Origin of the sequence: Variovorax multivorans (assembly GCF_051216835.1) — a bacterium.
Taxonomy (GTDB): Bacteria; Pseudomonadota; Gammaproteobacteria; order Burkholderiales; family Burkholderiaceae_C; genus Variovorax.
In genome coordinates this window covers 57672-172090 of the sequence record NZ_JBPJZL010000004.1, presented here as the reverse complement: position 1 = coordinate 172090, position 114419 = coordinate 57672, and the positions used below count along the sequence as shown (strand labels likewise).

The following is a 114419-nucleotide window of genomic DNA, read 5'->3' as shown; positions in this document are numbered from 1 at the left end:
GTTGAAGCGCAGGTGACGGGGCACGTCGCCATGCACCAGCGCGCCGGTCGTCACCATCTCGGTGTAGAGCAGCGCGTGGCGCGACAGCAGGCGATGGAGGTACCGGCAATGGCGGTCCGTCCAATCCATCATCGGGGCGACCGAGATAGTTTTCTCTTTTAAATTCAATGGCTTAGCGTTGTCACTCATACACTTGGAACCCCGCCAACCGTTCGAAGACCAAGGATCCGACCTCGCTCGCCGGTCCTGTCAGCATCTGCACGGGCATCGGCTACATCAAGCCGGTAGTTTCTCATGCGGCAAGGATTCAGGGGATTCGCGCGCAATGTCTCCGACGCGCAAGCTCCGGTCGTGCCTGGCCACTACCGGCCGGTGGACCGGCCGCTGACAAACATCGAGCAGCTGGCCGAGCACCATGATGTCGCGCACCTCGTGCTGCTGCAACCCAGCGTCTACGACTACGACAACACGGTGATGCTCGAAGCCCTGCGTCAGGGCAACGGCCGGCATCGGGGCGTGGCAGTGCTGGAGTCCGGCACGACCGACGCGCAATGGCATCGATGCATTCCCGCGGCGTGCGAGGCGTGCGAGGCGTGCGAGGCGTGCGATTCAACCTTGTATCGCCGGTTGGCAATGACCGGGACATCGACGCGCACTTTCATGCACTCGCCCCCGCGCATCCAGCCGGTGGGATGGCATGTGCAGTGGTACGCGCGGCCGGAGCATTGGTCCCGGATCGCAGACCTGGGGCTCCGACTGGCCGCACACGAGCTTCGCGCCTGACGCCTTGCCGGTCTATTCGAGCGTCTGGGAGCCGGTCGCTCGCGTCATCGACGCTGCCCAGCAGGTGCAGATCATGCGTATTTCTCCCGAGGCGCTGTACGGCTGAAGACGGCCCAGGGCATCCGTCGCAGTGCGTCGTCCAGGCAAATACTGCCCTCCCCGACCGACAGCGACTCTCCAGTCAGCAGGTTCTCGAGCACCGCTGAGCGGACGCCTTCGGGAAGGCGCACCGTCGTGCCCTTCCATCTCGTCGCCTCAGGAAGCGCCGGAATCGCACCGTCATCCGCGCCGCGGCGCGAGAGATCGACGAACAACCGCCCCGCCACAACCACGAGCACCTGGTCCTCATGCCTGCGCGCAAAGGCCACGACATGCTTCGACAGCGGCCCTTCGACCGCCAGCGGCTCGTAGCTTCCTTCGCTGAACAGCAAAGGCTGCTCCCGCCGCAGCGACAGCAGGCGCCAGATGAACCAGAGCTTGGCGCGGCCGTCATGCGGCGCCTCGACCATCGAGCGCACCCGCGCTGCCAGGCCATCCCCTTCCTGGCCAACCATTGCCCGCAGCGCGGCCAGCCGCCGCTGGCGCAGGGCGTAGTCCACCGGGCGCCGGTTATCCGGATCGACCAGGCTCAGTTCGATGAGCTCGCTGCCCTGGTAGAGATCGGGCACACCGGGCGAGCTGTATTTCAGCAGCGTGAGCGTGAGGCTGTTCCATGCGCCGAACCATGACAGCGTGTCTGCCAGCCGTTGGATGTCCGCAAGGCATGCACTCTTTTCCGGATCGGCCAGCAGCTCGCGCACGAAACGCTCGAGCGCGGCCTCGTAGCCCGCATCGGGCTGGGACCATCTCGTGCGCAGCTTGGCCTCGCGGGCAGCCTTCTGCATGTATTGCCAGATGCGGTCGCTGTAGCCGGGTACCGTGCCGGCATCGAGCCCGCCAAGAGGCAGGGTGCCGAGCAGCGTCTGGTACAGCAGGTATTCGTCGGCACGCGACGGCGCCTCGCCGCCGGCCAGTTTCTTCCGCGTGCCGCGGCACAGGCCATGCCAGCGCGTCAGGGCCAGCACCCACTCGTTGGGTATTTCGGACAGCACGTCGATCCGGTTGCGCACGTCTTCCGACCGCTTGTTGTCGTGCGTCGAAGTCGCCAGCATGGTGTGGGGCCAGCGCAGAGCGCGGTCGGCGCTCGCAGCATGGAATGCGTCGATCTCGATGCCGAACAGGTCCGGTTCGCCCCCCACCTCGTTGAGCGAGCTGAGCGGAAAGTAGCGGTAGAAAGCCGTGTCCTCCACGCCCTTCGCCGCCACCGGTGCACTGAACTGCTGGAAGCGCAGTGCGAAGCGGCGCACCCGTTCGCCCAACGTCGGCGCAGCGGAAGCGACGGCCTCTCCCCGCAACGCGCACCGCACGAAATCGAAGATCGAGCGGTCGGCGTCCCCGCTCTGCCGGGCGGCTTCGTCGACGGCCTCGTCGATGAAGCGCGCGTCCTGCTCCGACGGCCGTTCGACGATGTAGGTCCGGTAGACCGGCATGCACGCACCGACATCCGCCAGCGCGCGGCGCAGCGCATTGAGCGTGTAGTCGCGCGTGCTGCGGTGGGCCCTTGCGATGCGCAGCAGCTCGGTCGAGAGCACGTTCAGCTCCGACGCGAGCGCATTGCGCATCACCTCGCGCCGGCCGGCGCGCGACACCGAGGCGAAGTCTTCCATCTCGCCGGTGAAGCGTTGCCACGCGTGCACCACGCTCGCCTCGGCCGCGGTATCGACCAGCACGCCGTTTGCCACGTTCGCGAAGCGATAGCCGGTGGTGCCGTGCACATGCCAGCTCTCGGGCACCTCTTCGTGTGCACCGGCGATCTTCTCGGCCACCACGTACAGAGGCCGCGCGGGCCGCCCCTGCGCGTCATGTGTGGGCAGCATCAGCCCGGCGCGTCGCGCATAGCCTTCCTGCAGCTTGAGGAAGTACTCGGCCGGGTCGTAGAGCCCGTCGGGGTGGTCGATGCGCAGGCCGTCCACCACGCCGGATGCGGCGAGGTCCAGCGCGAACGACTGCGTGGCCTCGAACACCTCCTCGCGCTCCATGCGCACGGCCGCGAGATCGTTGATGTCGAAGAAGCGCCGGTAGTTGATTTCGTCCGCCGCCACCCGCCAATGCGCGAGCCGGTACGCCTGCAGCTCGATCAGCTTGTGCAGTGCGTCGCGCGCTTCCGGCAATGTGAGGTTCAGTTCCGCCACCGACGCAACGAGCGCCTGCACCACCGAAGGATGGCGCTGGGCAAGCCGCGCCAGCCGGGCCTTGAGCAATTCCTTGTCGCGCACGCGTTCTGCCTGCTCCTGCGCAGAGGCCGTGCCGCGCCCCGGCAGATGACCGAAAGCGGTCGACAAACTCGCCAGTCGCCCCGATGCCGCTGCGTCGCCCAGCCGCGCCAGCGCCCGTTCGAGCACCACGGGATAGCTTTCGGGCGCCAGCGGAAACCGGTGGTCGTAGTAGCCGATGGCAAAGCTGCCGCTCACGTCCTCGAAGCGCAGGATCAGCTCGCCGTTTTCCAGCGCCTCGCCGTAGTGCACGCCCAGCACGGGCAGCAGCACCTTGCCGGTCAGCTCGACGTTGAGCGGCTGCCAGTCGATGTCGAAGTGCTGCGCGAACAGCGACGCGGGTCCGTTCTCCAGCACGTCCATCCACCACGCGTTGTCGGCGCCGAACACGCCCATGTGGTTGGGCACCATGTCCAGCAGCTGCCCGAGGCCGTTGACCTTCAGCGCCGCGACGAAGCGCGCAAAGCCTTCTTCGCCACCGAGCTCGGGGTTGATCTCCGCATGCGCCACCACGTCGTAGCCGTGCATGCTGCCTGCGCGGGCGCGCTGGATCGGCGAGCAGTACACATGGCTCACGCCGAGCTTCGCAAGATACGGCAGCACGCGGATCGCGTCGTCGAAGCCGAAATCCTTGTGGAACTGCAGCCGGTAGGTGGCGCGAGGCACGCGAGTCGTCAGACCCGGTGACTCACTTCGCCCGGCCGATTCGAACTGGCGCGGCCGTGCTGCGCGCAGCGCCTCGCCCAGCCCGCGCATGCGCTCTCCGCCGGCCAGCGCCGCCACCGACCCGGGCAGCTTGCGCCGCCAGTTCGGATGCTCGTCCACCGTGCCGGGCATGTTGGCCTGCGCCACCACGCCCGCCACGTCCTCGAGCTGAACCATCATCAACGCCGACGGCGCAGCCGCCAGAAAAGCGTGCACCGCTTCCACGATGCGCGCGGACGGCATCGCGAGCCCGGCCGCCTGCGCCACTTCCTCGCGCGACACCAGGCCCGCCTGCTGCAAGGCCTGCATCAACTCGATGCGCTCCTGCGCCCGGTCCATCAGCTGCTTGTCGAAGATCGCCGGATCGGGAAACAGGCCCAGCGCGAGCCGCTCGCGCAAATCGTCGGCCGTCCACCAGCCCGCGAAGGTCGCGAGGTCGTGCGTGCTGATCGCGACCAGGGCAGCCGGCGGATAGGCCTCGGGCTGCGTGAAACGGCCGTCGCGCTGCTTCTCGAAATACAGCAGGCGGTAAGACAGCACGTCGGCCTGCGCCAGCGCATCGCGCACCGCATCTTCGACCGTGCCAAGGTCCTCGCCCACGACCATGCAGCGGTGGCGGTGGCTCTCGATCGCCACGATGGCGAGCATCTCGTCGAGCGGGTAGTAGACGTACGCGCCCTCGCGTGCGCCGCGGCCCTGCGGAATCCAGAACAGGCGCATCAGGCCCATCACGTGGTCGATGCGCAGCGCGCCCGCGCCGCGCATGCTCGCGCGCAGCGTCTCGATGAAGAAGCGATAGCCATCGGTGCGCAAGCGGTCAGGGCGCAGCGGCGGCAGGCCCCAGCCTTGCCCGGCGGGGTTGAACTCGTCCGGCGGCGCGCCGACGCTGGCGCCCTCCGCAAACACCTGCTGCGCGCCCCAGGTGTCGGAGCCGGCGCGGTCGACCGACACCGCCAGGTCCACGTACAGGCCCACACCCATGCCGAGCGCATCGCAGCGCGCGGCCGCCCGTGCCAGTTGCCGGGTGGCCAGCCACTGGAGGTACTGGTGAAACTGCACGCGCTGCGCATGCGCCACGGCGAATGCGGTCACCTCGGCGGAATCCGGGTCCCTGTAGGCGCTGGGCCATGCATGCCAATCCCAAGCGCCGCCTTCGGCTGCAAGAAAGTGCGCGTGCAGTGCTTCGAAAAGAGCGTGCTGCCGCAACGCCTCGCCGCGCTCCGCGACGAAGGCCAGAAACTCCCTGCCCGTCTCGTCGGGCGCGCCTTCCTGAGGCAGGTGCCGCGCGCAGAAATGGCCGAAGAGCAATTCGAGCACTTCGAACTTCGCCGCGGCCACTCCCGCGTAATCCACCAGCTGCGTCGCGCGCAGCGCAGCGAGCCGCGCCTGGAAGTCAGGCGAATGCACCCGCTCGCGGGCCGGGTCGCAGTCTGCAAAACCATCCACTGCTTCCACGTCGATGTAGAGCACGTTGAGTTGCTGGCGCGACGACGGGCTGTACGGGCTCGCATTCGATGGCGTGCTCGCGAACAGCGCGTGCAGCGGGTTGAGGCCGATGATGTCCGCGCCCTGCGCTGCCATGCGCATGGCGAGTTCTTCCAGATCGCTGAAGTCGCCGATGCCCCAGTTCCTCGGCGAGCGCAGGCTGTAGAGCTGCACCGCCGCGCCCCACACGCGACCGCCATCGCGAATCGCGAGCGGCCGGTAGCAGCGGCCGGGCGTTGCAAGAACCTGCGTCTCGCCGCGCAGGCCTTCGATGCGCAACCGGTGATAGCCCGCTTCGAGCGCCAACGGCATCTGCAGAACGCGCTCGCACAGGCAAATGCCATCGATGTCGATGCGGCCGGTCTCGAGCAACGCCTCGGCGTCGGCCTCGCCTTGCAGCTCGCGCCCCTGCTCGTCGCCAAGCTGCCAGCGCAGCCGCCGCATGGACGCCGGCAGCCGCAACGACACCGACCACGCAGCGCTGCCGGCCTGCACGACCCGCACCGGCGGCAGCGCCTGCGCCCAACGCGCGCGATGTGCGGCCTCCAATGCACGGTCTGCGTCAGCTGCGCCGTCGAGCCGCACGCCGAACTCGCCCAGCAGCGCGATCAGGCTTTCGGCGGAAGCCTCGCGCCGCGCGCCGAAGGCATCGAAATAACCGGTGGCAATGCCGAAGTGCGCGCACAGCCGCCCGAGATCGCCCGTCACAGGGCCGTGGCCTGCTTCATCCGCCATGCAGCGCTTCCAGCGTCACGCGCACCGCGCCGCGCGCCAGGTGCAACGCGCCTTCGTTATCGGCCGTCGCCCCGTCGCTGTAGACCACCTCGCCGGGTGGCGCCGTAGCGCCCTCCACAGGCTGCGCGCCGAAATGAGCGAGCAGATGCAATCGCGCCGACGCCATGTCCCACTGCACCTGGAGCATGTCGTTCTCGCACCGGTAGACGCCCGCGCCCGCCATGCCGGCGAGCCGCGGCACGATCAGGCGGTGACGCAGGTCCAGCAGCTGCTGCACCTCGCTGAGCCTTGAAAAATGCGCGCGTGTCCCGCGCTCGCGCCAGCGCAGCTTCGAGGCCAGGAAGGTTTCCTCGGCATTCGGGTCCGGAATGCGCGCGCGCGCGGCTTCGTCCGCGAACATCGCGAATCCGCCGAACTCCGCACGCCGCCCTTCGGACACTGCCGCCGCAAGCTCCGGCCCGAAGTCGCAGAAATACTGGAAAGGCGTAGAGGCCGCGAACTCGTCGCCCATGAACAGCATCGGCACGTGCGGCGACAGCAGCAGGCAGACCAGCGCCGCGCGCACCAGCACCGGATCGCCGAGCGCGTGAATGCGCTCGCCGAAGGCGCGGTTGCCGACCTGGTCGTGCGTCTGCAGGAAAGACACGAACGCCTGCGGCGGCAACCGCGTGCTCGGCTCGCCGCGCCGTTCGCCATGCCTGAAAGCCGACGGCTGCCCCTGGTAGATGAAGCCTTCGGCCAGCGCGCAGGCGAAGCGGCACACCGGGTCGTCGGCATAGTCGGCGTAGTAACCATCGCGCTCGCCGGTGGCCAGCACGTGCACCGCGTGGTGCAGGTCGTCGTTCCACTGCGCCGTGCCGGCCACTGGCATGCCGCGGCCGTCGCGCATCAGCATCGAGGCCTGGTTGGCATCGTTCTCCAGCACCAGGTGAACATGGCGCTCGCGGGCCGGCCCGGCATCGAGCGCCTCGCGGATCTCGTTCACGATGTGCGGCCGCGTCTCGTCGTGAATGGCATGAATCGCATCCATGCGCAGGCCGTCGAAGCGGAACTCCTCCACCCAGTAGAGCGCGTTGTGAATGAAGAAGTCGCGCACCGTGCGCGAGCCCGGCCCGTCGAAGTTGATCGCGGCGCCCCACGGCGTCTGGTGTCCGGGGTTGAAGAACTCGGGGCAGTACGCATGCAGGTAGTTGCCTTCCGGCCCGAAGTGGTTGTAGACCACGTCGAGCAGCACCATCAGCCCCAGCGAGTGCGCCGTGTCGACCAGCGCCTTGAGTTCGTCGGGTGCGCCGTACGAGGCATCGGGCGCGAACGGCAGCACGCCGTCGTAGCCCCAGTTGCGCTGCCCCGGAAAATCCGCGACCGGCATGAGCTCGATGACGGTGATGCCGAGTTCTGCAAGTTCGCCCAGCCGTTCGCGCGCGGCGCTGAAGCTCCCCTCTTCGGTGAAGGTGCCGACATGCAGCTCGTAGACCACCGCTTCTTCCCACGGGCGACCGCGCCAAGCGCCATCGGTCCACTCGAAGCGCTGCGGGTCGATGACCACGCTCGGGCCGTGCACGTCCTCTGGGTTGAAGCGCGACGCCGGGTCAGGCACGCGCGTGCCGTCGGGCAGGCGGTAGCGGTAGCTGTCGCCATGCCCCACCCCGGGCACGGCCAGACGATGCCAGCCCTTGCCATCGCGCGTCATCGGCTGCGACGAGGTTTCGCCAGCCACCGCGTGGTGTTCGAGCATGACGATTTCCGCCGACGGGGCCCAGAGCGCGAAGTCCGCGCCATCGGCATGCACCGTGGCGCCGAACGGCATGCGATGTGTATGAGCGCTCATGGCCGCACATCCGGCCGGCTCAGCACAACGAGCGAGCGGCATTGAAGTGGATAGCTGGGCTGCGCCCATGCCGGGGCGAGCGCTGCTGCGTCCTCGGTGGCGAGCGGCGGCGTGCTGCTGGCCGTGTCGACCAGCAAGCGCCACGCACCATGCGGCATCGGGGGCAGCGTGAAGGCAATCTCGTCGTGGTGGGCGTTGAGCAGCACCAGGAAGTCGTCGTCGTGCTGCACCTCGCCGCGCGGCCCGTGGTCGGCAATGCCGCCGCCGGGGATGTACATCGCGATGCAGCGCGCATTGGCGTCGTTCCAGTCTTCCGGCCGCATCTCCTGGCCGTCGGGCTTGAGCCAGTGAACGTCGGTCACGGTCTCGCCTTCGGCCGGCTTGCCCGCGAAGAAGGTGCGGCGCCGGAACGAAGGGTGCGCGCGGCGCAGCGCCACCATGCGTTCGACGAAAGTCGCGAGCGCCAGGCGCTCGGGCGTGGAGGTCCAGTCGATCCAGCCAAGCTCGTTGTCCTGGCAGTAGACGTTGTTGTTGCCCTGCTGCGTGTGGCCGCGCTCGTCGCCCGCCAGCAGCATCGGAACGCCCTGCGACAGCAGCAGCGTGGCCAGCAGGTTGCGCTTCTGGCGCTCGCGCAGGGCCACTACTTCGGGGTCGTCGGTGGGGCCCTCGACGCCGCAGTTCCACGACACGTTGTGGCTGTTGCCGTCGCGGTTGTCCTCGCCGTTGGCTTCGTTGTGCTTGTCGTTGTAGGAGACCAGGTCGTGCAACGTGAAGCCGTCGTGTGCGGTGATGAAGTTGATGCTGGCGCTGGGCCGCTTGCCCGACCAGCCGTACAGGTCCTCGGAACCGGTGACGCGCTTGGCCACCTCGCCGATGAGCCCGCCGTCACCTTTCCAGAAGCCGCGCAGGCCGTCGCGGTACTGGTCGTTCCACTCGGCCCAGCCGAGCGGGAAGTTGCCGACCTGGTAGCCGCCGTGGCCCAGGTCCCAGGGCTCGGCGATGAGCTTCACGCGGTTGAGCGTGGGGTCCTGGCGGATCGCGTCGAAGAAGCCACCGAGGTTCTCGACCTTGCCGGCCTCGCGCGCCAGCGCCGACGCCAGGTCGAAGCGGAAGCCGTCGACGTGCATCTCCTCGGCCCAGTAGCGCAGCGAGTCCATCACCAGCTGCAGCGCGTGCGGATGCTCCAGGTTCACGGTGTTGCCGCAGCCGGTGAAGTCGTCGTAGTAGCGGCGGTTCTCGGCGTTGGCGATGTAGTACGAGGCGTTGTCCACGCCGCGCATCGACAGCGTGGGCCCGAGCTGGTTGCCTTCGCAGGTGTGGTTGTAGACCACGTCGAGGATCACCTCGATGCCCGCCGAGTGCAGCGTCTTCACCATGGTCTTGAACTCCTTCACCTTGCCCGAGGCGCTGTAGCGCATCTCGGGGGCGAAGTAGGCCAGCGTGTTGTAGCCCCAGTAGTTCTGCAGGCCCTTCTCGGCCAGGTGCCGGTCGTTGAGGAAGCTGTGCACGGGCAGCAGCTCGACCGTGGTCACGCCCAGGCGCTTGAGGTAGTCGACCACCGGCGCGCAGCCGAGTGCGGCATAGGTGCCGCGCAGCCCGGGCGGCACGTCGGGGTGCGTCATGGTGAAGCCGCGCACGTGCATCTCGTAGATCACCATGTCCTGCCACGGCACTGAGGGGCGCCGGTCATCGCCCCAGGTGAAGGCGGTTTCGAGCACGCGGCCCTTCGGCATCAGCGGTGCGCTGTCGCGGCGGTCGAAGGAGAGGTCTTCGCGCTTGCTGCCCACGGTGTAGCCGTAGAGCGCATCGCCCCAGCGCAGGTCGCCCACCAGGTCCTTGGCGTACGGGTCGACCAGCAGCTTGTGGGCATTGAAGCGATGCCCCTCCTCGGGCTTGTAGGGCCCGTGCACGCGGTAGCCGTAGGCCTGCCCTGGGCGCGCCTCGGGCAGGTAGCAGTGCCATACGCCGTCAGTGCGTTCGCGCATCAGGATGCGCTGCAGCTCCTGGCGGCCACGCTCGTCGAACAGGCACAGCTCGACCTTGTCCGAGTGCTGCGAGAACAAGGCGAAGTTCACGCCCTCTCCGTCCCAGGTCGCACCACGGGGATAGGGCCGGCCGGGCCACACAGCGTTGATCGTCGGATTGGTTTTTCGTGTCATTCGGGTGCGTTCAGCGGGGTTCAGCGGGGTGGACGGTCGTTGTCGAAACGCGTGGGATTGCTGCTGCCGACAGTGGTCACGCTCGGCGGCGCCTTGGTGTCCTTGATCTGCCGCGGCCACCAGCGTTCGATCTGGGCCTTTGCCCAATCCTTGCCGGCCAGCCCGAATGCCAGGGCCAACGCAAAAACCACGCCCGCCAGAATCACGAGGAAGCTCTCGCGCACGATGTCGCCACCCACCTTGATCTGGTCGAGCGCGATGAGAATCACGAAGGCCATCACCGCGTACTGCGCAACCTTGCCGAAGAGCACCGCGTCCTGCATCTTCACGCCGCGGAAATAGCTGCCCACCGCTTCGCCCACGAAGCGCGCGAAGTAGGAGCCGAAGGCCAGCACCAGCAACGCCACGAACACGTTCGGCACGAACCAGACGATGCGGCCCAGCAGATCGGCGATGTAGCTCAGCCCCATGCCGTTGAAGGCAATGAGCAGCGAAGCCAGGATCACCAGCCAGTACGTCAGGATGCCGAACAGGCTGCTGGTGTCCCCCGCCAGTCCGCCCTGGCGCAGGAAGTTGTCGAGCCCCGCGCGTTCGGTGAGCACGTTGAAGTTGATGGCGCGCAGCGCCTTCGTCACCGCGAAGCGGGCAGCCTTGGCGACCAGCCAGCCGACGAATACCACCACCAGCCCGATCAGCAGGCGCGGAATGAAGGCGCCGACCTGGTAGAGGATGGCGCGCAGCGGCTCCAGGTGAATGCCGAAATTTTCCATGGTGTGTCTTCCGGTGAAGGGGTGGCGTCAGTGGCTTCAGGCGCGGGACGACTGGATCAGCGCGAGCACGCCGTGCAGCGGAACCTGCGCCCACTCGATGCGGTTGCCGAGCTCGTAGCGCAGCTCGTAGAGGGCCTTGTCGAGCTCGAACAGCGCGAGCAGTTCGGCATCGAGCGGTGCGCCGTCGGGCGGCGCCAGCGTGGCGCCGTAGCCGGCCAGGAAGGCATCGCGCGTCGCCTGCTCCCAGGCGATGGCCGGCGCGGCCAGCCGCTCGGCTTCGTCGGTGCTCTGTGCCACGCGGCGCAGCGCCGACCAGCGGGCGTAGTTGAACGAACGCAGCATGCTCGCCACGTCGCGCAGGGGCGAACTCTTGGTGCGGCGCTCCTCGAAGCTGCGGGCGGGCTCGCCCTCGAAGTCGATGATGACGAAGTCGTTGTCCTTCACCAGCACCTGGCCCAGGTGGTAGTCGCCGTGGTAGCGGCTCTTGATACCGCCGCCTTCCACCGGGTGGCGCGCCTGGATGCCGGCGTGCAGCGCATCGGCCGCTTCCAGCAGGTTGCGCGCATCGGCCTGCGCGGTGGACGGCAGCAGGTCGAGCCGTTCGCGCAGCAGCGCGAGCGTGGTCGTGGCGTCGTTCGCCGCGTGCGTCTTGAAGCTGGCGAAGTCGGCTGCGGCCAGCGGCTCGGGGTCGAAGGCGGCCGAGCCGGTGCGCATGGCGAGCGCGCGGTGCAGCTCGGCAGTGCGCCGCCCCAGCGTGGCCATGAGCGCGAGGAAACCGCCGTGCACCGCGGCCACGTCGGGCATGTCACCGTCGGTGGTGGCCACATCGCGCAGGAAGCGTTCGAGGTAGCCGAGCGTGTAGTCCCAGCCGTCGCCCTGGTTGGCCATGTAGCTCTGCACCATCGCGAGCGTCATCGTGCGCCCGTCGTTGGTCATGTACTCGAGCGCACCGAGCACCGGCACGCAGTGCGGGTAGCGCGCCACCTCGGTCAGGAAGCGGCCCATCTCCAGCTCGGGGTTGATGCCTTCGCGCACGTGGCGGTAGCCCTTGAGGAACAGGGTCTCGTCCAGCGTGACCACGGTGTTGCTGCTCACGCCGCTCGGGCGGCCGACGGGCAGCGCGTCTATGTCGATGTCGGCGGCGATCTCCGCGAAGGCGGCCGTCGGTCTGAAGACCAGCTTGCCGTTCAGCGTCGGCAACTCGGTGCCGCTTGCGATGGCGTGCACCAGCGCGCGACAGAAGGCCTCGTCGTAGAAGGCATCGCCCATCAGGCCCACCTGCGCCTGCTGCCGCACCTTGGCGAGCGCGGCCTGCGCCACGCCGGCCATGCGCTCCTCGTCTCGCTCTTCCCAGGCCAGCGCAAGCGGCATGAAGTAGGTGGCGCCCCCGGCCGGGCCTTCGAGGTCGAGCAGCGACAGCATCCAGCTCAGGCCATTCACGTCCCACACGGCGTGGTCGAACAGCCGTGCGCGTTGGATGGCTGTGCCCTTGGAGGCGTACCAGCGCTGGATCTCGATGTGGCGCGGCAGCGTCTCCAGCTCGAACTGGCTGCGCATGCGCTCTGACATGCCGATGCGCCACGGCATCACGCGGTCGCGGAAGAAGCTGGTCCAGCCGTCGAAGAGCACCAGCGTGGGCCACTCCTGCAGCGCCACGCCCTGCTCGTGCCAGCTCGGCGCGTCAGCCTCTGCCGTGAGCTTGAACCAGTAGAAGCCGTACGAGGCCAGCGTGAGCAGGTACGGCAGCTCGCCGATGGGCGGAAACGGCGCGCGGCCCAGCATCTCGATCGGCACGAAGCCCTTGAACTCCGACAGGTCGAGCTCCACCGGCTGCGCGGCGCGCGAGAGGTTGAACACCGCGAGGATCACGTCGCCGTCGTACTCGCTCAGGTAGGCCAGGATCTTTCGGTTGCCCGGCTTCAGGAAGCGGCGCCTGCCGCGCCCGAATGCGTGGCTGGTCTTGCGCACGGCGAGCATGCGCTTGGTCCAGTTCAGCAGCGAGCTGCTGTCGCGCGCCTGCGTCTCGACGTTGAGCGCCTCGTAGCCGAACATCGGGTCCATGATCGGCTGCAGGTACAGGCGCTGCGGGTCGGCGCGCGAAAAGCCGGCGTTGCGGTCGGGGCTCCACTGCATGGGCGTGCGCACGCCGTTGCGGTCGCCCACGAACACGTTGTCTCCCATGCCGATCTCGTCGCCGTAGTAGATGATGGGCGAGCCCGGCATCGACAGCAGCATGCCGTTCATGAGCTTCACGCGGTCGAGGTCGTTTTCCATCAGCGGGGCCAGGCGCCGGCGAATGCCCAGGTTGATGCGCGCGCGCATGTCGGCCGCGTACATGGTGTACATGTAGTCGCGCTCCTTGCTGGTGACCATCTCGAGCGTGAGCTCGTCGTGGTTGCGCAGGAAGATGGCCCACTGGCAGCCCTCGGGGATGTCGGGCGTCTGCGCCATGATCTCGACGATTGGGTGCCGGTCTTCCTGCGCTATGGCCATGTACATGCGCGGCATCAACGGGAAGTGATACGCCATGTGGCACTCGTCGCCATCGCCGAAATACTCGCGCACGTCCTCCGGCCACATGTTGGCTTCGGCCAGCAGGAAGCGGTTCTTGTATTCCGCGTCGATGGCCGCGCGCAGCTGCTTGATCACCGCGTGGGTCTCGGGCAGGTTTTCGTTGCTGGTGCCGTCGCGCTCAACCAGGTAGGGAATGGCGTCGAGCCGGAAACCGTCCACGCCCATGTCGAGCCAGAAGCGCATGGTCTTCAGGATCGCCTCCATCAGCTTCGGGTTGTCGAAATTCAGGTCGGGCTGGTGGCTGAAGAAGCGGTGCCAGAAGTACTGCTTGGCCACCGGGTCCCAGGTCCAGTTCGAGGTCTCGGTGTCGGTGAAGATGATCCGCGTGCCCTGGTAGAGCTGGTCGGTGTCGCTCCACACATAGAAGTCGCGCTCGGGCGAACCAGGCGGCGCAAGCCGCGCGGCCTTGAACCACGGATGCTCGTTCGACGTGTGGTTGATGACCAGTTCGGTAATCACGCGCAGGCCCCGCTTGTGCGCCTCGGCCAGCATCTCGCGGAAGTCGTCGAGCGTGCCGTACTGCGGGTGCACGTCTTCGTAGCCGGAAATGTCGTATCCGTCGTCGCGCAGCGGCGAGGGATAAAACGGCATCAGCCAGATGGTGTTGACGCCCAGCTCCTTCACGTAGTCGAGCTTGGCGGTGACGCCCTTGAAGTCGCCCATGCCGTCGTTGTTGGAATCGAAGAAGGCCTTGACGTTGAGCTGGTAGATCACCGCGTCGCGGTACCACAGCGGATCGTCGCTGGTGTCGATCTCGACAGTCTCTAGTGCGATGTGGGAGACGGGTGCATTCATGGGCAGGCGACCTCACAGGAAGTAATCGAAGTCGCGCTCGTCGCCGTGGCGGCGACGGACCACGAAGATGTGCGCGGGCACGCTGTGGGGATCGAGCCGCACGTAGTGCCAGTCGCCCTGCCAGGTGAAGCGCTGGCCGCTGAGCAGGTCGTGCATCTGGAAGCTGCGACCGGCCGGCACGCCCACGCTGCCAGGTTCCAGTCCGAGCCAGCCCGACTGCATGTTGTGCGGATCGAGGTTGACCACGGTGACGATGACGTTGTCGCCATCTGGCGATTCCTTGGCATAGGCCAGCAACTGGTCGTTGTCGATGTGCAGGAAGCGCAGGCCCCTGTCCCAATGCAGCGCCGGGTTCTCGCGGCGGATGCGATTCACCCGCGCGATGAAGGGCGCGAGACTGGCGGGGTCGTCATGGTTCCAGTGGCGCAACTGGTACTTCTCGGAGTCGAGGTATTCCTCGCTGCCGGGTCCGCGCGGCAGGTGCTCGAGCAGTTCGTAGGCCGGCCCGTACATGCCGTAGTTGGCCGCGAGCGTGGCGGCCAGCACCAGCCGCGACATGAACACGGCGGGCTCACCGGCCTGCAGCTGCTCGTGAAGGATGTCGGGCGTGTTGGGCCACGCGTTGGGGCGGAAGTAGTCGATGCCGGGGCCGCTCGAGAGCTCGGTGAAGTACTCCTGCAACTCCTCCTTCGTGTTGCGCCAGGTGAAGTAGGTGTACGACTGCGAGAAGCCCAGCTTCGCGAGCCGGTGCATCACCTTCGGCCGCGTGAAGGCTTCGGCCAGGAAGATCACGTCGGGGTGCACGCGCTTCACCTCGCCGATGGCCCACTCCCAGAACGGGAAGGCCTTGGTGTGCGGGTTGTCCACGCGGAAGATGCGCACGCCCTCGCCGATCCAGTGGTCGAACACGCTCTTGAGTTCGGCCCACAGGCCTCGCCAGTCTTCGCACTCGAAGTTGAAGGGATAGATGTCCTGGTATTTCTTGGGCGGGTTCTCGGCGTACTGCACGCTGCCATCGGGGCGCCAGCGGAACCAGTCGGGGTGCGCCTTCACATAGGGGTGGTCGGGCGCGCACTGGAAGGCGATGTCCAGCGCGATCTCCAGGCCGTGCTCCGCGGCGCGTGCGAGCAGGTGCCTGAAGTCTTCTTCGGTGCCAAGCTCCGGAAGGATCGACTTGTGCCCGCCTTCGGCCGCACCGATGGCCCACGGGCTTCCCACGTCGCCGGGGCCGGCTTCGAGCGCGTTGTTGGGGCCCTTGCGCTGCTCGCGGCCGACGGGGTGGATCGGCGGAAAGTACAGCACGTCGAAGCCCATCGCGGCGATGGCCGGCAAGCGCGCCTCCACGTCCCTGAAGGTGCCGTGCACGCCGGGCGCGGGGCCGGTCGAGCGCGGGAACAACTCGTACCAGGTGCTGAAGCGCGCGCGCTCGCGGTCGGCCACCAGCGGCAGCTCGACCGGGTGGCGCACCTGATGCCGGCGGTCTGGATGGCGACGCGCCAGCTCGGCGTACTCGTCGTCGAGCGCGAGCGCCTTCAGCGAGACGACGTCGTACGCGGGGCTGGCCGCCACGGCATCGAGCTCGGTGGCCCAGCGGTTCAACGCGGTGCGATCGGCGCCCTCGGCGCGCGCAGCGGCGGCAGCGATTTCCAGCGCGCCGACCTGCGCGGCAATGCGCACGTCATCGGGGTCGACGCGCCGCGTCATCTCGCTGCGCCACGACTCGAACGGGTCCACCCAGGCGACGGCGGTGTAGACGTAGCGCCCGATCGACGGCGGTGAAAACGCAGCCTCCCACACGTCGTTGCCGAGCGGCTTCATCGGCACTTCGCGGAATGCGGCCTGAGCCTGAGCCTGAGCCTGGGCCTGGGCCTGGGCTTGATCTTGCGCGCGCCAGCACAGCTGCACGCGCAGCACGTCGTGCCCATCGGTGAAGCAATGGGCGCGAACCCGCACCCGCTCGCCGGCCACGCACTTCACCGGGAAGCGGCCGTTGTCCACGCACGGCAACACGGCATCGATGACCGCGCGGACCGCGCCGTCATCGACGCCGATGTCGGTCCCGCCCGCTGCGGGGGCGGGCTTGGTCGAGAAAATGTTCTTCATCAGGGACGGTGCTCCAGGATCAGCGTGGACAGCGGCGGCAAGGTGATGCACACCGATTGCCTGCGGCCGTGGGAACGCACGGGCGCCGCTTCGACGCCCCCGAAATTGCCCCAGCCCGCTCCGCCGAACTCCGTCGCGTCGGTGTTGATCAGCTCGCGCCAGTGGCCGCCCAGCGGCACGCCGAGCAGGTAGTTGGTGCGCGGCACAGGGGTCATGTTGCTCACCGCCAGCAAGGGCGGGCTGCCGTCACTCGCCTTGCGCAGGAAGGCGAACACGCTGGTGTCGGCATCGTCGGCCGCGACCCACTCGAACCCCGAGGACGAAAAGTCGACCTGGTGGAGCGCGGGCGCGCCGCGGTAGACGCGATTGAGCTGGGCCACGAGGCGCTGCAGGCCGCGGTGCCCTTCCTGTTTGCAGACCCACCATTCGAGCTCGCCGTCGTGCGTCCACTCGCGCCGCTGGCCGAACTCGCCACCCATGAAGAGCAGCTTCTTGCCCGGATGCGCCCACATGAAGCCGTAGAGCGCGCGCAGGTTGGCGAACTGCTGCCAGGCGTCGCCGGGCATCTTGTTGAGCAGCGAGCCCTTGCCGTGCACCACCTCGTCGTGCGAGAGCGGCAGCACGAAGTTCTCGTGGAAGGCGTACACCAGCGAGAAGGTCAGCTTGTGATGGTGGTACTTGCGGTGGACCGGCTCCTGCTTCATGTAGGCCAGTACGTCGTGCATCCAGCCCATGTTCCATTTCTCGCCGAAGCCCAGGCCGTCCATGTCGGTGGGCCGTGACACGCGCGGCCACGCGGTCGATTCCTCGGCCACCGTGATGGTGTCGGGGTGCTCGCGGTACACGGCACGGTTCAGCGTCTGGAGGAAGTCGATGGCCTCCAGGTTCTCGCGGCCGCCGTGGCGGTTCGGAATCCACTCGCCGTGCTCTCGCGCGTAGTCGAGGTACAGCATCGAGGCAACGGCGTCCACGCGCAGCCCGTCGAGGTGGTACAGGTTCAGCCAGAACAGCCCCGACGACACCAGAAAGCTGCGCACCTCAGGCCGGCCGTAGTTGAAGATGCTGGAGTTCCACTCCGGGTGAAAGCCCTGGCGCGGATCGGCATGTTCGTAGAGGTGCGTGCCGTCGAAGTACCCGAGCCCGTGCTCGTCGGTCGGAAAGTGCGAAGGCACCCAGTCGAGCAGCACGCCGATGCCCTGCTGATGCAGGTGATCGACGAGGTACATGAAGTCCTGCGGCGACCCGAAACGCGCGGTGGGCGCGAAGTAGCCGGTGGTCTGGTAGCCCCACGAACCGTAGAAGGGATGATCGGTCACGGGCATGAGCTCCACGTGCGTGAAGCCCATCTCGTTCACGTAGGCGGCAAGCTGGTGCGCCATCTCGCGATAGTCGAGAAACAGGCCATCGCGGCGCCGCCATGAGCCCAGGTGCACCTCGTAGACCGACATGGGGGCGTCCAGCGCATTGCGCGGCCCGCGCGTCGCCATCCACTCGGCGTCACCCCATTCGTAAGAAAGTTCGCAGATGCGCGACGCGGTGGCGGGCGGCGGCTCCGCGCTGAAGGCGACAGGGTCGGCCTTGTCGACCGTGTAGCCGCCATGGCGGGAACGGATGCGGTACTTGTAGGCCTGGCCGATCGCGGCATGGGGAACCTGCCCTTGCCATATGCCCGTGCCGTCGGGGCTCGGTGCCAGCGGGTCGGCGTCGCCGGACCAGTAATTCCAGTCGCCGACCACCGAGACGGACTCCGCATTCGGCGCCCACACCGCGAACCGGGCGCCGCCCTCTTCCAGCGGGTGGCAACCCAGCAGGTCGTACAGGCGGGAGTGGGTTCCCTCGCGGAAAAGATAAGCGTCTCGCTCGCTCTGGAGTGAATGGTTCGACTGCACCGGCGCTCCTGTTGAAGGCCTGCGGAACTGTTGTTCGAAGACCGACTTCGGTTCTCGCATGGCCTGTGCCAATTTGCAGGCGTGCGGCACGCCGCGGTTACGGTCTGCGCCGCCTCGCCGTGTCGGAGAGTTGCCCGAGTCGCCCGCCGGTGCGCACGCCGGCGGGTGATAAAAAGACAGCCCCAGGCCACGATGTGTGTTCATGACCGACCTTGATGCCCCCGCGCTCGCATTGCTCGACACCTGCTCGCAGGCCTCGCTCGCGCTTCTGGAACGCAACCTGACGCCGCACGGCATCCTGGCAGCGCTTAGGACCGAGGCCGCCGAGGCGCGGCGCTACACGCGCATCTTCGGACGCGACGCCGCGATATGTGTGATCGCGATGTGCGGCAGCGGCGTGCCCGCGCTGGAACAAGGTGCAGTGGCGAGCCTCGACGCGCTCGCGGCACAACAGGCGGCCAACGGACAGATTCCCAAATACGTCGACCCGGAGGGCCGCGATGCCGACTTCTGGTACCTGGGCTGTATCGACGCCACCCTGTGGTGGCTGATTGCCGTGGACCACGTGCGCCGCCATGGACAGGTCGGCCCGTCGCACTGGGCCCGCGAGGTGAGCCGCGCGGTCGACTGGCTGCTGGCGCAGGAGCACCAGCATTTCCGGCTGCTGCAGCAGAACGAGGCCAGCGACTGGGCCGACATCATGCCGCGCTCGGGCTACGTGCTGTACAGCAATGCGCTCTGGTATGAGGTCAAGCGCCGCTATGCACTCGATCATGCCGAGGCAACGCAGCACCACTTCAACCACCTGTTCAATCCGTTCCAGCGCGACCTGCCCGAATACCACCGGGCCCGGCTGCTGCAGCACTATGCGCGCCGCGGCCGGCGCGACCCCGGCCTGTACCTCAGCTTCGTCAACCTGGCCGTGGTCGGCGACGAGGGGGACGTGTTCGGCAACGTGCTGGCCATACAGAGCGGGCTGGCCGACTCGGCCATGGCACACCGCATCGTCGACACCATCACGCAGGCGCATGCCGCAGAGCCCTACCCCGTGCGCGTGGTGCTGCATCCGCTGTCGCGCCAGCACCCGCTGTGGCGGGCGTACATGGGGCGCCATCAGCAGAACATCGTGCACCAGTACCACAACGGCGGCATCTGGCCCTTCGTCGGTGGCTTCTGGGTGATGGCGCTCGCCAGGCTGGGCTTGCATGAACAGGCCTGGTCCGAACTCGTGCGGCTGGCGCAGGTCAACGCGCTCGACGACTGGCGCTTCACCGAGTGGTTCCACGGCCGGACGCTTGCGCCCATGGGCATGGCCGGGCAGAGCTGGAATGCAGCGACCTTTCTGCTCGCCCGGCGCGCCTTGCTGGGCGGCGGCGCGGCTTATTGACGCCGCATGCGTGTCGGCCTGGGCCGACATTGCCGGCGCAGGCAGACGCAGCGCAATGGACCGCAATAGCCAGCGGACTGTGCCCTCGTCGCCGAAGGCGGTGGTAACGCTGAGACACCATGCCGCGCGGCCCCTATAAGGAAATGCGTCACCCCTAGAACAAGTCCGTCTTTGCGCCAGCACCGGGACGCTCCTACCGTCATGCCTCCGACATCGACACCGAAGAGGAAGTCACGTGAGCCCGTCCAGCCCGTCCCGCCCATCCCGAATTTCCAGGCGCATACGCCGCATCAAGCCCTCCCCCAGCAGCGCCGCCGCGGACCGGTTCGCCGAGCTGCGCAGGGCCGGCAAGGACATCATCAACCTCGCCATCGGTGAACCCGATTTCGACACGCCCGCGCACATCCGCGAAGCTGGCTGCGCGGCCATCGAGCGCGGCGAGACGCGCTACACGCCCGTCGCCGGCACCCTGGCGCTGCGCGAAGCCATCGCAGCCAAGCTCCTGCGCGAGAACGGCCTGAGCTACAGCCCGCGCGAGATCATCGTCACGGTCGGCGCCAAGCATGCGCTGTTCAACGCGCTGTCGGTAACGGTCGAAGAAGGGCACGAGGTGATCGTGCCGGCGCCGTACTGGGTGTCGTACCCCGACATGGTGCTGGCCTGCGACGGCACGCCGGTCACCGTGACCTGCAGGGAAGAAGACGATTTCCGTCTCACTCCAGAGGCGCTTGAAGCAGCCATCACGCCGAACACGCGCTGGCTGGTTTTCAACTCGCCCACCAATCCCACCGGCACGACCTACACCGCCGAGCAACTGCGCGCGCTCGCCGACGTGCTGATGCGCCACCCCCAGGTCATGGTGCTGACCGACGACATCTACGAGCACATCCGTTTCACCGATGCGGCGCCGCCCCATCTGCTGGCCATCGAGCCCGGCCTGCGCGACCGCACGCTGGTGGTGAACGGCGTGTCCAAGACCTACGCGATGACGGGCTGGCGCATCGGCTATGCGGCCGGCCCCGCGGACATCATCGCGGCGCTGGACATGCTGCAGTCGCAGTCGACCAGCGGTGCATCGTCGGTAAGCCAGGCCGCGGCCGTGGCGGCCCTGAACAGCGACGCGGCCTTTCTTCCCGACTGGGTTGCCACCTACAGGCAGCGCCGCGACACCGCGACCCGCCTGCTCAACGACATTCCGGGCATTCGCGCCCGCGCACCGGGCGGCGCGTTCTACCTCTACCCCCACTGCGGCGGCCTGATCGGCAAGCAAACGCCCGAGGGCAAGACGCTGGAGACCGACAACGACGTCGTGATCTACCTGCTCGAAGCGGGCGGCGTCATGGTGCTGGCGGGCACGGCGTATGGGGTATCTCCCTACTTCCGCATGTCGACGGCCACGAGCGTCGAGCAGATCGAGGAAGGCTGCCGGCGCATCGCCTCGGCAGTGGCGAAGCTCGCCTGACCTCCGGGCTGCGGACCTTGCCTATCAAGAATCCTTATAGGCGAAGGTCCATAACGTATTGGCCGCCGCAGCGCCCTCTTCCTACTATTCCTTCAACCCTTCCATGACCCGGAGAAAAGCAATGAGCTACCCCACGAACTCGAGATTGCGCGGCGCGGCCCTGGTGGCCATTGCCGCGATTGCCGGCTTCTGCACATTGGCGCCCGCCAGTGCGCAGACCGACACCTTCAAGATCGGTGTCATCGCGCCCATGAGCGGCCCCAATGCCCGCTACGGCGCCTTCGCGAACAAGGGCGCGGCGCTCGCCGCCAAGGAAATCAACGCCGCCGGCGGCGTGCTCGGCAAGCAGATCGAGCTCGTGAGCGGGGACAGCCAGTGCGTGCCGGCGGAAGGCGTTGCCGCCATGCAGCGCATGATCAGCCTGGAGAAAACACCAGTGATCATCGGCGACGTCTGCAGCTCGGTCACGCTGGCGATGCAGCCGCTGGCCGAAGAGTCGAAGGTGCTGCTCGTGAACGCGGCCTCGTCGAACCCCGACATCACCTACAAGGCCGGCGTGGGCGGCTTCAAGTGGACCTTCCGCAACTACCCGACCGACGAGGTGCGGGCCGCGACGGTGCTGGAGTACGCCTCGAAGACCAAGGGCTTCAAGAAGTTCGCGGTGCTCTCTGTCGACAGCGACTACGGCCGCGGCGCCATCAAGTTCACCAAGCGCTACCTGCCGAAGTACGAGGGCGCCGAGATCCTGAGCGAGGACTACTACAAGGACTCGGAGACCGACTTCCGCTCGGTGCTGAGCAAGATCCGCCGCTCGGGCGCGCAGGCCATCATCCTCTACGGGCAGGCCGACACCACGCCGATCATCGCCCGCCAGATGCTCGAACTCGGGCTGGCCGGCAAGGTCGCGCTGGTCGGCAACGGCGAGTTCAACACCAAGGAAACCATCGCCGCCGCGCCGAAGGTCATGAACGGCGCGGTCGAGGCCGCCGCGTGGCTACCCGAGGTGCCGGCGCCGCGCAGCCTCAAGTTCGTGGAGGACTACAAGAAGGCCAACGGCGGCGAGATGCCGAACAACCATGCCTACACGCACTACGACACGCTGAACCTCGTCGTGGCCGCGATCAAGAGCGCCAACAGCCTGAAGGCCGAGGACATCCGCAACGCCATGGCGAAGATCAAGTACGACAGCCCCATGGGCGTCGTGACCTTCGACGACCACAACCAGGCAGTCATGCCCATGGTGCTGCTCGAGATCACCGACGGCAAGCCGGCCATCAAGGGAATGATCGCGACCAAGGTCGACTACGCGGCCGGCGCGAAGTGAAGAAGAAGCGCCTTCTGCGGCCTGAGATAACACCGTGAGCTCATTCCTTCTCGAACAGATCGTCAACGGCATCATCACCGGGTCGGTCTACGCCCTGGTGGCCGCCGGCATGACGATGATCTTCGGCGTGCTGCGGGCCATCAACTTCGCCCACGGCGAGTACTACATGCTGGGCACCTTCGCGGCCTGGTGGGTCATGTCGAAGCTGATGGCCGACTACAGCCTGGCCATCGTCGGCGGCGTGGCCATCGTCAGCGTTGTCGCCGTGCTGATCGGGCGCAGCGTGATGCAGCGGCTCATCGGCCAGCCCTTTCAGGCCGGCGTGCTGGCCACGCTGGGGCTTTCGCTCATCCTGCAGAACGTGGTCATCCTGGCCTTCGGTGGTGGCTACAAGGTGTTCTCGGGCGGCTGGCTCGAACCCATCGAGCTCGGCGACTTCGGCATGTCGCAGCAGCGCGTGATCCTGGTCGTCGTCACCATCGCGGTGTTCGCCGGGCTCGAATGGATGGTGCGCAGCACGCGCCTGGGCCGCTCGATTCGCGCCGTGTCGCAGAACATCGAGTGCTGCCAGGTCAACGGCATCGACGTCGAGCAGGTGGTGCGCCGCACCTTCCTGATCGGCGTGGCCATCGCTGCGCTCTCCGGCATCCTGACGGGGCCGATCAACGTGAGCATCTACGGCGGCATGGGCGAGTCGATCACGCTGAAGACCTTCGCCGTCATCGTGATGGGCGGCATGGGCAACGTGCGCGGCACGCTCATCGCCGGCTGCCTGCTGGGCGTCATCGAGAGCCTCGTCGCCGGCTTCATCGGCCTGCAGTACCGCGACTCCGTCGGCTTCATCGTGCTTCTGCTCATGCTCATGTTCCGGCCGCACGGCCTGTTCAGCAGCAAGGCCCGCTTCTGAGAGCGTCAACGTCATGAAACAGGCAATCTTGTCAAACACCACGCTGGACACGCCGCGTCTGCCGGCCGCCCGGGTCGCCGCGGTCAACTGGAGCGCATGCGCCGTCGGCGTGGTCGCGCTGCTTTGCGCGCCGCTCTTCCTCGGCGACTACTACCTGCACGCGATGGTCCTCGCGATGATCTTCCTGCTGCCGGCACTCGGCCTGAACCTCATCCTGGGCTACACGGGCATGCTGTCGCTCGCGCAGGGCGTGTTCTTCGGGCTCGGTGCGTATGCGTCGGCCCTCATGTCGATCCACTTCGGCACGCCGTTCCTGGTGAACTTCCTGGTCGCTGGCCTGGTGGCCGGGCTGGTCGCGTTGCCGCTGGGCATTCCGGCGCTGCGGCTGCGCGACACCTCCTTCGTGATGTGCACGCTCGGCATGGTGGTCATCGCGCAGATGGTGTCGAAGAACTGGATCGACCTGACGCGCGGCGACATGGGGCTGTCGGGCGTGGCCCGGCCGCGCCTGGGCTTTGGCGACTGGGTCTACACCGTCATCAAGGCGCCCGAGTACTTCTACCTGGTGCTCGCCGTTGCCGCACTGGCGGTTGCTGCGTTCGTCGCACTGATCCGCTCGCCCGCCGGCCGCTGCATGGTGGCCATTCGCGACAACGAGACGCTGGCCGAATCGCTGGGCGTGCCGACCTGGACCTACAAGCTGCTGGTCTTCATGCTGAGCGCCGTCTTCGCGGGGCTCGGCGGCAGCCTCTACGCACATTTCTCGACGGTCGTGAGCCCGCTGGTCTTCCAGGCCTACTACTCCAACACCATCCTGATCATCGTGCTGGGCGGTGGTGTGGGCAAGGTGCCGGGCGCCATCATCGGAAGCTTCGTCTTCGTGGCGTTGTCCGAGGCGTTGCGCATCACGCCGGAGCTGCGCATGGTGATCTACGGCTTCGTGCTGCTGGGGCTGGTTTTCCTGTTCCCACAGGGGCTGGCGCCGCTGTTCCAGCGTGCGGCAGAACGCATTGCCGGTATCGGAAAGGGGCCACGCGATGTCCGCTGAACCCGCAATGCTGCGCATCGAAGGCCTGCGCAAGAACTACGGTGCCGTCGCGGCGCTCCAGGGCGTGGACATCGAAGTCCGCCGCGGCGAGGTGATGGGGCTCATCGGCCCCAACGGCTCGGGCAAGTCGACGCTGTTCGACTGCTGCACCGGCCTGCAGCGCAGCGACTCGGGCCGCGTGCTGCTCAAGGGCGTGGACATCACCGGCTGGCCGATGAACCGCATTGCCCGCGAGGGCCGCTTTCTGCGCAGCTTCCAGAAGACGGTGGTCTTCCCCACGCTGGACTCCGAAGAAAACCTCGTGCTGGCCGGGCAGATGTCGCGCTTTCCGAACGTGCTGTCTACCTTCTGGGTCGGGCCATCGGCCAAGAGGCGCATCAAGGCCCTGCGCGAACGCGCGAAGGAACTGATCGAGGTGACGGGGCTGGCACGCGTGGCGCACCTGCCTGCCGGCAACATGTCGGGCGGGCAGCAGAAGCTGCTGCAGTTCGCGTCGATGCTGATGCCCGAGCCCGAGCTGATCCTGCTGGACGAACCGCTGGCGGGCATCAACCCGGTGCTCATCGAGAAGGTCATCCAGTGCATCGAGCACGCAAACCAGAAGCTGGGCGTGACCTTCGTGGTGATCGAGCACAACACCGACGTGCTGATGAACCTCAGCCACCGCGTGGTCGTGCTGCACCAGGGCGCCAAGCTGGCCGACGCCACGCCGGAAGAAGTCGTTCGCAACCCGGAGGTCATCGAGGCCTACCTCGGCGGCTGACACGGAGAACAGCATCATGGAACTCGAAATCGACAACCTCCGCGCTGGCTACGGCCATCTGGACATCCTGCACGGCGTGGACCTGAAGATCCGGCACGGCGAATTCGTCACGCTGCTGGGGCCCAACGGGGCCGGCAAGTCGACGCTGCTGAAGTCGCTCTTCGGCATGACCACCCACAAGGGCGGCGCGATCCGCTGGAAGGGCAAGGACATTGCGGGCCTGCGCCCGCAGGCGATGCTCGGCCACGGCATTGCCTACGTGCCGCAGGGCCGCTGCAACTTCCAGCTGATGTCCATCGACGAGAACCTCGAGATGGCGGCCTACACCATCAAGGGCGGCGACCTGAAAGGCGAGCGCGAGTACGTCTACGACCTCTTCCCCATTCTGCGCAAGCGCCGCAACGAGCTCGCCGGCAACATGTCCGGCGGCGAGCAGCAGCTGCTCGAAATGGCGATGGCCGTGCTGCGCCGGCCCGAGATCCTGCTGGTGGACGAGCCCTCGGTGGGCCTCTCGCCGCAGGCGATCACGCTGGTCTTCAACGAACTCAGGCGCCTGCACAAGGGCGGCCGCACGATCCTGCTGGTCGAGCAGAACACCCGCAAGGCCATGGAGGCCGCAGAGCGCGCCGTGGTGCTGCGCCTGGGCAAGGTCATCTGGGACAGCCCGGTCGAGGCGCTGAGCACCGCCGACCTGGGCGAACTGTTCATGACGGGCAGGCGCGCATCCGACGCGGCCACTGCCTGAGCACCACACATCTCAACCGAACACTCAAGGAGCTGAAAGGCATGAAACTGGCATTTGACACGGGTGGCACGTTCACCGACTTCGCGATGACGGAGGACGACGGCACCATCCTGCTGCACAAGGTTTTGAGCACGCCCGATGCGCCCGCGCGCGCCGTGCTCCAGGGCGTGGACGAGCTGCTGGCCAAGGTGCGCGCCCGCGATGGCGGCAAGGCCAAAAGCAACGGCCAGCTGCAGATTCTTGGCGCGACCACGGTCGTGACCAACGCGGTGCTGGAGCGCCGTGGCGTGCACACCGCCTTCATCACCACCGACGGCTTCCAGGACATGCTGCGCATTCGCACGGAGGGGCGCTATGACCTGTACGACCTGCGCATCCAGTACCCCGATCCGCTGGTGTCGCGCGAGCTGTGCTTCGGCGTGGAAGAGCGCATTGCCGCGGACGGCACGGTGATCAAGGCGCTCGACGAAGACGGCGTGCGCACCATCGCCCGCGTGCTGCTTGACAAGAAGGTGGAGTCGGTGGCCGTGTGCCTGCTGCACGCCTACAAGTACGCGCAGCACGAGCGGCGCGTGGCGGAGATCCTGGCCGAGGTCGCGCCGGGCATCTCGGTCTCGCTGTCTTCGACGGTGTGCCCCGAGGTGCGCGAATACGACCGCGCCTCGACCACCGTCGTCAACGCCTACACGCGGCCGATGATGGTCGGGCACGTGAACCACCTCGAGCGCGAGCTGTCGCAGCGTGGCGTCGAAGGGCAGTTGCTCTGGATGACTTCGAGCGGCGGCGTGGTGCCGAGCTCTTCAGCCTCGCGCACGCCGGTGCGGTTGATCGAATCGGGGCCGGCCGCTGGCGCCGTGGCGGCGGCGGACTATGCGCGCCAGGCCGGCGAGTCGAGCGTGCTGTCGTTCGACATGGGCGGCACGACCGCCAAACTGTGCCTGATTCCGAACGGCCAGCCGATGGTGGCCAACGACCTCGAAGTGGCCCGCCACGAGCGCTTCCGCAAGGGCAGCGGCTTTCCTCTCAAGATCCAGTCGATCCACATGATCGAGATCGGCGCGGGCGGCGGCAGCATCGCGGCGCGCAACAAGCTCGGCCTGCTGGGCGTGGGGCCTCGCAGCGCGGCTGCGGCGCCGGGGCCGGCCTGCTACGGGCGCGGCGGCACGGAGCCGACGGTGACCGATGCCGACCTGCTGCTGGGCTACCTGAACGAAAACTCCTTCCTGGGCGGCGACTTCGCGCTCGACAAGCCCGCCGCCGAATCGGCGATGGCACGGCTCGCGAAGGAGCTCGGCATTTCGCTCGAGCGCTGCGCCTGGGGCATCCACGACATGGTCAATGAGAGCATGGCCGAGGCCGCCTCGATGCAGGCCACCGACAGCGGCGTCGACCCGCGCGCCCTGCCGCTGATCGCCTTCGGTGGGGCCGGCCCGGTGCATGCCTACGGCGTGGCCCGCAAGCTGGGCATCCGCAAAGTGATCTGCCCGCTGGGCGCCGGTGTTACCTCAGCCATCGGGCTGCTGGGCGCGCCGGTGGCGGCGGACCTGTCGGCAAGCCTGCCGATGCGCATCTCGGCATGGAATCCGAGCGCGGTGAACGTGGTGAAGGCCACCCTCGCCGACCAGGGGCGCGAAGTGGTGCTGGCGAGCAAGGTGCCGGTGGACCACATCAGCTACTCGTACACCGTGGACATGCGCCACGTGGGCCAGGGCTACGAAATCTCCGTGCCGCTGCCAGAGCTGGACCCGGCGGACCCGAAGTTCGTCGAGGAACTGCTGGCCCGCTTCCATGCCAACTACGTGGCCCTGTACGGCCGCGCCGTCAGCGGCACCGACGCGGAGGTCATCACCTGGCGCGTGCGTGCCAGCGGGCCGAAGGCGCCGGTGTCGCTCGCAAGCCTGCGCGGCGAGTCGAATGTGGCGCGCGATGCACGCAAGGGCACGCGGCCGGTCTTCTTCCCGGAGCTCGGCAAGTACGTCGACACGCCGGTCTACGACCACTATGCGCTGGTGCCCGGCGTTCCGGTCGAGGGGCCGGCGATCATCGAGCAGCGCGAGTCGACCGTGGTGATGGGGCCCAATGCCAGCGCCTCGCTCGATGCCCAACACAACCTGATCATGCTTTTGTCCTGAGGTCTTCTTGCCATGTCCATGCTCAAACCCGACTTCAACGACCCGATCACCCTGCAGGTGATGTGGGACCGCCTGGTCTTCATCGCCGACCAGGCCGACAGCGCGCTTGGCCGCACGGCTTTCTCGCCGATCGTGCGCGAGAACCACGACTACGTGAACGTGCTGCTCGACGCCAAGGGGCGCGCGCTCGCGCAGTGCACTTGGTCGATTCCGGTGTTCATCACCACGCTGCCGATGGCGGCGCAGAACTACTTCCTCAAGGCCTTTCCACCCGAGTCGCTGGAGCCCGGCGACGTGCTGGCCACCAACGACCCGGTGATCGGCACGGGCCACCTGCCGGACATGGTCATGCTCACGCCGATCTTCCGCAAGGGAAAGATCGTGGGCTACGCGGGCAGCATCGCCCACCTGCCGGACATCGGCGGTCGGCCGCAGTCGCCCGACTCGACCGACATGTTCGAGGAAGGCATCCGCATTCCGATGCTCAAGCTGTTCAAGGCCGGAAAGCCGAACACCGACGTGTTCTCCGTCATCGAGGCCAGCGTGCGCCTGCCGCACGAGGTGCGCGGCGACATCCAGAGCATGGTGGCCGCCAACGAGGTGATGAGCCGCGAGCTCACGCGCTTCATGGACGAATACGGCCTCGAAGACTGCGACGGCCTCGGCGAGGCAATCTTCAGCCGCTCGGAGCGCCACATGCGCAAGGCCATCGCGGCCTGGCCGAACGGCAGCTACAAGGCCGACATGACGATCGACGGCTTCGAATCCGACGTGAAGCTGTGCGTGAGCGTGGAGGTGCGCGACGACTCGATCCACGTCGACTACACGGGCACCTCGCCCGAGGTGGCGCGCGGCATCAACGTGGTGCCGCACTACCGCGTGGCGCACAGCGTGTATGCGCTGAAATGCCTGCTCGACCCGGAGACGCCGAACAACGAAGGCTGCATGGTCGCGCTGACCGACTCGGCGCCGGCCGGCTCCATCCTCAACCCGCGGCCGCATGCGGCGGGCGCTGCGCGCAACCTCGTGGGCCATTGCATTCCGAGCCTGATCTTCAAGGCGCTGCAGCACGTGGTGCCCGATGGTGCGATGGGCGACAGCGGCGGCGCGCCGATCTGGGGCATCAACTGCCAAGGACAACGCTCCGACGGCACGGCCTACGGCAGTGCGCAGAACTTTCATGGTGGACAAGGCGGACGCTCATCGATGGACGGCCTGGACACGCTGAGCTTTCCGTCCAACTGCCGCGTGACGCCGATCGAGATGTACGAGCTTGCAGTGCCCGTGCTCACCGAATGCAAGGAGCTCATTCCGGACTCGGGCGGCCCCGGCAAGTTTCGCGGCGGGCTGGGCCAGCGCGGCGTGATCCGCAACCTGTCGGACCGCGAGATGAACATCTACCTGAGCACCGAGCATGTGAAGTACCCCTGCCTCGGCGTGCTGGGCGGTCAGGCCGGACGCAATGGCGCGGTGCTGCACGACGGCAAGGCCGTGTTCCCGAAGGGCCGGCTGGTGCTGGCGCCGGGCGAGCGCCTGACGATCGAGCTGCCGGGTGGCGGCGGCTGGGGCGATGCGCAGCAGCGCTCGCGCGATCTGGTCGAGGACGACTTGCGCCAGGGCCTCGTCAGCATGGCCGGCGCGCAGGTCGACTATGGGTACGAGGCCGAGGCGAGCGCCGAAACGCAGAAGGCGGTGGCGTGATGTCCGGCGCACTGAAGGGACAGGTCGCGCTCGTCACCGGTGGCGGTTCGGGTATCGGCCGCTCCACCGCGCTGATGCTCGCCGCCGAGGGCGCGCGCGTCGTCGTGATGGGCCGCAGGCTTGACCCGCTGCAGGCGGTGGTCGAAGAGATTCGAAGCGCCGGTGGCGAAGCCTGGGCCCGACAGGCCGACCTGCAGGAGCGCGAGCAACTGCTGGAGCTGGTGCAGTGGGCCGGGAAGGAAGTCGGCCCCATCGGCATCCTCGTCAACAACGCGGGCCTTACCAGCCGCGTGCGCAACATCCGCTGGATCGAGCCGGACGACTGGGAGTCGGCGGTGTCGGTCAACCTGACGGCGGTCTACGTGCTGATCCAGGCCGTGCTGCCCGGCATGCTCGCGGCCGGTGCCGGCACCATCGTCACCGTGTCATCACTGGCTGCCGTGCGCCCGAACCTGCTGGGCGGCGCGCCCTACGGCGCGGCGAAGGCGGCGGTGACGAACCTGATGGGCTTCGTGCACGGCACCTTCCGCAACAACAACATCCGCTCCACGACCATCCTGCCTGGTGAGGTCGACACGCCCATCATGGACACGCGCGTGCGCCCGCCGAGTGCCGAAGAGCGCGCCGCCATGGTCGCGCCCGATGACGTGGCGCGCGCCATATTGCTGGCCTGCACGCTGCCGCAGGGCACCACCATCGAGCAGCTGGTGATCAGCCCGACCCGCGCGCGCGACCAGGGCCCCGACATCGAAATCAGCCGCTGGCTCGGCGCCCCCGACGGAACACCCGGCAAACCCTGAACGAGACGAAGCATGAGCGACACCCTTCATCAACGCCTGGCACGCGGCGACTCCGTGCTGATGGTCAACCCCAACCATGTGTCCCCCACGCTGTGCGAGAAGCTCGTGCGCTCGGGCGCGGACTCGGTCTTCATCGACTGCGAGCACGGCCTGGCCAGCTTCGAGGACATCCACCACATGGCCAAGGCCGCGCGCTATGCCGGCGGCTTCGGCATCGTGCGCCCGCAGAACCAGGAGCGCTCCACCATCACGCGCTGCCTCAATGCGGGTGCGGACGGCGTGATGGTGCCGCTGATCCACACCGCGGACATCGCCCGCCAGGTGGTGCACACCTTCCGCTATGCCTGCCCCGACGACCATGCGACGAAGCTGCTGGTCGGCATGGTGGAGTCGGTCGAGGCGGTGCGCAACCTCGACGAGATCCTGGCAGTCGAAGGCATCGACGTGTTCTTCGTCGGGCCTGGCGACCTGTCGCAGTCGATGGGCTACTCGCCCGCTGTGGCACCGGGCAAGCGCCGCCCGCAACCTGCGCTCGACCTGGTCGACCAGACGCTGCAGCGCATTCGCGCGGCAGGAAAAATCGCGGGCACGCTGGTCGTGAAGCAGGACGTCGAGCACCTGGTGTCGATGGGTGCGCAGCTGCTGTACTACCACGCGGACCCCTTCGTGACGGAAGGCGTCGCGGCAATGCGCAACCTCTCGCAGCCGATGGCGGCCGCCGCGCACTGAGCTTCGAGAAATCAGGGCTGCGGTAACGCGGCTTCCGGTGCGCGGATGCCCGCGAGCCGCCCGGCCGCGAACAGGTTGTCGATCTGCTCGCGCAAGATCTCCAGTACGGCACGCGCCTGGTCGGACATCGGCAGGTGGTCCGGCACGCACAGCGACACGGTGGCCTGCAGCGCAGGCTCGACGATCCTGCGGATCACCGGCGGATTCGCGGCTGGCGGAAAGTCCGCCAGCGCCGATGGCAGGATGGTCGCGCCCACGCCCGCCTGGATCGCCTGGCGCAGCGTTTCGGCGGATTCGATCTCGGCGCGGATGTTCGGCACCACGCCAATGCGGGCGAAGGCCTCGTCGACCATCCGCCGCAGGAAGTGCATGCGGCTCGGCAGCAGCAGGTCGATGCCGGCCAATGCGCGCAGGGCAATCGTCTGGTCGTCGTTCTGCTCCAGCTCCATGCCCGGCGGGGCGATCAGGAACAGGTCTTCGGTCAAAAGCGGCTGCAGCGTAAGGCCCTTCATGGGGCTGCCCGCGTAGATGATGGCCATGTCCAGGCGCCCGGTCATCACCATCTCGCTGAGCACCAGGCCGAAGTTGTCGTTGATGAACAGGTTGACGCCCGGGTATGCGCTGCGCACTGCCTGCAGCAGCGGCATCGACAGCGCCGAAGCCGTGCTGTAGGTGGCCAGCCCGACCGAGACAGGGCCCGAGATGAAGCTCTCGTCCGTGCGGTTCATCAGTTCGCGCTCCACCTGCTCCAGGTGGCTCAGCATGATCTGTGCATGGCGGTAGAGCTCGTTGCCTGCAGCGGTGGGTGTCACCCCTGCGTTGGAGCGGTTCAGCAGCTTGTGCTTGAAGTGCTCTTCGAGCGAAGCAATGTGCTGGCTCAATGCCGGTTGCGCAACGCTCAACTGCGCGGCGGCCGCGGATAGGCTGCGCGCATCAACCGCAGTCACGAAGCTCTTGAGGGTCTTGAAATTTACCGTCATGGGAAGTCGGGTGCGAACTGATCGTAACCCCGGTTGACGCTGCCAACGCGTGGCTCGATGCTTGCTTGCAAACAGAACAGCAAGACGACGGAGACCCGGTGAACCTCAGGCGGTTGAAATATTTCGTGAAGATCGTTGACGTGGGCAGCCTCACGCAAGCCTCGGAGGTGCTGCACGTTGCGCAGCCGGCGCTGAGCCAGCAGCTGGCCACGCTCGAAGGCGAGTTCAACCAGCGCCTGTTGCTGCGAACGCAGAAGGGCGTGGTGCCCACCGAAGCCGGCATGGTGCTGTACCGCCACGCGCAATTGATACTGCGCCAGTTCGAGCAGGCGCGCGCCGATGTCGTCAATGCTGGGCGCAGTCTGGCGGGGCAGGTGTCGGTCGGCCTCGCGCCGGGCACCGCTGCATCGGGCCTGGCCCTGCCGCTGCTGCAGACGGTGCAGGAGCGGCATCCGCAGCTCATGCTGCACATCAACGAGAACTTCGGCACCACGCTGTGCGACGTGGTGCGCAACGGCCTCATGGACATGGCCGTGCTCTATGGCGGCGAGCATGCGGTGCGGGGCTTGTCGTTCGACCCGTTGCTCACCGAAGACCTCTGCGTCGTGGCCTCCCACGGCATGCTGCGCATGGACGGCGACGAGCTCGCGCTGGCCGAACTGCGGAACGTGGACCTGCTCCTGCCCAGCATCGACAACCAGCTGCGCCGCAGCGTGAACCGGGCCTTTGCTTCGGCGAAGATCATTCCGCGCGTGGTGGCGGAGATGGAGTCTTCGAGCACGCTGTCCGCCGCGGTTGCCTCGGGCGTGGGCGCGACGATCCTGCCCGTGTCGCTTGCACGCTCCGTCGCGGCCACGGCAGCGGTCGACGTCGGGCGGCTGGTGTCGCCGCACATCGAGATTCCGCTGGCGCTATGCGCTTCCGATCACCTGCCGCTGTCTGAGCCTGCGCAGGTCGTCAAGGGCATTCTGATGGAGCTGGTCAATCGCCTCGAGTTGGGTGGCGGCATGCACACTGTGCATTGACGGTCTGCGAGCTTCTCAAACGGCCTTTTGCGCGCGTTGCCGCACGGCCATGTAGTTGCCCGGCGTCACGCCGAAGCAGCGGCTGAACCAGCGCGAGAAATGAGCCTGGTCCGTAAAGCCGCATTGCGCCGCCACGTCGGCCGCCGCGCGCCCCTCGCGCAGCAGCGCCTTGGCCCTGCCGATGCGCGCGAGCCGCGCATAGTGCGCCGGCGTCACGCCGACGGCCACGCGGAACAGGCGATGAAAGTGCTCGCGCGACATGCCCAGCCGCTGGGCCAGCGCACCCGGATCGATGCGGCACGCATCCTCGGTCGCCAGCGCGTCGCAGACGGCCTCCACGCGCGCGTCGCCCGCATGGCGTTCGACCGCCACCAGTTCGCCGCTGGTCTGCGCTCCAAGAACCCGCTCCAGGAGCCGGCCGACCTGCGCACCGTCTTCCGCCAGCGCCGCAACGGCCAGTGCATCGACCATGGCCGCGTCTTGCCAGACGCTCCGGCGCAGCGCACCCCGCTGGCTCTGCGGCCATCCGAAGCGCGCGCCAACCCAGACGTGCGGCACATACAGCATCACCATGCGAAAGCCCTGCGCGCTCACGCCGGCGGTGTGAAGCATGAAGGGCGCCATCAGCACCAGGTCGCCCGCCTGCGCCACCTGTCGCTCGCCGGCACAGGTGAATTCGCAGCGGCCTTCGAGGATGGCGCCCACGCTCCACTCGGCATGCCAGTGCAGCTCGAAGCGCGCCTTGGGGTCGGCCGCGAACATTGCCTCGACCTGCGCGCCGTCTTCCATCGGCAGGCCGATCACATGCGAGGCGGGTGAGCTTGTGCGCGGGTTCATCCCTCCAAGGGTAGCGCTCCCCGCACCGTGATGCCCATCCAGCCGGCGCTGGCGGTCGTGGCGTTCACAGGGCCGAGCAGCGCCAGCTCTTCGACCGGGTGATCGTGGAACCGCAGCGTCGCACTGCCACCGAACCAGCCCGACTCGACGCGGTCGATGATGTCGGCGCGCAGATAGCGCGGCACCGCCACGCTGCCCGGCTGCGTCAGGTCGGGCCAGCCGATGGCGCCGATGGTCGGTGCCGCCAGAAAACCCAGGCGCCCGGCCTTCTCGCCCGACAGCGTGACCGAGGCATCGACGAGCCGTCGCTCCTTCACGCTGAGGCTCGCCCCCAATTGGCTGCCGGCCGACAACGGCGCGGCCGCCGGATGGATCAGCGGCATGCTCCGCGTGAGCCAGGTCTGGCCGATCTTCTTGGGCCAGCCCTGGAGCCAGCCGCGCAGCAGCGAAATATCCTGGTCCACGTAGATCAGCGGGCAATAAAAGCGCGCATCGCCACCGCCCGGCCTTGCCGCGATTTCGAGCACGACGATGGTCTCGCGGTACTGCGCGTACACGGGGTCGAGCAGCTCGCGGCCATCGTCACCACAGGCCTGCCAGTCGGCGAAGTGAACGCAGCCCTTGCCGGTGGCCGTGCCGAGCTCGGCCGGCACCAGCGCCGCACCAAGCGCGGCATCGAATTCGAAGGCTACGTTGACGAGCCAGCCGGCGTAGTGCCAGGGCGGTGCCTGCACAAGCGCGCTGCGGCCGGAGGATGTGAAAGGAGGCGTAAAAGATTGCGGCATCGGGTATGGACAAGTTCAAGACCGCCGCACGATATGGCCGCACACGCCGCCGCGTCTTGTACGCCAGTGATCCCGCTACGACAGATGACGGCGTTGTCCGACTCGCCCCACCCCGTCGGCAGACACAATGGCCGCCTCGGCCGAGACAAGCCGAACGAACACAACGAGAAGCTCCTGGCTCCGCACGATGACCCCGATGACCCGTATCTACCTGATAGAAGACAACCCCCTGATCGCCACCACGCTGACCGACGGGCTGCAAGAATTTTCCGAATGCAATGTGATCGGCACCGCCACCACCTCCGGCGCCGCCATCGACTGGCTCAAGAAAAACCCCGAAGGCTGGGACGCGGCCGTCATCGACATCTTCTTGGCCGAAGGCAACGGGCTCACCGTGGCGCAGTACCTGCAGGAGCACAAGTCACCGGCACAACGCACGGTGGTCCTCATGAACTACGCGACCTCCGAGGTGCGCGAAGGCGCGCTGTCCGCGGGCGTGGATGCGGTGTTCGACAAATCGCTGCAGCTCGAAGCCTTCTACGACTTCTGCAAGACGCTGAACATCTCGCCGCGCCGCTGAGGCGGCGGTCGCAAGCGCAGCGGTCCATCGCGGCACAATCGCCCGCGTGCCGACCTTCAAACACAGCCTGACTGCCGGCCTCGCGCTGGCGTTCGCCCTTGGTGCCACGGCCGAGCCGGTGCTACTCGTCACGTCGCCCGCCGCCTTGCAGGCCGCGGAAAGGTCTGGTGCAAGTTTTGCGCACTGGACCGGCGAGGCGCCGGGTAGCGACAGCATCGCCACCAACCAGGCCCTGATGCGCTCGCCCGCCTGGCGCTCCATCGCCGAGCCGCTGGGCGCCAGCCTCGCGGGCATCCAGCGGCGCGACAGGCAGGCCGGCGTCGGCATCTCGAAATATCCGCACCGGCTGTTCGACGCGCGCTGGCTTGCAAGCCCCGATGCCTTCTTCGAACTGGTGGGCGTCGCCAACCGCATGGACCGCCGGCCCTTCCAGAGCGGCGCATGCGGCGAGACACGGCTCGTGTACCGCCTGGCCTATCGCACGGCCGCGATGCAGTCGCGCCTGCCGATGACGGTCAACGTCGAGCTGCGCGGCGATGCGCCCGATGCCGATGGCAGTTGCGCGAGCACCGCGAAGCGCTGGCAACCGCCGCAAGCGTCGATGACCGACGAGGCGACAGGCCGCTGGCTGGTGTCGGCCGATGGTCCGCTGGCGCCACAGCGCCTTGCACTCGCGCGCATCGCGCAGGTCACGACCAACCTGCAGAGCGTGCGCTGGCCCTCGGCGGTGCGGCCCGATCTGGGCGGCCATGCCGAATACATGCTGCGCGCCTTCCGCTGGAATGCGGGCGCGAAGCGCTTCGACGTTGCGCCGCTGGAGAACACACCCGACATCGCAAAGCTCAAGGCCAACGCCCCGCTGCGCAAGGAGCTGCAGCAATGGCTGCAACAGCCCGCCAACCTGCGCGCGCTGGACGAGGCCACCTTGCAGATTCCCGAGAAGTTCCTCGCGACCGAAGCCGTCTCGGTCGCGCCGCGCGGGCTAGAACGGCTGGCGAACCGGCCCTTCGAGCAGCTCTTCGCGCCAGGCGAATGGCAGGCCGTTCAGGGCAGCCGAACGCTGCAATCACCGCAGGCGGTGCTGCGCCGCCTCGACGACCTGAGCTGCGCGGGCTGCCACCAGAGCCGCGCGGTCGCGGGCTTTCACCTGCTGGGCGTGGACCGGCGCGGCGCATCGCGCACATTCACCACCGGCAACGCGCTCGCGGTGCCGCACTCACCCCATGTGCAAGACGAACTGACACGCCGCGGTGCCTATGTGCGGGCCGCGCTGTCGACGCCACGGCCCGATCCGTTCCGCCCCCTGGCCGAGCCCGATGACGCGAACACCGTGGCCGAGAAGCCGACAGTCGGCGCGCGCTGCGAGCCCACCCGCATCACCGCATCCGCCAACCCATGGCTGGACCGCGCCGAGAAGCTGCCGCGCATCTCCTGCGAAGGCATGCTCTCCGTGTGCGAGAAAACCTCGGTCGGCTTCCCGGGTGGCATGTGCTCGGGCTCTTGCGATCCGAACGACAAGAACGGCACCTGCGGCGGCATCGCGATCCTCAGCGACTTCAACAGCTGCCTCGCCGCAAAGAAGCCCTTCGGCGAATGCCTGGCGAAGCACACACGGCCCGGCAATCTGCGCAGCTGCTCGGCGCAGCAACCCTGCCGCGACGACTACATTTGCGCGCAGGCCGAGGGCCAGCCCGAAGGGCGTGGCGCGTGCATACCGCCCTATTTCCTGTTCCAGATGCGGGTGGACGGGCACTCCTGACGGGCCGTCATTCGTTCGCGGTCGGGCGCATCAGCCAGGCCGAGACGGCAGCCACCACACCAAGCACCGCAACATAGATGCCCACCGGCACGATGCTCGAATACTTCGCGACCAGCGTGGCCGCGATGATCGGCGCCAGCCCGCCGCCAATGGCTGCCGCGAACTGAATGCCGATCGAGATGCCCGAATAGCGCAGCTCGGCCGGAAATTGCGCCGCATACAGGTTCGACTGCGGCGCGAACATCAACGGGTAGTTGATCGACAGTGCCACCACCATGGCCACCGTGTAGGCCGTGAGCGACCCGCTGCCGATGGCCTGGAACAGCGGCACCGCCATGATCGCCAGCAGCAGCCCGCCGAATACATAGAGCCGCCGCGCGCCCACCTTGTCGGCAAGCCAGCCGCTGGCCGGAATGGTGAAGACCATCACAGTCGAGCCAGCGATCAGCGCGTGCAGTGCATCGGCGCGAGAAAACCCGAGGCGGCTGGTCGCATACGAGATCGAGAACACCAGGATCGTGTAGATCAGCGTCACCTCGGCCAGCTTGCCGCCGATGGTCAGCAGCAAGGGCTTCAGGTGCGCCACCACGACCTCGCGCGCCGGCAGTGCCGCCGTCTTCTGGTGTACCTTGACCTGCATGAACTCGGGCGACTCCTGCACCTTCATGCGGATGAACACGCCCAGCACGATCAGCACCGCGCTCGCAAGAAACGGCAGTCGCCAGCCCCAGCTCAGGAAGCTGGCCTCGGGCAGTTGCGTGACCAGCGCGAAGGCGCCCGACGACAGCAGCACGCCAATGGGTGCGCCCATCTGCGGCATGCTGCCGACCAGCGATTTCCATTTGGGCGGCGCATGCTCCACCGCCATCAGCATCGCGCCGCCGAGCTCGCCGCCGAACGACAGGCCCTGCCCGATGCGCAGCAGCACCAGCAGCACCGCGGCCCACAGGCCGATCGATTCGTAGGTCGGCAAAAGGCCGATCAGCACGGTGCAGATGCCCATCAGCAGCAGGCTCAGCGTGAGCATCGACTTGCGGCCCAGCCGGTCGCCGTAGTGCCCGAAGATGATGCCGCCCAGCGGCCGGGCGAGCATGCCGCTGGCGAAGGTGCCAAAGGCTGCCAGCGTACCGACGGTGGGGTCGAAGTTGGGAAAGAAGAGTTTGTTGAACACCAGCGCCGCGGCCGTGCCGTAGGCAAGGAAGTCGAAGGCCTCGATGGCCGTGCCGACCATGGTGGCGGCGCCGATCTTCCACACGCTCTGGTGCTTTCGCTCCGCGGTAGCCGCTTGTGCCTGCAATGGCGAGGCAATGCTGTTCATGGCTGCTCCTGCGTGACCTGCCGCGCGAACATCGCGAAACTGGCGTTGACGATGCTGCGCTGCAGAAGGAAGTCATGCGACTCCTTCGCCAGCACCGGGTCCACCAGCTTGAGCCGCCCGTAGGCCGACTGCGCAATCAGCTGGTTGCGCGCCGCGCGCTCGATGAGCACCGACATGTAGAGCGACTCCTCGATGGTCGCCGTGGCGGCCAGGAAACCGTGGTTGGCCAGCAGCACGCAGCGCTTCTTGCCCAGGGCTGCGGAGATGATTTCGCCCTCGACGTCGGCAATCGGCAGGCCCGGCCACTCGGCCAGGAAGGCGCAGTCATCGAAGAAAGGCGTGGCGTCCATGTGGGCGATCTGCAGCGGCTCGCCCGTCATCGACAGCGCCGAGACGTACGGCGGGTGCGTGTGGATCACGCAGTTCACGTCGGGCCTGCGCCTGTACACCCACAGATGGAAACGCACCGCGGGGTTGGGCACGCCGCGGCCTTCGAGCACGCGCAGCGAATCGTCGATGCGCATGACCGACTGCGGGCGGATCTCGGCGAAGGCATGCGCGAGCGGCGTCGTCAGGAAGGTGCCGTCGGGCTGCCGCACGGTGACCTGCCCGGCCAGGGTTTCGGAATGCCCTTCCTTGGCGAGGATGCGGCAGCTGAGCGCGAGCTTCTCAGCCTCGCTCCAGTTGCCGTAGCTGAGGCCGTCGAGAGACGGCGCGGGGGTGTCGTGGGTTGCTCGGCTCGTATCGTTCACGCTGTGGCTCCTTTGCATCGGCGGGGTGCGGCCAATGTAAGAAGCGGTGCGCGGTTTGCTCTTGTGCGTGGGCGCACGCGGGTTGATCCAGCGTGCCAACTAGTGGAAAGTCTTAAGTCCTGCCCAACGGATGGCCGCCTAGACTGCATCCCGACTGCACCTGCTTGGCACGAAGCGTGCGGGCCAACGGCAGGAGCCCCACCCATGCACCACGACACAGCAGCATCCGACCTGAGCTTCGCGCCCTGCTTCCGCCCGTTCTATCCGGGCGACGTGCAGGGCTACTCGAATGCGCTCGATTCGCTGGTCTACCCCGGCGAACTCAGTGTGCAGGACAGCAACCCGCGCATGAGCCTCGAAGCCTGCCGGCTCGTGGGCGGCGGCCTGGCCATCAGCTTCACCTCGACGCCGCTGGCGGTTCGCCATGACACGGCGCTGGCCTCCACCGGAGGTATGGGCGGCACGGGCGACGTGCTCGCCATGATTGCCGTCGAAGGCGAAGGCACCGTCGACCAGGGCGGCCGGCGCATGCCCTTCCGCAAGGGCGACATCACCTTCCGCACCACACGGCTCCCCTCCACCTGCACGCTGACCGCGCCCGGCAAGCTGGTGATGCTGCGCCTGCCCTCCGACCGGTTCTTCGGCATCTATGCCGACCTGCACGACCGCTTCGTGCCCTCGATCGCGCAGGCGGATTCGCGCCTGGCCGAGGCCGCCCGCGCGCACATGGGCCATGTGTTCCCCGGTACGGCACAGGCTGCGCCGGCGCTGGCGTATTTTTCGGAGCAGTCGTTCGTTTCGCTGCTGGCCGCGACCTATTGCGAATCGATGGGCGAATCGGTCGCCGAAGACGCAGCCGACGGCAAGCGCCGCGAGCGCGACCGCTGGCAGCGGCTCGTGGCGTTCATCGAGGCGCACCTGGGCGATGCGGAGCTGTCGGTCGATGCGGTCTCGAAGGAGCTGGGCATTTCAAAGCGGCTCACGCACCGCCTGTTCGAGATGCAGCGCACGCAGTACGGCATGTACCTCAAAGTGCGCCGCCTGGAGCGCGCGAAGGAAGAGCTGCAGAACCGGCGGCTCGACCACCTGAGCGTTTCGGAGATTGCCTATCGCAACGGCTTCGGCGATGCGAGCCATTTCAGCCGTGCATTCAGCTGCCACTTCGGCACCCCGCCCGGCGCCTACCGGCGACAGTCCTGTCCTTGATCTTAGTATTCGGTCAAACAACACCAAGACCGAGGACTCTGATGGACATCTTCGAAAACGTGCTGGTCATGCTGATCGCCGCCTGCCTGCTGTTGCAGCTCTCGCGGCGCCTCGCACTGCCCTATCCGTCGATGCTGGCGCTGGCTGGCGTGTGCCTGGGCGCAATGCCCTGGGTGCCGCACATCAGCCTCGACCCGCATCTGGCGCTGGCGCTCTTCATCGCGCCTGCCCTCCTCGATTCAGCCTTCGACATCTCGCCACGCGAGCTGCGGCGCAACTGGATGCCGCTGATCTCGCTGGTGCTGGTGGCGGTGCTGCTGACCACTGCGGCGGTCGCATGGGCCGGCTGGGCCCTGGCCGGCCTGCCGCTGGCGGCCGCGATCACGCTCGGCGCCATCGTCGCGCCGCCCGACGCGGTGGCCGCGGCGGCGGTGATGCAGCAGTTCCGCATTCCGCGGCGCACGCTGTCGATCATCAACGGCGAGAGCCTGCTCAACGATGCTGTCGCGCTACTGGTGTTCGGCGTGGCGGTGTCGGCGGCCGGCGCCGCGCACGTGCCCATGACGAGTTCGCTGCCGATGCTGCTGGTCGCGGTGCCGGGCGGCGCGCTGGTCGGCTTCGCGTTTGCCAAGCTCAACATCCACTTCGGCTCGCCGCTCTTCGCGGGCACTCGCTCGGCCATCATCTTCCAGTTCGTGATGACTTTCGGCGCATGGATCGTGGCCGAGCGGCTGCACCTGTCGCCGATCATCTCGGTGGTCGCCTTCGGCATGACGCTGGGCCAGTACGCGCCCAAACGCCATGCGCCGCGCGACCGCGTGCACTCCTACGCAGTGTGGGGCGCGGTGGTGTTCACGCTCAACGTGCTGGCCTTCTTCCTGATGGGGCTGCAGGCGCGCAGCATTCTCGAGCGGCTTTCGGGGCCGCAGCTGGTGCATGCCCTGCAGTTCGCCGGCCTCGTGCTGGTGCTGGTCATCGCGGTGCGGGTGGCCTGGGTGATGCTCTACGGGGCTGCTATGCGTACTTACAAGGTGCGCCTGATCGCGCAGGGGCACAACGTTCCCGTGCCGTCGAAACGCATCGCGCTGCTGGTCGGCTGGTCGGGCATGCGCGGGCTGGTGACGATGGCCACGGCCTTCGCGCTGCCGGCGGATTTTCCGGGGCGCGACCTCATCGTGCTCAGCGCGTTCGCGGTGGTGCTGGGCACGCTGGTGATCCAGGGCTTCACCATCGGGCCACTGATCAGGGCATTGAAGATCGAGCCCGATGCATCGCTCGACAAGGAGGTGTCGCTCGCGCGCACCGCGATGATGGACGCGGCGCTGTCGGCCCTCGAGGCCGAAGAAAGCCGCGAGGCCGACGCCGTGCGCGACGAATACCGCGCGGCACGCGTGCTGGCGCAGGACGAGCGCCAGCCGCAGGCGAAGACGGCGCACGACCGGCTGCGCGCCGTGGCGATCCGCGCGCAGCGGCAGGCGCTCGAAGCACTGCGCCACAGCGGGCAGATCGAGGACGACGCCTACCACCAGCTGGAAGAAGAGATGGACTGGGCCGAGCTCAACGCCATTCCCGCAAACGACGTGCGCCTGCAGAGCGTCTAGAACCCTGCGCTCAGGATTCCTCGTACCACCGGTCCTTCGCCAACATCACCCGGTGGTGCCCGTGCCCCGAGGGCATCATCGGAAAGCAGTTCTCCTGCGCCGCCACCTGCACGTCGAGAAAGAACGGCCCCTGGCTCGCCAGGCATTCGGCAAGCGCGTCCTCCAGCTCGGCCGGGTCCGACACGCGCCGCGCGCCCCAGCCGAAGGCCTTGGCCAGCGCCACGAAATCGGGCAGCGCCTCGTTCCAACTGTGGCTCAGGCGGTTGCCGTGGTTCAGCTCCTGCCATTGCCGCACCATGCCCATGTAGCCGTTGTTGCACAGCACCAGCTTCACCGGCACGCGGTGCTGCACGGCGGTAGACAGCTCCTGGATGTTCATCAGCACCGAGGCATCGCCGCTCACGCACACCGTCAGCGCTTCGGGGTGGCCGATCTGCGCGCCGATGGCGGCCGGCAGGCCGTAGCCCATGGTCCCGGCACCGCCCGAGGTAAGCCAGTGGCGCGGGCTGTCGAAGCGCAGGTACTGCGCGGCCCACATCTGGTGCTGGCCCACGTCGGTCGACACGATGGCGTTGCGCCCGCCAATGGCGCGCTGCAGCGACGACATCAGCTGCTGCGGCAGGATCGAATCCTCCCGCGCCTCGAAGGCCAGGCAGTCTTCGGCACGCCAGCGCTCGATGCGCGCCCACCACGGTGCGAGGCGCTCGGGCGCGAAGCCCTCCGTTGGCAGCAGCGCCAGCAGGCCTTCGAGGATCACCTCGCAGTCGCCCACCATCGGCACGTCCACGCGCACCACCTTGTTGATGCTGCCGGGGTCGATGTCGATGTGGATCTTGCGTGCATGCGGGCAGAACTCGTCGAGCTTGCCGGTCACGCGGTCGTCGAAGCGCGCGCCGACGCACACCACGAGGTCGGCCTCGTGCATTGCGAGGTTGGCCTCGAGCATGCCGTGCATGCCCAGCATGCCGATGAACTTGGAGTCGGACGCGGGGAACGCGCCCAGCCCCATCAGCGTGAGCGTGCAAGGCGCGTGCAGCAGGTTCACGAGCTTCGCAAAGGCTTCGCACGCGGCGGGCCCCGAATTGACCAGCCCGCCGCCGCCATAGATGACGGGCCGGCGCGCGGTCGAGAGCAGGTCGGCGGCGCGCTGCATCATGGCCTTGGGCGGCAGCGCCGTGCGGCTCGTGCGCAGGGCCCGCAGCGGCGCCGGCTCGGGCGCATGGCCGAGGCGGTCGAGCTGGATGTCCTTCGGCACGTCGAGCAGCACCGGCCCGGGGCGGCCGGTGGTGGCGATCTCCAGCGCGCGGCGCACCAGCGAGGGCACGTCGTCGGCCGAGCGCACCTGCCGGTTCCACTTGGTCACCGAACGCGACATGCCCAGCGCATCGCTCTCCTGGAACGCCTGCGTACCGATGACGGCCGTCGCCACCTGCCCGCTGATGCAAAGCACCGGCACCGAATCGCTCATGGCGTCCAGCAGCCCGGTGATGGTGTTGCCCACGCCCGGCCCCGAAGTGACCAGCACCACGCCCACGCGGCCGGTGCTGCGTGCATAGCCTTCGGCCGCGTGCACGGCTGCCTGCTCGTGGCGCACCAGCACATGGCGCAGCCGCGGCTCGCCGTGCAGCGCGTCGTACAGCGGCAGCGCCGCGCCGCCGGGGTAGCCGAAGATGGTGTCCACGCCGCACTCGACCAGCGTGTCGAGCAGGGCTTCGGCGCCGTTGCGAATGCGCGCTGGCGTTTCCGGGTGAAGGGAGAGGGAGGGCGTGAGGGGTAGGTCGAGCAGTCGCATGCCGTCAATTCTTCCGGTTCGGGAGCAAAATATGCTTCTTTCTTTTGGCTCTTTAAGCTCGATTAATGAAAACCAATCGGCAAACACCCGGCGATAACGAAGGATCTTTTGACAAGACCGACCTGGCGATCCTGCGCGTGCTGCTGCTCGACTCGCGCAAGACCCTGCAGGAGATCGGCAACGAGGTCGGCCTGTCGCCCACCAGTTGCTGGACGCGCATCAAGAAGCTCGAGGCCTCCGGCGTCATCAAGCGCTACACGGTCGATGTCGATCCGGCCAAGCTCGGCTATCACGACTCGGTGATCGTGCAGGTCACGCTCGAAAGCCACACTGACGAGACCCTGTACGACTTCGGCCGCGTGCTCGCGACCATTCCCGAGATACAGGAGGCCTACCTGGTGTCGGGCGACTACGACTACTACATCCGCATCGCCGTGCGCGACACGCGCGACTACGAGCGGCTGCTGCGCGAAAAGCTCTACAAGATCCCGGGCATCCGGCACAGCAAGTCGCACTTCGTGCTGCGGGTGCTGAAGGAAACCAGCGTGCCCGTCATCTGAGGGCGCGAACGGGCCTCCTCAGAACCTCAGAACCTCAGAGCCGGATCAGTTCCACCCGCCGGTTCTTCGCCCGCCCGGCCTCGTTGTCGTTGGGCGCCACCGGCTCCGACGCGCCCGCACCGCGCGTGGTGAAGCGGCGCGGATCCACCCCGGCCTTCACCAGCACCGCGATCACCGCCAGCGCGCGGCGCTTCGACAGGTCGTCGTTGTGCTTCGCCTCGCCCTGCGCGTCGGTGTGCCCCACCACCGACAGCTTCAGCGGCGGGTTGCTGCGCATCAGCTTGGTCATTTCGTCCAGCGTGGGTTGCGACTCGGGGCGGATGATGTCCTTGTCCAGGTCGAACAGGATGCCGTAGAGATTGACGCGCCCCGTCTCCGCCAGGCTCTTCTGCATGGCCGTCGCGTCGACGAACACGATCTTGTTGTCTTCCATCGCCTTGCTCTCGACCACGCGCACGAAGGCGTGGTTGCCGACATCGGCGTTGTGCTCGGCCAGCGCAATGCTGGCGTAGACGGTGCCCGTGGGCCCGGTCTTCTTCGCAAGCAGATAGCGTCCGCTCACCGAAAAATAGTTGCGCGCATAGTCGCCGCGGCTGCCCAGGCGCGGCCACTCGGGGTCATCGAAGGCCAGCGCGAAGTCGTAGGGCGTGTTGGTGTCCACGCTGCCGGGCCGCGGCTTGTAGCACGAGGCATTGGCCGTGCCGCAGGTAAAAAGCACCTCGAAGCCCTTGGCCTTCAGGCTGGACTCGTAGTTGCGCTGCACTTCGAGCAGCGAGCGGTCTTTCGGCAGCCTGTAGAGATAGAGCGTCACCTTGCCCTCGACCTTGAGCAGGTCGGGCTTGCCGCCCGCCCAGTTCTGGAACGGCTCCTTGATGAGGCCAACCTCGTCGTAGGCGGCGGCCTTGTAGCCGTCGAGCACAGCGCCCTCGTAGCGGCCGACCAGCGGGTGGTCCTTGGCGGGCTCGGCGGCGCCCGTGGCGAGCGAAAGCAAGACCATGCTGGCGAGGCTGGCCAGGAATGCGAGCGTTTTCATCGGTGCATCGGGCAGAGTGCGGCAAGAGCGGCGACGCGCTCCATGCTAGGGAGCGAGGCCGCCGCTGTGCATTCGACGGACGGTCTATGCCATTCAAGAATTTGCGGCAAGTTGCCCGGTTTGGCCGGAAAGGCTGGGCGAGGACATAATTGCGCCCGCCCGCGTGAGCGGGAGTCTGGGCTCGTCAAAAGATGGCTACAGCACGGTGCCGGCAATCGTCCGGCGCATTCACAGCACGAGAAAAGTGATTTCCAAGGCAGAAGCGATCTATGAGGCTAGGCAGCAAAGGCTGTTGGCGAATCAGCCGGTGGATCGCAAGGCTTTGGCTGGCCCTGCCGCTGGCCTTCCTGTCTTTTGCGTACGCCGATGAACTCCCGGCGGATGCGGTGCCGCAGCACGACGGCCCTGTCCATATCACGCAGGCCGAGTTGCTCTCGGTTTCCGGCACGGGCTATTCCGCACCTCCGCGGCATATCGTGGATGCCGCGCTGCCAACCGATGGCTGGAAGACGATCAACCTCCCCTACACAGCCCAGCGCGAACTGGTGCCCGATGCGTCGAGCGGCGAGCGAACCGTCACCGACTGGTACCGCATCGAACTGTCCGGGCTGACGCCGAAGACGCAGCAGCAGCTTCTGTACCTCCCGCGCTGGAAAACCCTGGGCAACATCGCGGTGTACGGCGACGGCGTACTGCTCTATCAGTCGCATGGCAGCCCCATCCACAACGGCTACAACCATCCGCTCCTGCTGCCGTTGAACGCGACCGCCAATACGCCCGCCCCGGCATCTGTGCTGATTCGCGTCGACCGCCTGCGCAACAGCGGCAGCGGCTTTTCGACCCTGTGGGTGGGCGACGAGGAATCGCTGAGCTGGCGCTACCAGATCCGCCAGTTGCTGCAGGTGCAGTTGCCCTTCATGGGCAGCGCCGCGTTCCTGGCGGTTGGTGCATTCGCGTTCGCGGTGTGGCTGTTCAAGAGGCGCGAATCGCTCTACCTGCTGTTCTTTGCCATCTCGGCGCTCGCCTTCCTGCGCACGCTTCACTACTACGCGGGCGGCAGCTTCATCCCGATCTCGGACGACTGGTTCGAATGGATGACCGTGGCCAGCCTGCTCTGGCTGATCGTCCTCATCCACCTGTTCTTGCAGCGCCTGCACCTGCAGCCATCGCCCTGGCTGACCCGTGTGTCGGTGACCCTGGCGCTGGCCTGCAATATCGCAACGCTGCCCCATGTGTCGACGGAGATCGTCAGCCTCTACCTGTTCACGCCCCTGCTCAACCTGATGGTGCTGCCCGTCGCGGTGACGATCTTTGCGGTGAACCTGCGCAAGGCGCTGCGCGCGCAACTGCCCGAGGGGCGGCTGGTGGCTGGCTGGACTGTCTTCGCCGTCGCCTTCACTTCCTACGACGGGCTCCTGCAGAACAACCTGGTCAGCCCGGAGGCCGTGTACACCTCTCCCTACGCCATCATCAGCCTGTTCTTCGTCTTCTCGTACATCATGTTCCAGCGCTACACGGGCGCGTTCGCCGAGGTGGCCCGGCTGAACAAGGGCCTGGCCCAGCGCCTGCAGGCGCGCGAAGCCGAGCTGGAGCAAAGCTACCAGCGGCTGCGCGTGATCGAGAACCAGCACATGCTCAATGCCGAGCGCCGCCGCCTCATGCAGGACATGCACGACGGGTTGGGTTCGTCGCTGATCAGCGCCATCCGCTCGGTAGAGCGAGGCGCCATGAGCGAGGCCGAGATTTCCCGCGTGCTCAAGGGCTGCATGGAAGACCTGAGGCTGGTGATCGATTCCATGGAAAACGTGGAAGCCGACCTGCTGCTCCTGCTGGCAACCATGCGCTTTCGCCTCGCGCCGCGCATCGAAAGCGCCGGCATCACGCTGCAATGGGAAGTGCAACCCGTGCCCACGCTACCCTGGCTGGACCCGGACGGCGCGCTGCACATCCTGCGCATCGTGCAGGAATGCGTGGCCAACGTGCTGCGCCACACGCGGGCCACCATCATCTGCGTGAGCACCGCGACAGTCGATGAAGGCGTGAACGTGGTGATCGAAGACAACGGCGAAGGCTTCGACGTGGAAGAGGCCCTGCGCCGAAGCGGACGGGGGCTGCGCAACCAGCAGCGGCGCGCGCAGGTGATTGGTGGCAAGGTGAGCTGGCAGTCCGGCAGCGCTGGAACGCGCTTCACGCTGTGGCTGCCGCTGCACCGCAAGGCCGAAACCGACAAGGCCATAAGCGCTTTCTGAGCCCGCCTTCCGAGCCCGGCTCAGAGGCTCGCAACAATCTGCTCGCGCAGCCACTTGTGCGCCGGGTCGCGGTGCCGGCGCTCGTGCCAGAGCATCGCCATCTCGTAGCCGGGCACCTCGAGCGGCGCCTCCACCACACGCAGCCCGGTCGCGCCGCGCGCCAGCCGCTCGGGCAGCATCGCGACCATGTCGGTGCTGGCAAGCACCGACATCATGAAGAGGAAGTGCGGCACCGACAGCGCCACGCGCCGCGTCAGGCCCTTCTCGGCCAGCGCTTCGTCCGTTGGCCCAGCGAAGCCGCCGCCGGCTAGCGACACCACCACGTGCTCCAGCGCGCAGAACTGCGCGAGCGTCGGCCGGCGCTTCAGGCGCGGATGGCCGGCGCGCCCGACGAGCACGTAGCGTTCGTGGAAGAGCACCCGCGCATGCAAGCCACGCGGCGCGCCCACGCTGGTGTGGAAGAAGAGATCGATCTCCCCGCTCTCCAGCTGCCGCGCCATGCGCGATGGCACCGCCTCCACCACGGCCAGCCGCGTGTGCGGCGCCGCGGCACGCAGCCCGGCCAGCGCCGGCAGCAGGATGGCCGACTCGGCATAGTCGGCTGCCGCAACGCGCCAGGTGGTGGTTGCCTCTGCGGGGTCGAAAGGCTTCGTGGGCGCCACCGCGCGGCCCAGCGATTCAAGCGCCTCGCGCAGAGGCTCGCGCAGTTCGTCGGCGCGCGCGGTGGGCCGCATGCCGCGCTGCGCGGGTACCAGCAGCGGGTCGTCGAACGCTTCCCTCAGCTTGGCGAGCTGCACGCTCACCGAGGGCTGCGACAGGTTCAAACGCTCAGCTGCACGCGTGACGTTGCGCTCGGCCAGCAGCGTGTCAAGCGTGACCAGCAAGTTCAAATCGAGGCGGCTGAAATTGTTCATGGCAATTCCTGGGATTCAGACTATTCATTTCCAATATATCGCCACGAGGCCTAACCTGCGGACATCTTCATTCGACCTCTTGTAAAACCGTGAACATCCTTCTGGTACTTGCCCACCCCGAAGCCGCCTCGCTCAATGGCGCGCTCCATCGCTTCATGCTCGAACGCCTAGTGGCTGCGGGCCATTCCGTACGCGTGTCCGACCTGTACGCCATGCGCTGGAAGCCCGCACTCGACGCCGACGACTTCCCCGCACGCGACACCGCCGCGCGCTTCGACCCCGTGCTCGATTCGCTTCATGCGTTCGAGGCCGGCACGCAAACCGCAGACATCGCCGCCGAGCAGCAAAAACTGCTGTGGGCCGATGCCGTAGTCCTGCAGTTCCCGCTGTGGTGGTACTCGATGCCCGCCATCCTCAAGGGCTGGGTCGAGCGCATCTACGCCTATGGCTTTGCCTACGGCCTCGGCGAGCATTCAGACACGCACTGGGGCGATCGCTTCGGCGAAGGCGTGATGGCCGGCAAGCGCGCGATGCTGGTGGTGACGACCGGTGGCTGGGCATCGCACTACGCGCCGCGCGGCATCAACGGGCCAATGGACGACCTGCTCTTCCCCATTCACCACGGCATCCTCTACTACCCCGGCTTCGATGTGTTGCCGCCGTACGTGGTGCATCGAACGAACAAGGTCGATGAGGCTGCTTATGCGCGCATCACCGAGGAACTGGGTCAGCGGCTCGACACGCTGTTCGCGACCGACCCGATTCCGTTCCGCCGGCAGAACGCCGGTGACTACGAGATTCCCGCGCTCACCCTGCGGCCCGACATTGCGCCGGACCAGTCAGGGTTCGCAGTGCACCGCACGCCACGCGCAGTGTGAAGCGCTCGGCCACCTAGTCAGCGCATAGGTTCTGCTTCGTTGACAGGCGTCGCTCGGCTGGCGCTCCGGACACGGCCAATAAGAATCGCGACGGCCGGCGGCAGCACCAGCCAGAAGCCCGAATACGGCATGAGCAAGACGCCCGCGCCAGCAAGTGTCAATATGCCAATGGCCACACTGAATGGCACGCGAAGGTCGGCGCGTTCCAGTGCGTCCACCACCATGCCGAACAGAAATAGCAACACCCCGAACAAAGTGAACCATGCGGCTTTGCCGCGCGGGGGGGAGCCAAGGACACCGTTATAGACGCCCATCTGCAGCAGTTCGAGGCCTTCCTGCTTGAACATCACAAAGGCCAGTGCTGTGTGCAGTACCGCCACCACCATGAACCAACGACCGATCCAGCGTTTCATTCTTCGAGCTTCTTGGACAGAGACGGATGATTGTGCTCAGCCCGGAGATCTCGACGATGGCTCCGCGATTCAGATCCATGGATAGAACGCCGACTATTCCCGAATTCCCGCCCTCACCCTGCGCGAAGACATCGCGCCGGGCAAGACGGGCTTTGGGGTGCATTCGGCTTAAGGCAGTACCGGATTGGCGACCGCGTTGGCAATAGCCGCATCGGCATCCACACGCAGCATGAAGCGCTTCGCCACCAGGTCATTGGCAGCCGTGGTTACTGCCGCGACGTAGCCCGCCTGATCCACATAGCGCTCCTGCAGCGACGGGCGCGGGTCGCTTCCGCGCAGCGCCGCCGTCTTGGCAAACGCAAAGTACGACCCGAACAGGCCGGCCTGGTCGATGCGGCCGGGCTGGTTCGTGTAGTTCCAACCGGTGTTCGTGCCCAGCGGCACGGCGACGTCCAGGCTGCGGATGCCTGCGAGGTCGTTGCCGTCCGCATCTACCTGCGGCACCAGGATCGCATAGTCGCGGCCCAGGTAGGCCGGCGGCACCTGCGCGGCGATGCCGCTCTCGTCCTGCGGCCTGTAGTTGGGGCCCCAGTCCAGCAACGAATAGGTATTGACCAGCCCCGTGTAGCTCACGCCCGGAATCGCCGGAAACTTGACCTGCTGTAGCCGCACCAGCGTGGTGTCTGCCAGCTTCGGCACCTGGCTGTCGGGCGGCGTGGTGCCCTTGACGACCCAGTCTTCGAGGTTCTGGTACAGCGCACGCACGACCGGGATCACGCCAGCATTGCCGTTGGTCGCATACAGCGCCCCTGCGCTTGCGCCCGACAGCGACGGGAGGCCCAGCAGATGGTGCGTGCTCGCGTAGTAGTAGATGCGCGCGTTGCCGGGCTGCACGAGGTCGGTCGTGCCCCAGGCATCGGTCAGCAGCGGCGAGCCCTGCAGGGTCCAGAACTCGGTGCCGCTGAAGCCGATGAAGAGCTTGGGACAGGTGCCGCTCGCCTCACAGCGTGACAGGATGCCGCCGCGCCGCTGCGCCACGTCGTCCACGTAGTCCTTCGAAAGGCCGCGCGTGCCGGCCTGGCCGAAGGCCGTGTGGTCGGCGCGCACGCCACCGCCGCCACCAGGAATCGAGAAGCGCATGTTGATGTTGGTCTGACGCGCCGCAATTTGCGCGAACACGCCGTCGAACACCTTCTGGCCCGCGCGGTCCTCGTTGAAGCCGAGATGCACGAAGGTCTTCATGAAGTTGCCGCATTGCGAGACGCCCGAGGCGATGGTGTTCTTGATGGCGGCGGCCACCGGGTTGGCTGTGCCCGCCGCATCGCTCGCGTCGCGGTGGAAGAAGGTGATCATGTCGCGCAGCGCCGCGAGGCCGAGGCCCATGACCTTCGGGTCTTTCGCGATGTAGACCAGCTCGTACATGTAGGCCGGGTCCCATTTGTCCTTGAGGCAGACGTTTGTCTCGTCGGGCGTGCCGGGGAACGGCGTGGTGGCACTGCACTTCGCAAACTTCCATTCGCTCGCGGGAATGAGCTGGCGCGCGTCGCCTTCGTTGATGCGGCGAGTGAGCACATAGCCGGGCTTCGTGTTGTCGAGGCTCGCGGTGGCATAGGCCTGCATCGCCGCATTGAACGGGCCGCCCGGCAGGGGCAGTGAATCGTTGTTCGCAGCGGTAGGCAGCAGCTCGGCGCGATAAGTGCCGGTGATGCTGCTGCCATCGGCGTTCTTCGCGACCGGCACCTTCAGCGTGAGCTTGCCGGGCGCGGCCGGCACGTCACCCTGCCAGGCGGCCGTCAGAAAAACGTAGCCGCGCGAGGCAAAGTACGGATCGAGGCTCACGATGTTGCCGCGGTTCGGCGCGTCGTAGCGCAGCACGCCGCTGGCCTTGGTCATGTCCTTCGGCTTGAAGAGCACGAAGTCGGAGGTGTACTCGACCTTGCCGTTGGCGTTGAGCGGCGCGAGCGACAGGTCCTGGATGATGGCGTTGCGAGCGTCCTTCGGATCGACCTCGCCAGTGAAGGTGCCGCTGATCTTCTCGTAGGCGCCCACGCTGCCGAAGGTGCCGGGCACGTCTTCGGTCGCGGTAATGGCGAGCTTGTACCTGGGCGCGGTGGCAGTCACGGGTGGTGTGGTGGGCGTCGTGGTGGTGGGTGGTGGCAGCAGCACGCCTCCTCCTTCGCTTCCACCGCATGCGCTCAGAAAAAGGGCGGCCGAAGCCACCGTGGCAGCCCAAAGGCTCCAGCGTTTCATGGTTTGTCTCCTTCGTTGTGTGTCTTGTCGCGTTGCGGCGCCGGTCCCCGCTACGGCGCGCGGGCTACTCGGCCTCGATGCCAGCCGACTTCACGATGCGGCCCCACTTCTGGGACTCGTTGGCCTGGAACTTCGCAAGTTCCTCGGGCGAGGTCGTGAACACCTCGGTGCCGGTCGGCTCGTAGAACGCTGTCTTTGCAGCCTCGCTCCTCGCAGCCTTCACCAGCAGCTCGTTGAGCCGCTTGACCACGGCCGGCGGCGTCTTCGCGGGCGCATAGGCCGCGAACCAGTAGCCCATTTCGTAGCCCTTCACGCCGGCTTCGGAGATGGTGGGCACGTCGGGTGCGAGCGGCGAGCGCGCCGAGCTGGAGATGCCCAGCGCGCGCAGCTTGCCGGCCTTGACCTGCGGCAGGCCGGTGGCCGTGTCGGTGATCATCATGTTGATCTGGCTGCCCAGCAGGTCGGTCACGGCGAGCGTGTTGCTCTTGTAGGGCACGTGCAGCAGTTTGATGTCGGCCATCTGCTGCAGCAGCTCGCCCGCCATGCGGCTCGACGAGCTACCGCTGCCGAAGCTGTACTTGCCCGGCTCCTTCTTTGCGAGCGCGATGAACTCGGCCACGTTCTTCGCGGGGAACGAGGGGTTCACCACCATGATCTGCCCGCCCTTGCCGAGCGCGGCGATGGGCGCGAAGTCTTTCACCGGGTCGTAGGGCAGCTTCTTGAACAGGTGCTCGTTGGCCGCGTGCGTGGTGTTGGTGGTGATGAGCACCGTGTAGCCGTCAGCGGGAGCCTTGGCCACGTTCTGCGAGGCGATGAAGCCGCTGGCGCCGGCCTTGTTGTCGATGATGACGGCCTGCTTCGTCTCCGCCGCGATCTGGTTACCGAGCGCACGCGCGATCTGGTCTGTGGCGGTGCCGGCCGCGAAGGGCACGACGAAGGTGATGGATTTCTCGGGGAAGGCATCCGCATGGCTCAGCAATGGCATCAGAGCCAGTGCGGCGGTCAGCACGGTGAGGGGAAATCGTTTCATTTTTTTGTCTCCGGATCGAATGGATAAAGGGGGAAAGAGAAAGCCTCCGCTACGGCCCGGCCAGCAACGGTACAAGCGCGCGAGGCACGCGAACAGGCATGTCGAGCAGCAGGAAGGACAGCGCCTTGCCATGCGCGTCGAGGTTCAGCGCATCGTTGACGCCGCCGTCCAGCACAGCGTCGAGCACGAAGTTCATCGCGTGCAGCTTCGGCATCACGAAGCGCTGCACCTGCGACGGTGCGCGGTGGTGGAACTGCGCAGCGACGCGCTCGGGCGTGAGCTGCTCGACCAGCAAGGGATAGAGCTCCGCATGCCAGGCGATGACGCTGATGTTGGAACGGTCGCCCTTGTCGCCGGTGCGGCCATGGGCGGCGCGGTACAGCGGCACTTCGATGGTGTCGGTGGTGATGGTGTTCATGCCAGGGCCTCCTCGCCGAGCAGTTCGAAGCGCACCGGCACCGCCTCGCGCGGCAGCAGGCACGACAGCGTGTTGAGCCGCGGCGTGAGCGCGGTGCGCACGCCGCCGCCGCCTGCCGGGCCGCAGGTGTAGAGCGCCATGACCTCACGCGCCAGTCGTTCGGCCTGCGCGCGTTCGGCATGCGTGGCGGCGACGCGCAGGCGAACGTCGCGCAAGCCGGCGTCAGGTGTATCCGCCAGCGCACGGCCCGCGTCGTCGCCCAGGATGCTCAGCGCGCCGATCAGGTCCACGCGCAACGCGAATCCGTCGAGGCGCTTGCGCAGCACGTCCGCTGCAAGCCGCGCACGGGCCTCGGCGCGCGGGCCCGCATAGGAGATCTCGCCCTCGGCCAGCCAGCCGCCTTCATGGCAGACATTGACCTTGTAGCGGCCCGGCCGCGCATGGCCGCGCACGCCGGAGAGCGCAACACGATCCGCACCGGGCAGCGCGTGCACTTCGGCGTCGGCAATGTCGGCGACCACGTCGGGCGTCAGGTAGGCCGCAGGGTCGTGCACTTCGTAGAGCAGCTGCTCCTTCACCGTGGCTTCGCTCACGAGGCCACCGGTGCCGTCGGCCTTGCCTATGGTGCAGCGGCCGTCGGTGTCGATCTCTGCGATGGGGAAGCCCACCGCTTCCAGCCCCGGCACGTTCTTGTAGCCCGGGTCGGCGAAGTAGCCGCCACACACCTGTGCGCCGCACTCGAGCAGATGCCCCGCCATGGTCGCGCGGCCCAGCCGGGCCCAGTCATCGGCGCGCCAGCCGAAGTGCGACATGGCCGGGCCAACGGTGAGCGACGGATCGGCCACGCGGCCGCACACCACGATCTGCGCGCCCGCATCGAGTGCGGCGGCAATCGGCTCGGCGCCGATGTAGGCATTGGCGCTGACCATGCGCAGGCCTTCCATCTGCGCACCGAGCGCTTCGTTCAGCAGCTCGCGGTGTTCGGGCCCGGACAGGTCGTCGCCCTCCACCACCGCGATGCGCGGCGCGCTCGCGCCCAGTTCGCGCGCCATGCGGGCAATGTGCCGGGCGGCGGCGCGCGGGTTGGCGGCACCGAAGTTGCTCACGATGCGGATGCCATGCGCCAGGCAACGCGCGAGCACGGGCCGCAGCATGTCGTCGAGCAGCGGTTCGTAGCCTGCGTCGGGGTTGTCGCGGCGGCGCAGTTGCGCCAGCGCAAGCGTGCGCTCGGCCAGCGTCTCGAAGATCAGGAAGGCGCGCAGCCCCTGAGGGCCGCCGGCCAGCCGCGCGATCAGCGTGTCGACCACCGGCCCGGCGGCGTCGGTGCGGTCACCCGAGAAGCCGGCGGCGCAACCTATCAGCAGCGTGGGCGGATCAATGGAGTTCATTGCCGTGCACTGTAGGCAGCGATCGGTCATCCGTAAAATCGGAAATACGGATCGATTGATCCGCTTTTCAAATAAAAAGAGAGACATGATGAGAAAGACGCCCGACCTCTCCACGCGACAGCTGCGCGCCTTTCTCGCGCTGGCAGAGCACCGCAACTTCACGCGCGCGGCGCAGAGCAGCCATCTCTCGCAGCCCGCGTTCAGCGCGCTGATCCGCACGCTCGAAGACGCGGTCGGCACGCGCCTGTTCGACCGCGACACGCGCAGCGTGCAGCTCACGCCCGAAGGCCGGCTGTTCGAGGGCTCCGCGCGCCGGCTGCTCGACGACATGGGCAGCGCCATGGGCGACCTTGCCGACCACGTGGAGCGCCGCAAGGGCCGCGTGCGCGTAGCCGCCCTGCCCTCGCTCGCGGCTGGCTGGCTGCCCACCGTGTTCGCCGAGTTCATGCAGGCCTGGCCGGGCATCCGCATCGACCTGGACGACGCGCTGTCCGACGCCTGCATTGCGCTGGTGCGCAATGGCCAGGCCGACTTCGCGCTCGCCGCCTCGGGCGCCGGCGGCACGGCCGACAGCGACCTGCGTGCGCGCAAGCTCTGCACCGACCGCTTCCACCTCGTGTGCCGCGCCGACCACCCGCTGGCGCGCGAGTCGCGCCTCACGGTGAAGAAGATCGCGCCCCACCCCTTCATCCAGATGGCGCGCAACAGCAGCGTGCGGCAGGCGCTCGACGCGGCGCTGCATCCGCAAAGGCTGAACGCTGTGTTCGAGGTGGAGCACCTGGCCACTGTGATGGGGCTGGTCGAGGCCGGGCTGGGCATCAGCGTGGTGCCCGCGCTCACGCTCTTCCACTTCCAGCGCGAGACGCTGGTGACGCGGCCGCTGCCCCTGCCTTCCCTCACGCGCACGCTCTACATGGTGCAGCGGCGCGAAGGCAGCCTGTCGGTGGCGGCGCAGACGCTGCACGACCTGATCGTCGCACGGCTGGGGTCGCTGCGGTTGGATTGACGCCGAGCGCCACGCGAGCGCCCAGCCATGCCGAAAAACTATATCTCCCAGTGCGAACGCGATCTTGCCGGGGGCTGACCCACGGGCAATAGTTCGGGTCAGCGGCGCGCAAGGCCGCACGCAAGTTCAATAAGGAGACACATGAGACATTCCCGTCGCGGCTTCGTCGGCCTGATGCTGACCCTGGCCGCCGGCCTGCGCGCATCGCCCGCGCTGGCCGCCCCCTTGTCTTCCCGTCCGATCCGCCTGATCGTGCCCTTCGGTGCCGGTGGCGTGGCGGACCTGGTCGCACGCAGCGTGGCCCAGAAGATGTCCGAGTCGATGGGCCAGAGCATCGTGGTCGACAACAAACCCGGCGCGGGCGGCGTGGTGGCCTCCGACACCGTGGCCAAGGCGCCGCCTGACGGCCACACGCTGCTGCTGATGTCCAACGGCAATGCCGTGAGCGTGGGCCTGTTCAAGTCGCTGCCCTACGACACGGTGAAGGACTTCGCGCCGATCTCCACGCTCGGCTACTTCGACATGGCGGTGCTCACAGCGAGCAACAGCAAGTTCAAGACATTCGCCGACCTCGTGGCTCACGCCAAGGCCAATCCGGGCAAGCTCAACATCGGCACCATCAACGTTGGCAGCACGCAGAACCTGGCAGGCGAGTTGCTCAAGACCTCACTCGGCATCGATGCGCAGGTCGTACCCTTCAACGGCACGCCGGCTGTGGTCACGGCGCTGCGTGGCGGGCAGGTTGATGTGGCGGTGGAAATCCTCTCGCCTGTTCTCTCGCAGATCGAAGGCAAGGCGCTGCGCGCGCTGGCTGTCATGGGCGAGAAGCGCTCTCCCAGCCTGCCGGACGTGCCGACCGTTGCAGAGAGCGGCACGCCGGGCTTCCAGGTTGCATCATGGAACGCGCTGGCAGCGCCCGCGAAGACACCACCCGACGTGATCGCCCGCCTGAACCAGGAGGCCCGTGCAGCCCTGGCTTCGCCCGAAGTCATGAAGCGCCTGCAGAACCTCGGCGTGGAGCCGCGTAGCAGCACATCGCAGGAACAGGCGCGGCTGCTGGAAAGCGAAATCCAGCGTTGGTCGGCCGTGATCCAGCGCGCCGGCATTCCCAAGCAGTAAGCAGCAGTGAACGACATCTTGAAAACCATCGCCCCACCCCACTCAAACCCGAGCCGCCCCGCGTTCCGACTGCCAGCCGGCGCCTGCGACGCACACTGCCATGTGTTCGGCCCCGGCGACGTGTTTCCGTATTCGGACAACCGCCGCTACACGCCGCCCGATGCGCCGGCCGCAAAGCTGCGCGCCCTGCACGAACTGCTGGGCATCGAGCGCGTGGTGCTGGTGCAGGCCAGCGTGCACGGCCACGACAACCGCGCCATGCTCGACGCCATCGCGCAATCGCCCGACACCTATCGCGGCGTGGCCATGGTGGGTGCGGGCGTCACCGATGCCGAGCTCGCCGCGCTGCACAAGGCCGGCGTGCGCTCGGTGCGCTTCAACTTCGTGCAGCACCTGGGCGGCGCGCCCGACCTGCCCACAGTGCTGCGCATGGCCGAGCGCATACGGCCGCTGGGCTGGCACCTGGTGTTGCATCTGGACGCGGATGACCTGTTGACCTACCGCGCATTCCTCGACACGCTGCCGGTGCCCTTCGTCATCGACCACATGGGCCGCACGATGGTCGAGCACGGCCTCGGCCAGCAGGCCTGCGAGATGATGCTCGAGCTGATGCGCGACGAGCGCGCGTGGGTCAAGGTGAGCGGTGCCGAGCGCATCTCGCAGACCCTCTCGAGCCAGGGGCAGCCTTATGCAGACGCCGTGCCCTTCGCGCGCCAGTTGATCGAGGCCGCACCCGATCGCGTGCTGTGGGGCACCGACTGGCCGCACCCCAACGTGCGCGAAATGCCCGACGACGGCAAGCTCGTTGATCTGCTGCCGCTGTTCAGCGACGACCCGGCGCAGCTTCGCAAGCTGCTGGTCGACAACCCGACCCGCCTGTACTGGTACGACTGAGCGCCGCCCGCGCTTCGTACACACCACCGACACCGCTCCCCATGCCACGGCGCAACCGTGGCGTGCGGACGCGCGCGCCTGCGCCCTTGCAGGCTACGAATCACAACGAGGAGACAGACGACATGAGAAGACTTTCGCGCCTTCAGGCCCTTTCGCTACGCACACTACCGGCGCTTGCGCTTTGCACCGCCACGCACCCCATATGGGCGCAGTCCGCCGCAGATGCTGCGGGCAGCGTGCAGATCTACGGCCTGCTCGACGCCTTCGTCGGATCGATGCAGCGCAGCGACGAGCCCGGCCGCACCAAGCTGCTCGGCAGCGGTGGCATGACGACGGCCTACTGGGGCGTACGGGGCAGCGAAAGCCTCGGTGACGGACTGCAGGCGCAGTTCGCATTGGAGAGCTTCTTTCAGACCGACTCCGGCACCTTCGGGCGCAACAGCACCGACCCGTACTTTTCGCGGAATGCGTGGGTAGGCCTGGCGGGCGGTTTCGGCCAGCTGTCGCTCGGCCGGCAGACCAATCCGATGTTCGTGGCCAGCGGCGCCTTCAACCCGTTCGGCGTATCGCTGCAGTTCTCGCCCGTCATGCTCCACACATGGCAGCCCACGTACAACCGCGCCGTGCTCGGCGACAGCGTGTGGAGCAACGCCATTCAGTACACCTCCCCCACCTTCGCCGGCTTGCGCGCCAGCCTGCTCTACGGCATGGGCGAAGTGCAGGACCGAGAAGGCATCCGCAACCTGAACCTGACCCTCAACTATGCGGCGGGGCCCTTTGCCGCCGTGGTGTCAGTGCAGCAGGCCAAAACCGGCCCTGGCTTCACCACGACCATCGGCCGGCAGGGCGCTGCGCTGGTCGGCGCCTCCTACGACTTCAAGGCCGTGCAGTTGTACGGCCAGCTGCAGCGCACCCGCACGCCCGACATCCGTACCACAGCAAATACCGCGCAGCTGGGTGCAGCGGTTCCTGTGGGTGCGGGGCGTTTCCTCGCCTCGGTGGCACGCACCGAGCGCAAGGTGACGGGCGCCGCCGAAACACACCGCACCACCTGGGCGGCCGGCTACGACCACTTTCTGTCAAAGCGCACCGACCTGTATGCGGTCTACATGCGAGACCGGCTGACCGGTTTTGGGAACAGTGGCAGCGTGGGCCTAGGCGTGCGTCATCGCTTCTGAGCCGCACCAGTCACAGCGTTGGCGCCGAGATGCTGCTGCACGAGCTCGCGCAGCAGTTCGCCCATGGCCCGCTGCGTGCGCGTGACCGGCCGCTGCGAACTGGTCGCCAGCGCCAGCCGGCTGCGCAGGCCGGGCTTGACGATGGGCCGGATCGCATAGCGCTGCGATCGCCCGGCAAGGGTGACCGCATTGCGCGACAGCACGGCGTGGCCGGCACCATCGGCCACCAGCGCGAGGATGGCCGGAACGCCGTCGATCTCCAGCGCGATCTGTGGCCGCCGGCCAATGGCGGCAAGCTCCGCCTCGACCAGCATGCGGATCGCGTTGGGCCGGGTCGGAATCACAAGTTGCTGCTCGGCCAGCTGATGCAAGGCCAGTGGTGCGCCACGACGCGCGGGCCCAGTGCCCTTGGTCGCGCTGACCAGAAACAGGTCTTCCTCCAGCACCGTCTCGCTGTCCACGTCAGGCGAAGGCTGCGGGTTGTAGAGCAGCGCAATGTCGAGCCGGCCGGTGAGCAGCGATTCCTGCATCGCGGTCGAAAGGTTCTCGGTGATCGACAGCGCCGCATCGGGCAGCCGCTCGCGCACGGCCCGCACCAGCGGCACCGTCAGCACGCCGGCCACGCTGGGCGGCAGGCCGACGGCGACCCGCCCGGCCAGCGCATCTCGCATGAGGCTCATGTCTTCCCTCGCCCGCTCGACCTGGTGGAGGATGCCGCGGCCATGCTCCAGCAGGCGCTTGCCGGCATCCGTGGTCACCACGCCGCGGCCGTTGCGCACCAGCAGGTTCTGCCGCAGTTCCACTTCGAGCTGGCGCACCTGGCGGCTCAGCGCAGGCTGCGCGATGTCGATCACGTCCGACGCGCGGGTGAAGCTGCCGAGTTCGGCCACGCGGATGAAGTACTCCAGCTGTTTCAGGTCCATGCCCTGAGGCTATCGACATAACCGATTGCGAGCTATGCGTGTTTGTTCTATCCGGGTGCCGGAACCGCTGGCGCTGTGCCCTTCGGCGGCTGTCGCGAAGTAGCGGCTCAGGCTGCGGCGTTCGCCGCCATCGCAGCTTGCGCAGTCGGGTTCGGCGTGGGCTCGCCGATCTTGCGCAGCGTGTTGCGGTCGGTGTGGCTGAAGGGCTCGGGCTTTCCGAGCACGCTGAGCACCGTTTCCAGCTCGTACGACCAGCTGCCGTCGTCGTGGATCGTCACCTGAATGCTGTAGCGCAGTGTCTTGAACGCATGCTCCAGGAACGGATTGGCCACGATGCCGTTGGTCTCGCCGCCGCGCACCGCTTCGAGCCTGAAGCTGCGGTCGCCGGCCTTCGCGTGCCCCGTAGCTATGGCCGTGAGCCCGCGCGGGATCGACAGTGTCTGGATCAGCGCGCCCGTGGCGGGCTCCCACAGCCAGTAGCCGACCTGATCGTGAAAAGTCTCCACGTCGTCGGGCTTGACGATGCGCAAGTGGTAGCGCAGCCCGTAGAAGATCTGCGGCCCGTTGGTCTGCGCGTCGATGGGCTGGAACTCCGCGTGCTCGATGTAGGCCTCGGCCTCGGGGCCGTCCTCCTTCGGGCTCACGTCGTGGCCGGCCTTGCCGATCCAGATGCCCGCCAGGGCCGTGAGCGGGCCCAGGTTGGCGAGCGTGTGCGGATCGGGCTCGGGTTCCGTGTAGATGTCGCGGGGAAACTGCTGTTCCATGTTCTTTCTCTTCCTGGAGTCTTCTGGCGTGGGTTGTCGAGAGTGTTATTGGTCGAGGCGGATGCCGACCTTGGCAATGATCGCACCCCATTTGCGGCCTTCGCTGTCGATGAAGGCCTTGAACTCTTCCGTCGAGCCGCCGCCCGCCACCAGCCCCTGGTTGGCCAGCAGTTCGCGCACCGCCGGCTCCTGCAGCACGGCGTTGACGTCGGCATTGATGCGGCGCACCACCTCAGGCGGCGTGCCGCTGGCGGTGAACAAACCGTTCCAGGCCAGCGACTCGAAGCCGGGGTAGCCCGACTCGGCCACGGTGGGCAGGTCTTTCATGAGCTCGGAGCGCTTGGCACTGGTCACGGCGATGAGCTTCACGCGCTGGCCCTGGATCAGCGGCAGCAGCGCGGGCGCCACCGTGAACAGCGCCTGCGTGTCACCGGCCGCCACCGAAAGCCCCGCGGGCGGCGAGCCCGAATACGGCACATGCACCGCCTCGATGTGCGCCGCGCTGCGAAACAGCTCCATCGTGAGGTGCGACGAGCTGCCCGCGCCCACCGATGCATAGCTGAACTTGCTGCCGCGCTTCTTCGCCCATTCGACGAACTCGGGCAGCGTGTTCGCGGGGTTTCCCGCCTGCACCGCCAGCACGTTGGGCTGCGAGGTCGTGAGCACGATGGGCACCAGGTCGCGCGCGGGCGCATAGGGCATGCGCGCATACATGTAGGGGCCGAAGGCAATCGGGCCGTTGAAGCCAATGCCCAGCGTGTAGCCGTCGTGCGGCGCCTTGGCCACCGTATCCATGCCGATCAGGCCGCCCGCTCCGGCCTTGGTCTCGATCACCACGGGCTGCTTCCACATCACGCGCAGGCGGTCGGCCAGCGTGCGCGCGATCAGGTCGAGCGAGCTGCCGGCCGGTGCGGGCACGATCACGCGCACGGGCTTGGCGGGCCAGTCCTGGGCCCAGGCGCCGGCGGCCACCAGGCCAGCGAGCAACAGCGTGGCGAGTTTGTTCTTCTTCACTTCGGTCCTTCGGTGGGTCGCTCGAGGTCGGGCGAAGGTATCACTGACGGTGCCGCGCCGCGTCGATCTGCGCATGGTTCGCCTCGGCCCAGCGGTCCACGGCGATCAGCGTCTTGCTCAATGACAGGCCGAGCGGACTGAGCCTGTACTCGACATGCGGCGGCACCGTCTGGTGGTCCTCGCGCAGCACCAGCCCGTTGAGCTCGAGGTCGCGCAGGGTCTGTGTGAGCATCTTCTGCGAAATACCACCGACCTTGCGCAGCAACTCGTTGTTGCGCTGCGGCTTGCCGCGCAGCAGCGGAATGACCAGCAGCGCCCACTTGTTGGCGATGAGCTCCAGCACGCGGCGCGAGGGGCAATCGGCGCTCCACACATCGGCCGGCGCGGCTTCGGCTTCTTCCACAGGCGCGGTCTTCTTCGATGGCGTCTTTGAATTTCCCATGGTTACCAAAAGGTGCGTACTTGTTGATCGGTGCCCAGCCCGGAATTATCCGGTTCGGCTCTACCCGCAACAGCATCGAAGGAGTTTTTTCATGGGTTGGATATTTCTGTTGGCTGCCGGTCTCGTCGAGATCGCCATGGCCGCCGCACTCAAGCAATCAGAGGACTGGACACGGCTCGTGCCGTCGGTTGCAGGCGTATCGACCGCACTGCTCAGCATCTACCTGCTGACCAGGGCGCTGCGCTACCTGCCGCTGGGTCCGGCCTACGCGATCTGGACCGGCATCGGCTCGGTGGGCGTGGTGCTGACGGGCGTTTTGTTCTTCGGGGAGGCGCTTTCTGCACCGCGGATGGCATGCATCGCGCTGGTAATCGGCGGTACCGTGGGCCTTCGATTCATCGAAAGCTGATGCGCGAAGCACACACATTCGTGACCACACGCAACCTGCGCATCGAAGATATGGAACTTCAGTATTCCTTGCATGCTGAATCACCATCTAAAAGGCTCCCAGAGCCGTTCAAATGAATTCGCGGTCTTTAACCATGTCGCGAATGGGCCGATTTTCTTGCTACTTCAAATCGCCACGGCATCGCGGCAAGATGCGCATCCGCCGATTCCTGCGTCACCCCGATTGCCCGAAGGAGCTTTCTCATGTTCGCTACCGCAGAACGCACCATCAAGACCCCCGGCCCCGACCATCCGATCACCATTGCACCCAACCCGCTTCGCGTGGTGGTGTCGGTCGATGGCTGCGTCGTCGCCGATACGCGCGAAGCGTTGACGCTGCGCGAGGCGCACTTCGGAACCGTGCACTACATACCCCGCAAGGACGTGAAGATGTCGCTGCTCGAGCGCACGTCTCATGCAACCTACTGCCCGTACAAGGGCGAGTGCAACTACTACAGCATTCCGGCCGGCGGCGAGCGCTCGGTGAATGCGGTGTGGACCTACGAGTCGCCCTACGAGCATGTCTCGCAGATCAAGGACTACGTGGCGTTCTATCCGGACCGCGTGGGGCCGATCGAAGAGCGCGTCTACTAGCTCGCCCCCTCCCCCTGAACAAACAAACAAAAAGCCGGGCCCCGCTTTCGCAGGGCCCGGCTTTTGTTTATGCGCGTTGCTGTTGTCGATTACAGCGGCAGAGCGTCACCACGAGCAGCAGCGCGGGCTGCGGCACGCACGGTGGAGCGATCAACACCGCTTGCCAGCACCGGAGCGACACGCGAGGTCACGCCTTCGGCATACGGGTTCTCGCTGTGAGCGGCAGCCACCGCTTCAGCGCGGACTGCAGCGCGGCTGGTCGTCGAGGCGATCAGTTGCACGGGGCCCGAGTTGGCGCCGTCGGCGTAGGGGTTGCCGCTGCGTGCGGCTACCACAGCCTGGCTGGCAACGTCGGCGCGGCTGGTGGCCGAGGTCAGTTGATGCACGCCGTCATAGCTTTCGGCATGAGCGGCACCGGCAGCAGCCAGCAGTGCGAGGGAGATGGCGGAGAGGAGCTTCGAGGCGGTCATTTGGATTTCCTTCAATTCAGTTCTTTGCATACGGGATGATTTCGAACCGGTCTTGGGTGGGTCACCGTCCCTTCGGGGGCGGCCACCTCGCTCGGGGCCTGTTCATCCAGATTCGCTTGTGGGCTGGTCTGTGAGATGAATTGTGAGCCGATGAGTAGGTAAAAACCCGCAGCAAAAGGAACCGCGGCGTTCATGTGATGGAAACAATCGCACCGCGCCCCGGCCTATTTGCCCGCGGCACTGGCCACGTTCACCACGCCCTTCATCCCGGCGTCGTAGTGCCCCGCCTGCAGGCACCCGAAGTCGACCTTGCCCGCCTTGGTGAACTGCCAGACGACCTCGCCGGTCTTGCCCGGTGCGAGCGTCACCATGTTCGGCTCGGCGTGCTCCATCTCCGGGTTCTTCATCATGGAGGCGTAGTGCGCCTTCAGGTCCTGTTGGGTGCCGAGCACCAGCTCATGCTTCAGCTTGCCGGAGTTCTTGACCACGAAGCGCACGGTCTCGCCCTGCTTGACGCTGATGTCGGCTGGCGTGAAGCGCATGCCGTCGGTCATGTCGACCTGGACCGTGCGAGTCGCCTTGGCAGCCATGCCGGGCTGGCCGATGGCGTTGTCGTGCGCGCCCGATGCGGCTGCGCCTGTGACAGATGCGGCGAGCAACGTGGCGAAAGCGGTGGCGGTGAGGAATGCGCGCTTCATGAATGGTGTTCCTTGGGTGATGAATGGCGAGTGATGAGAACTGCACGCGCTGGATTCTGGAAAGCCCATCCGGCGATCGCCTGACGCGCGGATTACAAGAAAGCAATCTGCGCCCGCGCTCGTAAGATGGCTCCCGCCCCTTGCCCGGAGCGAAGAAGATGTCCCACCCCGTCTACCTGTCCAGCTCGACCCTCCCCCGCATGCCCGAAGGCAGCCGCAACGAATGGCGCGGCTTCTTCGGCCACGGCGGAGAGCTCGAGGCCAACGCCTTCTTTCCGCTGTTCTGGCGGGAGCTCTTCAGCGAAAACGACATCCGCCACGCGCGCTTCATCGACGCATACGACATCGACGATGAAGACAGCGCCATCGAGCGCGAGGAATGCCTGGAAGAGTTCGGCGCCGACACCGCCTACCCGTACCTCGTCATCGACAAGGCCACCGCGTTGACACGGCTCGCAACGCGGCGCGAAGCCGTGATCGCGGCCATCGGCGAGCGCTACCGCCCTCTCTACGAAGGCTTCGAGGACTGGACCGCACGCAGCTTCGAGAGTCACATCCTGCTGCGCACCCAAGGGCTGCCTGATGCCGGCGATGCAGAGCCGTGGCTGCGCGCCGAGCTGGCCTGCATCGACCGCTTGAACGACAAGAAGGCGCTCGATGGCCTCATGGCGGATCTCTCGCGCCACGATGCGGACGCTGTCTGGCAACTGGCGGGCATCGGAGCGTCGCCGGACGACGCATGGCCTACGCCGGAGCTGAGAACCCTCTTCCCCAACCCGCGGCAGCAGAAGCCGCGAAAACCGCAAGCCGTGCAACGCAGCAGCAGCAGCAAGCCCAGAAGCTGGATCGACCCGGTGCTCGAATGGCTGGCCGTGGCGCTCGCCGCGGGTGCCACGCTGGGCACCTATGCGTTCACGCGGTCGGTCTGGCTCGCGTTGCTGGCTTTTCTCTGCGCGGCCCTCGCGCTGGGCTTCGGCGTCGCCAAGCTGCGCGGCCCGCGGTCGTGATGACGGCAAGAAAAACTATCGGGGCCAGCCGCAGTCCCAGACTGCTCAAGAAGCCCATCGACACCATGCGCACACTCGCCGCGATCGCACTCTTCCCACTTGCCGCCGTCATGCACACCGGCACCGCATCTGCCCAATCGCTGAGCTGCAACGGCTCGCTCTCCGGCGTCGGCGACTCCAAGTTCTTGGTGGTGCAGAAGTGCGGCGAGCCACTGTCCAAGGAGTTCGTCTGCGTGCCCCGCCCGCAGGTGGCGTGGGTGCTTTCGCCCTACCCCGGTGGCCCGGCGCAGCAAGTGATAACGCAGCAGTGCGTGCCGATGGAAGACTGGGTCTACCACCGCGGCCAGGGCAGCTTCCTGGGCATCGTTCGCTTCTACAACGGCGCGGTGGAGTCGGTGCGCGACGGAGACCGGGTGCGGTAGCTCAGGGTGGCAGCAGCAGCGGCCCGCAGTTCTCTTCCGCCACGAACACCGCCACCAGCTTGGCGGGCTTCACCGGATCGGGGTTCTCCGCGAACAGATGCAGCGTGCGCGGCGGTTCGAAGAAGGTCTCCCCCAGCTTGTAGTCGCCCACCGGACCACCGGCCAACTGCGAGCGCACCGTGCCTTCGAGAATGATGGCGGTCACCGAACCCGGATGCCTGTGGGCCGGCGAATAGGCCATTGGCGGAAAGTCGACGAGGACGGTGGTGACCGACTTGCCGGGCACGTTGGGCAGCGCCTCGCAGGAGATCACCTTGGTCGAGGTCTGCGGCCGTGCCGCGGCGGCTGAGCCTTCGGGGGCCGGCGCCGATGCGAACATCGGGCGGCTCACGGTGCTGCAGATGTCATCGATGAACTGCACGGTCGATTGCCTGCTCGCGTGCGGCAGCAATGCCCAGCCCACGGCGGCGACAGTGAGCACCGCAAGCCCGGCGCCCGCGCGGTGGCGCAGGAAGAGAGGCATCGTGTTCATGGCATGGCTCCTTGAGACATCCGCGCATCGGCGCGCCAGCCCAGCGTGCGCTTCGCCTTCTCGCTGCTGACCTCGGCACCGTCCTCGGCGATGTTGAAGATGCCGCCCGGCGAACGCTGAAGCGCCAGCAAGGCAGCCCGCGCCGCGGCCTCGACGTGCAACGGGCTCGGGCCTTTAGGTGTCTCGGTCGAAGTGTTCGGCCCGTAGAGCTGCCCATAGCGCAGCACGGTGGCGGTCATGCCCTGCGCGGCCATCACGCATTTCTCCAGAGCTATCACGCCGTCGACGCTGATGCGGCGGACGCCTTCAGCCTCCGTGTCGAGCGGCTGCTCTTCCGTGAATGGCTTGGGCTCCGGTGCATAGGCCCAGGCGATGCTCTGCGCCACCAGCCGCTTCGCGCCCGCGGCCTCTGCTGCAGCCACGAGGTTGCGCGTGCCCTCGGTGCGCACGCGTGCATTGAGCACCGCAGCCGCGGCCATGCGGCTCGGGTCCAGGTCTTTCGGCAGATCGGTTAGCTGATGGATCACTCCCCAAGGCGCGATGCGCACCAGCGCGGCCTGCAGCGCTGTCGCATCGAACACGTCGACGACGACCGGATGCACGCCCTGCGCCTCCAGCGCGCCCGCGCGGTCGGCGTGCCGCGTGCTGCCATGCACGGAGTAGCCCGCTTCGATAAGCAACGGAACCAGCGCAGCGCCGACCGCTCCGGTGGCACCCGCCAAAAATACCTTCTCGCTCATTGCGCGTCTTCCTTCCAGGCTGTTCGGAAGGTCGATCATCGATTTACGATGTCCCATCGAAAAGAGCCAAGAATCTTGAAAATGACCAGGCCATGACACCGAAGCTCGACCGCGCGAAAGAAACGCCGCTGTTCCGCCAGATCTACGAGCGCTACCGAAGCGCCATCGAGCAAGGCACGCTGCGCCCCGGCGACCGAGTGGCATCGGCGCGCAGCCTGGCCGGTGAGCTCGGCGTGGCGCGCGGCACCGTCGAGACGGCCTACAACCAGCTGATGGGCGAAGGCTATTTTTCTTCGCGCGGGCAGGCGGGCACCGTGGTCTCGCCGACGCTGCCGCTGCATCGGACAGCACGGCGGGAGCCCCGGCGCACGGATGCGCGGGCGTCCGGCGATGCACTCAAGCAGCCGGGCGAACCGCTACCCATGCAGTTGGGCATTCCGGCGCTCGACGTATTCCCGCGCAAGCTGTGGTCGCGCCTTACGGCCCGCCGTGCGCGGGCTACGAACACTGCCGACATGTTCTACGGCGACCCTTGCGGCTACGCACCGTTGCGCGAGGCCATTGCGGCCTATCTGCTGGTGTCGCGCGGCGTGTCGTGCCATGCCTCGCAGGTGCTGGTGACGGGCGGCTACCGCGCATCGCTCGCGCTTGTCGCACGCACGCTGCTGAAGAAGGATGACCGCGTGTGGATCGAGGACCCGGGCTTTCCGCCGACGCAGGAAGTGCTGCGCGCCGCAGGCCAGCGCACGGTGCCCGTGCCGGTGGACGAAGATGGCCTCGTCGTCGCCCGTGGCCAGCGCAAGGCACCGAAGGCGCGCATGGCAATCGTCACGCCCTCGCACCAGGCGCCGCTGGGCGTATCGATGACGCTCGCGCGCCGGCTGCAGTTGCTCGAATGGGCTTCGCAGGCGAACGCATGGATCGTCGAGGACGATTACGACGGCGAGTACCGCTATGCCGGAGCGCCGCTGCCGGCGCTCAAGAGCCTCGACGGCCACGACCGCGTGCTGTACGCGGGCAGCTTCTCGAAGGTGCTCTACCCCGGGCTGGCGCTGGGCTACGTGGTGGTGCCCGAATCGCTGCGCACGCGCTTCGAGGAGGCCGCGCGCACGTGGTCGAACGGCAGCCCGCAGATCACGCAGGCCGTGGTGGCGGATTTCATGCGCGAGGGGCACTTCCCGCGCCACCTGAAGAAGATGCGCCTGCTCTATGCGCGACGGCGCGCGATGCTCGTGGCCGGCTTGCTGAAGGCCTTCGGCGACACGGTGCGCATCGACCTGCGCAGCGGCGGCATGCACCTGATCGCGCGTTTCGACGGGCGCCGCGAAAGCGATGTGACGCTGGCCCGCCGCGCGCAACAGGCGGGGCTGAACTGCCAGCCGCTGTCGGCACGCGGTGTCGCGGGGCCCTGCGAGCAGGGCCTGCTGATGGGCTTCACCAACATCGCCACCGCCGCTGAAGCGAACCGGCTCGCGGCGAAGCTGCGCGCGGCGTTCGGTTCTTTGGGTTGAATGGCTCAGGCAGCTTCGTCGTCGAGGACCGCGCTGCGGTCCTTGATGCGCGTGACCTGCGACAGCACTGCGTCTGCAGGCGTCATGTCCGGCCGCTGCCCCTTGTAGACGGGCTGCTCGAACTTGCCGCCCGCATAGCGGTAGAGGTAACGCACCTCGACCAGCGCGCCCACTGCCGGCAGCGCCTCGTTGGGCGGCACAGTCACGTTGCCCAGGTCGACCATCGCACCAGCCTCGTCGCGCAGCCCCACGGCCACCGAGCGCTGGGCGTTGACGCGGATCACCTCGCAGGTCGCGCTCTGGTTGAACTTGAACTTCAGACTGGTGTTGCTGCGACCCGCGGAGAACGGCGCGTCGAGCGCCTTGAGCACATAGCCTTCGCCATGCGCGGCCAGCAGTTCGGCGGCACGGCGGCGCTTGCCCTCGGCGGTGAGTTCGAGTTCGAGCACGCTCATCCACGAAACGAGCTCAGCAATCTTGCACAGATGTCCGAAGCGCTCGATGAACGGTGCGCCGCGCAGGTCCTGCCCGCCGAGTTCCAGCAGGTCGAAGGCCATGAAGGCATCACCCACGTGCTCACCGGCAACCACGGTGCGCCCCGCCGGCGCATCAGCAACGCCGATCCAGGCCTGCGGAATGTCGACGAACAGTCCGCGCCGGTTGGTGCCGCGCACCGCCTCGCCCTCGATCAGCAGGATGCGGTTCTCGCCATCGGCCTTTTCCTGCAGGCCCCAGCCCGGATCGTCGAAGTAGCGCGCGGCCTGCTCTTCGAGGATCAGCGTGGGCAGTTGCGGCAGCTCGCCGCTCATGCGGCCGGCCAGATCGGTCGAGGTGTAGAGCGCGCCGGACTGGTCGGACGTGTAGCCTTTCGACGTCTTTTCCTTCACGACCTTGTCGTAAATCTTCAGCGCCGCCTCGTAGGCGACCGGGCTGCTGGTCTTGGTGCCGGTGGAGAGCGTGCCGCCGCGCCGGCCGTTGCCGTAGTCGACCACCCAGCCATCGTCCTTGGGGCGCAGGTGCACCTGGTAGACCTTGTCCGAGCCCTGGCCCGTGAAGTAGAGAAAGCTCGACTGAGGGGTCTGTTCTGCATTCGGCATGGGAAAGATGTCTGGGGTGAATCTCAGGCCGCGATGCTACACACGCGCAAATTGGCACGCATGGCCGCTAAGATGCGCAGCGAAACAAAAAGCACAAGCACCCAACCGAAGGCAGGGAGGCCTCCGCGTGAAGCGCATTCGCTCCGAGAAATTGATCCGCACGAAGCCGGGCGCGACAGGCGCCGCAGGCTTCAGCACAGTGGAACTGTTCGCCCTGCCGGAAGCGCCGGGCCACGTGGTGCATGTGAGCACCAGCCGCGACGGGCTGCAGTGGAAGGAGACGGTCTACACGCCGTCGCCGCTGCCGCTGGAGGCCGCCAACGCCGCCTTCGAGCGCGCCGTGGCGGCGCAGATCGCGCAGGGCTATGCGATCGAAGGGGCGGCTGTCGAGGCTGTCGTCACCACGGCAACCGTCGTGCTCGCACACCCCGGCGACGCCGTGCTGCTGGCCAGCGTCCGCCCCGATGCATGGCGCCTGCTGGCCCCCGTGCGCCGCAACCGCGTAGTGTGGCGCATCGGCGAGCGCCGGCTGGCCGCGGCCGTGCCGCAGCTCATCGATCACATCGAAACCGGTGAGCCGCTGCTCGACTACTGCATCGCCTGGGCCATCGGCCGCTGCGGCGACGGCGGCGCGTTCGAGGCGATGCGTGAACTATCCCGGCGCGGCCGCACGCCCGTGGTCACCCGCGCTGCGCGCTGGGCCGCGCTGAACCTTTGGCCTGCCGAACAACGCGCGGCCGAAACGGCGCGCATCGTGGACGACTGGCCCGCCCCGCTGCGCCGCGCCTGGGCCACCATGAGCGAGCTGCCCGTTGAACAAGCCATGACGCTGCTTCGGCAGCACCTGGCCGACCCCGCGCTCTGGAACGGTCTGAAGTACGCGGCCTGGGTCGAGCAGCTGTTCGATCTCGCGCTGCTCGAAAGCCCGGCTACCGACGGGCTCGCGCGCACAGCCCTGATGGAAATCGCACCGACGCTGCAGCTTGCCGCCGGCAGCTTCCGCGCATGGCGCCGGCTGTACAAGGGCGCGGAGTTCGCGGGCGACTACGCCCTGCTCGGCGTGCTGCATCAGCGCCTCGAAACGCAGCGTGCGGCCTTCCGCACCGGTGGCCGATGGGCGCAGGTCAACGGCCGCTACGTCGAGATCGCGAAGGAAATCGTGCGCCCCGACAGTCGCCTCGCCTACAGCCAGCGCACGCGCGACTACCTGCGCCGCCGCACCTGGCGCAGCCTGCGCCGGCTGGCGCTGGCCGGCACGGCCGACGAGGCAAGTTGGCTGCAGCTGGCCATGGGTGTGCTGCTCGCGGCCGACGATGCCGAAGCGGACACCGCCGGCCAGCAACGCGAAACGCGCTGGACCCCGGAGCCCCGCAGCTGGCACACCGGCCCCTACAGCCGCTGGCTGGTGCTGATGCAGCTGCTGCATCGCCACGACGCCGACTGGGAAGCCCAGCGCGGCGGCCTGCGCTGGCGCCGCAACACGCCGCTGCCCGCGCAGCGCCTCAACCGCACCGAAGCCTGGCCCGAGCGCTGGGACCGCCATCCGAGGGCGCTGCTGCAGCTGATGCAGCAGGGCCGCTGCGGCGCAGTGCATGCCTTTGCAGCGCGCGCGCTGCAGGACAACAAGCCCTTCTGCGAAGCGCTCGAGGCGCCCGCCGTCTGGCGCCTGCTGGGCAGCAGCTGGGACGACACCGCACGCTTCGCCCTCGCCATCGCGCGCCAGCGCATCGCGGCGGGTGCGCCGGCCCGGCCCTGGCTTCCAGCGCTGCTGAGTTCACCGCTGGCCGAGGCCCGAGCCCTTGCGCTCGAATACATCACGCAAGACCCAGGCCTCTACAGCCAGCAGGTCGACCTTCTGCTGATGCTGCTGACCTCGGCCGACGCCGAAGTGCGCCGCTCGTCGCGCCTGCTTCTGCAGGCCGCCGCCCCGAACCCGTCGACGCTCGATGCCCTGTGCGGCAGCCTGCTCGCATGGCTGTCAGGATGCGACGCCGGGCAACCCGAGCTTGACGCCATCTGCGAGAACCTGCAGTGGGCCCTGCAGGGCCTGTTGCGCACCGCGGCCGCCAAGGCGCCCTTGCCCGAACTGCTCGCGCTCTTCGACCATGCGAGCCCCGACGTAGTGCGCACCGCCGCCGAATGGCTGCTGCTGCACCCGGCGTCGGTCCAGGGCCTGCCTGTGGGCGTGCTCACACGCCTGCTGCAGTCCGACGACGAGCGCCTGCGCGGCGCCGGCGTGCGGCTGTTCACGGCCCTGCCCGACACCACGCTCATCACCCAGCCGGAGCTTTTCGCCGCCTTCTGCAGCAGCCCGATGCCGGCCGTGCGCGCGGCCGTCGCGCCCCGACTCGCACAGCTGCTGCCCGCGCACCCGGACTTCGGCGCCGCACTGATGCCGCTGCTGCGCGACGAGTTATTCCGTGCCGAAGCCGCCGAAGGCGTGTTCGATGCGCTGCTGCAATGGCTATGCGGCCCGCTGGCCGAGCACACGCGCCGTGGTGAGCCCGCCGTCACGCTGCGCTTGCTCGAAGCACGCAGCAAGGGCGCACAGCGCCTGGGCGCATGGCTGCTGCCGCAGCAAGACCCGCAAGGCTTCGATGTGCTGCAGACCGCCAGCCTCGGCCTCGTCGACACCGTTGCCGCACGCCGCTGGGCCATGGACCAGCTGGCCGCGAACCCGGAACGCACGCTGGCACAGCTCGGCGATGCACTGCGTATATTCGACAGCCGCTGGGACGACGCACGCGACTGGGCCCGCCAGTGGTTCGGTGCGCAAAGCGGCGCGAGCCAGTGGACGCCGGCGCTGCTGGTACGCCTGTGCGACCACAAGGACGCAGGCGCCCAGCGCCTGGGCCGCGAACTGCTCACCACGCATTTCGACGTGACCGACGTCACCACCTACATGCTGCAGCTGAGCCAGCATCCATCGCCTGGCATGCAGCTCTTCGTCACCAACTGGCTGGCCTCGGCCGCAAGCCAGAAGCCCGACGTGCTCGCGCGGCTGGAGCCCTACTTCCTGAGCGTGCTCTCGCAGGCCAACCGGGGCCGGCTGGCCAAGGCGCGCGTCATGCAGTTCCTGGCCGCGCAGGCGGTGCATTCGGAAGACATCGCACGCATCGTCGCGCGCGTGTTCGCACGGCAGGCTGTCACCGGCGCCATCACCGAACGCGCCCAGTACGTGGCCGGCCTGCGCAGCATCCAGGCCGCCTTCCCCGGGCTGGACAACCCCTTGCAGACCGCATCGGTGCGCAGCGTCGCGCCACGCCGTGCACCACCTGCTGCCCCCACCGGAGGGCCCGCCGCATGAGATTCCAGTACCGCTACTTCGGCCACTCGGGCGCGCAGCACACGGCCAACAGCACGGCGCTGCAGTTCGCGCCCGACACGCTGCGCGCACCGGTGCACTTCGTCGCCGACATCAACCGCCACCTGCCGTTTCGCGAAGGTATGTCGGCGCTGCACGACGTGGTGGTGGGCGACCTGCGATTCAAGCCGCGCGACAAGAGCGCGTACCTCGAATGGCTGGCCGGGCAGGAGAACGAATTGCTCGCGCAGTTCATGGCGCGCAGCGACCAGCTGAAAGCGCAGATGGCGCCCATCAGCAACGAGCTGGCCGAGCTGCGCAAGAGCAAGCGGGCCGTGCTGCAGCCCTTCATGAGCGCGCAGCAACGCTACTTCGACCACATCTACAAGGTCAACCGCGAAGCCTGGTTCGTGCTCGATCCGGTGATCACCGTGCACCCCGACCGCGTGTTCTTCGAGTGCTTCAGCCAGGACGAGTCGAGCTACGGCATGTTCTCGTGCAGCCACGACATCTTCGACCGCGTGAGCGACCACGCCTTCGGCACCACCAACGTCGACTACTCCGAATCGCTGTACGACGAGTTCCAGAAGATCCGCGACTACAAGACCACGCGCCTGGCCATCGATCCCGGCGGCTTCCAGGTGCAGAGCGACGACGACCCGGCCTTCCACGAGCCGAAGATCGACGTGCCCGACAGCTGGGTGCGCGGCTTCCTGCAGGTGAGCAGCGCGATGCTGCTGCCCGCGCAGCGGCTGCAGCTGCACCCGATGGACGTGCACAACATCTGCCTGGTGCTGCGCCGACGCAAGGAGCGCGTGGGCCCGCGCTCGCTGCGCTTCATCCTGCGGCCGGGGCAGCCGGTGCGCATCCTTTTCGAGCCCTGGGGCCACGAGCTGGTGTGCCCGCGCTCCACGCACAGCGCCACCTCCGACATCGACATCCGCGTGTGGGGCCGGCGGCGTCTGCTGCAGCTCGAACGCCTCGTACCGGTGGCGCAGGGCTTCACCGTGCACCTGCTGGGCACGGGCATGCCGAGCTTCTGGGTAGCGCAGTTGCCCGATATGGAATTCACGCTCGGCCTCTCGGGCTGGACTGCCAACGACTGGTCGCGCAACGGCCACTTCGAGCTGCTGCAGCCGCGCCACACGGTCGACCAGGACAGCCAGCTGCGCGTGTTCGCGGCGCTGGGCGAACGCTGGCGCGCCACCACGGCCGAGCTGGCGACGGCCACGGGCCTGTCGACCCTCACGGTCGATGCAGCCCTCGGCGGCTATGTGCAGGCCGGGCGCGTGGTGTACGACCTTGCGCACGGCGTGTGGCGGCTGCGCGAGCTGAGCCGCGAGCCGCTGCCCATGGACAAGCTGCGCTACGCCAGCCCCGAGGAAGAAGCCGCGGCCGAACTGGTGCAGGCACGCCGCATCGCCAACGTGAAGACGCTTGCTCGCCCCGACGGCGGCCTCACGCTGAGCGGCAAGTGCAAGGGCGCTTCGGGGCAGCGCGAATACCTCATGAGCCTGCAGCTCGACGCCGATCAGCGCGTGGCCTCGGGCGACTGCCAGTGCTCCCACTTCATCCGCCACCGCATGACCAAGGGCCCGTGCGAGCACATGCTCGCGCTGCGCCTGTCGGCCAATCCGGCAGCAACATCGACCGATCAGGAAAGGACCACCGCACACATCGGCTGATACACTGCTTTTTGCGAACGGAGCGGGAAGGCTCTTGCAATCCGGACGGCGTATCGCCGTCCTCGCACACAGCACTTCCCAAGCGTCACTGGACGTCTCTTCACTGTGCCGTATGGCCATGGTGACGCGATAACAGTGCGGCTTCCTCGAAGCTCATCGGCGTCACCATGGCCATACGGCGTCGAGTGGAGCCCTCCAGTCCCGAGGCTCTTCGACGAGATTCCCGCTTCGTTCGCAATTTTTCTGATTCATCATCAGCAGTGCATCGGCCAGTGGCGCAGCGCCATGACCATGCAGTCTCCCGCCTCCTCTTCTTCCATTCCCGACTCGGCACTCACGCGCGAGGAGCTGTACGAGCGCATCCGCAAGGGCTCCAAGCAGGAAGTCGTCCTCGAAGAAATGCAGCGCCTCGGCTTCTGGCCGCAGGACGCGGCGCAGCCGACGGTCGAAGCGCAACTGATCCGCCGCGAAAGCGAATTGCAGACAGCCCTCTCCAAGCTCGGCGACGAACTGCGCGGCATCGAAGACCGCGACAGGGCCCTGAAGACGATGCGCCAAGAACGCATGGCCAAGGCCCGCGAACGCCGCGAGGAAACCCGCCAGCGCCTCGCACAAGGCCGCCATGCGCGCGCCGTGGCATGGCACGAGCGGCGCCAGCGCGAGCTGCTCTACGTGGGCAATGGTGTGTCGGGCGGCCTCAACGAGGCACACAGCGACAGCCAGGCACTGGCCCGCAACGCCCTGCCTGCGCTGGACCACGCAGGCGACCTGGCGCAGGCTATGGGCATCGGCCTCGGCGAACTGCGCTTTCTCGCATGGCACCGCGACGTGGCAAGCGTGAGCCACTACCAGCGTTTCACCATTGCAAAGAAGAGCGGCGGCGAGCGCCACATCTCCGCGCCCATGCCGCGCATGAAGCGCGCGCAGTACTGGGTGCTCGACAACATCCTCGCGAAGATGCCGGTGCACGAGGCCGTGCACGGCTTTCTGCCGGGCCGATCGATCCTCACCAATGCCGCGCCGCACGTGGGCCAGGACGTGGTGATCAACCTCGACCTGAAAGACTTCTTTCCCTCCATCGGCATGCGCCGCGTGCGCGGCGTGTTCCGCCAGCTCGGTTATTCGTCGCAGGTGGCGAGCCTGCTGGCGCTGGTGTGCACCGAGGCACCGACCGACGAAGTACAGCTTGACGGCCGGCGCTACTTCGTCGCGCGCGGCGAACGCGTGCTGCCGCAGGGCGCCCCCACCAGCCCGATGCTGACCAACCTGCTGTGCCGCCGCCTCGACGCGCGGCTGGCCGCGAGCGCTGCCAAGCTGGGCTTTCGCTACACACGCTATGCGGACGACCTGACGTTCTCGGCCGACCCGGAGCACAGCCGCGACACCGGCAAGCTGCTGTGGCGCGTGAAGCAGATCGTGGCCAGCGAAGGCCTCACGGTGCACCCCGACAAGCAGCAAGTCATGCGCAAGCACCAGCAGCAGCATGTGACGGGCATCGTGGTGAACAACAAGCTCTCGATCGACCGCGACACCCTGCGGCGTTTTCGCGCCGTGCTGCACCAGGCGGAACGGCATGGGCCACAGGGCCTGCAATGGAACGGCAACAGCGACGTGATCGGCGCGCTGCGCGGCTACGCGAACTTCATCACGATGACCGACCCGGCGCGTGGCGAGCCGTACCTGCAGCGCGTACGTGCGCTGGCTGCCAAGCACCAACGAAGCGGTGCAGCTGCGACACTTGTGGCCCCGCAGGCCTCCCAACGCAAGCTCCCTGCAGGCGAATTCCGCAAGCAATCCGCCGCAGGCAAGGCGCCCTGGCCCGCGTGGTGGCAACCGACAGAAGCACCTGCACCGGTGCTGGAGAAAACCGCCGAGCAACTGGCTGAAGAGAAAAAAGCGCAGCGCGAAGCGGCACGGCCACAACCGGCCAAGCCCGCAGCGCCTGCAACGGCACGCACGACCACCTCGGCACCGCCACCCGGGCAAGCCGCCGCGCAGGTGCCAAGCCTCGCCTCCCAACTCGGCTGGATCTTCAGCGTGATGCTGCAGGCCCTCTACGTTGTCAGCGTCTTCCTCGCGGGCACCAGCCCGTTGATCTGGCTGCTGACGGGCGGCGTGGCGATCAGCAACTTCGTGCAGCGCAAGCCCGGCTGGCTGCGCTTTATCGCGGCCGTCTTCGTATCTTCGCTGCTGGCGTCGATCGTGCACGGCATGAAGAACTGACGCGCTGCATGCGTCAAAACCACACGGCACTTCACAGCGCGCGGCAAGCCCGCTACATTCGCTCCTTCGACAACCACACAGAAAGCGGAGGTGCGCGATGGAAGACGCTGTAATTCATGCCCCCATGCACGTGCGGTTTGTCGGGCCTCATCTGAACAGCTGATCGTTCACGCGTCTAGCGCGTAGCCAGTCTGCCCCGCACGGCCTCCCGGCCGTCGCGACGCCCCCAAGCCGCCCCGATTCAAACGCCGCCACCGGCACGCATGTGCCGGCGGCGCCCCGTTCATTTGTCGAATCAAGGCCAACGACCATGCTTGAAACCCGTGCCGCACCTGCGCGGCATACCGTGACCACTGTTTTCGATCCCCAGCGCGCGAGCGAAGCCGACTGGGGCAACTTCCTCGCGTACTGGCGCCTGCGCGCCGAAGAAGACTTTCCCGGCGACCCCATCGCTCCCGATGCCGACACCCGGTACAACGTGCATCGGCCCAATCCCCTGTACGTCTTTCATCGCGTGCTGGCCGTCGGCGAGCAAGGCGAATTCATCGGCAGCCTGAGCGCGAGTTTTCGCCGCGAAGGCACGCCGGAGTACGAGGCGTTTGCGCCGTTCCTCGAAGCCTGGGGCGGCGTGCTGCGTCCGCACCGGCGCCGCGGCGTGGCGAAAGCGCTGCTTCGCACCTTGCTGGCGCTGATGGAGGCGCACGGCAAGTCCGTCGCGACCATCAAGGCGCACCTGCCCGAGGGCCACGCCTTCCTGCAGGCCATCGGCGCTGTCGAGAAGCATCGCACCGTCGAGAACCGCATGGCCTTCGCCAGCCTCGACTGGCAGGCACTCGCGCGCTGGCGTGCCGAAGGCTTCGCACCCGCCCACGGCCTGCGCGCCGAGGTGCACGCGGGCCGCGTGCCCTTCGAGCGGCTCGCGACGCTGATGGCGCCGCTGTCCGTGCTGCTGAACGACGCACCCACCACGAACCTCGAACGGCCGCCGATGCGCTACGACCTGGAAGACTTCCCTCCCTGGTACGCCGACATGGACCGCCGCGGCGGCGACCACTTTCTCGTGCTGCTGCTCGACGGCGACGAAGTGGTCGCGGTGTGCGACGCCGCCTGGAACCAGCGCTTTCCCGACCGCATGCACCAGCGGCTCACGGCCGTGGCGCGCCGGTGGCGCGGCAAGGGCCTGGCCAAGGGCGTGAAGGCCACCATGCTGCAGCTCGTGCGCGAGCGCCATCCCGAGGTCGCGATGGCTTTTACCCACAACGCCGAGGTCAACGAGCCCATGCTCTCCATCAACCATCGGCTCGGCTATGCCGCGCACAGGCATGATGGGCTCTACCAGATCGGCACGGAAAGCCTGAGAACCTTCCTCCAGGAGACACGTTCATGAAAGCACCCCAGCGACTGCAGGCATTGATCGACGAAGGCCTGATCGACACCGTGGTGCGCCAGCTCATGAGCGGCAAGGAAGCCATGGTCTACGTCGTGCGCTGCGGCGACGAGACGCGCTGCGCCAAGGTCTACAAGGAGGCCGACAAGCGCAGCTTCCGCCAGGCCGTCGACTACACCGAGAACCGCCGCGTCAAGAACACCCGCGAGGCGCGCGCCGTGGCCAAGGGCACGCGCTTCGGCCGACAGGTGACCGAGGCCATCTGGCAGAGCGCCGAAGTCGATGCGCTCTACCGCCTGGCCGCCGCGGGCGTGCGCGTGCCCACGCCGCACAACTTTCTCGAAGGCGTGCTGCTGATGGACCTCGTGACCGACGCCAACGGCGACGCCGCCCCGCGCCTGAACGACGTGGCCTTCTCGCCCGAAGACGCAATACGCCACCACGCCAGCCTGCTGAAGGAAGTGATGCGCATGCTGTGCGCCGGCATCGTGCACGGCGACCTCTCGGAGTTCAACGTGCTGCTGGCCGAAGACGGCCCCGTGATCATCGACCTGCCGCAGGCGGTGGACGCCGCGGGCAACAACCACGCGCGGCGCATGCTGCTGCGTGACGTCGGGAACCTGCGCGACTTCTTCGGCCAGTTCGCGCCCGCGCTGCTGCGCACGCACTACGGCGACGAGATCTGGCACCTCTACGAGCGCGGCCTGCTGCGCCCCGAGACGGAGCTGACGGGCGCGTTCGTGCACGAGACCGGCCCGGTCGACCTGCGCAACGTGCTGCGCGAGGTGGACGATGCACGCGAGGAAGAAGCGGCACGGCGCCTGCGCATGCAGACGCCGCGACAATAGCGGGCTCACGATGCCCGCCCGATGAACTCTTTCGCCCCGCGCCCGCCCCCTTCCACCACCGCACGACAGATCGCAAAGGCCGCGGCCTTCGTGGCCCTGGGCCTCGGCCCGGCGGCGATGCACGCGCACGCAGCCGGCATCCGCCTCGAGGACGATCGTGGCACCACGCTCGAACTGCAGGCGCCGGCCAAACGCATCGTGTCGCTGATGCCCTCGCTGACCGAAACCGTCTGCGCGCTCGACGCCTGTGACCGGCTGGTGGGCATCGACCGCCACGCCAACTGGCCGGCGTCGGTCAAAGGGCTGCCGCAGGTGGGCGGCATCGACGACGCGAACATCGAGCGCATCGTCGCGCTCAAGCCCGACCTGGTGCTGCTGCGTCCGCGCAGCCGCGCCGCCGAGCCGCTGGAGCGCCTGGGCATCAAGGTACTCGCGCTCGACGCCAAGACCCATGCCGACATGCGCCGCGTGATGGAAACCGTGGCCCGCGCCACAGGCAGGCCCGGCGCGGGCGAGGCCTTCTGGCGCAAGCTCGATGCGGGCCTGGACGCGGCAAAGGCCCGCGTGCCGGCCGGCTGGCAAGGCCGGCGCGTGTATTTCGAGGTACACGGAGGCATGGCCGCGGCCAGCGAAAGCTCCTTCATCGGCGAGACGCTGGCCCGCCTCGGGCTCGGCAACGCCGTGCCAGGCGCACTCGGCCCGTTTCCAAAGATGAGCCCCGAATTCGTCGTGCGCGCCAACCCGGACGTATTGATGGTGTCAGCCCTCGGTGAAATCTCGGCCATGGCCTCGCGGCCCGGCTGGTCGGCCATGTCGGCCATCCAGCGCGGGCGCGTCTGCAGCTTTGCTTCGGCGCGCTTCGACCTGATGATGCGCCCCGGCCCGCGGCTGGACGAGGCGGCCGATGCCATCGTGGGCTGCCTGGCCTCGCTGGGCGAGCCGAAGCCCTGAATGACAGACATCGACAGCAAACACACCCACCGTTCCCTGCCCCAATGAAGCATCGCAAGCAAACCTCCTCCACGCCTTTCGTCCGGGTCGGCCCCAGCGGCGTGCACGGCCTCGGCGCCTTTGCCACGCGCGACCTGCCGGCCGAAGCCTTCCTCGGCCTGTACGAAGGCCGCCGCTACACCAAGGCCGAAATCGCCACCAAGGTCTGGGACGACCAGCTCACCTACCTGTTCACGCTGACGAACCACGAGACCATCGACGGCTCCAAGGGCGGCAACGCCACGCGCCACCTGAACCACTCGTGCGAGCCGAACTGCGAAGCGGTGGAGGAATACGACGAGGGCGGCGAACTGGTGCTCAAGTTCCAGACGCTGGTGGCGGTGGACGCGGGCGACGAGTTGTTCATCGACTACTCGCTGACGGCGGACGACGGCTCGCCGCCGTCGAAGTACCCCTGCCATTGCGGCTCGCCGGGCTGTCGGGGGACGATGCTGGCGCCTGAAGAAACCGAAGCGCCCGCCCCGTAAGCGGCCCGGCATCGACGTCAGGGCGACTCGCTCTTCAGCTTGCGCAGTTGCTCCTCGGTGCGATCGAGTTCCAGGCGAAGCGCCCGGGCTTCCTGCTCCAGCTTGTCGATGCGGGCTGCGCGGCTCTCGGCTGGCGGCGCGGTCTTGCTGCAACGCAACTGCAGCGCGCTCAATGCTTCGGCGAGCTCTCGCCGGCGCAACATCTGGCCTCGGGAACGCGCGAGATCGATGTCGCGCTCGAGCAATGCCTCCTCCGCCTGGCAAGTCGCGCCATCCGGCGGCACCGCAGGTTGTGCGAAAGCAGGCAGCGTCACGCTCAACGCAAGGGCCAGGAAGCAGGTTTTGACGCTCATGCCGCACGGTAACGCAACGGCGGTGCAAAAACCGCCAATCAGCCCTACACGGTGAGGTAGCGCGCATCCCACTGCGCGGCGAGCTGCTTGGCGCGATGCAGCGGCACTCGCGCCGCCTCGAAATCGACCACGCATGCGACATCGGCGGCCTCAGGCCGCGCGGGGCTTTCGCTGCTGCGTCCGTCGGTCAGCAGCCACAGCCAGCGCTGCCGCGTCTCGCTCTTCGCGAGCAACTGGCCGGCACGCTGCACGCCCAGCGCGAGCGGCGTGCCGCCACCGGCGGCAATCGGCGCGACCCAGTCGTCGTTCCAGGCGCTGGCGCGGCGTGGCGGCAGGCGCAGCTCGACCACCTCGCCAGCAAAGCACAGCAGCGCGACGTGGTCGCGGCGTTCGTAGGCCTCCTGCATCAGCGCGAGCAGCAGACCCTTCGCACTAGCGAGGTTGCCGTCATTGCGCATCGAGGCCGAGCAGTCGAGCAGAAAGCAGTGCAACGCACCGCTGCGCGCTTCTTGCGGGCGATGGCGCAGGTGTTCGACGCGCAGCCCGTCGGCGCCGCGTGCCACAAAGGTGCGCGGCCAGTCGAAGGCCGCGCCCCGCGGCGAGCAGCCCTGCCATGCGTCCCTTTGCGAACCCTGCCTCCGGTCACCCTGGCGTGCGCCAGCGGGTGCGGCGTCCCGGAGGCTCAGGCTTTTTTTGGGGCGGCCTGCGTGCGGTCGATCAGCGGGCGCAGCGGCTTCACGCGTTCGATGCCGACGGGTTCTGGCGGCATGGCGCCCCAGTCTTCGTCGCCTGCGCTGTTTGCTTCATCTTTGCCGTTGCTGCTCCCGTCGAGCTTTGCGGCTCGGGGTGGGGGGGCCGGCGCTGCAGCCTCGGCCTCAGGCTTGCGCCGATGCAGCAGCACGGCCTCGGCCACGCGCTGCACGTGGTCGGTGGTGATGGCGGCTGCGCCCTCCCAGGCAGCAAGTGCCCGGGCCGAACGCAGCATCACGAGATCGGCGCGCAACCCATCGACGCCGGCCTCGATGCACAGCGCACCAACCGCCTCGTGCACCGCATCGCCGTACGGCAGCGCCAATGCATCGGCCATGAGCGCCCGCGCACGAACCAGCGCGGCAGCCAGTTCGGCTTCTTCCTGTGCATGCTTCGCACGAAAGCCCTGCGGGTCGGCATCGAAGGCCAGTCGCGCACGCACGATGGCCTGCCGCTCCGCCGCGTCCCCGATGTTGCGCAGCTGCACGCACAGGCCGAAGCGGTCGAGCAGTTGCGGGCGCAGCGTGCCCTCTTCCGGGTTCATGGTGCCGACCAGCACGAAGCGCGCCGCGTGCCGGTGCGAGATGCCGTCGCGCTCCACCACGTTGACGCCGCTGGCCGCTGCATCGAGCAGCGAGTCAATCAGCGCGTCGGGCAGCAGGTTGATTTCGTCCACGTACAGCACGCCACCATGCGCGCGCGCCAGCAGGCCGGGCGCGAACTTGAGCTCGTGGCCGGCGAGCGCCTGCCCGAGGTCCAGCGTGCCGACGAGGCTTTCGAGGCTCGCACCCAGCGGCAGCGTGACGAAGGGAGCACCCGGCAGCAGCTCGGCCAGCGCACGCGCGGCCGTGGTCTTGGCCGTGCCGCGCGGCCCTTCGATCAGCACACCGCCCAGGCCCGGATCGACAGCGGCCAGCAGCAGCGCCTGGCGCAGATGCGGCTGGCCCGCTATCGCGGCAAAGGGAAAAGGCACCGGCATCGGGGCGGCAGTGGTCATCGCAGGCTTCCTTCCATCTGCTGCTCGTGGTCGAGCAACAGGTTTTCCAATTGGTTCTTGTAGTCGCCGGGCGACTGCCACAGGCCGCGCTGCATGGCTTCGAGCAAACGGCTGAGCATGTCGTGCAGCGCGCGCGGATTGTGTTCACTCACGAAGTCACGCGTGGCTTCGTCGAGCACGTAGGCGTCGGCCACCATCGCGTACTGGTGGTCGCCGACCACGCGCGCTGTGGCGTCGAAACCGAAGAGGTAATCGACCGTCGCGGCCATCTCGAAGGCGCCCTTGTAGCCGTGGCGCTTCACGCCGTCGATCCATTTGGGGTTGACCACGCGCGAGCGGATGACGCGGCTGATTTCTTCCTTCAGCGTGCGCACACGCGGCGCCTGCGGGTTGCCGTGGTCGCCGTGGTACATGGCGGGCTGCCGGCCGCTCAGGTGGCGCACGGCAGCGACCATGCCGCCCTGGAACTGGTAGTAGTCGTTGGAGTCGAGCAGGTCGTGCTCGCGGCTGTCCTGGTTCTGCATGACGACGTTCATGGCGCGCAGGCGGCGCACCAACGCATCGGTGGCGGGCACGCCGTCGCTGCCCTGGCCGTAGGCGTGAGCGCTGCCGCCGACGTAAGCCTTCGACAGGTCGTCGTCGGTCTGCCAGTCGCCGTGGTCGAACAAGGGCTGCAGGCCAGAGCCGTAGCTGCCGGGCGCTGAGCCGAACACTCGCCAGCCGGCCTGCGTGCGCGCGTCCTCCGGCGAAGCGCCCTGCGCTTCCAGCGCGGCCGCCTCGCGGAGGATGCGCGCGCGAATCGGGTTGCGCTCGGCGTCTTCGTCTTCCTGCGCAGCGACAGCCTGCACGGCCGCATCGAACATCTGCACGGCGTTGGGAAAGGCGTCGCGGAAGAAGCCCGAGATGCGCAGCGTCACGTCGATGCGCGGACGGCCGAGGCCGACCGTGGGCAGCACCTCGAAATCGACCACGCGCTGGCTGCCCGGCGCCCACTTGGGCCGCACGCCGATGAGCGCGAAGGCCTGCGCCAGATCGTCGCCGCCGGTACGCATGGTGGCCGTGCCCCAAACCGACAGGCCCATGGCCACCGGATAGTCGCCGTGCTCCTGCATGTGCCGCTCGACCAACTGCGCGGCCGACTTGAGGCCGAGCATCCACGCGGTGGGTGTTGGGATGGCGCGCGTATCGACCGCGTAGAAGTTGCGGCCGGTAGGCAGCACGTCGGGCCGGCCGCGCGAAGGAGAACCGCTCGGGCCCGGCGGCACGAAGCGGCCTTGCAGGGCGCGGGAGAGTTGCAGCAACTCTTGCGCGCCGCAGGCATCGAGTGCGGGCGCCAGGCTTTGCGCGATGCGGCCCATCACAGCGGCGGTCTTCGGCAGTTCGGGTGGGCATGCGCCTTCTTCCAGCAGGCGCTGCGCCAGCAGTTCCAGCCGCTCGCGCGTGTCGCCCTGATGCCGCCACGCTTCAGTGCTCACCGATTGCAGCAGCGTGGGGCGCGCGCCCTGCCATGGCCGGGCCGCGTCGATGTCGAGCGGGTCGAAGGCATCACGCGGCAGCAGGTCTTGCGACAGCGCGCCGAGCAGGCCGGCATTCGCACCCGCGCCGTCGGCGGCCGGATAGCGCGCCAGCGCCAGCAGCGTGTCGCGCCGCAGCCGCTCGCTGGGCGAGGCGCCGAACACATGCAGCCCGTCGCGGATCTGCGTTTCCTTCAGCTCGCACAGGTAGGCATCCACGCGCGCGAGCACCGCATCGTCTTCCGCGCCCGGCATGCCCAGCTCCTCGACCAGATGCTGCGCGCGCACCGCCGCGAGGATCTGCGCGCGCAGCACCTTGGCGCGGCGCGCGTCGACCAGCAGCGCGTCGTAGTACTCGTCGACCTGCCGCTCCAGGTCCTGCATCGGCCCATGGTTCTCGGCGCGCGTGAGTGGCGGCATCAGGTGGTCGACGATGACCGCCTGCGTGCGCCGCTTGGCCTGCGCGCCCTCGCCCGGATCGTTGACGATGAAGGGGTACACGTTGGGCAGCGGCCCGAGGATGGCGTCGGGCCAGCAAGTCTGCGACAGCGCGATGCTCTTGCCCGGCAGCCATTCGAGGTTGCCGTGCTTGCCGACATGCACCACCGCGTCGATGGCAAAGGCCTCGCGCAGCCAGAAATAGAAAGCGAGATAGCTGTGCGGCGGCACCAGCTCCGCGTCGTGATAGCTCGCGTAGTCGGCCGCACCCAGCGTGCCCAGTGCACGCGCAGGCTGGATGCCGACGAACACGCGGCCCAGCCGCAGGCCGGCGATCATGAAGCGGCTGTTTCGCACCATCGGGTCTTGTTCGGGCGGGCCCCAGCGCGCATCGATGGCTGCCGCCATGCCGTCGGGCAGCTTCGCCAGGCATGCGCGGTACTCGGCCAAACCATAGCTCTGCCACGCCGGCCGCGCCGCCCATTGCGCGGGATCGTTCGCAATGCCTTCCTGCAGCTTGCGCATCAGCGCATCACCGTCGACGGGCATCGCGTCAGGCTCGCCCAGCACATAGCCCTCGGCGGCCATCGCGCGCAGGATCGCCATCACCGAGGCCGGTGTGTCCAGCCCCACACCGCTGCCGATGCGCCCTTCACTGCCGGGGTAGTTCGCAAGGATCAGCGCGATGCGCTTGTCGCCGGCGCGCAGGCTGCGCAGCCGGCACCAGCGGCGCGCCAGCTCGGCCACGAAGGCGATGCGGTCAGGCTCGGGCTGGTAGTTCACCACCTCGGTCTGCGTGAGTTCGCAGCGATGCGCCAGGCCCTTGAAGCTCACGGCGCGCGTGATGATGCGGCCGTCCATCTCGGGCAGCGCGATCTGCATGGCGATGTCGCGCGGGCGCAGGCCCTGGCTGTCGGCCAGCCAGTCCTCGCGGTTGCCGCCGCTCACGATCACCTGCAACACCGGTGCGTCGCCAGCCAGCGCGATGCCTTCTCCCGCTTCGTTCTGCGCGCCCTGCCCCAGTGCCGCGAAGGCCGTGGTGTTGAGCACGAGCTGCACGTCGTGCTCGGTGCACAGCTCTCGCAACGTGGACAGGCACAGCGGGTCTTTGAGCGAATCGAGCGCGACCGGCAGCGGGTTCAGCCCCTGCGCGCTCAATGCGGCGGCGAGCGCATCGAACGCCACCGTGTTGCCCGAGAGCAGATGCGAGCGATAGAACACCAGCGCCACCACCGGCGCGCCCGCATGCCACCCGGCACGCAGGTCATCGATGCCGGCCACGGTGTGCGCCGCGTCAATACCGCGCGGCACATGCAACGCAACCTGCGGCAGGCTGCGCGGCGGCAGCGGCGCCTCGCCATGGCCCAGCCCGTGGAAAGCCACCGCGCGCAAAAACTGCATCGCATTGCCCGCCCCGCCGCTGCGCATGTACTGCCAGAGCCGACGGCTCACCGCACGCGGCGCCGTGCTGCGCGCGAGCAGGTCTTCATCTTCCTGCAGGTCGCCGGAGAACATGGCGAGCTGCTGGCCCTTGCGCTTCGCGAGCTTCTCGAGCTGCTGCAGGCCGTAGGCCCAGGCCGATTCCGCGCCCAGGTGATCGACCACCACCACGCGCGCATGCTGCAGCACCTCGTCGATGTACAGGTCGAGCGAGGCCGGCTGGCGCAGGTGCATCAGGTTGGCCAGCCGCAACGACGGGTAGCCGGGGTCTGTGGCCGCCAGCGCCGTGCGCGCCGCCGCGAGCAGCGCGAGCGTGGTGTCGGCCGAGCTGAGCACCACGATGTCGCCCGGCGTCTGGTCGAGACGGGTAACGACGCTGTCGTCTTCGACGAAGCGACCGGGCTGGGTGCTCAGCAGGTGCATGCGTTCAGGCCGTCAGGCTGCGACCGCGCTCACCTCTTCCAGCGCCTTGCGCAGCACTGCCTCGTCGAGGTCTTCACCGATGAACACGAGCCGCGTGCGCTGCGCCTCGCCATCGCGCCAGCGGCGGTCGAAGTGATGATCGAAGCGGCGGCCCACGCCCTGCACCAGGAGCCGCATCGGCTTGCCCGGAATGGCGACGAAGCCCTTCACGCGGTAGATAGTTTGCTGCTCGACCAGCTTGCCCAGCACGGCGAGCAGGCCGTCACGGTCCACGGGCGGCAGCTCGATCACGAGTGAGTCGAACTCGTCGTGGTCGTGGTCTTCCTCGTGGTCGTGGTGGCTTTCGCGCAGGTGAATGGTGGCCTCGGCCGCGCGGCCCTGGCCCAACAGCAGCGCGAGCGGCAGCCTGCCTTCGGTGGCAGCCACGATCTTGACTTCGGGCGGCAGCTCTTCGCGCACCAGCGCCTCGACCTTCGCGCGCGCGGCATCGTCCATCAGGTCGGTCTTGTTGAGCACCACGAGGTCGGCGGCCGAGAGCTGGTCTTCGAACAGTTCGTGCAGAGGCGATTCGTGGTCGAGGTTGGGGTCAGCGCGGCGGGCTTCGTCGACAGCCTCCGGGTTTTCGGCGAACTGGCCCGAGGCGGCGGCCGGGCCGTCTACCACCGTCACCACCGAGTCCACGGTGAAGATGTTGGCGATGTCCGGCCACTGGAAGGCCTGCACCAGCGGCTTGGGCAATGCGAGACCCGAGGTTTCGATGATCACGGCATCGATGTCGCCGCGGCGCTCGGCCAGTTGCAGCATCACGGGCAGGAACTCTTCCTGCACGGTGCAGCAGACGCAGCCGTTGGCCAGTTCGTAGAGTGCGCCTTCGCGCTCGTTGCCCTCGTCGTCGCAGCCGATGCCGCAGCCGCGCAGAATCTCGCCGTCGATGCCGAGCTCGCCGAACTCGTTGACGATCACCGCGATGCGGCGGCCCTCGGCATTGCCGAGGATGTGGCGCAGCAGCGTGGTCTTGCCGCTGCCGAGGAAGCCCGTGACGATGGTGACGGGAATCTTGGCGTTGCTTGCTTGTGTCATGGAAGATGTTCTTTCAGGCGCGCAAGCGCCCGTGCCGCTCCCCGAGGCAGCACCTCGTGAGCGCGGCGATGCATTGGTTGAATCAGACGGCGCTGTACAGGCGGCGCTCCACGAAGGCCGTGCCCTGCAGACGACGCCAGGCCTTTGCGGCGGCCAACACGCCCAGGTCGACCAGCGGCTCGACAAGCACGACGGTCATGTAGGCAGCGCCGAAGCTGGCGATCTGGCTCAGGTTCTCGAGCCCGGTGCCGCGTCCGTAGAGCGCCCAGAAGCCGACCCAGACAACGATGCCGCCCTGGTAGGCCACCGAAAGCTTGAATGCCTGCTGGTAGCTGATGTCCACGTAGGCCAGGTTCTGGGGAATGATCCGTCGTGCCAGCGCGGCAGTCGCGAACAGGGGCACCAGCAAGGTGGTGACGTTCATGCCGAACTGCGGCACATCCTGCGGTTCGAAGAACAGGCCCTGGATGAGCAATCCGCCCGCCAGGCCGATGGCCGCAGGCGCCAACCCGAACACCAGCAGCAGGGTCGTGCCCAGAATCAGGTGCACCTCGGACACGCCCACCGGGTGATGCGGCAGCACCTCGAAGAAGCAGAACACCAGCGCAATGGCAATGGCCGAGCGCAGCGCCAGGGCGGCAAGGCCGTCCTTCACAGCCGTATCGAAGGCCACCTTGCCTGTGTAGGCGAGAGCAGCTGCCGCCGTGGCGTAGCTGAGGAAGATCTTGGATCCGTCGACGAGACCTGGTTCGATGTGCATCGAGCACCTCCTGAAATGCACCGCAGTGCGAAAGTTGATTGTTGGTTCATGGGCCTGCTTGCGCAAGCCCCTTCGATACGGCCGACGGCCGGGGCTTGCGCCGCAGCCGCCGCCAGCCGATCACCACGCCGCTGGCCGAGGCCACGGCGCCGACGATGGAAAGCAGCCACACCACGAGATCCCATGCCGGCCGGTACTGGATGAGCCAGGGAAAGTCGAGGCTGTGCGTGGCGTTGAAGAGCCAGCGGCGCAGCCGCGAGTTGCTGTCGTTGCTGCCGGCAACCTGGCCGCTGGCCGGGTCGATGTAGATCCAGCTGCGCGCGGGGTCGTCGAACTGCAGGCGCCACACGGGCACGATGCGCTCGCGGTGGTGGCCATACCAGTGGAAGTCTTCGCGGGTCTGCAGCGTGGCCTGGGTGATGGCGCCGGGCCGCAGGCGGGCGGCGGCGCGCAGGATGTCGTCCTTGCCGATGACGGCGGGGCCGCCGGTGGCCGCATCGACCACCCGCACGTGCGCCTTCGAGTCGCGCAACTGCAGCAGCGGCTTGCCGTCGAACCACAGCAGCACGGCCTCGCGTGGTGCGGCGTCGCCCTCGCCTGACGGCAGCACCGCTGGCGGCCACGGAAACGGCGAGGTACCGCCCCCCGTGTAGCGCGCCATCGCCGCCGCGTCGCCCGGCCCGCGCTGGAACCAGCCATTGGGGTTCATCGACAGCCAGCCGCTGATGATCCACGTCAGCACGAAGAAGCCGCCGATCAGCCCCGCGATGTGGTGCCAGGCCATCCACCCGCTGTACGGCGTGACCGCGCCATTGCGGAACCTGCGCCGCAGGCGCACCCGCAGGATGCCGATGACGATGCCCGTCACGGCCGAGACGATGCATGCCGCCGATAGCCACACCACCACGTCGTGCCACAGCGGCGGATCGGCGCGCAACGGTGTGAAGTAGATCCAGTGCGGCACGGAGCCCAGCCAGTTCCAGAAGCGCTCCGAGCGCGTGGTGTCGCGCACCACTTCGCCGTTGCGCTGCGACACGTACAGCTCGGTGCCGGCCGCGTCGCCGACCTCGATGCGGTGCAACGGGCGCAGCGGGTTCAGGCCCTGCGGCACGGTCCACTGGTCGCGCTCCAGCGTCTCGGCCCAGTGCGCACTCACATGGCCCGAAAAGGCCCGCGCGATGGCCTCGGCCTGCGCTGCATCGACCGGGCCGGGCACATGGCCGTCGCGCGCCGAGACCGTGTGCCGGCCGCCGCTCGCATCGACGATGCGCCACACGGGCTCGGCGTTGATGCCGCCCTGCATCTCCAGCACCATGCGCCGCGGCGGTTGTGCGCGGTCGGCCTGTGGCAGCGCATCAAGTGCAGCGGTCGGCGACACCGCAGCCTGCTCGAAGCGCAGCGGCGCCAGACCTGCGAGCCGCTCTTCGTCCGTGAGGTTGGGATACCCCACGTACATCATCACGACGCCCGAGACGAACCACATGACGAACAGCAGGCAGCCGCCGATGCCCAGCCACCGGTGCGTCCAGTAGAGCCAGTGCCGGATGCCCGGCCAGGCGCGGCGCCATGCGGAAGTCATGAGAACGTCGCTCAGAAGATGACCAGAGCCGAAAGCTCGAACGAACGCGGACGGCCCAGCAGCCACTGGTTGCCGCCGTTCGAGAACGACACCGCATAGCGGCGGTCGGCCAGGTTGTAGGCACGCAGCGCAAGCTTGAGCGACGGGCTGGCCTGCCAGCTCACGCCCGCGTCTGCCACCGTGTAGGAGCCGATCTTGCGCGAATTGGCCGTATCGACCTGACGCGGCCCGACATAGCGCACGCCGAAGTCAGCCTCCCACTGCGGCAGAAAGCGCCAGTTGAGCCAGAGGTTCGCAGCCTCTTCGGGCACGCCTGTAGGCGTGTTGCCCGCACGCGAGACCAGGCGCCCGCTGACGACTTCGTTGAAGTCGTCATAGCGCGCACGCAGCTTGGCCACGTTGGCTTCGAGCCGCAGCGTGGAGGTGAGCGCCAGGTCGAGCGTGGCCTCGATGCCTTCGGACGACTGCTTGCCGATCTGCTGGCTGATGGTCGGATCGGTCGCGTCGCGCGAGAGCAGCTTGGTCTTCTCGATGCGGTAGGCCGCCACGGTCCAGGCGCCGCGGTTGTCGGCCAGCTGGCGCTTGTAGCCGACCTCGACCTGCCGGCCGGTGCTGAGCTCGAACGGCACCTGCGTGGCCGAGGTGGTGATGAGCGAGGTCAGCGGGTCGGCCGCGCGCGCCACCTGTGCGTAGAACGACTGCGACGCATCGGGCGCATACACCACGCCGAGGCGGCCGGTGGCGTACTCGAAGGTCTTGCCGAGGTTGTTGGCCGCGTTCTGCAGGTCGGTGCGCGCCACCTTGGCATGGTCCCAGCGCAGGCTGCCCACCACCGACCACTGCTCGTTGAAGGCCAGCTTGTCTTCGGTGAAGAAAGCGTAGGTGTCGGTCTTGGTCCGGTAGCGCGGCGTGTAGGCCACGGGCGAGACGTAGTAGCCGGGGTTGAAGACGAAGGGGTCGACCACCGAGCGCCCGCCATAGGGCGAATCATTGCTGTGCTGGAAGTTGATGTGATTCGCGTCGAAGCCCACCAGCACCTGGTTGGCCAGGCCGAACAGGCTGTGCTTGAAGGTGGCGTCGGTGCGGTTGCCGATCTGCTCCTGGTCGTGGCCGATTTCCAGGTAGTCGCCGCGCGTCACGCGGCGCGTGGTGGCGTTGTAGGTGTAGGTCTCGCTGTCGCGCCAGTGGCGCTTGCTCTCCAGCCGGTAGAGCTGGTTGCGCACGGTAACGGCATCGTTGGGCGTCCACTGGGCGTCGAGCCGGGTCCACTTGTCGCGGTACTTGATCTCGGCGTCGTCTACGTTGTAGTTCTGGCGCAGGGTCTGGCTGCTCAGGCGGCCATCGATCAGCGGCACGCCGAAGTAGCGCTGCGGCGACTGCCGGCCCTCGTCGTGCGACAGCGTGAACTGCAGCTGCGGCGACACGTCGAGCCGCACGGCCGCGCCCACGGCCAGGCTCTCGGCCTGCCCGCGCTGCATGAAGCCGTCGGTCTGGCGGTGGCTGATGTCGAAGCGGTAGGAGAGCTTGTCGTTGATCGCCCCGCCGCTGCCAAAGGCCACCTGGCGAGTGGCGTCGGAGCCCACTGTGACCAGCGCCTCGTTCTGGATCGGGCCGCGCGTGGGCTTCTTGGGCACCACGTTGATGGCGCCGCCGATGGCGCCCTCGCCGTACATCACCGAGGCCGCGCCGCGCAGCACCTCGATGCGGTCGACTGACCAGGTGTCGAACGGGAAGGTGACGGTGCCCGCGCCCGCGTAGAGGCGCGTGCCGTCGAAGAGCTGCATCACCGAGCCGTGGCCCGAAAAACCGCGCGCCACCATCGCGGTGCCGCCATTACCGGGGCCGGGCGTGCCGGTGATGCCGGTGGCGCGGGTGGCGGCATCGACCACCGAGACGTCGCCGCGTGCGCGGATGGTGTCGCCCGTCAGCACTTCGATGCTGGCCGGCGTTTCCAGCGGCGTGAGGCCCAGGCGGCTGCCGGTGTGCGAAGGCTCGTCGATGGCCAACGGCGTGTGCCGCTCGGCTTCGACCTGCACCGGCTTGAGGGTCTGGCTGCTGCTGGCGGCTTCACCCGACGACTGCGCGAAGACCAAGGAAGGCCCGAAAACCAGCCCCAGACCCAGTGAAAGACCCGAAAGGCGTGCCCAACGCAGCGGCGCGCCCGTGCGATCGCGCGCTGGCGATGCATGACCCATGTGACTTCTCCTCCGACCTGCGTCCCCGCAGGCTCCTGACCGATAAAGGACGCAGCGGAAGAGGCGAAGGGACTGCAACGGTACGCGCAAGCGCGAAGCGGTGGCAGGCCCGGACACGCACTCCCGCAGCGTCCGAAGGCGGTTGCGAAGGCCGGTATCCGGGCTTGCGGAGCGCCGCGGCGTGCCAGTCAATCAATGAATGGATGCACACCGCGGCCGAAACCCTCGCCTTCCCACGCCGAAGCGCAGTGGCTGCCCATGCCGTCTGAGGGGCATGAGCGTGAGGGTTTCCAGATCCGCTGACCGTTGCGGGGGCAGCGCAGGAGTTGCAGCGTCAATCAAGAATGAACGACGCGGCGCACCTGCTTCCCGTTTAACCCCGTGGCCATGAGATGGCGTGCGGGGCACCTTCGAACCGTATTGCCTGGCGGGATTAATAAGAATTAACACACCAGAACGGCGGGATTATAGGGAGAGGCCTTCCGCCGAAGGCCTCGGATGGGCCTCTGATGGGCCTCAGGCAGGCCTTCCGTCGGGTCCGAACAGCCTCCGCATCACGGCCACGCCCGCCACCAGCGCGTTCGAATAGGTGGCATAGGGATCGTGGGCTGCCTCCAGCGGCATGTAGACGTGGGAGGTTTCGCCAGGCGTGTCGTCGACCGCCTCCATCAGCACCCAATAGAACTCGCCCGCCTCCAGTTCATGGACGGTGAGCGCGATGTTTCTCGATGAGGGCATGGAGGTAAGAGTGGCTGACAAGGTTGTCGGTTCTTTTTTGAATGGGCGGGGTACGCACGCGGTTGACAGCGCTTTCGGGCTTCTCCTACAGAGCCCAGCCTTGGTGCGACCTAATGTTGTAGTCAGGGACCTTTCAGAAGCCTTTCCAAGAACAGGAGGCAGCATGAAGCATTTCACTCTTGAACCGGGCATGCGATCGAGCATCGGCGGAGCCTTTTATCCGACCGGCTATTCGATGGTGATGTTTCCGAATGCGGAAGACGCCGACCGCATCGGCCACCGCCTGATCGAAAAAGGCATGAGTGGCGACGAGGTCTATCTGCTGCCCGCGCAAACGGTGCTGGCCGAAATCACCCCGACCGCGAAGACATCCGACAACCCCCTGCCCTCCGCCGGCACCGATGCTGCGACGGTACGCGCCTATACCGAGTTGGCGCGCGACGGCCACACGGGCCTGCTGGTGAGGACAAGAGACGGCGCGGCCGCCGAACGCCTGATGGAGCTGGTGCGCACCGTGCCCTATTCCATCGCACAGCGCTACCGCACGCTGGTCATCGAAGACCTCTGAGAAGAAGAGGAAGGCGGGCGTCTTCAAGCCGGCACGGCCATCGACACGGCGCGCTGGACCACATCACGGGCCATGGCCTGGGCCAGTTCGTGCTCGCCGAGGAACACGGTGGCGGAGGTTTCCTGCGTGAGCAGCCGGGCCTCCTGCTCGTTGTGGCTGCGGATCACGGTCTGGATGGTGGGGTTGAGCGTGCGCGCGGTTTCCATCATCTGGCGCACGTTCATGGCGTCGGGCGTGGCCACCACCAGCACGCGGGCGCGTGCGATGTGCGCCTGGATCAGCACCGCCGGGTCGGCCGCGTCGCCCCACACGGCTGGCGTGCCGGCCTCGCGCAGCTTTTCGACCAGTTCGCGGTTCTGCTCGGCCACCACGTAGGGAATGTCGTGCGCGTCGAGTTCGGCCGCAATGCGGCGCCCGACGCGGCCATAGCCCACCAGCACCACCTGCCGCGAGAGGTACTTGGCCTCGGTGGTCATGGGCAGTTCGGCCAGCGGGTCGTCGCGCGATTCGAGCCCGCGCGCAAAGGATGAACGGGCGTGCAGCCACTTCTGCATCGGCCCGATCAGGCTGAACCACAACGGGTTGGTGGCAATGGAAATCAGCGCGCCCGCCAGCACCAGGCTCTGGCCTTCCACCGGCAGCAGGCCCAGCGACACGCCCAGCCCGGCCAGGATGAACGAGAACTCGCCGATCTGCGCCAGGCTGGCGCTGACCGTGAGCGCCGTGCCCAGCGGGTAGCGAAACACCAGTACCAGCGCGCAGGCCGCAAGCGACTTGCCCAGCACGATGACCAGCACCACCGCCAGCACCTGCAGCGGCCGGTCGATCAGCACCGAGGGGTCGAACAGCATGCCGACCGACACGAAGAACAGCACCGCGAAGGCGTCGCGCAGCGGCAGCGACTCTTGCGCCGCCCGGTGGGCAAACTGCGACTCGCGCATCACCATGCCGGCGAAGAAGGCACCCAGCGCAAACGACACGCCGAACAGCGCCGCCGAGGCAAACGCGATGCTCACGGCCGCGGCCACCACGCACAGCGTGAACAGCTCGCGCGAGCCGGTTCGCGTGACCTGCCAGAGGATCCACGGGAACACGCGCCGCCCCACCACCAGCATCAGCGCGACGAAGCCGCCAACCTGCAGCAGCGTGAGGCCCAGCGTCTGCCAGAGCGGATCGGCCGGGCCGGCGTGTTCACTTTTTCCGCCCAACGTGCCCGCCAACGGCGGCAGCAGCACCAGTACCAGCACCATCGCCAGGTCTTCGACCACGAGCCAGCCGACGGCGATGCGGCCAGTGAACGAATCAAGGATGCCCAGGCTTTCGAGCGCACGCAGCAGCACGACCGTGCTGGCCACCGACAGCGCAAGCCCGAACACGAGCGCTGCGCCGGGGCTCCAGCCCCACCACAGGGCCAGCCCACCGCCGAGCAGCGTGGCCACGCCGATCTGCGCGATCGCACCGGGCAGTGCGATCTTGCGTACGGCCAGCAGGTCGTCGAGGGAAAAATGAAGGCCTACGCCGAACATCAGCAGCATGACGCCGATTTCGGCAAGCTGGGCGGCGATTTCCGCGTCGGCCACGAAGCCCGGTGTGAACGGGCCGATGATCACGCCCGCCAGCAGGTAGCCGACCAGCGCGGGCAGCCGCAGCTTGGCTGCCAGGAATCCGAACACCAGCGCCAGCCCCAAGCCGGCGGCGATCGTGTTGATGAGGGAGACGCTGCGGGGCATCGCTCCATTTTGCAGGAACGATGTCTGCCCTTTTATTTCACACGGCCATCTTGTCCGGGGCCCGGCTGTCGTGCCGAGCGATCAACCGACCATCTTGCTGGTCCGGGCGGCATCGAGCACTTCGGGCTCTTGCGCCTCTACCCAGGTCTCGTTGTTGAGCCCCGCCTGCAGCCGCGTTTCGTCGAGCTCGTTGGTCCACTTGGCGACCACGATGGTGGCTACGCCGTTGCCGATCAGGTTGGTGAGCGCGCGAGCTTCCGACATGAAGCGGTCGATGCCCAGGATGAGCGCAAGCCCCGCCACCGGCACATGACCCACCGCCGACAGCGTGGCTGCCAGCACGATGAAGCCACTGCCCGTGACACCAGCAGCCCCCTTCGACGTGAGCAGCAGCACGGCCAGCAGCGTGATCTCCTGCGTGAGCGTCATCGGCGTGTTGGTCGCCTGCGCGATGAACACCGCCGCCATCGTCAGGTAGATCGAGGTGCCGTCGAGGTTGAACGAGTAGCCGGTCGGGATCACGAGGCCCACGCAGGTCTTGTTCGCGCCCAGGTTCTCCATCTTCTCCATCATGCGCGGCAGCACCGATTCGCTCGACGACGTGCCCAGCACGATCAGCAGCTCTTCCTTGATGTACTTGATGAACTTCCAGATGCTGAAGCCGTGGAACCTCGCTATGAGCCCCAGCACCACGAAAATGAACAGCAGGCAGGTCAGGTAGAAAGTACCCATCAGCTTGCCGAGCGAGAACAAACTGCCCAGGCCGTACTTGCCAATGGTGAAGGCCATGGCGCCGAAAGCACCGATGGGCGCCAGCTTCATGATGTAGTTGACGATGCCGAAGAGCACATGCGAGCCCTTCTCGATCACGTCGAACACCAGCGTGCCGCGGCCGCCGAAGCGGTGCAGCGCAAAGCCGAACAGCACCGCGATCAGCAGCACCTGCAGGATCTCGCCCTTGGCGAACGCATCGACGAGCGTGTTGGGAATGATGTTCAGGATGAAGTCGACCGTGCCGGTCATCTTGCCGGGGCCGGTGTAGGAGGCGATCGACTTGGTGTCGAGCGTGGCCGGGTCGACGTTCATGCCCGCACCGGGCTTGAGCACGTTGACCAGCACCAGCCCGACGACGAGCGCGATGCTGCTGACGACCTCGAAGTACAGCAGCGCCAGGCCGCCGGTCTTGCCGACCTTCTTCATGTCTTCCATGCCGGCGATGCCCACCACCACCGTGCAGAAGATGATCGGCGCGATGATCATCTTGATCAGCTTGATGAAGCCATCGCCCAGCGGCTTCATCGCCTCGCCGGCCGCCGGATAGAAGTGGCCGAGCAGCACGCCGATGATCACAGCGGTGATCACCTGTACGTAGAGCGAACGGTAGATCGGGAGCTTTCTGGCGGGTGTGCTTGTTGTGTTTTCCATTGCTTGCCTCCGGAGGGTTGAGAACTGTAGGACGCGTGTCGGCGGCTTTCTATCCGTGGAACCCGCATCGATCAAATGAAAAAACCCGCCGAAGCGGGTTTTGTCGATCAGGTGTAGGTCAGCATGCTTAATGCATGTGCAGGCCGCCGTTGACCGAGAAGTCGGCCCCGGTGCTGTAGCCGCCTTCGTCGGTGGCGAGCCACGCGATGATCGAGGCGATTTCGCTCGGCTCACCCAGGCGCTTGACCGGGATGGTGGCCACGATCTTGTCGAGCACTTCCTGGCGGATGGCCTTGACCATGTCGGTGCCGATGTAGCCCGGGCTCACGGTGTTGACCGTCACGCCCTTGTTGGCCAGCTCCTGCGCCAGCGCCATGGTGAAGCCGTGCATGCCGGCCTTGGCTGCCGAGTAGTTGGTCTGGCCCGCCTGGCCCTTGGCGCCGTTGACCGAGCTGATGTTGATGATGCGGCCCCAGCCCTTTTCAACCATGTCGCCCACCACCTGCTTGGTGACGTTGAACATGCTGTTGAGGTTGGTCTCGATCACCGCGCTCCAGTCTTCGGGCGTCATCTTCAGGAACATGCGGTCCCGCGTGATGCCGGCGTTGTTGACCAGCACGTCGATGGCGCCATGGGCTGCCTTGGCGGCAGAGAAAGCCTCGACGGTGGATTGCCAGTCGCCGACATTGCCGACCGACGCGTGGAACTCGAAGCCTTCGGCTTTCTGTTCGGCCAGCCACTTGGCGTAGTCGCGCGTGGGGCCGCAACCGGCGATCACGGTGAACCCGTCCTTGTGCAGACGCTGGCAGATGGCTGTTCCGATGCCACCCATGCCCCCGGTGACATATGCAACTTTCTTGCTCATAAGATTTCCTTTGTGTACGTAGCAAAAGCCTGAACGGCCACCTTCACTCTAGCGAGTTTCAAGCCTGCGTCCTCTGAGGAAAACACTGAGCCAAGCTTGCAACCAGCTGTCACGAAGAGCGGCCTTCGTGCTCAGCCTCTATCCTCGCACCTGTCCGCTCTTGTGCAAGCCTTACGCAAGCGTCAACACCCAAGGAGTTCGAAAGTATGAATTTCGGGATCATCATCTTCCCCGAGGTCGAGGAACTCGACTTCGTCGGCCCCTGGGAAATGCTCACCATGTGGAGCAAGCTGGCCGCCGGTCCCGAGCAGTGCCTGATCGTGGCCGAAAAGCGCGAACCGGTGGTCTGCGCCAAGGGCCTGTCCATCAACCCGCACGTGTCCTTCGCCGATTGCCCGCCTCTCGACTGCCTGCTCGTGCCCGGCGGCATGGGCACGCGCCGCGAGGTCGACAACCCCGCCATGACACGCTTCCTGGCCGACCAGGCGCCCGGCTGCCAGACGCTGATGTCGGTGTGCACCGGCGCATTCGTGCTGCACGCGGCCGGGCTGCTCTCAGGCAAGACCGCGACCACGCATTGGGGCTCACTCGACCGCCTGCGCGCGCTGGGCGACGTGAAGGTGGTCGAGCAGCGCTTCGTGCGTGACGGCAACGTCTGGACGTCGGCCGGGGTATCGGCCGGTACCGACCTGATGCTGGCCTTCATCGCCCACACCGCGGGCGAGGAAGCCGCGGCCCGGGTGCAGCTGCAGGCCGAGTACTACCCGGCGGACACGATCTACGGAGACACCGCGAGCCATGAGCGCGCGCCAGCGTACGTGAAGCGGCCCGGCTCCCGTTTCCAGGCGCCATGACCGCGCCCGCCCTGCCAGAACCATTGCCGGTGCTCGCCGCGCGCGTGGGCGAAACGCTGCGCGCACGGGGACAGACGGTCTCGGTCGTCGAGTCTTCGGCAGGCGGCCTCGTGTCGGCTGCCCTGCTCGCCATTCCAGGCGCATCGGCCTACTTCCGCGGCGGCGCCGTCGTCTATTCGCGGCGTGCCGGCCGGGCGCTGCTGGGCCTGACCGCTGAAGACATGACCGGCATGCGCGGCGAAACCGAGCCCTACGCCCTGCTCGTCGCCGGCCGGATGCGCGACACCCACCACACCACCTGGGGCATCGCCGAAAGCGGCGCGGCCGGCCCATCAGGCAGCCCGTATGGCGATGCGCCGGGGCACGTGTGCATCGCCGTGGTCGGCGCGGTCACGGTAAGCCGCACCATCGAGACCGGCAACACAGACCGGCCGGCGAACATGGACGTGTTCGCGCGGCACCTGCTCGCGCTGTTCGACGAGACGCTGCGGGCGCAGCCGGAGCCGCCACCCGCCTGAAAGATCAATCCGCCTGCACGCCCGCGGCGCGGATCACCTTGCCCCACTTGGCGACCTCTGCCGTGAGGTGCGTGCGCAGGCTTTCCGGCGTCTGCTTGTCCAGCGGCACGATTTCGGAGCTGAGTTCGGCAAGGCGGTGCTTGACCATGTCGTCCTGCAGCGCGGCGCGCAAGGCGACGTTGAGCTTCTCGATCACGGCAGGCGGCGTACCCTTGGGCGCATACATGCCGTGCCACACCCGCACGTCGAAGCCCTTGAGGCCCTGCTCGTCCAGCGTCGGAATGTTGGGCATGCTCGACAGGCGCTGCGGCGTGGTCACGCCGAACACCTTCACGCGGTTGCCGTCCTTGATGACCGGCGCGGTCTGCGTGGTCTGGTCGCACAGCAGGTCGACCTGCCCGCCCATGAGGTCGTTGAGCGCCGGGCCGGCCCCCTTGTACGGCACTGTCGTCAATTGCACGCCGATCTGGTTCATGAACAGCAGGCCGCACAGCTGCGACACAGCGCCCACGCCCGCGTTTGCCAGCGTGACCTTGTCCTTGTTGGCCTTCACGTAGGCCAGCAGTTCCTGGTAGTTGTTGGCCGGAAAGTCCTTGCGCGACAGCAGCGTCATCGGCACGTCCAGCACCTGGCCGATGTACTCGAAGTCTTTCAGCGGGTCGTAGTTGAGCTTCTTGTAGAGCGCGGGCGCGGTGGCCATGCCCATGTGGTGGATGAGGATGGTGTAGCCGTTGGGCGCCGCCCTGGCCACCCGCGTGGGCGCGATGGTGCCGCCCGCGCCCACGGTGTTCTCGACGATCACGGTCTGGCCCAGCGACTTGCCCATGGGAAAGGCCAGCATGCGCGCCACCACGTCGGTCGGGCCGCCGGCGGAGTACGGCACGACCATGGTGATGGGCTTGTCGGGCCATGCGGCTTGTGCTGCGGCGGGCGATTGCAGGGCGAACAGGCAGGCGCCGGCCGAGGCCGCTAGCAGGGTCTTGAATTTCCAGGTCTTCGTTTTCGTCGTCTTGGTTGCTGTCACTTCTTTGTCTCCTATGGTTATGGGTGTTCTGTCAGGGCGTCGGTTGGTCTTCGAGCGCCAGCAGGCGTTCGGCCAGGCGCACCACGGGCGCGTCGACCATCCGCCCGTCGAGGCTGACCACGCCGCCGCCCGATGCTCGAATGGCGTCGACCACGCGACGGGCCCACGCCAGTTCGTCGGCGCTGGGGCCCAGCGCGGCATGCACCGGCGCAACCTGATCGGGATGGATGCACAGCTTGGCGCCGAAGCCGCCGCGCCGGGCGCGTGCGGTGTCGGCGGCCAGCCGCTGGGCGTCGCGCCAGTCGGGCGTCACGCCGTCGATGGGCGCGGGCAGGTTGGCGCGACGCGAGGCAAGCAGCAGCGCGAGACGCACTGGCACGAGTTCGGCTTCGTCCGCGTCGCAGGCCAAGCCGAGATCGGCCTGGAAATCGAGATTGCCGAACGCGAGCCGCAGCACCTGTGGGCCGGCCGCGAGTTCATCGACCGCCGCCAGGCCCGCGGCCGATTCGATCAGCGGCACAAGCAAGCCCGTCGAACCGATGGCCCCGGCCAGCCGAGACAGATCGGCCGCGCGCTCCGCCTTTGGCAGCACGACGCCAGCGATCAAACCTTGCTCCACCAGCGCGCCGACCGCCACGCAGTCGTCGTCATGCCACGGCGTGCCAGCGGCATTGATGCGCACCAGCAGGCGTTGCCGGCCAATGTCGGGCAGCGCGGCGAACGAGGCTGCGAGCGCCTCGCGCGCCGCCACCTTGCGCTCCGGCGCCACCGCGTCCTCCAGATCGACGATCACGCCTCCCGCCCCAGTGGCCAGCGCACGCGCATGGCGCTCGGGCCGGTCGGCCGGCACGAAGAGAAAGGCGCGCGCCAGGGCGAGCGTGCTCACACCGCCCTCGCCTCGCGCAGCGCCGCGATGTCCGCCTCGCTGCGCCCGAGGCTGCGCAAGATCGCCTCGGTGTGCTCGCCGACCGCCGGAATCGGGTCCATGCGGTAGTCGAACGCGCTCTGCCGGCCAGCCGGCAGCAAGGCGGGAATGTCGCCCGCCGGCGAACCCACCTGCCGCCAGCGCTCGCGCGCCTGCAACTGCGGATGCGCCCACAGGCCAGCCATGTCGTTCATTCGGGCGTTGGCGATCTGCGCCGTGTCGAGCCGCTCCAGCACCTGCGCCGTGCTCAGCGCACCGAAGGTCTCGACGATGATCGCGCGCAGGGCCTCGCGGTTCTCGTTGCGCCGCGCGTTGCTGTCGAAGCGGGCATCGATTGCGAGCCCCGACTGCAGCAGCACCTTCTCGCAGAAGGTGCGCCACTCGCGCTCGTTCTGCAGGCCCAGCATCACGGTACCGCCATCGCCGGCGGGGAACGGCCCGTAGGGATAGATGGTGGCGTGCGAAGCGGCGCTGCGCGGCGGTGGCGGCGCGCCTTCGTAGGCGTAGTACATCGGGTAGCCCATCCACTCGGCGAGCGATTCGAGCATCGACACGTCGATGTGCGAGCCCTTGCCGGTCTTGCCGCGCTGGAGCAGCGCCGCGAGGATGCCGGTGTACGCGTACATGCCCGCAGCGATGTCGGCGATGGAATTGCCCGACTTGCAAGGATCGTCCGGCGTGCCCGTGACCGAGAGAAAACCCGCCTCGCTCTGGATCAGCAGGTCGTAGGCCTTCTTGTCGCGGTACGGGCCGTCTTCGCCGTAGCCCGAGATGTCGCAGACGATGAGCCGCGGGTGCTTCGCCTGCAGCACCTGCGCGCCGAGCCCCATGCGCGCGGCGGCGCCGGGCGCGAGGTTCTGCACCAGCACGTCGGCATCGGCCACCAGCTCCTGCAGCACGGCGAGCGCGGCGGGCTGCTTCAGATCGAGCGTGAGGCTTTCCTTCGAGCGGTTCACCCACACGAAGTGCGAGGCCTCGCCGTGCACGCGGGCGTCGTAAGCCCGCGCAAAGTCGCCCACCTCGGGGCGCTCCACCTTGATGACGCGCGCGCCGAGGTCGGCCAGCTGGCGGGTGCAGAACGGTGCGGCAATCGCGTGCTCGAGCGAGATGACGGTGATGCCGTCCAGGGGTCTTGTCATGTCTTCTTTCTCCCCTTCAGGCCAGCACGGCCGTGGCCTGCATCGTGAACCAGCCGTCTGCGTCCTCGCCCCAGAGACTGAATGTCTTTCCGTCGGCGCCCGGCTTGCCGTGCACGCGGAACGGCGCGATGTCGAATGTCGGGCGCACCGCGCGGAACTCGAAGCGCGCGAGCTGCGCGCCCGGCACATTGCGGCGCAGCAGGTCGACCAGCAGCGTCGCGATCAGCGGGCCGTGCACGATCAGGCCCGGATAGCCCTCGACCTGCGTCACGTAGCGGCGGTCGTAGTGGATGCGATGGCCGTTGAAGGTGAGCGCCGAGTAGCGGAACAGCAGCACGTCGTCGGGCACGATGTCGCGGCTGAAGGCGGCGTCCTTCGGCGCGGGCGTGGGTGGCGGGCCCGCTTCACCTGGCTGCGCGGCGGCGCGGTAGACGATGTCGTGCTCCTCGGTCAGCGCGAGGCCGCGCTCGTTGCGCACCTCGTGGCGCACGAGCACGAACACCAGCTCGCCGGTGCGGCCCGCCTTGTGGGTGACCGATGCAATGGTCGAGGTGCGCTCGATCTTGTCGCCGACCTGCAGCGGGTTGCCGGGCTCCCACGCGAGCCGCCCGCCGGCCCACATGCGGCGCGGCAGCGGCACTGGCGGCAGGAAGCCGCCGCGCCTGGCGTGGCCGTCTTCGCCGATCTCGGACTGGCGGTGGTGCGGCAGGAAGTAGAGCCAGTGCCACAGCTCGGGCAGACGCGTGCCGGCTTGCGGCAGCGCATCGTCACGATCGAGCGTGGCGCTGAGAGCGCGCACGGGCGCGGCGGTGATGTTGTCGGCCAGCGTTTCGCTGCGGCCTTGCCAGGCTTGCAGCTTCGCCAGCGCTTCGCTGTCGATCACGGAGGGTGTCGTGGGAGTTTCGTTGGGCATGTATTGCTTCATTCAGTCGACCGCGGCGCCGGAGGCCTTGACGATCCGCGCCCACTTGGCAAGGTCGTCCTGCAGCAGTTTCGAAAATTGATCGGGTGTGGTGGGCGCCGCGATCTCGACGCCCTGCTGATCGAGCTTGTCGCGCAGGTCCTTCGAGGCCAGCGCCTTGCGCGTGGCGTCCTGCAATGTCGCCAGCACATCGGCCGGCACGCCCGCGGGCGCGAACAAGCCGATCCACAGCGTGCCGTTGTAGCCGGGCACCGCCTCGGCGATGGTGGGCACATCGGGCAGCACGGCCGAGCGCTTGTCGCCGCTCACGGCCAGCGCGCGCAGCTTGCCGGCCTTGATGTGCGAAAGCGCCGAAGGCAGGCTCGCGAACACGATCGGCAATTGCCCGCCCAGCACGTCGTTGAGCGCCGGCGCCACGCCCTTGTACGGCACGTGCTGCAGCGAGATGCCCGCCATGCTGTTGAGCATTTCGCCGAGCAGGTGGTTGAGCGTGCCGTTGCCGGCCGAGGCGTACTGGTAGTTGGCACCCTTCTGCCGCGCGAGCTTGAGGAACTCGGCGAAGTTCTTCGCAGGGAACGTGGGGTTGACCAGCAGCACGTTGGGCACCGCACCGATGAGGCCGACGGGCTTGAAGTCTTTCACCGGGTCGAAGCCCGGGTTCTTGTACAGCGCCGGGTTGATGGCCTGGCTGCTGCTGATGGTCATGAGCAGCGTATAGCCGTCCTTCGGGCCCTTGGCCACCAGCTGCGTGCCGATGTTGCCGCCCGCGCCGGGCCGGTTGTCGACCACCACGCTGGCGTTGTTCATCACTTCGCCGAGCTTCTGGCCCACGAGACGGCCGACGATGTCGTTGGTGCCGCCGGCAGCCTGCGGCACTACCAGCGTGACGGGGCGCGAAGGGTAGGTCTCGGCTTGTGCCGGGCTAGCCTGGACCAGTGCCGCGGTTGCTGCGAACGCCAGCAGCGCGAAGGCGCGAAATCTCATGTGTTGTGTCTCCATGGCCGCATGGTCGTTCGCCCTCCCCCTGTGCGCAATCTGCGATTTCGGAACCCAGCCTTCTGGAATTCCGAAGGCTTGGGGCCTAACATCGCTCGATGCTTTTCGACCTCACCGACCTGCGGCTGTTCGTGGCCACGGCCGAACTCGGCAACCTCACGCGGGCCGCCGAGCGCCAGCACCTGTCGCTGGCTGCCGCCAGCGCGCGCATCAAGGCGCTGGAAACGCAGGCCGGCCTGCAGCTGCTGCAGCGCGAGGCCCGCGGCGTGCGGCTGCTTCCGCCGGGCGAAGCCTTCCTGCATCACGCTCGCCTCGTGTTGCATCAAACGGAGCAACTGCGCGACGACCTGCTCGAATACGGCGGCGGCCTGCGCGGCCACCTGCGCGTGTTCGCCAACACCACGGCGGTGACCGACTTCCTGCCCGAGATCCTGCCGGGCTTCCTGGCGCACAACCCGCGAATCAACGTCGACCTTCAGGAAAAACCGAATGCTCAGATCCCGCGCGGCGTGCTCGACGGCCGAGCCGACATCGGCATCGTCGCGGGCCGCGTCGACACGCTGGGGCTGGAGGCCATCCACTTCAGCACCGACCGGCTGGTGCTCGTCACCTCGCGCAAGCACCGCTTCGCCAGGCGCCGCAGCATCGCCTTTGCCGAGACGCTCGATGAAGACGCCATCGGCATGCAGCAGGGCAGCACGTTGCAGACCTTCCTGGCGCAGATCACCGACAACCTCGGCAAGCGGCAGAAGCTGCGCATCCAGCTGGGGAGCTTCGACGCCATGTGCCGGATGATCGGCAGCGGCGTAGGCATCGGCGTGGTGCCGGAATCGGCTGCGCGGCGCAACCAGGAAAGCATGCAACTCGCGCTGATCGACCTCAGCGATGCGTGGTGTGTGCGGGAGCGTTACCTGCTGGTGAGAGACCGGGCGGCGCTGCCGATTTATGCGCAGGCGCTGGTCGAAACCTTGTGCCGGCACTACGCCGGGCAGCTGGCCGAAGAGAACTGAGCGCGACGCCCAAAAACATGGACTTGCGGGCGTTTGCTGAACAAGTCCGTCCCATCCCCATTTTCCGTGGACAACTTTGGGGGTAACTCATGAGGAGCCTTGTAAAACAGATTTAAGTCATTGTTTTACAAGGGTATTCCTTAGTTTGCTCAAAATTTGAGCGGTGAACAACCTTGGCGGGCAAAACAGCCGTCTTGGGCCCGAAAGCGGCTGCGAAGAGAACTTTTTCGCGATTTCCAGTGGGCAGAAAACGTCATTGAATCAGCAACTTGCACGCGATTGCGAAAAGTCCGATGTCGTCCCCATTTTCTGTGCACAACTTTGGGGGTAACTCATGCGGAGCCTTGTAAAAGGCATGCAAGCTGTTGTTTTATAAGGGGATTAATCACTTTGCCCAAAAAAACAGCGGTGAACAAGCCACGCCGCCCAGCCCGCCGCGGGCGTGCAACTCAGTACGGCGGCGCCTTGCGCGCCCGCTGCGCCCGCGCGGCCTCGGTCCACCACGCCAGGTCGTCCGCAAACCGGCCGAACGAGCGCTCCAGCGATTCGCCCGCGGGCCCCGTCGGCTTGCCTGCCGCATCCAGTGTCTGCGAGATCGGCCCGACAGCGAGCGTGCTCGACACCACGACCATGCCCATCTCCGACAGGATCGAATGCCACACCGTGCCTGAGCGCACACCGGAGAAGCGCCCTGCCGAATAGCTCGCGACAGCCGCGGGCCGCCAGAACCACTCTTCGAGGAAGTGGTCCGTGAGGTTCTTCAGGCCCGGTTGCGGACCCCAGTTGTATTCGCCGGTGACGAAGACGAAGGCGTCTGCCGTGCGGATCTTTTCGGCCAGGGCTTCCATGGCCGCAGGCGCGGAGCCCTTCGGATATTCCTTGTACATGCGGTCGAGCATGGGCAGGTCGACAGCCTTCGCGTCGATCAACTCCGCATCGTCGCCGCGTGCGCGAAGCCCAGCGACGATGTAGTCCGCCAGGCGCACGCCCATGCGATCGGAGCGGTACGAGCCGTAGAAGACCAGGATCTTGTCGCTCATCGTTGTGTTCCGGCGCTCAGGTGGGCGTTTCGAGCTTGTCCTGGGTGCGGGTCTCGAAGTCGCTGGCGTCGTGGCGCTCGTGCAGCTGGCTGTTCGGCTGGCCCCATGCGCGATTGACCATGCGGCCGCGCTGCACTGCCGGGCGCTTCGCGATTTCATCGGCCCAGCGCAGCACGTTCTTGTACTCGCTCACCTGGAGGAACTCGCCCGATTCGTAAAGCTGCCCCTTGGCGAGCGCGCCGTACCAGGGCCAGACGGCCATATCGGCGATGGTGTAGTCGTTGCCCGCCAGGTAGCGGCTCTCGGCAAGCCGGCGGTCGAGCACGTCGAGCTGCCGTTTGGTCTCCATGGCGAAGCGGTCGATCGCGTATTCGATCTTCGTGGGCGCGTAGGCATAGAAGTGCCCGAAGCCGCCGCCCAGGTACGGCGCGCTGCCCATCTGCCAGAACAGCCACGACAGACATTCGGCACGCGCCGCACGCTCGGTCGGCAGGAAGGCGCCATCGAACTTCTCGGCCAGGTACTGCAGGATCGCACCCGACTCGAACACGCGAATGGGCGTGTCGCCGCTGCGGTCCATCAGGGCGGGAATCTTGGAGTTCGGGTTCACCGCCACGAAGCCGCTGCCGAACTGGTCGCCATCGCTGATGCGGATCAGCCAGGCGTCGTACTCCGCACCGGTATGGCCCAGTGCCAGCAGCTCTTCCAGCATCACCGTGACTTTCACGCCGTTGGGCGTTGCCAGCGAATAGAGTTGCAGCGGATGCTTGCCCACCGGCAGGTCCTTCTCATGCGTGGCACCCGCGATCGGGCGATTGATGTTCGCGAAGCGGCCGCCGCTTTCCTTGTTCCAGGACCAGACGGTGGGCGGCGTGTAGGCTGTCGTGCCATTCATGCGATGAGTTCCAGGAGTTGGACAGACGATGATCATTCTCTACGACTGCGCCACCGCACCCAGCCCGCGGCGCGCCCGCATCCTGCTTGCCGAGAAGGGCATTGCCCATGAGACCGTGCAGGTAGACCTCGCCCGTGGTGAGCAAATGGGCGATGCCTACCGCGCGATCAATCCGCAATGCACGGTGCCGGCGCTACGCACCGATGACGATGATGGGCTGCTGCTGACCGACAACGCCGCCATCGCTGCCTGGCTGGAGGCCCGCTACCCGCAACCGCCGTTGATGGGCAGCACGCCACAGGAAAAAGCCGAGATCGCCAGCTGGAACTGGCGCATCGAATTCGAAGGCCTGCTGGCCATTGCCGAGACGCTGCGCAACGGCTCGCCAGCCATGGCCGACCGGGCGCTGCCCGGGCCGGTGAACTACGCCCAGATTCCCGAACTGGCACAGCGCGGGCTGGCACGGGTGCACCAGTTCTTCGAGACCCTGAACGAGCGGCTGGCCGGCCGCGACTTCGTCGCCGCCGACCGGTTCAGCATCGCCGATATCACCGCCGTGGTGGCGGTGGACTTTGCCCGCGTGGTGCGGGTCAAGCCCGGGGAACAGCACCCCGAGTTGCTGCGCTGGCGCGCGGCGATGGCGCAGCGGCCGTCGATGTCGCGCTGAGCGGTGGGCCGTGGGGCCCGTCGGCAGAGAAGGTGTGAAGAAACCGTCGCGAGCGCCCCGAGGTCGCGTCGAGGACCGGAGCCGTACCCAGGTACGGTGAGGACCGCAGATGCGAGATCGGGGTGCGCAGCAGGTTTATTCGCGCCTTCTCAGCGCTCGATGGTCAGCGCAACGCCCATGCCGCCGCCGATGCACAGCGAGGCAATGCCCTTCTTGGCGTTCTGGCGCTGCATTTCGTGCAGCAGCGTCACCAGGATGCGGCAGCCCGACGCGCCGATCGGGTGGCCGATGGCGATGGCGCCGCCGTTGACGTTCACCTTGTTCACGTCCCAGCCCATTTCGCGGTTCACGGCGCAGGCCTGTGCTGCGAAGGCTTCGTTGATCTCGAGCAGGTCGAGGTCTGCGGCCTTCCAGCCGGCGCGCTGCAGCGCCTTGGTCGATGCAGGCACCGGGCCCATGCCCATGATGGCGGGGTCGAGGCCGGCGGTGGCGTAGCTGGCGATGCGACCCAGCGGCTTCAGGCCGAGGGCGGCGGCCTTCTTGGCCGTCATCACCATCACGGCTGCTGCGCCGTCGTTCAGGCCCGAGGCATTGCCTGCCGTCACGCCGCCGGCCTTGTCGAAGGCGGGGCGCAGGCCGGCCAGGCCTTCGGCGCTGGTCTTGCGGTTGATGAACTCGTCCTGGTTGAAGACGATGGGGTCGCCCTTCTTCTGCGGAATGCTCACGCCGACGATTTCGTCCTTGAACTTGCCGGCGTCCTGCGCGGCGGCGGCCTTGGTCTGGCTGCCGAGTGCCAGTTCGTCTTGAGCCGCACGGTCGATGCCGAACTTCTTGGCCACGTTCTCGGCGGTGATGCCCATGTGGTACTGGTTGTAGACGTCCCACAGGCCGTCCACGATCATGGTGTCGACCAGCTTCCAGTCGCCCATGCGCTGGCCGTTGCGCGAGTTGGGCAGCACGTGCGGCGCGGCGCTCATGTTTTCCTGGCCGCCGGCAATGACGATTTCGCTGTCGCCCGTGGCCACGGCCTGCGCCGCCAGCATCACGGCCTTCAGGCCCGAGCCGCACACGGCATTGATGGTGAGCGCCGGGGTTTCCTTGGCGCCGCCGCTCTTGAGCCATGCCTGGCGCGCGGGGTTCTGGCCCGCGCCGGCCGCAAGCACCTGGCCCATGATGGCCTCGCCGACCTGCTCGGCCGTGAGGTTGGCGCGTGCAATCACTTCCTTGATCACGATCGCACCCAGTTCCGTGGCCGAGATGCCGGCGAGCGAGCCGCCGAACTTGCCGACCGCCGTGCGTGCTGCCGAAACGATGACGATGTCTTCCATGAGGTTCTCCGTTGAAGTGATTTGAAATCGAGGTGTAGCGAAGCGAAGGTCAGGCGCGAGCCTTGACGTAGCGTCCCGGCGCCGGTTCGATGGCTTTGTAAGCCTTGCCGTTGCCGTACGCCTTGGGAGCGGGTATTTGTTTGCCCGCGTGGCCCTTGAGCCATTGTGCCCAGTCGGTCCACCAGCTACCGGGATGCTCCTGCGCGCCGGTGAGCCATTCGGCCTGCGTCTTCGGGAACTTGCCGTCGTCGCGAATCCAGTGGCTGCGCTTTTTCTTGACCGGCGGGTTGATCACACCGGCGATGTGGCCCGACGCGCCCATGACGAAGCGCTTCTTGCCCGGCAACAGTTGCGTGGAGGCATATGCGCCGCCGATGGGCACGATGTGGTCCTCGCGCGAGCCGTAGATGTAGGCCGGAATGTCGATGCTGCCCAGGTCGATCTTCTCGCCACACACGGTGAGTGCATTCGGCTTGGCCAGCTTGTTCTCGTGGTACGTGTTGCGCAGGTACCAGGCGTAGAACGGGCCCGGCAGGTTGGTGGCGTCGCTGTTCCAGTACAGCAGGTCGAAGGGCGGCGGGGTCTCGCCCTTGAGGTAGTTGCCGACCACGTAGTTCCAGACCAGGTCGTTGGGCCGCAGGAAGCTGAAGGTCGAGGCCAGGTCGCCGCCCGGAAGCAGGCCGCCCTTGCCGAGCTGCATTTCGCGGTACGCCACCATCGTCTCGTCCACGAAGATGTCGAGGATGCCGGTGTCGCTGAAGTCGAGGAAGGTGGTCAGCAGCGTGACCGATGCAGCCGGCTTCTCGCCGCGCGCCGCGAGCACCGCGAGCGCAGTGCTCAGGATGGTGCCGCCCACGCAGAAGCCGAGCGTGTTGATCTGCTTGCTGCCGCTGATCTCCTGCACCGTGTGGATCGCCTTGATGGCGGCGTTCTCGATGTAGTCGTCCCAGGTGGCCTTGTCCATCGACTCGTCAGGATTGCGCCAGCTCACCACGAACACGCGATGGCCCTGGTCGTTCGCATAGCGGATCAGCGAATTCTCCGGCTGCAGGTCGAGGATGTAGAACTTGTTGATGCACGGCGGCACCAGCAGGAACGGCCGCTCGTACACCTTGGGCGTGAGCGGCTTGTATTCGAGCAACTGGAAGAACTCGTTCTCGAACACCACGGCGCCTTCGGTGGTGGCCACGTTGCGCCCCACTTCAAAGGCGCTCTCGTCGGTCATGCTGAGGTGGCCCTGCTTCACGTCGTGCAGCAGGTTCTGGATGCCCTTGGCAATGCTCTCGCCCTGCGTGTCGATGGCCTTCTTCTGCGCTTCGGCATTGAAGGCCAGCGAGTTGCTGGGCGCCGAGGCGGCCATCCATTGCTCGACCGCGAAGCGCATGCGCGCCTTGGTCTTTTCGTCGGCGTCGATGGCCTCTGCCATGCCGAGCATGGTCCGGCCGTTGAGCAGGTAGACGGCCGCCGAGAAGGCCGACAGCGGGTTGCTGCCCCAGGCATCGCCGGCAAAGCGCTTGTCGCCTTCGGGCTTGGCGGCGAAGCCCTGGCGCCAGAGTTCGGTGGCTTCCGCCAGGTACTGCTGCTGGATGGACTGGAGTTTTTCGGGGTCGATGGAGAACTTGGGCAGCTCGGGCATCTTCGCACCCTGCGGCAATTGCCATAGCGGCGTGCCACCGACGTTGAAGGCCGAAGCCCCCGGTACGGTGCCCTGTGCGACGGACTGCTGGAACGACTCCAGCGCCTTGCTCCATCCCTCTGAAAGTGCCTGCTGAAAGGGCGCGAACGCATCGGCCCCCGTGGCTTGTTGCTTCATCATGTCTCCTGGTCCTCGCCTGAAACGATACGGATGGCTTGCGTGTTTTGAGTATCCTGCATTCACAAGGCACTCACAACGCCGCCCCCTTTGCTTACCAACTGAAACTTCTAGTGTTTATCCATCTGATCGTCATCGGTTGGTTGTATGTCGCCGTGATGATGGCGGTGGCCGAAGCCACCAACACCAACGGCACGGTGCTGGGCGCCATCTTCACATTTCTTTTGTACGGATTGGCGCCGGTGGCACTGGTGGTTTACCTGATGGGCACGCCTGCGCGGCGCCGTGCGATCAAACAACGCGAGGTCGAAGCGCAAGAAGCTGCCCGGCGTGCCGCGGCCGAAGAAGCCCCGTCGCAAGACGCGGGCTCAGACCTTCCAGACCAGGGCGGCGAAGCGGCCGCTGATGCCGTCCCGCCGGTGCGAAAAGAACCGTGACGGGTTGCCGACGGTGCACCAGCCGTCGCTGCCGTCATTGCCGTGAACGGCTTCGATGCCCACCGTGCGCAGCCGCTGGCGTGCCAATGCGGGCAGGTCGGCCAGCCATTTGCCGGGCGCCGGCGCAGGCCTGAAGCAGGATGCGGCTTCGGGCGCATGCGCCTCGAAGGCGGCCTTGACCTCGGGGCCAACCTCGAACGCCTTGGGGCCGATGCATGGGCCCAGCCAGGCGATGACCCGGGCCGCGCCATCTGCCTTGAAAGCTTTGGCGGTCTGTTCGAGCACCCCGCCCGCAAGCCCGCGCCACCCGGCGTGCGCTGCCGCCACGCGGTGGCCCGCTTCGTCGGTGAAGAGCACAGGCAGGCAGTCGGCCACCATGATCGTGCAGGCCAGGCCGGTCGCCGTAGCCGTGCAGGCATCGGCAGCAGCACCGTCGCGTACCACGTCCTGCGCGGCATCGAGTGCGACGACGCCTGTGCCGTGCACCTGCTGCAGGAAAACCGGCCGCGCGCCGATGGCCATGCGCAAACGGTTCCGGTTCTCCGTCACGTGCGCGAGTTCATCGCCCACGTGATCGCCGAGATTCAGGCTCTCATAGCGCCCCCGCGAAACACCGCCGTCGCGCGTGGTGCACACGGCACGCACATTCGGCGGCGCAGGCCAGTCGGGCACGAGCCAGCGCTCGTTCATGAGGCTCAGGCCTCCGCGTCGGGCGCCTGCGAGGGCTGCGCGCGCTGGAAGGCGTCGAGCTCCATGCAGGCCTCGAAGGCGGCCATGGTGCGCGGCAAGCCGCTGAAGTCGCAGTCGAAGCGGCGGCCGTTGAAGATCTGCGGCACCAGGCAGCAGTCGGCCATGGTGGGCGTGTTGCCCCAGCAGTAGATGCCGGCAGGGTACTGCGCAAGCTGGCGCTCGAAGGCCAGCATGCCGTCGCGCACCCAGTGGCGGTACCAGGCGTTCTTGGTTTCGTCGTCGAGCTTCAGGTCTTTCACCAGGTACTTGAGCACGCGCAGGTTGTTGAGCGGATGGATCTCGCATGCAATCGACTGCGCCAGCGCACGCACATGGGCACGGCCCACCGGGTCGCTCGGCAGCAGCGCCGGCTCGGGGTGCACTTCGTCGAGGTATTCAATGATGGCCATCGACTGCGAGAAGCGCTCGCCCTCGTCTTCGAGCAACGGCACCAGCCTGTCGGCCGAGATGGCGGAATAAGGACCGGTGCGATGGTCGCCGCGCGCGATGTGCACGGGAACGTAGTCGAAATCGAGGCCCTTCAGGTTGAGGGCGATGCGCACGCGGAACGAGGCGGAAGAACGGAAATAGTTATGCAGCTTCATGATTTCTCAAGCATAGCGCTCCCTCAGGAGCGGGGCGTGGCCGCCAGCACGCAGCGGAAGTCGTGCAGCGCGGCCTTCGGTGATGTGGTGGCGATGGTGGCGCCGCGCCATTCGTCGAGGATGCGGCGCGCAGCCGCCTCTTCGCGCGCGGCAATTCCGATGCGCCATGGCCCCAGCGTGCCCGGCTCCTCGCCGGCCGCGTGGTTGTGCTGGCCTTCGCCGAAGGGGCGGCCTTCGGAGCAGGCGCGGCAGAGCATCTGCATGCTGGTGGTCCAGTTCTCGGCGCTGGCGCCGGCGGCCTCGAAGCGCTGGACGAGCGCGTCGATGTCTTCCCTGGTCGCGTCCTCGATGGTGGCTTCGTAGGTCGAATAGTCAGACGGCGCGATCAGTTCGAGCGCATCGAACACCGGCACCTCGCGGTCGCCGCGCAGTCGGTAGCCGTTGGCCGCGCCGTCGTGCAGCACGAGGTCGCCGTAGCGGTGGCCGCAGTCCGGCGTGGGCACGTTGCGCAGGATGGCGCGGGCCGGATCGATGCGGTCGGCCCACACCACTTCGCTGGCCTCGTCGCCGTGCACGCGAATGGGGGTGAGTCCGATGAAAAGATCGACGGGGCCTTCGCCGTCCGCCACCTCGATGCCGTACTGCCGCCAGGCGCTGCGGGCCGTTGCCCAGTCGCCCAACGCCGTGGCGGCGATGCCCAGGTTCCATATCGCGCCTTCGTTGCGCGGCTCGCATTGCACGGCCCGGGCGTTGGCCTGCAGCGAGGCGGCCCAGTCGCCGCGGTACTTGTGGATGAGGCCGGCGTTGTACCAGGGGGCCGACCAGTACGGATGCACGGCGCTGGCCTGGGCATAGGCTTGCAGCGCGCCGTCCTGGTCGCCCTCCTCGTCGCGCTGGCGGCCGAGTTCGTTGAGGGCGTTGGCTTTGCCGGCTTTGCCGATTCGGATGGGCATGGTCGAAATGAACGGATGCGGGGAGACACGGGGGAGATGCGGGAAGCGTCTATTGTGAGCCTCCCTCCTCTGGCACACTGCCGGTCTCCCGCTTAGGTTTCGCTGAAAAAGGACACGTCGAAATGGCTTCCGAGTTCGTCTTCGCCCCGCCCGCCACCGTTTCGGTGCCGGTGGCCGGCCAGCCCGCCCGCTTTCCGGTGCACCGCATCTACTGCGTGGGCCGCAACTACGAAGATCACGCCAAGGAAATGGGCTTCACCGGCCGCGAGCCGCCCTTCTTCTTCATGAAGCCGGCCGACGCGCTGGTGGCGGTCGCTGCGGGCCAGACCGGCACCATGGCCTATCCCACGCTCACCAAGAACCTGCACCACGAGATCGAACTGGTGGTTGCCATCGGCACGGGCGGCAAGAACATTGCGGCCGCCGATGCGCACAAGCACATCTACGGCTACGCGGTCGGCCTCGACATGACGCGCCGCGACCTGCAGAACGACATGAAGAAACAGGGCCGCCCCTGGGACATCGGCAAGAGCTTCGAGCAGAGCGCACCCATTGGCCCGATCGTGCCCGTGGCGCAAGCCGGCGACGCCGAAAAGGCCGAGATCTCGCTGCAGGTGAACGGCACCGACCGCCAGCGCAGCAACGTGAGCAAGCTGATCTGGAACGTGGCCGAAACCATCGAGCACCTGTCGGCCGCCTGGGAGCTGCAGCCCGGCGACCTGATCTTCACGGGCACGCCCGAAGGCGTGGCCGCCGTGGTGGCCGGCGACACGCTCGTGGGCGAAGTCGCAGGCCTGCCGACGTTGACCGTCAAGGTCGTCTGAAGTCGGCGGCCGGTTTCATGCTCCTGCGCGTACCCATCAAGCACTGCAAGAACTGTGGCACCGCGGTGGTCTACCGCGTGCCGGACGACGGCGACACCAAGCAGCGCGCCGTCTGCCCGGCCTGCCACACCATCCACTACGAGAACCCGCTGAACGTGGTCGGCACCATTCCGGTCCTGGGTGACAAGGTGTTGCTGT

98 protein-coding genes and 1 riboswitch (2 of these 99 cut by a window edge) are annotated in these 114419 nt (G+C 67.3%); of the genes, 44 read left to right on the top strand and 54 right to left on the bottom strand.

Features of this window, described 5'->3' with window-relative positions:
* A protein-coding gene (dusA, locus tag ACSFCA_RS11020) for a tRNA dihydrouridine(20/20a) synthase DusA (protein ID WP_435459546.1) crosses the window boundary here: on the bottom strand, positions 1 to 189 show its beginning. 813 nt of this gene lie to the left of the window's left edge; only the first 189 of its 1002 coding nucleotides appear in the window; its start codon is at positions 187 to 189; its stop codon lies beyond the left edge, outside the window.
* 105 nt (positions 190 to 294) lie between these two features.
* On the opposite strand from dusA, the gene ACSFCA_RS11015 reads away from it, so the two are divergent.
* Complete coding sequence (locus ACSFCA_RS11015; protein WP_435459545.1) at positions 295 to 783, top strand: hypothetical protein; 489 nt, start codon at positions 295 to 297, stop codon at positions 781 to 783.
* A gap of 71 nt (positions 784 to 854) precedes the next feature.
* Here the strand turns inward: ACSFCA_RS11015 and ACSFCA_RS11010 are convergent, their stop codons facing one another.
* From ACSFCA_RS11010 to glgB, 7 genes are read right to left on the bottom strand one after another with little or no spacing between them, the layout of a single operon-like run.
* The gene (locus tag ACSFCA_RS11010) at positions 855 to 6020 is read right to left on the bottom strand and encodes a malto-oligosyltrehalose synthase (protein WP_435459544.1); all 5166 of its coding nucleotides are present in this window, start codon (positions 6018 to 6020) and stop codon (positions 855 to 857) included.
* On the bottom strand, positions 6010 to 7848 hold the full coding sequence (gene treZ, locus ACSFCA_RS11005; protein WP_435459543.1) for a malto-oligosyltrehalose trehalohydrolase: 1839 nt from the start codon (positions 7846 to 7848) through the stop codon (positions 6010 to 6012). The genes ACSFCA_RS11010 and treZ overlap by 11 nt, the downstream gene beginning before the upstream one ends.
* A complete protein-coding gene (gene glgX / locus ACSFCA_RS11000; protein ID WP_258349901.1) occupies positions 7845 to 10007 on the bottom strand; it encodes a glycogen debranching protein GlgX in 2163 nt (720 codons plus the stop codon). Before glgX ends, treZ begins: the two co-directional genes overlap by 4 nt.
* Before the next feature lie 20 nt (positions 10008 to 10027).
* Positions 10028 to 10777 carry a mechanosensitive ion channel family protein gene (locus tag ACSFCA_RS10995; protein WP_258349902.1) on the bottom strand — a complete coding sequence of 250 codons (750 nt, stop codon included), beginning with the start codon at positions 10775 to 10777 and terminating at the stop codon, positions 10028 to 10030.
* 36 nt (positions 10778 to 10813) lie between these two features.
* Positions 10814 to 14146, bottom strand: coding sequence for a maltose alpha-D-glucosyltransferase (gene treS, locus ACSFCA_RS10990; RefSeq protein WP_435459542.1), 3333 nt, complete (start codon positions 14144 to 14146; stop codon positions 10814 to 10816).
* Between the two features lie 12 nt (positions 14147 to 14158).
* Positions 14159 to 16249 (bottom strand): alpha-1,4-glucan--maltose-1-phosphate maltosyltransferase, encoded by a 2091-nt coding sequence (locus ACSFCA_RS10985; protein WP_435459541.1) that lies wholly within the window; start codon positions 16247 to 16249, stop codon positions 14159 to 14161.
* The gene (glgB, locus tag ACSFCA_RS10980) at positions 16249 to 18138 is read right to left on the bottom strand and encodes a 1,4-alpha-glucan branching protein GlgB (protein WP_435459540.1); all 1890 of its coding nucleotides are present in this window, start codon (positions 18136 to 18138) and stop codon (positions 16249 to 16251) included. Before glgB ends, ACSFCA_RS10985 begins: the two co-directional genes overlap by 1 nt.
* Before the next feature lie 202 nt (positions 18139 to 18340).
* Between glgB and ACSFCA_RS10975 the strand changes: the two genes are divergently transcribed.
* From ACSFCA_RS10975 to ACSFCA_RS10925, 11 genes are all read left to right on the top strand, one after another.
* On the top strand, positions 18341 to 19525 hold the full coding sequence (locus ACSFCA_RS10975) for an amylo-alpha-1,6-glucosidase (protein ID WP_435459539.1): 1185 nt from the start codon (positions 18341 to 18343) through the stop codon (positions 19523 to 19525).
* A 235-nt stretch (positions 19526 to 19760) separates the two neighbouring features.
* On the top strand, positions 19761 to 20987 hold the full coding sequence (locus ACSFCA_RS10970) for an aspartate transaminase (protein ID WP_435459538.1): 1227 nt from the start codon (positions 19761 to 19763) through the stop codon (positions 20985 to 20987).
* 121 nt (positions 20988 to 21108) lie between these two features.
* Positions 21109 to 22311 (top strand): ABC transporter substrate-binding protein, encoded by a 1203-nt coding sequence (locus ACSFCA_RS10965; protein ID WP_435459537.1) that lies wholly within the window; start codon positions 21109 to 21111, stop codon positions 22309 to 22311.
* 34 nt (positions 22312 to 22345) lie between these two features.
* Entirely contained in the window at positions 22346 to 23218 is an 873-nt protein-coding gene (locus ACSFCA_RS10960; RefSeq protein ID WP_435459536.1) for a branched-chain amino acid ABC transporter permease, read from the top strand.
* 13 nt (positions 23219 to 23231) lie between these two features.
* A complete protein-coding gene (locus ACSFCA_RS10955) occupies positions 23232 to 24266 on the top strand; it encodes a branched-chain amino acid ABC transporter permease (protein ID WP_435459535.1) in 1035 nt (344 codons plus the stop codon).
* The gene (locus ACSFCA_RS10950; protein WP_435459534.1) at positions 24256 to 25029 is read left to right on the top strand and encodes an ABC transporter ATP-binding protein; all 774 of its coding nucleotides are present in this window, start codon (positions 24256 to 24258) and stop codon (positions 25027 to 25029) included. The genes ACSFCA_RS10955 and ACSFCA_RS10950 overlap by 11 nt, the downstream gene beginning before the upstream one ends.
* Positions 25030 to 25045: 16 nt before the next feature.
* Complete coding sequence (locus tag ACSFCA_RS10945; RefSeq protein ID WP_435459533.1) at positions 25046 to 25774, top strand: branched-chain amino acid ABC transporter ATP-binding protein; 729 nt, start codon at positions 25046 to 25048, stop codon at positions 25772 to 25774.
* A 41-nt stretch (positions 25775 to 25815) separates the two neighbouring features.
* Entirely contained in the window at positions 25816 to 27906 is a 2091-nt protein-coding gene (locus ACSFCA_RS10940; protein WP_435459532.1) for a hydantoinase/oxoprolinase family protein, read from the top strand.
* A 12-nt stretch (positions 27907 to 27918) separates the two neighbouring features.
* The gene (locus tag ACSFCA_RS10935) at positions 27919 to 29607 is read left to right on the top strand and encodes a hydantoinase B/oxoprolinase family protein (RefSeq protein ID WP_258349914.1); all 1689 of its coding nucleotides are present in this window, start codon (positions 27919 to 27921) and stop codon (positions 29605 to 29607) included.
* Positions 29607 to 30407, top strand: a complete 801-nt coding sequence (locus ACSFCA_RS10930; protein ID WP_435459531.1) for an SDR family oxidoreductase — start codon at positions 29607 to 29609, stop codon at positions 30405 to 30407. The genes ACSFCA_RS10935 and ACSFCA_RS10930 overlap by 1 nt, the downstream gene beginning before the upstream one ends.
* Positions 30408 to 30419: 12 nt before the next feature.
* Positions 30420 to 31136 carry an HpcH/HpaI aldolase family protein gene (locus ACSFCA_RS10925; RefSeq protein WP_435459530.1) on the top strand — a complete coding sequence of 239 codons (717 nt, stop codon included), beginning with the start codon at positions 30420 to 30422 and terminating at the stop codon, positions 31134 to 31136.
* A gap of 11 nt (positions 31137 to 31147) precedes the next feature.
* On the opposite strand, the gene ACSFCA_RS10920 is transcribed toward ACSFCA_RS10925, so the two are convergent.
* The gene (locus ACSFCA_RS10920) at positions 31148 to 32116 is read right to left on the bottom strand and encodes a LysR substrate-binding domain-containing protein (protein WP_435459529.1); all 969 of its coding nucleotides are present in this window, start codon (positions 32114 to 32116) and stop codon (positions 31148 to 31150) included.
* Between the two features lie 98 nt (positions 32117 to 32214).
* Here ACSFCA_RS10920 and nac point away from each other — a divergent pair, with 98 nt between their 5' ends.
* Positions 32215 to 33141 carry a nitrogen assimilation transcriptional regulator NAC gene (nac, locus tag ACSFCA_RS10915; RefSeq protein ID WP_258349918.1) on the top strand — a complete coding sequence of 309 codons (927 nt, stop codon included), beginning with the start codon at positions 32215 to 32217 and terminating at the stop codon, positions 33139 to 33141.
* Positions 33142 to 33156: 15 nt separating this feature from the next.
* Here nac and ACSFCA_RS10910 read toward each other — a convergent pair whose 3' ends face one another.
* Both ACSFCA_RS10910 and ACSFCA_RS10905 read right to left on the bottom strand, forming a co-directional pair.
* Positions 33157 to 33978, bottom strand: coding sequence for a helix-turn-helix transcriptional regulator (locus tag ACSFCA_RS10910; RefSeq protein WP_435459528.1), 822 nt, complete (start codon positions 33976 to 33978; stop codon positions 33157 to 33159).
* A complete protein-coding gene (locus ACSFCA_RS10905) occupies positions 33975 to 34763 on the bottom strand; it encodes an acetoacetate decarboxylase family protein (RefSeq protein WP_435459527.1) in 789 nt (262 codons plus the stop codon). The genes ACSFCA_RS10910 and ACSFCA_RS10905 overlap by 4 nt, the downstream gene beginning before the upstream one ends.
* A 187-nt stretch (positions 34764 to 34950) precedes the next feature.
* Between ACSFCA_RS10905 and ACSFCA_RS10900 the strand changes: the two genes are divergently transcribed.
* Complete coding sequence (locus ACSFCA_RS10900) at positions 34951 to 35343, top strand: response regulator (protein ID WP_258349921.1); 393 nt, start codon at positions 34951 to 34953, stop codon at positions 35341 to 35343.
* Between the two features lie 46 nt (positions 35344 to 35389).
* Positions 35390 to 37102, top strand: coding sequence for a hypothetical protein (locus tag ACSFCA_RS10895; RefSeq protein WP_435459526.1), 1713 nt, complete (start codon positions 35390 to 35392; stop codon positions 37100 to 37102).
* A gap of 7 nt (positions 37103 to 37109) precedes the next feature.
* Here ACSFCA_RS10895 and ACSFCA_RS10890 read toward each other — a convergent pair whose 3' ends face one another.
* Positions 37110 to 38420, bottom strand: a complete 1311-nt coding sequence (locus tag ACSFCA_RS10890; protein ID WP_435459525.1) for an MFS transporter — start codon at positions 38418 to 38420, stop codon at positions 37110 to 37112.
* On the bottom strand, positions 38417 to 39190 hold the full coding sequence (locus tag ACSFCA_RS10885; protein WP_435459524.1) for an aldolase: 774 nt from the start codon (positions 39188 to 39190) through the stop codon (positions 38417 to 38419). Before ACSFCA_RS10885 ends, ACSFCA_RS10890 begins: the two co-directional genes overlap by 4 nt.
* Before the next feature lie 186 nt (positions 39191 to 39376).
* Between ACSFCA_RS10885 and ACSFCA_RS10880 the strand changes: the two genes are divergently transcribed.
* Both ACSFCA_RS10880 and ACSFCA_RS10875 read left to right on the top strand, forming a co-directional pair.
* Complete coding sequence (locus ACSFCA_RS10880) at positions 39377 to 40378, top strand: helix-turn-helix transcriptional regulator (RefSeq protein WP_435459523.1); 1002 nt, start codon at positions 39377 to 39379, stop codon at positions 40376 to 40378.
* Between the two features lie 41 nt (positions 40379 to 40419).
* Complete coding sequence (locus ACSFCA_RS10875) at positions 40420 to 41979, top strand: cation:proton antiporter (RefSeq protein WP_435459522.1); 1560 nt, start codon at positions 40420 to 40422, stop codon at positions 41977 to 41979.
* Between the two features lie 10 nt (positions 41980 to 41989).
* On the opposite strand, the gene ilvB is transcribed toward ACSFCA_RS10875, so the two are convergent.
* Positions 41990 to 43771, bottom strand: a complete 1782-nt coding sequence (gene ilvB / locus ACSFCA_RS10870; protein ID WP_435459521.1) for a biosynthetic-type acetolactate synthase large subunit — start codon at positions 43769 to 43771, stop codon at positions 41990 to 41992.
* Between the two features lie 65 nt (positions 43772 to 43836).
* On the opposite strand from ilvB, the gene ACSFCA_RS10865 reads away from it, so the two are divergent.
* The gene (locus tag ACSFCA_RS10865; protein WP_177142350.1) at positions 43837 to 44331 is read left to right on the top strand and encodes an Lrp/AsnC family transcriptional regulator; all 495 of its coding nucleotides are present in this window, start codon (positions 43837 to 43839) and stop codon (positions 44329 to 44331) included.
* A 34-nt stretch (positions 44332 to 44365) separates the two neighbouring features.
* On the opposite strand, the gene ACSFCA_RS10860 is transcribed toward ACSFCA_RS10865, so the two are convergent.
* Positions 44366 to 45364, bottom strand: coding sequence for an OmpA family protein (locus ACSFCA_RS10860; RefSeq protein WP_435459520.1), 999 nt, complete (start codon positions 45362 to 45364; stop codon positions 44366 to 44368).
* Between the two features lie 269 nt (positions 45365 to 45633).
* Between ACSFCA_RS10860 and ACSFCA_RS10855 the strand changes: the two genes are divergently transcribed.
* Positions 45634 to 47613 carry a sensor histidine kinase gene (locus ACSFCA_RS10855; RefSeq protein ID WP_435459519.1) on the top strand — a complete coding sequence of 660 codons (1980 nt, stop codon included), beginning with the start codon at positions 45634 to 45636 and terminating at the stop codon, positions 47611 to 47613.
* Between the two features lie 20 nt (positions 47614 to 47633).
* Here the strand turns inward: ACSFCA_RS10855 and ACSFCA_RS10850 are convergent, their stop codons facing one another.
* Complete coding sequence (locus tag ACSFCA_RS10850) at positions 47634 to 48527, bottom strand: LysR family transcriptional regulator (protein ID WP_435459518.1); 894 nt, start codon at positions 48525 to 48527, stop codon at positions 47634 to 47636.
* 89 nt (positions 48528 to 48616) lie between these two features.
* On the opposite strand from ACSFCA_RS10850, the gene ACSFCA_RS10845 reads away from it, so the two are divergent.
* Positions 48617 to 49405 carry an NAD(P)H-dependent oxidoreductase gene (locus tag ACSFCA_RS10845; protein ID WP_435459517.1) on the top strand — a complete coding sequence of 263 codons (789 nt, stop codon included), beginning with the start codon at positions 48617 to 48619 and terminating at the stop codon, positions 49403 to 49405.
* 17 nt (positions 49406 to 49422) lie between these two features.
* Here the strand turns inward: ACSFCA_RS10845 and ACSFCA_RS10840 are convergent, their stop codons facing one another.
* The 5 genes from ACSFCA_RS10840 to ACSFCA_RS10820 form a co-directional block, all read right to left on the bottom strand.
* Positions 49423 to 49818, bottom strand: a complete 396-nt coding sequence (locus ACSFCA_RS10840) for a DUF6463 family protein (RefSeq protein WP_435459516.1) — start codon at positions 49816 to 49818, stop codon at positions 49423 to 49425.
* A 168-nt stretch (positions 49819 to 49986) separates the two neighbouring features.
* Positions 49987 to 52068: an alpha/beta hydrolase domain-containing protein gene (locus ACSFCA_RS10835; RefSeq protein ID WP_435459515.1), complete on the bottom strand. Its 2082-nt coding sequence runs from the start codon at positions 52066 to 52068 to the stop codon at positions 49987 to 49989.
* 64 nt (positions 52069 to 52132) lie between these two features.
* Positions 52133 to 53098 carry a Bug family tripartite tricarboxylate transporter substrate binding protein gene (locus tag ACSFCA_RS10830; protein WP_435459514.1) on the bottom strand — a complete coding sequence of 322 codons (966 nt, stop codon included), beginning with the start codon at positions 53096 to 53098 and terminating at the stop codon, positions 52133 to 52135.
* Positions 53099 to 53147: 49 nt separating this feature from the next.
* On the bottom strand, positions 53148 to 53516 hold the full coding sequence (locus ACSFCA_RS10825) for an AtuA-related protein (protein WP_435459513.1): 369 nt from the start codon (positions 53514 to 53516) through the stop codon (positions 53148 to 53150).
* Positions 53513 to 54904, bottom strand: a complete 1392-nt coding sequence (locus tag ACSFCA_RS10820) for an acyclic terpene utilization AtuA family protein (protein WP_435459512.1) — start codon at positions 54902 to 54904, stop codon at positions 53513 to 53515. The genes ACSFCA_RS10825 and ACSFCA_RS10820 overlap by 4 nt, the downstream gene beginning before the upstream one ends.
* An 88-nt stretch (positions 54905 to 54992) precedes the next feature.
* On the opposite strand from ACSFCA_RS10820, the gene ACSFCA_RS10815 reads away from it, so the two are divergent.
* The 4 genes from ACSFCA_RS10815 to ACSFCA_RS10800 all read left to right on the top strand — a co-directional run bounded on the left by ACSFCA_RS10815 (position 54993) and on the right by ACSFCA_RS10800 (position 59101).
* Complete coding sequence (locus tag ACSFCA_RS10815) at positions 54993 to 55910, top strand: LysR family transcriptional regulator (RefSeq protein ID WP_258349936.1); 918 nt, start codon at positions 54993 to 54995, stop codon at positions 55908 to 55910.
* Between the two features lie 141 nt (positions 55911 to 56051).
* Positions 56052 to 57029 (top strand): Bug family tripartite tricarboxylate transporter substrate binding protein, encoded by a 978-nt coding sequence (locus ACSFCA_RS10810; protein WP_435459511.1) that lies wholly within the window; start codon positions 56052 to 56054, stop codon positions 57027 to 57029.
* A gap of 18 nt (positions 57030 to 57047) precedes the next feature.
* Positions 57048 to 57923, top strand: coding sequence for an amidohydrolase family protein (locus ACSFCA_RS10805; protein ID WP_435459833.1), 876 nt, complete (start codon positions 57048 to 57050; stop codon positions 57921 to 57923).
* Positions 57924 to 58045: 122 nt separating this feature from the next.
* Positions 58046 to 59101 carry a porin gene (locus ACSFCA_RS10800; RefSeq protein ID WP_435459510.1) on the top strand — a complete coding sequence of 352 codons (1056 nt, stop codon included), beginning with the start codon at positions 58046 to 58048 and terminating at the stop codon, positions 59099 to 59101.
* On the opposite strand, the gene ACSFCA_RS10795 is transcribed toward ACSFCA_RS10800, so the two are convergent.
* The 4 genes from ACSFCA_RS10795 to ACSFCA_RS10780 all read right to left on the bottom strand — a co-directional run bounded on the left by ACSFCA_RS10795 (position 59089) and on the right by ACSFCA_RS10780 (position 62244).
* Entirely contained in the window at positions 59089 to 60024 is a 936-nt protein-coding gene (locus ACSFCA_RS10795; RefSeq protein WP_258349938.1) for a LysR substrate-binding domain-containing protein, read from the bottom strand. The genes ACSFCA_RS10800 and ACSFCA_RS10795 overlap by 13 nt on opposite strands.
* A gap of 107 nt (positions 60025 to 60131) precedes the next feature.
* Positions 60132 to 60788, bottom strand: a complete 657-nt coding sequence (locus tag ACSFCA_RS10790; RefSeq protein WP_435459509.1) for an FABP family protein — start codon at positions 60786 to 60788, stop codon at positions 60132 to 60134.
* A 45-nt stretch (positions 60789 to 60833) separates the two neighbouring features.
* Entirely contained in the window at positions 60834 to 61802 is a 969-nt protein-coding gene (locus ACSFCA_RS10785; protein ID WP_435459508.1) for a Bug family tripartite tricarboxylate transporter substrate binding protein, read from the bottom strand.
* 40 nt (positions 61803 to 61842) lie between these two features.
* A complete protein-coding gene (locus ACSFCA_RS10780; protein WP_258349941.1) occupies positions 61843 to 62244 on the bottom strand; it encodes a winged helix-turn-helix transcriptional regulator in 402 nt (133 codons plus the stop codon).
* A gap of 91 nt (positions 62245 to 62335) precedes the next feature.
* Here ACSFCA_RS10780 and ACSFCA_RS10775 point away from each other — a divergent pair, with 91 nt between their 5' ends.
* Both ACSFCA_RS10775 and ACSFCA_RS10770 read left to right on the top strand, forming a co-directional pair.
* Positions 62336 to 62653, top strand: coding sequence for a DMT family transporter (locus ACSFCA_RS10775; protein WP_258349942.1), 318 nt, complete (start codon positions 62336 to 62338; stop codon positions 62651 to 62653).
* Between the two features lie 242 nt (positions 62654 to 62895).
* Positions 62896 to 63285, top strand: coding sequence for a DUF427 domain-containing protein (locus tag ACSFCA_RS10770; RefSeq protein ID WP_093052527.1), 390 nt, complete (start codon positions 62896 to 62898; stop codon positions 63283 to 63285).
* Positions 63286 to 63374: 89 nt separating this feature from the next.
* Here ACSFCA_RS10770 and ACSFCA_RS10765 read toward each other — a convergent pair whose 3' ends face one another.
* Entirely contained in the window at positions 63375 to 63755 is a 381-nt protein-coding gene (locus ACSFCA_RS10765) for a helicase SNF2 (protein WP_258349943.1), read from the bottom strand.
* Positions 63756 to 63979: 224 nt separating this feature from the next.
* A complete protein-coding gene (locus ACSFCA_RS10760; protein WP_435459507.1) occupies positions 63980 to 64453 on the bottom strand; it encodes a cupredoxin domain-containing protein in 474 nt (157 codons plus the stop codon).
* Between the two features lie 158 nt (positions 64454 to 64611).
* On the opposite strand from ACSFCA_RS10760, the gene ACSFCA_RS10755 reads away from it, so the two are divergent.
* Positions 64612 to 65460: a hypothetical protein gene (locus tag ACSFCA_RS10755; protein ID WP_435459506.1), complete on the top strand. Its 849-nt coding sequence runs from the start codon at positions 64612 to 64614 to the stop codon at positions 65458 to 65460.
* Positions 65461 to 65525: 65 nt separating this feature from the next.
* Positions 65526 to 65882, top strand: a complete 357-nt coding sequence (locus ACSFCA_RS10750; RefSeq protein WP_435459505.1) for a DUF2845 domain-containing protein — start codon at positions 65526 to 65528, stop codon at positions 65880 to 65882.
* 1 nt (position 65883) lies between these two features.
* On the opposite strand, the gene ACSFCA_RS10745 is transcribed toward ACSFCA_RS10750, so the two are convergent.
* Together ACSFCA_RS10745 and ACSFCA_RS10740 are read right to left on the bottom strand one after the other, a co-directional pair.
* Complete coding sequence (locus ACSFCA_RS10745; RefSeq protein ID WP_435459504.1) at positions 65884 to 66414, bottom strand: cupin domain-containing protein; 531 nt, start codon at positions 66412 to 66414, stop codon at positions 65884 to 65886.
* Complete coding sequence (locus ACSFCA_RS10740) at positions 66411 to 67154, bottom strand: NAD-dependent epimerase/dehydratase family protein (RefSeq protein WP_435459503.1); 744 nt, start codon at positions 67152 to 67154, stop codon at positions 66411 to 66413. Before ACSFCA_RS10740 ends, ACSFCA_RS10745 begins: the two co-directional genes overlap by 4 nt.
* 92 nt (positions 67155 to 67246) lie before the next feature.
* Here ACSFCA_RS10740 and pdxR point away from each other — a divergent pair, with 92 nt between their 5' ends.
* On the top strand, positions 67247 to 68665 hold the full coding sequence (gene pdxR, locus ACSFCA_RS10735) for a MocR-like pyridoxine biosynthesis transcription factor PdxR (protein WP_435459502.1): 1419 nt from the start codon (positions 67247 to 67249) through the stop codon (positions 68663 to 68665).
* 5 nt (positions 68666 to 68670) lie between these two features.
* Here the strand turns inward: pdxR and ACSFCA_RS10730 are convergent, their stop codons facing one another.
* Positions 68671 to 69762, bottom strand: a complete 1092-nt coding sequence (locus ACSFCA_RS10730) for an ATP-dependent DNA ligase (protein ID WP_435459501.1) — start codon at positions 69760 to 69762, stop codon at positions 68671 to 68673.
* Between the two features lie 127 nt (positions 69763 to 69889).
* On the opposite strand from ACSFCA_RS10730, the gene ACSFCA_RS10725 reads away from it, so the two are divergent.
* The 7 genes from ACSFCA_RS10725 to ACSFCA_RS10695 all read left to right on the top strand — a co-directional run bounded on the left by ACSFCA_RS10725 (position 69890) and on the right by ACSFCA_RS10695 (position 80687).
* Positions 69890 to 73069, top strand: coding sequence for a hypothetical protein (locus ACSFCA_RS10725; RefSeq protein ID WP_435459500.1), 3180 nt, complete (start codon positions 69890 to 69892; stop codon positions 73067 to 73069).
* Positions 73066 to 74751: an SWIM zinc finger family protein gene (locus ACSFCA_RS10720; protein ID WP_435459499.1), complete on the top strand. Its 1686-nt coding sequence runs from the start codon at positions 73066 to 73068 to the stop codon at positions 74749 to 74751. Before ACSFCA_RS10725 ends, ACSFCA_RS10720 begins: the two co-directional genes overlap by 4 nt.
* 285 nt (positions 74752 to 75036) lie before the next feature.
* Entirely contained in the window at positions 75037 to 76974 is a 1938-nt protein-coding gene (locus ACSFCA_RS10715; RefSeq protein WP_435459498.1) for a reverse transcriptase family protein, read from the top strand.
* 310 nt (positions 76975 to 77284) lie between these two features.
* Positions 77285 to 78361: a GNAT family N-acetyltransferase gene (locus ACSFCA_RS10710; RefSeq protein WP_435459497.1), complete on the top strand. Its 1077-nt coding sequence runs from the start codon at positions 77285 to 77287 to the stop codon at positions 78359 to 78361.
* On the top strand, positions 78358 to 79209 hold the full coding sequence (locus ACSFCA_RS10705; RefSeq protein ID WP_435459496.1) for a PA4780 family RIO1-like protein kinase: 852 nt from the start codon (positions 78358 to 78360) through the stop codon (positions 79207 to 79209). Before ACSFCA_RS10710 ends, ACSFCA_RS10705 begins: the two co-directional genes overlap by 4 nt.
* A 21-nt stretch (positions 79210 to 79230) precedes the next feature.
* Complete coding sequence (locus tag ACSFCA_RS10700) at positions 79231 to 80160, top strand: ABC transporter substrate-binding protein (RefSeq protein WP_435459495.1); 930 nt, start codon at positions 79231 to 79233, stop codon at positions 80158 to 80160.
* 44 nt (positions 80161 to 80204) lie between these two features.
* Positions 80205 to 80687 (top strand): SET domain-containing protein, encoded by a 483-nt coding sequence (locus ACSFCA_RS10695; RefSeq protein ID WP_258349956.1) that lies wholly within the window; start codon positions 80205 to 80207, stop codon positions 80685 to 80687.
* A 17-nt stretch (positions 80688 to 80704) separates the two neighbouring features.
* Here the strand turns inward: ACSFCA_RS10695 and ACSFCA_RS10690 are convergent, their stop codons facing one another.
* The 9 genes from ACSFCA_RS10690 to ACSFCA_RS10650 all read right to left on the bottom strand — a co-directional run bounded on the left by ACSFCA_RS10690 (position 80705) and on the right by ACSFCA_RS10650 (position 92954).
* The gene (locus ACSFCA_RS10690; protein ID WP_435459494.1) at positions 80705 to 81040 is read right to left on the bottom strand and encodes a DUF1090 family protein; all 336 of its coding nucleotides are present in this window, start codon (positions 81038 to 81040) and stop codon (positions 80705 to 80707) included.
* A gap of 44 nt (positions 81041 to 81084) precedes the next feature.
* Positions 81085 to 81603, bottom strand: a complete 519-nt coding sequence (locus ACSFCA_RS10685) for a vWA domain-containing protein (RefSeq protein WP_435459493.1) — start codon at positions 81601 to 81603, stop codon at positions 81085 to 81087.
* Positions 81604 to 81722: 119 nt separating this feature from the next.
* Complete coding sequence (locus tag ACSFCA_RS10680; RefSeq protein ID WP_435459492.1) at positions 81723 to 82787, bottom strand: magnesium chelatase ATPase subunit I; 1065 nt, start codon at positions 82785 to 82787, stop codon at positions 81723 to 81725.
* Positions 82784 to 86602: a cobaltochelatase subunit CobN gene (gene cobN / locus ACSFCA_RS10675; protein ID WP_435459491.1), complete on the bottom strand. Its 3819-nt coding sequence runs from the start codon at positions 86600 to 86602 to the stop codon at positions 82784 to 82786. The genes ACSFCA_RS10680 and cobN overlap by 4 nt, the downstream gene beginning before the upstream one ends.
* Before the next feature lie 12 nt (positions 86603 to 86614).
* Positions 86615 to 87682: a cobalamin biosynthesis protein CobW gene (gene cobW, locus ACSFCA_RS10670; protein WP_435459490.1), complete on the bottom strand. Its 1068-nt coding sequence runs from the start codon at positions 87680 to 87682 to the stop codon at positions 86615 to 86617.
* An 82-nt stretch (positions 87683 to 87764) separates the two neighbouring features.
* Positions 87765 to 88442, bottom strand: coding sequence for an energy-coupling factor ABC transporter permease (locus tag ACSFCA_RS10665; protein ID WP_435459489.1), 678 nt, complete (start codon positions 88440 to 88442; stop codon positions 87765 to 87767).
* 46 nt (positions 88443 to 88488) lie between these two features.
* On the bottom strand, positions 88489 to 90021 hold the full coding sequence (locus ACSFCA_RS10660) for a PepSY domain-containing protein (RefSeq protein WP_435459488.1): 1533 nt from the start codon (positions 90019 to 90021) through the stop codon (positions 88489 to 88491).
* A gap of 11 nt (positions 90022 to 90032) precedes the next feature.
* Positions 90033 to 92216, bottom strand: coding sequence for a TonB-dependent receptor (locus tag ACSFCA_RS10655; protein ID WP_435459487.1), 2184 nt, complete (start codon positions 92214 to 92216; stop codon positions 90033 to 90035).
* A 132-nt stretch (positions 92217 to 92348) separates the two neighbouring features.
* A riboswitch (cobalamin riboswitch) is annotated at positions 92349 to 92642 on the bottom strand.
* Between the two features lie 90 nt (positions 92643 to 92732).
* A complete protein-coding gene (locus tag ACSFCA_RS10650) occupies positions 92733 to 92954 on the bottom strand; it encodes a hypothetical protein (RefSeq protein WP_435459486.1) in 222 nt (73 codons plus the stop codon).
* Between the two features lie 163 nt (positions 92955 to 93117).
* Between ACSFCA_RS10650 and ACSFCA_RS10645 the strand changes: the two genes are divergently transcribed.
* Positions 93118 to 93522: a hypothetical protein gene (locus ACSFCA_RS10645; RefSeq protein WP_258349964.1), complete on the top strand. Its 405-nt coding sequence runs from the start codon at positions 93118 to 93120 to the stop codon at positions 93520 to 93522.
* Between the two features lie 23 nt (positions 93523 to 93545).
* On the opposite strand, the gene ACSFCA_RS10640 is transcribed toward ACSFCA_RS10645, so the two are convergent.
* The 3 genes from ACSFCA_RS10640 to phbB all read right to left on the bottom strand — a co-directional run bounded on the left by ACSFCA_RS10640 (position 93546) and on the right by phbB (position 97542).
* Positions 93546 to 95252, bottom strand: a complete 1707-nt coding sequence (locus tag ACSFCA_RS10640) for a cation:proton antiporter domain-containing protein (RefSeq protein WP_435459485.1) — start codon at positions 95250 to 95252, stop codon at positions 93546 to 93548.
* Between the two features lie 81 nt (positions 95253 to 95333).
* Positions 95334 to 96677 (bottom strand): dicarboxylate/amino acid:cation symporter, encoded by a 1344-nt coding sequence (locus tag ACSFCA_RS10635; RefSeq protein WP_258349966.1) that lies wholly within the window; start codon positions 96675 to 96677, stop codon positions 95334 to 95336.
* A gap of 127 nt (positions 96678 to 96804) precedes the next feature.
* Positions 96805 to 97542 (bottom strand): acetoacetyl-CoA reductase, encoded by a 738-nt coding sequence (gene phbB, locus ACSFCA_RS10630; protein ID WP_093052606.1) that lies wholly within the window; start codon positions 97540 to 97542, stop codon positions 96805 to 96807.
* A gap of 206 nt (positions 97543 to 97748) precedes the next feature.
* Here phbB and ACSFCA_RS10625 point away from each other — a divergent pair, with 206 nt between their 5' ends.
* A complete protein-coding gene (locus ACSFCA_RS10625; protein ID WP_258349967.1) occupies positions 97749 to 98396 on the top strand; it encodes a DJ-1/PfpI family protein in 648 nt (215 codons plus the stop codon).
* Positions 98393 to 98914, top strand: a complete 522-nt coding sequence (locus tag ACSFCA_RS10620) for a CinA family protein (protein WP_435459484.1) — start codon at positions 98393 to 98395, stop codon at positions 98912 to 98914. The genes ACSFCA_RS10625 and ACSFCA_RS10620 overlap by 4 nt, the downstream gene beginning before the upstream one ends.
* Before the next feature lie 4 nt (positions 98915 to 98918).
* On the opposite strand, the gene ACSFCA_RS10615 is transcribed toward ACSFCA_RS10620, so the two are convergent.
* The 5 genes from ACSFCA_RS10615 to ACSFCA_RS10595 are packed head-to-tail and all read right to left on the bottom strand — an operon-like array spanning position 98919 to position 103908.
* Positions 98919 to 99938: a tripartite tricarboxylate transporter substrate binding protein BugD gene (locus ACSFCA_RS10615; protein WP_435459483.1), complete on the bottom strand. Its 1020-nt coding sequence runs from the start codon at positions 99936 to 99938 to the stop codon at positions 98919 to 98921.
* A 31-nt stretch (positions 99939 to 99969) separates the two neighbouring features.
* A complete protein-coding gene (locus ACSFCA_RS10610) occupies positions 99970 to 100824 on the bottom strand; it encodes an HpcH/HpaI aldolase/citrate lyase family protein (protein ID WP_435459482.1) in 855 nt (284 codons plus the stop codon).
* The gene (locus tag ACSFCA_RS10605) at positions 100821 to 102002 is read right to left on the bottom strand and encodes a CaiB/BaiF CoA transferase family protein (RefSeq protein WP_435459481.1); all 1182 of its coding nucleotides are present in this window, start codon (positions 102000 to 102002) and stop codon (positions 100821 to 100823) included. The genes ACSFCA_RS10610 and ACSFCA_RS10605 overlap by 4 nt, the downstream gene beginning before the upstream one ends.
* 16 nt (positions 102003 to 102018) lie before the next feature.
* The gene (locus ACSFCA_RS10600) at positions 102019 to 102915 is read right to left on the bottom strand and encodes an HTD2 family dehydratase (RefSeq protein WP_435459480.1); all 897 of its coding nucleotides are present in this window, start codon (positions 102913 to 102915) and stop codon (positions 102019 to 102021) included.
* A gap of 12 nt (positions 102916 to 102927) precedes the next feature.
* Positions 102928 to 103908, bottom strand: coding sequence for a tripartite tricarboxylate transporter substrate binding protein (locus tag ACSFCA_RS10595; RefSeq protein WP_435459479.1), 981 nt, complete (start codon positions 103906 to 103908; stop codon positions 102928 to 102930).
* Positions 103909 to 104018: 110 nt separating this feature from the next.
* Between ACSFCA_RS10595 and ACSFCA_RS10590 the strand changes: the two genes are divergently transcribed.
* Complete coding sequence (locus ACSFCA_RS10590; protein WP_435459478.1) at positions 104019 to 104930, top strand: LysR family transcriptional regulator; 912 nt, start codon at positions 104019 to 104021, stop codon at positions 104928 to 104930.
* Between the two features lie 449 nt (positions 104931 to 105379).
* On the opposite strand, the gene ACSFCA_RS10585 is transcribed toward ACSFCA_RS10590, so the two are convergent.
* A complete protein-coding gene (locus tag ACSFCA_RS10585) occupies positions 105380 to 105970 on the bottom strand; it encodes an NADPH-dependent FMN reductase (protein ID WP_093052627.1) in 591 nt (196 codons plus the stop codon).
* A gap of 16 nt (positions 105971 to 105986) precedes the next feature.
* Positions 105987 to 106865: a glutathione-dependent disulfide-bond oxidoreductase gene (yghU, locus tag ACSFCA_RS10580; RefSeq protein WP_435459477.1), complete on the bottom strand. Its 879-nt coding sequence runs from the start codon at positions 106863 to 106865 to the stop codon at positions 105987 to 105989.
* 28 nt (positions 106866 to 106893) lie between these two features.
* On the opposite strand from yghU, the gene ACSFCA_RS10575 reads away from it, so the two are divergent.
* A complete protein-coding gene (locus ACSFCA_RS10575) occupies positions 106894 to 107532 on the top strand; it encodes a glutathione S-transferase family protein (RefSeq protein WP_435459476.1) in 639 nt (212 codons plus the stop codon).
* Positions 107533 to 107681: 149 nt separating this feature from the next.
* Here the strand turns inward: ACSFCA_RS10575 and ACSFCA_RS10570 are convergent, their stop codons facing one another.
* On the bottom strand, positions 107682 to 108860 hold the full coding sequence (locus tag ACSFCA_RS10570; RefSeq protein WP_093052636.1) for an acetyl-CoA C-acetyltransferase: 1179 nt from the start codon (positions 108858 to 108860) through the stop codon (positions 107682 to 107684).
* A 49-nt stretch (positions 108861 to 108909) separates the two neighbouring features.
* Positions 108910 to 110673: a class I poly(R)-hydroxyalkanoic acid synthase gene (phaC, locus tag ACSFCA_RS10565; RefSeq protein WP_435459475.1), complete on the bottom strand. Its 1764-nt coding sequence runs from the start codon at positions 110671 to 110673 to the stop codon at positions 108910 to 108912.
* A gap of 113 nt (positions 110674 to 110786) precedes the next feature.
* Between phaC and ACSFCA_RS10560 the strand changes: the two genes are divergently transcribed.
* Positions 110787 to 111110 carry a hypothetical protein gene (locus ACSFCA_RS10560; protein WP_435459832.1) on the top strand — a complete coding sequence of 108 codons (324 nt, stop codon included), beginning with the start codon at positions 110787 to 110789 and terminating at the stop codon, positions 111108 to 111110.
* On the opposite strand, the gene pgeF is transcribed toward ACSFCA_RS10560, so the two are convergent.
* The 3 genes from pgeF to ACSFCA_RS10545 are packed head-to-tail and all read right to left on the bottom strand — an operon-like array spanning position 111042 to position 113397.
* Complete coding sequence (gene pgeF, locus ACSFCA_RS10555) at positions 111042 to 111800, bottom strand: peptidoglycan editing factor PgeF (protein ID WP_258349976.1); 759 nt, start codon at positions 111798 to 111800, stop codon at positions 111042 to 111044. The genes ACSFCA_RS10560 and pgeF overlap by 69 nt on opposite strands.
* Positions 111801 to 111805: 5 nt before the next feature.
* Entirely contained in the window at positions 111806 to 112444 is a 639-nt protein-coding gene (maiA, locus tag ACSFCA_RS10550) for a maleylacetoacetate isomerase (protein ID WP_258349977.1), read from the bottom strand.
* Positions 112445 to 112467: 23 nt separating this feature from the next.
* The gene (locus tag ACSFCA_RS10545) at positions 112468 to 113397 is read right to left on the bottom strand and encodes a tetratricopeptide repeat protein (protein WP_258349978.1); all 930 of its coding nucleotides are present in this window, start codon (positions 113395 to 113397) and stop codon (positions 112468 to 112470) included.
* A 122-nt stretch (positions 113398 to 113519) separates the two neighbouring features.
* On the opposite strand from ACSFCA_RS10545, the gene ACSFCA_RS10540 reads away from it, so the two are divergent.
* Together ACSFCA_RS10540 and ACSFCA_RS10535 are read left to right on the top strand one after the other, a co-directional pair.
* Positions 113520 to 114221: a fumarylacetoacetate hydrolase family protein gene (locus tag ACSFCA_RS10540; RefSeq protein WP_435459474.1), complete on the top strand. Its 702-nt coding sequence runs from the start codon at positions 113520 to 113522 to the stop codon at positions 114219 to 114221.
* A 17-nt stretch (positions 114222 to 114238) separates the two neighbouring features.
* Positions 114239 to 114419: the 5' end (the start) of an NUDIX hydrolase gene (locus tag ACSFCA_RS10535; protein ID WP_093052657.1), read on the top strand. The gene runs 371 nt beyond the window's last position; 181 of the gene's 552 nt are visible here — the first part of the coding sequence; its start codon is at positions 114239 to 114241; its stop codon lies off the right edge, out of view.

Coding starts and splice junctions, on each gene's coding strand:
- ACSFCA_RS11015 (WP_435459545.1), top strand. CDS start 295: ATGCGGCAAGGATTCAGGGGATTCGCGCGCAATGTCTCCGACGCGCAA.
- ACSFCA_RS11010 (WP_435459544.1), bottom strand. CDS start 6,020: ATGGCGGATGAAGCAGGCCACGGCCCTGTGACGGGCGATCTCGGGCGG.
- treZ (WP_435459543.1), bottom strand. CDS start 7,848: ATGAGCGCTCATACACATCGCATGCCGTTCGGCGCCACGGTGCATGCC.
- glgX (WP_258349901.1), bottom strand. CDS start 10,007: ATGACACGAAAAACCAATCCGACGATCAACGCTGTGTGGCCCGGCCGG.
- ACSFCA_RS10995 (WP_258349902.1), bottom strand. CDS start 10,777: ATGGAAAATTTCGGCATTCACCTGGAGCCGCTGCGCGCCATCCTCTAC.
- treS (WP_435459542.1), bottom strand. CDS start 14,146: ATGAATGCACCCGTCTCCCACATCGCACTAGAGACTGTCGAGATCGAC.
- ACSFCA_RS10985 (WP_435459541.1), bottom strand. CDS start 16,249: ATGAAGAACATTTTCTCGACCAAGCCCGCCCCCGCAGCGGGCGGGACC.
- ACSFCA_RS10975 (WP_435459539.1), top strand. CDS start 18,341: ATGACCGACCTTGATGCCCCCGCGCTCGCATTGCTCGACACCTGCTCG.
- ACSFCA_RS10965 (WP_435459537.1), top strand. CDS start 21,109: ATGAGCTACCCCACGAACTCGAGATTGCGCGGCGCGGCCCTGGTGGCC.
- ACSFCA_RS10955 (WP_435459535.1), top strand. CDS start 23,232: ATGAAACAGGCAATCTTGTCAAACACCACGCTGGACACGCCGCGTCTG.
- ACSFCA_RS10950 (WP_435459534.1), top strand. CDS start 24,256: ATGTCCGCTGAACCCGCAATGCTGCGCATCGAAGGCCTGCGCAAGAAC.
- ACSFCA_RS10945 (WP_435459533.1), top strand. CDS start 25,046: ATGGAACTCGAAATCGACAACCTCCGCGCTGGCTACGGCCATCTGGAC.
- ACSFCA_RS10940 (WP_435459532.1), top strand. CDS start 25,816: ATGAAACTGGCATTTGACACGGGTGGCACGTTCACCGACTTCGCGATG.
- ACSFCA_RS10935 (WP_258349914.1), top strand. CDS start 27,919: ATGTCCATGCTCAAACCCGACTTCAACGACCCGATCACCCTGCAGGTG.
- ACSFCA_RS10930 (WP_435459531.1), top strand. CDS start 29,607: ATGTCCGGCGCACTGAAGGGACAGGTCGCGCTCGTCACCGGTGGCGGT.
- ACSFCA_RS10925 (WP_435459530.1), top strand. CDS start 30,420: ATGAGCGACACCCTTCATCAACGCCTGGCACGCGGCGACTCCGTGCTG.
- ACSFCA_RS10920 (WP_435459529.1), bottom strand. CDS start 32,116: ATGACGGTAAATTTCAAGACCCTCAAGAGCTTCGTGACTGCGGTTGAT.
- ACSFCA_RS10910 (WP_435459528.1), bottom strand. CDS start 33,978: ATGAACCCGCGCACAAGCTCACCCGCCTCGCATGTGATCGGCCTGCCG.
- ACSFCA_RS10905 (WP_435459527.1), bottom strand. CDS start 34,763: ATGCCGCAATCTTTTACGCCTCCTTTCACATCCTCCGGCCGCAGCGCG.
- ACSFCA_RS10900 (WP_258349921.1), top strand. CDS start 34,951: ATGACCCCGATGACCCGTATCTACCTGATAGAAGACAACCCCCTGATC.
- ACSFCA_RS10890 (WP_435459525.1), bottom strand. CDS start 38,420: ATGAACAGCATTGCCTCGCCATTGCAGGCACAAGCGGCTACCGCGGAG.
- ACSFCA_RS10885 (WP_435459524.1), bottom strand. CDS start 39,190: ATGCAAAGGAGCCACAGCGTGAACGATACGAGCCGAGCAACCCACGAC.
- ACSFCA_RS10880 (WP_435459523.1), top strand. CDS start 39,377: ATGCACCACGACACAGCAGCATCCGACCTGAGCTTCGCGCCCTGCTTC.
- ACSFCA_RS10875 (WP_435459522.1), top strand. CDS start 40,420: ATGGACATCTTCGAAAACGTGCTGGTCATGCTGATCGCCGCCTGCCTG.
- ilvB (WP_435459521.1), bottom strand. CDS start 43,771: ATGCGACTGCTCGACCTACCCCTCACGCCCTCCCTCTCCCTTCACCCG.
- ACSFCA_RS10865 (WP_177142350.1), top strand. CDS start 43,837: ATGAAAACCAATCGGCAAACACCCGGCGATAACGAAGGATCTTTTGAC.
- ACSFCA_RS10860 (WP_435459520.1), bottom strand. CDS start 45,364: ATGAAAACGCTCGCATTCCTGGCCAGCCTCGCCAGCATGGTCTTGCTT.
- ACSFCA_RS10855 (WP_435459519.1), top strand. CDS start 45,634: ATGAGGCTAGGCAGCAAAGGCTGTTGGCGAATCAGCCGGTGGATCGCA.
- ACSFCA_RS10850 (WP_435459518.1), bottom strand. CDS start 48,527: ATGAACAATTTCAGCCGCCTCGATTTGAACTTGCTGGTCACGCTTGAC.
- ACSFCA_RS10840 (WP_435459516.1), bottom strand. CDS start 49,818: ATGAAACGCTGGATCGGTCGTTGGTTCATGGTGGTGGCGGTACTGCAC.
- ACSFCA_RS10835 (WP_435459515.1), bottom strand. CDS start 52,068: ATGAAACGCTGGAGCCTTTGGGCTGCCACGGTGGCTTCGGCCGCCCTT.
- ACSFCA_RS10830 (WP_435459514.1), bottom strand. CDS start 53,098: ATGAAACGATTTCCCCTCACCGTGCTGACCGCCGCACTGGCTCTGATG.
- ACSFCA_RS10825 (WP_435459513.1), bottom strand. CDS start 53,516: ATGAACACCATCACCACCGACACCATCGAAGTGCCGCTGTACCGCGCC.
- ACSFCA_RS10820 (WP_435459512.1), bottom strand. CDS start 54,904: ATGAACTCCATTGATCCGCCCACGCTGCTGATAGGTTGCGCCGCCGGC.
- ACSFCA_RS10815 (WP_258349936.1), top strand. CDS start 54,993: ATGAGAAAGACGCCCGACCTCTCCACGCGACAGCTGCGCGCCTTTCTC.
- ACSFCA_RS10810 (WP_435459511.1), top strand. CDS start 56,052: ATGAGACATTCCCGTCGCGGCTTCGTCGGCCTGATGCTGACCCTGGCC.
- ACSFCA_RS10800 (WP_435459510.1), top strand. CDS start 58,046: ATGAGAAGACTTTCGCGCCTTCAGGCCCTTTCGCTACGCACACTACCG.
- ACSFCA_RS10795 (WP_258349938.1), bottom strand. CDS start 60,024: ATGGACCTGAAACAGCTGGAGTACTTCATCCGCGTGGCCGAACTCGGC.
- ACSFCA_RS10790 (WP_435459509.1), bottom strand. CDS start 60,788: ATGGAACAGCAGTTTCCCCGCGACATCTACACGGAACCCGAGCCCGAT.
- ACSFCA_RS10780 (WP_258349941.1), bottom strand. CDS start 62,244: ATGGGAAATTCAAAGACGCCATCGAAGAAGACCGCGCCTGTGGAAGAA.
- ACSFCA_RS10775 (WP_258349942.1), top strand. CDS start 62,336: ATGGGTTGGATATTTCTGTTGGCTGCCGGTCTCGTCGAGATCGCCATG.
- ACSFCA_RS10770 (WP_093052527.1), top strand. CDS start 62,896: ATGTTCGCTACCGCAGAACGCACCATCAAGACCCCCGGCCCCGACCAT.
- ACSFCA_RS10765 (WP_258349943.1), bottom strand. CDS start 63,755: ATGACCGCCTCGAAGCTCCTCTCCGCCATCTCCCTCGCACTGCTGGCT.
- ACSFCA_RS10760 (WP_435459507.1), bottom strand. CDS start 64,453: ATGAAGCGCGCATTCCTCACCGCCACCGCTTTCGCCACGTTGCTCGCC.
- ACSFCA_RS10755 (WP_435459506.1), top strand. CDS start 64,612: ATGTCCCACCCCGTCTACCTGTCCAGCTCGACCCTCCCCCGCATGCCC.
- ACSFCA_RS10750 (WP_435459505.1), top strand. CDS start 65,526: ATGCGCACACTCGCCGCGATCGCACTCTTCCCACTTGCCGCCGTCATG.
- ACSFCA_RS10745 (WP_435459504.1), bottom strand. CDS start 66,414: ATGAACACGATGCCTCTCTTCCTGCGCCACCGCGCGGGCGCCGGGCTT.
- ACSFCA_RS10740 (WP_435459503.1), bottom strand. CDS start 67,154: ATGAGCGAGAAGGTATTTTTGGCGGGTGCCACCGGAGCGGTCGGCGCT.
- pdxR (WP_435459502.1), top strand. CDS start 67,247: ATGACACCGAAGCTCGACCGCGCGAAAGAAACGCCGCTGTTCCGCCAG.
- ACSFCA_RS10730 (WP_435459501.1), bottom strand. CDS start 69,762: ATGCCGAATGCAGAACAGACCCCTCAGTCGAGCTTTCTCTACTTCACG.
- ACSFCA_RS10720 (WP_435459499.1), top strand. CDS start 73,066: ATGAGATTCCAGTACCGCTACTTCGGCCACTCGGGCGCGCAGCACACG.
- ACSFCA_RS10715 (WP_435459498.1), top strand. CDS start 75,037: ATGACCATGCAGTCTCCCGCCTCCTCTTCTTCCATTCCCGACTCGGCA.
- ACSFCA_RS10710 (WP_435459497.1), top strand. CDS start 77,285: ATGCTTGAAACCCGTGCCGCACCTGCGCGGCATACCGTGACCACTGTT.
- ACSFCA_RS10705 (WP_435459496.1), top strand. CDS start 78,358: ATGAAAGCACCCCAGCGACTGCAGGCATTGATCGACGAAGGCCTGATC.
- ACSFCA_RS10700 (WP_435459495.1), top strand. CDS start 79,231: ATGAACTCTTTCGCCCCGCGCCCGCCCCCTTCCACCACCGCACGACAG.
- ACSFCA_RS10695 (WP_258349956.1), top strand. CDS start 80,205: ATGAAGCATCGCAAGCAAACCTCCTCCACGCCTTTCGTCCGGGTCGGC.
- ACSFCA_RS10690 (WP_435459494.1), bottom strand. CDS start 81,040: ATGAGCGTCAAAACCTGCTTCCTGGCCCTTGCGTTGAGCGTGACGCTG.
- ACSFCA_RS10680 (WP_435459492.1), bottom strand. CDS start 82,787: ATGACCACTGCCGCCCCGATGCCGGTGCCTTTTCCCTTTGCCGCGATA.
- cobN (WP_435459491.1), bottom strand. CDS start 86,602: ATGCACCTGCTGAGCACCCAGCCCGGTCGCTTCGTCGAAGACGACAGC.
- cobW (WP_435459490.1), bottom strand. CDS start 87,682: ATGACACAAGCAAGCAACGCCAAGATTCCCGTCACCATCGTCACGGGC.
- ACSFCA_RS10665 (WP_435459489.1), bottom strand. CDS start 88,442: ATGCACATCGAACCAGGTCTCGTCGACGGATCCAAGATCTTCCTCAGC.
- ACSFCA_RS10660 (WP_435459488.1), bottom strand. CDS start 90,021: ATGACTTCCGCATGGCGCCGCGCCTGGCCGGGCATCCGGCACTGGCTC.
- ACSFCA_RS10655 (WP_435459487.1), bottom strand. CDS start 92,216: ATGGGTCATGCATCGCCAGCGCGCGATCGCACGGGCGCGCCGCTGCGT.
- ACSFCA_RS10650 (WP_435459486.1), bottom strand. CDS start 92,954: ATGCCCTCATCGAGAAACATCGCGCTCACCGTCCATGAACTGGAGGCG.
- ACSFCA_RS10645 (WP_258349964.1), top strand. CDS start 93,118: ATGAAGCATTTCACTCTTGAACCGGGCATGCGATCGAGCATCGGCGGA.
- ACSFCA_RS10640 (WP_435459485.1), bottom strand. CDS start 95,252: ATGCCCCGCAGCGTCTCCCTCATCAACACGATCGCCGCCGGCTTGGGG.
- ACSFCA_RS10635 (WP_258349966.1), bottom strand. CDS start 96,677: ATGGAAAACACAACAAGCACACCCGCCAGAAAGCTCCCGATCTACCGT.
- phbB (WP_093052606.1), bottom strand. CDS start 97,542: ATGAGCAAGAAAGTTGCATATGTCACCGGGGGCATGGGTGGCATCGGA.
- ACSFCA_RS10625 (WP_258349967.1), top strand. CDS start 97,749: ATGAATTTCGGGATCATCATCTTCCCCGAGGTCGAGGAACTCGACTTC.
- ACSFCA_RS10620 (WP_435459484.1), top strand. CDS start 98,393: ATGACCGCGCCCGCCCTGCCAGAACCATTGCCGGTGCTCGCCGCGCGC.
- ACSFCA_RS10605 (WP_435459481.1), bottom strand. CDS start 102,002: ATGACAAGACCCCTGGACGGCATCACCGTCATCTCGCTCGAGCACGCG.
- ACSFCA_RS10600 (WP_435459480.1), bottom strand. CDS start 102,915: ATGCCCAACGAAACTCCCACGACACCCTCCGTGATCGACAGCGAAGCG.
- ACSFCA_RS10595 (WP_435459479.1), bottom strand. CDS start 103,908: ATGAGATTTCGCGCCTTCGCGCTGCTGGCGTTCGCAGCAACCGCGGCA.
- ACSFCA_RS10590 (WP_435459478.1), top strand. CDS start 104,019: ATGCTTTTCGACCTCACCGACCTGCGGCTGTTCGTGGCCACGGCCGAA.
- ACSFCA_RS10585 (WP_093052627.1), bottom strand. CDS start 105,970: ATGAGCGACAAGATCCTGGTCTTCTACGGCTCGTACCGCTCCGATCGC.
- yghU (WP_435459477.1), bottom strand. CDS start 106,865: ATGAATGGCACGACAGCCTACACGCCGCCCACCGTCTGGTCCTGGAAC.
- ACSFCA_RS10575 (WP_435459476.1), top strand. CDS start 106,894: ATGATCATTCTCTACGACTGCGCCACCGCACCCAGCCCGCGGCGCGCC.
- ACSFCA_RS10570 (WP_093052636.1), bottom strand. CDS start 108,860: ATGGAAGACATCGTCATCGTTTCGGCAGCACGCACGGCGGTCGGCAAG.
- phaC (WP_435459475.1), bottom strand. CDS start 110,673: ATGAAGCAACAAGCCACGGGGGCCGATGCGTTCGCGCCCTTTCAGCAG.
- pgeF (WP_258349976.1), bottom strand. CDS start 111,800: ATGAACGAGCGCTGGCTCGTGCCCGACTGGCCTGCGCCGCCGAATGTG.
- maiA (WP_258349977.1), bottom strand. CDS start 112,444: ATGAAGCTGCATAACTATTTCCGTTCTTCCGCCTCGTTCCGCGTGCGC.
- ACSFCA_RS10545 (WP_258349978.1), bottom strand. CDS start 113,397: ATGCCCATCCGAATCGGCAAAGCCGGCAAAGCCAACGCCCTCAACGAA.
- ACSFCA_RS10540 (WP_435459474.1), top strand. CDS start 113,520: ATGGCTTCCGAGTTCGTCTTCGCCCCGCCCGCCACCGTTTCGGTGCCG.